The organism is Ramlibacter lithotrophicus, assembly GCF_012184415.1.
Lineage (GTDB): Bacteria > Pseudomonadota > Gammaproteobacteria > Burkholderiales > Burkholderiaceae_C > Ramlibacter > Ramlibacter lithotrophicus.
Genome location: NZ_VTOX01000009.1, coordinates 1 through 114,648, shown reverse-complemented (window position 1 = coordinate 114,648; position 114,648 = coordinate 1). Strand labels below are relative to the sequence as shown.

At 67.4% G+C, this 114,648-nt stretch carries 93 protein-coding genes, 4 tRNA genes, 6 rRNA genes and 1 riboswitch (1 of these 104 only partly in view); of the genes, 73 read left to right on the top strand and 30 right to left on the bottom strand.

All coding sequences use genetic code 11. From position 1 onward, the window contains the following. From mdeB to RAMLITH_RS20460, 4 genes are all read left to right on the top strand, one after another. On the top strand, positions 1–805 hold the end of the coding sequence (gene mdeB, locus RAMLITH_RS20475; protein WP_168109299.1) for an alpha-ketoglutarate dehydrogenase. 1,808 nt of this gene lie to the left of the window's left edge; the window shows 805 of its 2,613 coding nt (coding positions 1,809–2,613); the start codon falls outside the window, past its left edge; its stop codon occupies positions 803–805. A 36-nt stretch (positions 806–841) separates the two neighbouring features. Then, entirely contained in the window at positions 842–1,657 is an 816-nt protein-coding gene (locus RAMLITH_RS20470) for a creatininase family protein (RefSeq protein WP_168109298.1), read from the top strand. 143 nt (positions 1,658–1,800) lie between these two features. Continuing rightward, complete coding sequence (locus RAMLITH_RS20465; protein ID WP_168109297.1) at positions 1,801–2,241, top strand: CBS domain-containing protein; 441 nt, start codon at positions 1,801–1,803, stop codon at positions 2,239–2,241. 115 nt (positions 2,242–2,356) lie between these two features. Continuing rightward, entirely contained in the window at positions 2,357–2,530 is a 174-nt protein-coding gene (locus RAMLITH_RS20460; protein ID WP_168109296.1) for a hypothetical protein, read from the top strand. Between the two features lie 153 nt (positions 2,531–2,683). Here RAMLITH_RS20460 and RAMLITH_RS20455 read toward each other — a convergent pair whose 3' ends face one another. The 7 genes from RAMLITH_RS20455 to RAMLITH_RS20425 all read right to left on the bottom strand — a co-directional run bounded on the left by RAMLITH_RS20455 (position 2,684) and on the right by RAMLITH_RS20425 (position 9,437). Beyond that, a complete protein-coding gene (locus RAMLITH_RS20455; RefSeq protein ID WP_168109295.1) occupies positions 2,684–2,923 on the bottom strand; it encodes a KGG domain-containing protein in 240 nt (79 codons plus the stop codon). 152 nt (positions 2,924–3,075) lie between these two features. Further along, positions 3,076–3,444, bottom strand: a complete 369-nt coding sequence (locus RAMLITH_RS20450) for a thioredoxin family protein (protein WP_168109294.1) — start codon at positions 3,442–3,444, stop codon at positions 3,076–3,078. 42 nt (positions 3,445–3,486) lie between these two features. Further along, on the bottom strand, positions 3,487–4,158 hold the full coding sequence (locus tag RAMLITH_RS20445) for a histidine phosphatase family protein (RefSeq protein WP_168109293.1): 672 nt from the start codon (positions 4,156–4,158) through the stop codon (positions 3,487–3,489). Between the two features lie 58 nt (positions 4,159–4,216). Further along, on the bottom strand, positions 4,217–4,897 hold the full coding sequence (locus tag RAMLITH_RS20440; protein WP_168109292.1) for a VOC family protein: 681 nt from the start codon (positions 4,895–4,897) through the stop codon (positions 4,217–4,219). Further along, positions 4,894–5,751, bottom strand: a complete 858-nt coding sequence (locus RAMLITH_RS20435) for a PhzF family phenazine biosynthesis protein (RefSeq protein ID WP_168109291.1) — start codon at positions 5,749–5,751, stop codon at positions 4,894–4,896. Before RAMLITH_RS20435 ends, RAMLITH_RS20440 begins: the two co-directional genes overlap by 4 nt. Before the next feature lie 41 nt (positions 5,752–5,792). Next, positions 5,793–7,490: a phospholipase D-like domain-containing protein gene (locus RAMLITH_RS20430; protein ID WP_168109290.1), complete on the bottom strand. Its 1,698-nt coding sequence runs from the start codon at positions 7,488–7,490 to the stop codon at positions 5,793–5,795. Between the two features lie 81 nt (positions 7,491–7,571). Further along, positions 7,572–9,437 (bottom strand): ATP-binding cassette domain-containing protein, encoded by a 1,866-nt coding sequence (locus RAMLITH_RS20425; RefSeq protein WP_168109289.1) that lies wholly within the window; start codon positions 9,435–9,437, stop codon positions 7,572–7,574. A 644-nt stretch (positions 9,438–10,081) separates the two neighbouring features. Between RAMLITH_RS20425 and RAMLITH_RS20420 the strand changes: the two genes are divergently transcribed. The 10 genes from RAMLITH_RS20420 (at position 10,082) to rrf (RAMLITH_RS20375) (ending at position 21,137) form a co-directional block, all read left to right on the top strand. Further along, positions 10,082–11,616 (top strand): 16S ribosomal RNA (locus tag RAMLITH_RS20420). Between the two features lie 101 nt (positions 11,617–11,717). Continuing rightward, positions 11,718–11,794: transfer RNA gene (locus tag RAMLITH_RS20415), tRNA-Ile, on the top strand. Positions 11,795–11,815: 21 nt separating this feature from the next. Next, positions 11,816–11,891: transfer RNA gene (locus tag RAMLITH_RS20410), tRNA-Ala, on the top strand. Between the two features lie 287 nt (positions 11,892–12,178). After that, positions 12,179–15,055, top strand: a 23S ribosomal RNA gene (locus tag RAMLITH_RS20405). A gap of 114 nt (positions 15,056–15,169) precedes the next feature. Further along, positions 15,170–15,282 (top strand): 5S ribosomal RNA (gene rrf, locus RAMLITH_RS20400). Positions 15,283–15,936: 654 nt separating this feature from the next. Then, positions 15,937–17,471 (top strand): 16S ribosomal RNA (locus RAMLITH_RS20395). A gap of 101 nt (positions 17,472–17,572) precedes the next feature. Further along, positions 17,573–17,649, top strand: a tRNA-Ile gene (locus RAMLITH_RS20390). Positions 17,650–17,670: 21 nt separating this feature from the next. Further along, positions 17,671–17,746: transfer RNA gene (locus tag RAMLITH_RS20385), tRNA-Ala, on the top strand. Between the two features lie 287 nt (positions 17,747–18,033). Continuing rightward, positions 18,034–20,910 (top strand): 23S ribosomal RNA (locus RAMLITH_RS20380). A 114-nt stretch (positions 20,911–21,024) separates the two neighbouring features. Beyond that, positions 21,025–21,137 (top strand): 5S ribosomal RNA (gene rrf / locus RAMLITH_RS20375). Together the 16S, 23S and 5S rRNA genes with 4 tRNA genes alongside form the textbook arrangement of a ribosomal RNA operon. A gap of 62 nt (positions 21,138–21,199) precedes the next feature. Here the strand turns inward: rrf (RAMLITH_RS20375) and RAMLITH_RS20370 are convergent. The 3 genes from RAMLITH_RS20370 to RAMLITH_RS20360 are packed head-to-tail and all read right to left on the bottom strand — an operon-like array spanning position 21,200 to position 25,396. Continuing rightward, positions 21,200–22,768: a thioredoxin family protein gene (locus tag RAMLITH_RS20370; protein WP_168109288.1), complete on the bottom strand. Its 1,569-nt coding sequence runs from the start codon at positions 22,766–22,768 to the stop codon at positions 21,200–21,202. After that, a complete protein-coding gene (locus tag RAMLITH_RS20365; protein ID WP_168109287.1) occupies positions 22,761–23,684 on the bottom strand; it encodes an MBL fold metallo-hydrolase in 924 nt (307 codons plus the stop codon). The genes RAMLITH_RS20370 and RAMLITH_RS20365 overlap by 8 nt, the downstream gene beginning before the upstream one ends. Before the next feature lie 23 nt (positions 23,685–23,707). Then, positions 23,708–25,396, bottom strand: coding sequence for an AMP-binding protein (locus RAMLITH_RS20360; RefSeq protein WP_168109286.1), 1,689 nt, complete (start codon positions 25,394–25,396; stop codon positions 23,708–23,710). Positions 25,397–25,544: 148 nt separating this feature from the next. Here RAMLITH_RS20360 and RAMLITH_RS20355 point away from each other — a divergent pair, with 148 nt between their 5' ends. The 3 genes from RAMLITH_RS20355 to RAMLITH_RS20345 are packed head-to-tail and all read left to right on the top strand — an operon-like array spanning position 25,545 to position 28,580. Continuing rightward, entirely contained in the window at positions 25,545–26,051 is a 507-nt protein-coding gene (locus tag RAMLITH_RS20355) for a hypothetical protein (protein ID WP_168109285.1), read from the top strand. Between the two features lie 4 nt (positions 26,052–26,055). Continuing rightward, a complete protein-coding gene (locus RAMLITH_RS20350) occupies positions 26,056–27,666 on the top strand; it encodes a GMC family oxidoreductase (RefSeq protein ID WP_168109284.1) in 1,611 nt (536 codons plus the stop codon). Continuing rightward, positions 27,666–28,580 carry an esterase/lipase family protein gene (locus tag RAMLITH_RS20345; protein ID WP_181017801.1) on the top strand — a complete coding sequence of 305 codons (915 nt, stop codon included), beginning with the start codon at positions 27,666–27,668 and terminating at the stop codon, positions 28,578–28,580. Before RAMLITH_RS20350 ends, RAMLITH_RS20345 begins: the two co-directional genes overlap by 1 nt. A 7-nt stretch (positions 28,581–28,587) precedes the next feature. Here RAMLITH_RS20345 and hppD read toward each other — a convergent pair whose 3' ends face one another. Further along, entirely contained in the window at positions 28,588–29,727 is a 1,140-nt protein-coding gene (gene hppD / locus RAMLITH_RS20340) for a 4-hydroxyphenylpyruvate dioxygenase (RefSeq protein ID WP_168109283.1), read from the bottom strand. Between the two features lie 109 nt (positions 29,728–29,836). Here hppD and RAMLITH_RS20335 point away from each other — a divergent pair, with 109 nt between their 5' ends. The 9 genes from RAMLITH_RS20335 to RAMLITH_RS20295 all read left to right on the top strand — a co-directional run bounded on the left by RAMLITH_RS20335 (position 29,837) and on the right by RAMLITH_RS20295 (position 39,278). Next, the gene (locus RAMLITH_RS20335; RefSeq protein WP_168109282.1) at positions 29,837–30,319 is read left to right on the top strand and encodes an Lrp/AsnC family transcriptional regulator; all 483 of its coding nucleotides are present in this window, start codon (positions 29,837–29,839) and stop codon (positions 30,317–30,319) included. An 89-nt stretch (positions 30,320–30,408) separates the two neighbouring features. Beyond that, complete coding sequence (locus RAMLITH_RS20330) at positions 30,409–31,068, top strand: GNAT family N-acetyltransferase (RefSeq protein ID WP_168109281.1); 660 nt, start codon at positions 30,409–30,411, stop codon at positions 31,066–31,068. A gap of 124 nt (positions 31,069–31,192) precedes the next feature. Further along, on the top strand, positions 31,193–32,068 hold the full coding sequence (locus tag RAMLITH_RS20325) for a transporter associated domain-containing protein (RefSeq protein ID WP_168109280.1): 876 nt from the start codon (positions 31,193–31,195) through the stop codon (positions 32,066–32,068). 221 nt (positions 32,069–32,289) lie between these two features. After that, positions 32,290–33,843 (top strand): apolipoprotein N-acyltransferase, encoded by a 1,554-nt coding sequence (gene lnt, locus RAMLITH_RS20320; RefSeq protein ID WP_238344299.1) that lies wholly within the window; start codon positions 32,290–32,292, stop codon positions 33,841–33,843. A 76-nt stretch (positions 33,844–33,919) separates the two neighbouring features. Beyond that, positions 33,920–34,852 (top strand): glycine--tRNA ligase subunit alpha, encoded by a 933-nt coding sequence (glyQ, locus tag RAMLITH_RS20315; protein ID WP_168109416.1) that lies wholly within the window; start codon positions 33,920–33,922, stop codon positions 34,850–34,852. After that, on the top strand, positions 34,849–36,954 hold the full coding sequence (gene glyS, locus RAMLITH_RS20310) for a glycine--tRNA ligase subunit beta (protein ID WP_168109279.1): 2,106 nt from the start codon (positions 34,849–34,851) through the stop codon (positions 36,952–36,954). The genes glyQ and glyS overlap by 4 nt, the downstream gene beginning before the upstream one ends. Before the next feature lie 7 nt (positions 36,955–36,961). Further along, a complete protein-coding gene (gene gmhB / locus RAMLITH_RS20305; RefSeq protein ID WP_168109278.1) occupies positions 36,962–37,531 on the top strand; it encodes a D-glycero-beta-D-manno-heptose 1,7-bisphosphate 7-phosphatase in 570 nt (189 codons plus the stop codon). 9 nt (positions 37,532–37,540) lie between these two features. Beyond that, positions 37,541–38,281, top strand: a complete 741-nt coding sequence (locus RAMLITH_RS20300; protein WP_168109277.1) for a lysophospholipid acyltransferase family protein — start codon at positions 37,541–37,543, stop codon at positions 38,279–38,281. A gap of 61 nt (positions 38,282–38,342) precedes the next feature. Continuing rightward, complete coding sequence (locus RAMLITH_RS20295; RefSeq protein ID WP_168109276.1) at positions 38,343–39,278, top strand: M48 family metallopeptidase; 936 nt, start codon at positions 38,343–38,345, stop codon at positions 39,276–39,278. Positions 39,279–39,425: 147 nt separating this feature from the next. Here RAMLITH_RS20295 and RAMLITH_RS20290 read toward each other — a convergent pair whose 3' ends face one another. Continuing rightward, a complete protein-coding gene (locus RAMLITH_RS20290) occupies positions 39,426–40,505 on the bottom strand; it encodes an MBL fold metallo-hydrolase (RefSeq protein ID WP_168109275.1) in 1,080 nt (359 codons plus the stop codon). A gap of 96 nt (positions 40,506–40,601) precedes the next feature. Here RAMLITH_RS20290 and RAMLITH_RS20285 point away from each other — a divergent pair, with 96 nt between their 5' ends. The 15 genes from RAMLITH_RS20285 to RAMLITH_RS25890 all read left to right on the top strand — a co-directional run bounded on the left by RAMLITH_RS20285 (position 40,602) and on the right by RAMLITH_RS25890 (position 55,105). Then, positions 40,602–41,006, top strand: coding sequence for a MerR family transcriptional regulator (locus tag RAMLITH_RS20285; protein ID WP_168109274.1), 405 nt, complete (start codon positions 40,602–40,604; stop codon positions 41,004–41,006). 29 nt (positions 41,007–41,035) lie between these two features. Beyond that, positions 41,036–41,497 carry a PaaI family thioesterase gene (locus RAMLITH_RS20280; protein WP_168109273.1) on the top strand — a complete coding sequence of 154 codons (462 nt, stop codon included), beginning with the start codon at positions 41,036–41,038 and terminating at the stop codon, positions 41,495–41,497. Between the two features lie 15 nt (positions 41,498–41,512). Beyond that, positions 41,513–42,691 carry an isovaleryl-CoA dehydrogenase gene (locus RAMLITH_RS20275; protein ID WP_168109272.1) on the top strand — a complete coding sequence of 393 codons (1,179 nt, stop codon included), beginning with the start codon at positions 41,513–41,515 and terminating at the stop codon, positions 42,689–42,691. A gap of 84 nt (positions 42,692–42,775) precedes the next feature. Next, on the top strand, positions 42,776–43,441 hold the full coding sequence (can, locus tag RAMLITH_RS20270) for a carbonate dehydratase (protein ID WP_168109271.1): 666 nt from the start codon (positions 42,776–42,778) through the stop codon (positions 43,439–43,441). A gap of 21 nt (positions 43,442–43,462) precedes the next feature. Beyond that, positions 43,463–45,349: a bifunctional isocitrate dehydrogenase kinase/phosphatase gene (gene aceK / locus RAMLITH_RS20265; RefSeq protein WP_168109270.1), complete on the top strand. Its 1,887-nt coding sequence runs from the start codon at positions 43,463–43,465 to the stop codon at positions 45,347–45,349. Beyond that, the gene (locus tag RAMLITH_RS20260; protein ID WP_168109269.1) at positions 45,350–45,853 is read left to right on the top strand and encodes a hypothetical protein; all 504 of its coding nucleotides are present in this window, start codon (positions 45,350–45,352) and stop codon (positions 45,851–45,853) included. It abuts the gene before it with no gap. A 19-nt stretch (positions 45,854–45,872) separates the two neighbouring features. Beyond that, positions 45,873–47,054: an acetyl-CoA C-acyltransferase gene (locus RAMLITH_RS20255; RefSeq protein ID WP_168109268.1), complete on the top strand. Its 1,182-nt coding sequence runs from the start codon at positions 45,873–45,875 to the stop codon at positions 47,052–47,054. A gap of 129 nt (positions 47,055–47,183) precedes the next feature. Continuing rightward, a complete protein-coding gene (locus RAMLITH_RS20250) occupies positions 47,184–48,320 on the top strand; it encodes an acyl-CoA dehydrogenase family protein (RefSeq protein WP_168109267.1) in 1,137 nt (378 codons plus the stop codon). Positions 48,321–48,381: 61 nt separating this feature from the next. Continuing rightward, positions 48,382–48,951 carry a GAF domain-containing protein gene (locus RAMLITH_RS20245; protein ID WP_168109266.1) on the top strand — a complete coding sequence of 190 codons (570 nt, stop codon included), beginning with the start codon at positions 48,382–48,384 and terminating at the stop codon, positions 48,949–48,951. A gap of 25 nt (positions 48,952–48,976) precedes the next feature. After that, a complete protein-coding gene (locus RAMLITH_RS20240; RefSeq protein ID WP_168109265.1) occupies positions 48,977–49,405 on the top strand; it encodes a rhodanese-like domain-containing protein in 429 nt (142 codons plus the stop codon). Positions 49,406–49,483: 78 nt separating this feature from the next. Beyond that, positions 49,484–50,878 (top strand): Trk system potassium transporter TrkA, encoded by a 1,395-nt coding sequence (trkA, locus tag RAMLITH_RS20235; RefSeq protein WP_168109264.1) that lies wholly within the window; start codon positions 49,484–49,486, stop codon positions 50,876–50,878. A gap of 13 nt (positions 50,879–50,891) precedes the next feature. Further along, the gene (locus RAMLITH_RS20230; RefSeq protein ID WP_168109263.1) at positions 50,892–52,352 is read left to right on the top strand and encodes a TrkH family potassium uptake protein; all 1,461 of its coding nucleotides are present in this window, start codon (positions 50,892–50,894) and stop codon (positions 52,350–52,352) included. Beyond that, a complete protein-coding gene (locus RAMLITH_RS20225) occupies positions 52,349–52,780 on the top strand; it encodes a YchJ family protein (protein ID WP_168109262.1) in 432 nt (143 codons plus the stop codon). Before RAMLITH_RS20230 ends, RAMLITH_RS20225 begins: the two co-directional genes overlap by 4 nt. Before the next feature lie 7 nt (positions 52,781–52,787). Next, a complete protein-coding gene (locus RAMLITH_RS20220) occupies positions 52,788–54,329 on the top strand; it encodes a GAF domain-containing sensor histidine kinase (protein WP_168109261.1) in 1,542 nt (513 codons plus the stop codon). Then, positions 54,326–55,105, top strand: a complete 780-nt coding sequence (locus RAMLITH_RS25890) for a response regulator transcription factor (RefSeq protein WP_168109260.1) — start codon at positions 54,326–54,328, stop codon at positions 55,103–55,105. The genes RAMLITH_RS20220 and RAMLITH_RS25890 overlap by 4 nt, the downstream gene beginning before the upstream one ends. On the opposite strand, the gene RAMLITH_RS20210 is transcribed toward RAMLITH_RS25890, so the two are convergent. Both RAMLITH_RS20210 and RAMLITH_RS20205 read right to left on the bottom strand, forming a co-directional pair. Further along, on the bottom strand, positions 55,106–57,370 hold the full coding sequence (locus RAMLITH_RS20210; RefSeq protein WP_168109259.1) for a glycosyltransferase family 2 protein: 2,265 nt from the start codon (positions 57,368–57,370) through the stop codon (positions 55,106–55,108). Continuing rightward, a complete protein-coding gene (locus tag RAMLITH_RS20205; protein ID WP_168109258.1) occupies positions 57,370–58,908 on the bottom strand; it encodes a tetratricopeptide repeat protein in 1,539 nt (512 codons plus the stop codon). The genes RAMLITH_RS20210 and RAMLITH_RS20205 overlap by 1 nt, the downstream gene beginning before the upstream one ends. Positions 58,909–59,042: 134 nt before the next feature. On the opposite strand from RAMLITH_RS20205, the gene RAMLITH_RS20200 reads away from it, so the two are divergent. Further along, a complete protein-coding gene (locus RAMLITH_RS20200) occupies positions 59,043–59,705 on the top strand; it encodes an HAD family hydrolase (RefSeq protein ID WP_168109257.1) in 663 nt (220 codons plus the stop codon). A gap of 33 nt (positions 59,706–59,738) precedes the next feature. Here RAMLITH_RS20200 and RAMLITH_RS20195 read toward each other — a convergent pair whose 3' ends face one another. From RAMLITH_RS20195 to RAMLITH_RS20185, 3 genes are all read right to left on the bottom strand, one after another. Continuing rightward, positions 59,739–60,038, bottom strand: a complete 300-nt coding sequence (locus RAMLITH_RS20195) for a hypothetical protein (protein ID WP_168109256.1) — start codon at positions 60,036–60,038, stop codon at positions 59,739–59,741. A 162-nt stretch (positions 60,039–60,200) separates the two neighbouring features. Next, positions 60,201–62,675: a PAS domain-containing sensor histidine kinase gene (locus RAMLITH_RS20190; RefSeq protein WP_181017800.1), complete on the bottom strand. Its 2,475-nt coding sequence runs from the start codon at positions 62,673–62,675 to the stop codon at positions 60,201–60,203. 3 nt (positions 62,676–62,678) lie between these two features. Then, complete coding sequence (locus RAMLITH_RS20185) at positions 62,679–63,845, bottom strand: acyl-CoA dehydrogenase family protein (RefSeq protein WP_168109255.1); 1,167 nt, start codon at positions 63,843–63,845, stop codon at positions 62,679–62,681. Positions 63,846–64,031: 186 nt separating this feature from the next. Here RAMLITH_RS20185 and RAMLITH_RS20180 point away from each other — a divergent pair, with 186 nt between their 5' ends. Beyond that, positions 64,032–64,247: a DUF3606 domain-containing protein gene (locus RAMLITH_RS20180; RefSeq protein ID WP_168109254.1), complete on the top strand. Its 216-nt coding sequence runs from the start codon at positions 64,032–64,034 to the stop codon at positions 64,245–64,247. Between the two features lie 17 nt (positions 64,248–64,264). Here RAMLITH_RS20180 and RAMLITH_RS20175 read toward each other — a convergent pair whose 3' ends face one another. The 3 genes from RAMLITH_RS20175 to RAMLITH_RS20165 all read right to left on the bottom strand — a co-directional run bounded on the left by RAMLITH_RS20175 (position 64,265) and on the right by RAMLITH_RS20165 (position 66,753). Continuing rightward, positions 64,265–64,537, bottom strand: coding sequence for a hypothetical protein (locus tag RAMLITH_RS20175; protein WP_168109253.1), 273 nt, complete (start codon positions 64,535–64,537; stop codon positions 64,265–64,267). 33 nt (positions 64,538–64,570) lie between these two features. Then, entirely contained in the window at positions 64,571–65,236 is a 666-nt protein-coding gene (locus RAMLITH_RS20170) for a GAF domain-containing protein (RefSeq protein WP_181017799.1), read from the bottom strand. Positions 65,237–65,328: 92 nt separating this feature from the next. Continuing rightward, entirely contained in the window at positions 65,329–66,753 is a 1,425-nt protein-coding gene (locus RAMLITH_RS20165) for a hypothetical protein (protein ID WP_168109252.1), read from the bottom strand. A gap of 221 nt (positions 66,754–66,974) precedes the next feature. Between RAMLITH_RS20165 and RAMLITH_RS20160 the strand changes: the two genes are divergently transcribed. Further along, on the top strand, positions 66,975–67,514 hold the full coding sequence (locus RAMLITH_RS20160) for a hypothetical protein (RefSeq protein WP_168109251.1): 540 nt from the start codon (positions 66,975–66,977) through the stop codon (positions 67,512–67,514). A gap of 12 nt (positions 67,515–67,526) precedes the next feature. On the opposite strand, the gene RAMLITH_RS20155 is transcribed toward RAMLITH_RS20160, so the two are convergent. Then, positions 67,527–68,558, bottom strand: coding sequence for an AraC family transcriptional regulator (locus RAMLITH_RS20155; RefSeq protein ID WP_238344298.1), 1,032 nt, complete (start codon positions 68,556–68,558; stop codon positions 67,527–67,529). 130 nt (positions 68,559–68,688) lie between these two features. Between RAMLITH_RS20155 and RAMLITH_RS20150 the strand changes: the two genes are divergently transcribed. The 17 genes from RAMLITH_RS20150 to RAMLITH_RS20070 all read left to right on the top strand — a co-directional run bounded on the left by RAMLITH_RS20150 (position 68,689) and on the right by RAMLITH_RS20070 (position 90,395). Next, positions 68,689–70,296 (top strand): carboxyl transferase domain-containing protein, encoded by a 1,608-nt coding sequence (locus tag RAMLITH_RS20150; RefSeq protein ID WP_168109250.1) that lies wholly within the window; start codon positions 68,689–68,691, stop codon positions 70,294–70,296. A 4-nt stretch (positions 70,297–70,300) separates the two neighbouring features. Next, a complete protein-coding gene (locus tag RAMLITH_RS20145; RefSeq protein WP_168109249.1) occupies positions 70,301–71,434 on the top strand; it encodes an acyl-CoA dehydrogenase family protein in 1,134 nt (377 codons plus the stop codon). Between the two features lie 12 nt (positions 71,435–71,446). Further along, positions 71,447–72,232: an enoyl-CoA hydratase/isomerase family protein gene (locus RAMLITH_RS20140; protein WP_168109248.1), complete on the top strand. Its 786-nt coding sequence runs from the start codon at positions 71,447–71,449 to the stop codon at positions 72,230–72,232. A 1-nt stretch (position 72,233) separates the two neighbouring features. Further along, on the top strand, positions 72,234–72,872 hold the full coding sequence (locus RAMLITH_RS20135; RefSeq protein WP_168109247.1) for a DUF4126 family protein: 639 nt from the start codon (positions 72,234–72,236) through the stop codon (positions 72,870–72,872). Further along, complete coding sequence (locus tag RAMLITH_RS26275) at positions 72,873–74,888, top strand: acetyl/propionyl/methylcrotonyl-CoA carboxylase subunit alpha (RefSeq protein WP_168109246.1); 2,016 nt, start codon at positions 72,873–72,875, stop codon at positions 74,886–74,888. It abuts the gene before it with no gap. 82 nt (positions 74,889–74,970) lie between these two features. Then, entirely contained in the window at positions 74,971–75,891 is a 921-nt protein-coding gene (locus RAMLITH_RS20125) for a 2-hydroxyacid dehydrogenase (protein WP_168109245.1), read from the top strand. Between the two features lie 4 nt (positions 75,892–75,895). After that, positions 75,896–76,804, top strand: coding sequence for a hydroxymethylglutaryl-CoA lyase (locus RAMLITH_RS20120; RefSeq protein ID WP_168109244.1), 909 nt, complete (start codon positions 75,896–75,898; stop codon positions 76,802–76,804). A gap of 5 nt (positions 76,805–76,809) precedes the next feature. Continuing rightward, positions 76,810–77,310 (top strand): YbaK/EbsC family protein, encoded by a 501-nt coding sequence (locus tag RAMLITH_RS20115; RefSeq protein WP_168109243.1) that lies wholly within the window; start codon positions 76,810–76,812, stop codon positions 77,308–77,310. Beyond that, the gene (locus RAMLITH_RS20110) at positions 77,310–77,537 is read left to right on the top strand and encodes a DUF1289 domain-containing protein (RefSeq protein WP_168109242.1); all 228 of its coding nucleotides are present in this window, start codon (positions 77,310–77,312) and stop codon (positions 77,535–77,537) included. Before RAMLITH_RS20115 ends, RAMLITH_RS20110 begins: the two co-directional genes overlap by 1 nt. Beyond that, positions 77,534–78,175, top strand: coding sequence for a 2-hydroxychromene-2-carboxylate isomerase (locus RAMLITH_RS20105; protein ID WP_168109241.1), 642 nt, complete (start codon positions 77,534–77,536; stop codon positions 78,173–78,175). Before RAMLITH_RS20110 ends, RAMLITH_RS20105 begins: the two co-directional genes overlap by 4 nt. A 127-nt stretch (positions 78,176–78,302) precedes the next feature. Continuing rightward, on the top strand, positions 78,303–84,392 hold the full coding sequence (locus RAMLITH_RS20100) for an excinuclease ABC subunit UvrA (protein ID WP_168109240.1): 6,090 nt from the start codon (positions 78,303–78,305) through the stop codon (positions 84,390–84,392). 146 nt (positions 84,393–84,538) lie between these two features. Then, positions 84,539–85,075, top strand: a complete 537-nt coding sequence (locus RAMLITH_RS20095; RefSeq protein ID WP_168109239.1) for a hypothetical protein — start codon at positions 84,539–84,541, stop codon at positions 85,073–85,075. 126 nt (positions 85,076–85,201) lie between these two features. Further along, on the top strand, positions 85,202–86,164 hold the full coding sequence (locus RAMLITH_RS20090) for a tripartite tricarboxylate transporter substrate binding protein (protein WP_168109238.1): 963 nt from the start codon (positions 85,202–85,204) through the stop codon (positions 86,162–86,164). A gap of 94 nt (positions 86,165–86,258) precedes the next feature. Next, a complete protein-coding gene (locus RAMLITH_RS20085; RefSeq protein WP_168109237.1) occupies positions 86,259–87,020 on the top strand; it encodes a gamma-glutamyl-gamma-aminobutyrate hydrolase family protein in 762 nt (253 codons plus the stop codon). Positions 87,021–87,248: 228 nt separating this feature from the next. After that, positions 87,249–88,757 (top strand): copper-containing nitrite reductase, encoded by a 1,509-nt coding sequence (gene nirK, locus RAMLITH_RS20080; protein ID WP_168109236.1) that lies wholly within the window; start codon positions 87,249–87,251, stop codon positions 88,755–88,757. Positions 88,758–88,968: 211 nt separating this feature from the next. Beyond that, entirely contained in the window at positions 88,969–89,931 is a 963-nt protein-coding gene (locus RAMLITH_RS20075) for a transporter (protein ID WP_168109235.1), read from the top strand. A 2-nt stretch (positions 89,932–89,933) separates the two neighbouring features. Beyond that, on the top strand, positions 89,934–90,395 hold the full coding sequence (locus RAMLITH_RS20070) for a thioredoxin family protein (RefSeq protein WP_168109234.1): 462 nt from the start codon (positions 89,934–89,936) through the stop codon (positions 90,393–90,395). Between the two features lie 9 nt (positions 90,396–90,404). On the opposite strand, the gene RAMLITH_RS20065 is transcribed toward RAMLITH_RS20070, so the two are convergent. After that, entirely contained in the window at positions 90,405–91,202 is a 798-nt protein-coding gene (locus tag RAMLITH_RS20065; protein WP_168109413.1) for an HAD-IIB family hydrolase, read from the bottom strand. 19 nt (positions 91,203–91,221) lie between these two features. Continuing rightward, on the bottom strand, positions 91,222–92,853 hold the full coding sequence (locus RAMLITH_RS20060) for a peptide chain release factor 3 (RefSeq protein ID WP_168109233.1): 1,632 nt from the start codon (positions 92,851–92,853) through the stop codon (positions 91,222–91,224). A gap of 198 nt (positions 92,854–93,051) precedes the next feature. Here RAMLITH_RS20060 and RAMLITH_RS20055 point away from each other — a divergent pair, with 198 nt between their 5' ends. Beyond that, entirely contained in the window at positions 93,052–93,741 is a 690-nt protein-coding gene (locus RAMLITH_RS20055; protein WP_168109232.1) for a DUF433 domain-containing protein, read from the top strand. Next, on the top strand, positions 93,738–94,160 hold the full coding sequence (locus tag RAMLITH_RS20050) for a PIN-like domain-containing protein (protein WP_168109231.1): 423 nt from the start codon (positions 93,738–93,740) through the stop codon (positions 94,158–94,160). Before RAMLITH_RS20055 ends, RAMLITH_RS20050 begins: the two co-directional genes overlap by 4 nt. A 31-nt stretch (positions 94,161–94,191) precedes the next feature. Here RAMLITH_RS20050 and RAMLITH_RS20045 read toward each other — a convergent pair whose 3' ends face one another. Genes RAMLITH_RS20045 through hsdR form a run of 3 tightly spaced genes read right to left on the bottom strand, consistent with a single transcriptional unit; the run spans position 94,192 to position 99,855 of the window. After that, the gene (locus tag RAMLITH_RS20045) at positions 94,192–95,934 is read right to left on the bottom strand and encodes a restriction endonuclease subunit S (RefSeq protein ID WP_168109230.1); all 1,743 of its coding nucleotides are present in this window, start codon (positions 95,932–95,934) and stop codon (positions 94,192–94,194) included. Beyond that, a complete protein-coding gene (locus RAMLITH_RS20040; RefSeq protein WP_168109229.1) occupies positions 95,931–97,400 on the bottom strand; it encodes a type I restriction-modification system subunit M in 1,470 nt (489 codons plus the stop codon). The genes RAMLITH_RS20045 and RAMLITH_RS20040 overlap by 4 nt, the downstream gene beginning before the upstream one ends. Before the next feature lie 19 nt (positions 97,401–97,419). Continuing rightward, positions 97,420–99,855 (bottom strand): EcoAI/FtnUII family type I restriction enzme subunit R, encoded by a 2,436-nt coding sequence (gene hsdR / locus RAMLITH_RS20035; RefSeq protein WP_168109412.1) that lies wholly within the window; start codon positions 99,853–99,855, stop codon positions 97,420–97,422. A gap of 117 nt (positions 99,856–99,972) precedes the next feature. On the opposite strand from hsdR, the gene ligD reads away from it, so the two are divergent. The 5 genes from ligD to RAMLITH_RS20010 all read left to right on the top strand — a co-directional run bounded on the left by ligD (position 99,973) and on the right by RAMLITH_RS20010 (position 105,651). Continuing rightward, on the top strand, positions 99,973–101,265 hold the full coding sequence (ligD, locus tag RAMLITH_RS20030) for a non-homologous end-joining DNA ligase (protein ID WP_168109228.1): 1,293 nt from the start codon (positions 99,973–99,975) through the stop codon (positions 101,263–101,265). Positions 101,266–101,360: 95 nt separating this feature from the next. After that, complete coding sequence (locus tag RAMLITH_RS20025) at positions 101,361–102,320, top strand: NAD(P)-dependent oxidoreductase (protein WP_238344297.1); 960 nt, start codon at positions 101,361–101,363, stop codon at positions 102,318–102,320. Positions 102,321–102,402: 82 nt separating this feature from the next. After that, positions 102,403–103,551, top strand: a complete 1,149-nt coding sequence (locus tag RAMLITH_RS20020) for a mandelate racemase/muconate lactonizing enzyme family protein (RefSeq protein ID WP_168109227.1) — start codon at positions 102,403–102,405, stop codon at positions 103,549–103,551. 22 nt (positions 103,552–103,573) lie between these two features. Then, entirely contained in the window at positions 103,574–104,545 is a 972-nt protein-coding gene (locus RAMLITH_RS20015) for a Bug family tripartite tricarboxylate transporter substrate binding protein (RefSeq protein ID WP_168109226.1), read from the top strand. Continuing rightward, positions 104,542–105,651 (top strand): enolase C-terminal domain-like protein, encoded by a 1,110-nt coding sequence (locus RAMLITH_RS20010; protein ID WP_168109225.1) that lies wholly within the window; start codon positions 104,542–104,544, stop codon positions 105,649–105,651. Before RAMLITH_RS20015 ends, RAMLITH_RS20010 begins: the two co-directional genes overlap by 4 nt. Before the next feature lie 81 nt (positions 105,652–105,732). On the opposite strand, the gene RAMLITH_RS20005 is transcribed toward RAMLITH_RS20010, so the two are convergent. From RAMLITH_RS20005 to RAMLITH_RS19995, 3 genes are all read right to left on the bottom strand, one after another. Next, complete coding sequence (locus tag RAMLITH_RS20005; RefSeq protein WP_168109224.1) at positions 105,733–105,888, bottom strand: hypothetical protein; 156 nt, start codon at positions 105,886–105,888, stop codon at positions 105,733–105,735. A 22-nt stretch (positions 105,889–105,910) separates the two neighbouring features. Beyond that, complete coding sequence (locus RAMLITH_RS20000) at positions 105,911–106,393, bottom strand: hypothetical protein (protein ID WP_168109223.1); 483 nt, start codon at positions 106,391–106,393, stop codon at positions 105,911–105,913. Positions 106,394–106,466: 73 nt separating this feature from the next. Further along, entirely contained in the window at positions 106,467–107,555 is a 1,089-nt protein-coding gene (locus tag RAMLITH_RS19995) for an ATP-dependent DNA ligase (RefSeq protein WP_168109222.1), read from the bottom strand. 119 nt (positions 107,556–107,674) lie between these two features. Next, positions 107,675–107,745, top strand: a riboswitch (S-adenosyl-L-homocysteine riboswitch). A gap of 76 nt (positions 107,746–107,821) precedes the next feature. On the opposite strand from RAMLITH_RS19995, the gene ahcY reads away from it, so the two are divergent. The 3 genes from ahcY to metF all read left to right on the top strand — a co-directional run bounded on the left by ahcY (position 107,822) and on the right by metF (position 111,007). Continuing rightward, positions 107,822–109,255, top strand: a complete 1,434-nt coding sequence (ahcY, locus tag RAMLITH_RS19990) for an adenosylhomocysteinase (protein WP_168109221.1) — start codon at positions 107,822–107,824, stop codon at positions 109,253–109,255. A gap of 173 nt (positions 109,256–109,428) precedes the next feature. Continuing rightward, positions 109,429–110,169 (top strand): TlyA family RNA methyltransferase, encoded by a 741-nt coding sequence (locus RAMLITH_RS19985; RefSeq protein ID WP_168109220.1) that lies wholly within the window; start codon positions 109,429–109,431, stop codon positions 110,167–110,169. Between the two features lie 10 nt (positions 110,170–110,179). Then, positions 110,180–111,007 carry a methylenetetrahydrofolate reductase [NAD(P)H] gene (metF, locus tag RAMLITH_RS19980; RefSeq protein WP_168109219.1) on the top strand — a complete coding sequence of 276 codons (828 nt, stop codon included), beginning with the start codon at positions 110,180–110,182 and terminating at the stop codon, positions 111,005–111,007. Positions 111,008–111,136: 129 nt separating this feature from the next. On the opposite strand, the gene RAMLITH_RS26140 is transcribed toward metF, so the two are convergent. Next, positions 111,137–111,826: a LuxR C-terminal-related transcriptional regulator gene (locus RAMLITH_RS26140; protein ID WP_202883307.1), complete on the bottom strand. Its 690-nt coding sequence runs from the start codon at positions 111,824–111,826 to the stop codon at positions 111,137–111,139. Between the two features lie 179 nt (positions 111,827–112,005). Here RAMLITH_RS26140 and RAMLITH_RS26135 point away from each other — a divergent pair, with 179 nt between their 5' ends. Both RAMLITH_RS26135 and RAMLITH_RS19970 read left to right on the top strand, forming a co-directional pair. Continuing rightward, positions 112,006–112,134: a hypothetical protein gene (locus RAMLITH_RS26135; RefSeq protein ID WP_272954204.1), complete on the top strand. Its 129-nt coding sequence runs from the start codon at positions 112,006–112,008 to the stop codon at positions 112,132–112,134. A 281-nt stretch (positions 112,135–112,415) separates the two neighbouring features. Further along, positions 112,416–114,648: DUF5801 repeats-in-toxin domain-containing protein (locus RAMLITH_RS19970; RefSeq protein WP_238344296.1), on the top strand; the 2,233-nt coding region annotated here is incomplete at its 3' end.

The window sequence follows — 114,648 nt, the reverse complement described above, 5'->3', positions numbered from 1 at the left end:
CCCGATGCTGCCGTTCTACATCTACTACTCGATGTTCGGCTTCCAGCGGGTCGGCGACCTGATCTGGGCCGCGGCCGACCAGCGCGCCCGCGGTTTCCTGCTGGGGGCCACCTCCGGCCGCACGACCCTGGCGGGCGAAGGACTGCAGCACCAGGACGGCAGCAGCCATGCGGTGGCCGCCACCGTTCCCAATTGCCGCGCGTACGACCCGGCATTTGCCGGCGAGATGGCGGTGATCGTCGCGCGCGGCATGCTGGAGATGCTGCAGGAGCAGCGCGACGTCTTCTATTACGTCACCCTGATGAACGAGAACTACCCCCAACCCGACCTGCCGGCCGGCGTCGAGGAGGACGTGGTCAGTGGTTGCTACCGATTCGCCAGCCACCCTGGCGCGCAGCGGGTCACCTTGCTCGGGTCGGGTGCGATCCTCACCGAGGTGCTGAAGGCGGCCGGGGAGCTCGCGGCCGGCGGGATCGGCTGCGACGTTTTCAGCGTCACCAGCTGGAGCGAACTCGCCCGCGACGGCCAGGCGCTGGAGCGCCAGGCGCTGGCCGGCGAAGCGCCGCGGGTGCCGTTCGTCTCGCGCCAGCTGGCCGCCAGCGCCGGACCGGTGATCGCCGCCAGCGATTACGTGCGCGCGGTGCCGGAAAGCATCCGCGCTTTCGTGCCGGCCGGCCGGCGCTATCTGACGCTGGGCACCGATGGGTTCGGCCGCAGCGACACCCGTGCCGCGCTGCGCGAGTTCTTCGGGGTGGACGCGGCGAGCATCGTGCGGGCTGCGCGGTCCGCGCTGGGCGCGGGTTGAAGTGACAAACCCCCGGCGGGCACTACCATCGGGGGCATGAGCACATCGCGTTTCTGGGCCGAGCTGAGCACGCGCGACTTTGCCGGGCTCGACCCGGCCCGCACGGTCGCCGTGCTGCCACTGGGGGCGACCGAGCAGCACGGACCGCACCTGCCGCTGGGCGTCGACCAGGTGCTGGTGGATGGGATCGTCCAGGCCGCATTGCCGCACCTGCCGCCAGGCCTGCCGGTGCTGGTCCTCCCGACGCAGCAGGTCGGCTACAGCCCCGAGCATGCGCGGTTCGACGGCACGCTGACGGTGTCGGCCGCGACGCTGATCGCCCTGTGGACGGAGGTCGGCGAATGCGTGGCGCGCGCGGGGGTGCGCAAACTGCTGCTGCTCAACGCCCACGGCGGGCAGGTGAGCCTGATGGACATCGTGGCGCGCGAACTGCGGGCGCGGTGCAAGACTATCGTCTACAGCTGCAGCTGGTGGAACCTGCCGCTCGGCGATGCCGTCACCGGCCTGTTCCCGCCCGAAGAGCACCGCTTCGGCGTGCACGCGGGCGAGATCGAGACGTCCATGCTGCTGGCGCTGGAGCCCGCGCACGTGCACATGGAACACGCGCGCGACTTCAAGTCTTCGGCGCAGCAGCGTGCCGCGCAATACCCGGTCCTGGGCAACGGCCACAGCGCCAAGCTGGGCTGGCAGATGCAGGACTACAACACCCACGGCGCGGCAGGCAATGCCGCCGCCGCCACGGCGCAGAAAGGACAGGCTGTCCTGGCCGCCGCCGGCGCCAAGCTCGCCGCACTGCTGGTGGAGATCTCCAGCCTGCCCCTGTCCACGCTGGTCGACGACGCGCATTCCTGAGGCGGGGGGCCGCTGCGGCGCGAGCTCCTCGCATAGCCTGCGTCCTACGCGAGCTTGCGAGGGAACCGACAACGGCAGCCCGGGTGCGCGCTAGATTGGGTCCATCCCGGCACCAGCCGGCCCCAACCAGCAAGGAGCGCGAAATGACAACTGTGGCAGACGTGATGACCCGCGGCGTGCGGACGATGGCCCCCTCGGACACCGTGGTCCGGGCGGCGCAGGCGATGGACGAGCTGAACGTGGGCGTGATCCCGGTGTGCGACGGCCAGAAACTGGTCGGGATGGTGACCGACCGCGACATCGTCGTGCGCGGGCTGGCGCAGGCGCAGGATCCCAAGACCCTGAAGCTGGCCGACGTGATGAGCACCAACGTGCGCTGCGCCAGGGAGGACGACGACGTGGACCAGGTCCTGAGCGAGATGGCCGACACCCAGATCCGCCGGATGCCGGTGGTGGACGGCCAGCAGCAGCTGGTGGGGATCATCACCCTGGGCGACATCGCGGCCAAGGGCGTCGAGGACGAAGACGAGGTCGCGGAGTCGCTCAGCGAAATCTCCACGCCGGCCGAGCCCGACCGCTCGTGACCGGCGCGTTGTTGCGCGCCTCCTACTCGACCGCACTGTTTCGCACGCATTGTGACGGTGGACACATTCCCGTCACGTTCCGCTTCCTACACTCGGTGCAGGAAAGGAGCCGTGCATGCGATTCTCAGCCGCCATCCAGCCCGCCGCACCCCGGGGACCGGCGCCTGTGGCACGGCCCGTGCCGCCGCCCGACGACGCGCTCGCGTTGCCGTCGCCGCAGCCGCCGCTCCCCGCCTGCGAAGTGCCGCCCGATCTCGACCAGCGCGTCCGGCTCACGGGCGAATGGTGAGCGGGCCGCCCGCAGGCGTGCTCGCTGCGCAGGGCTTGTCCATCTTTGCCGCGTGAGGTCGTAGGACAGGACGCCGCGACGGCACGAAAAAGGGGCGTCCTGGACGCCCCTTTGTCTTTGCGCGGAGCTCGCGGCCCCTGCCTGCGCGCGTGATCAGCTGCTGCTGCGCGAACCTTCGGAGTTCTTGTTGCGATTGGCCTGGCTGCGAGCCTGCCCGCCCTTGCGGCCGGCCTCGCGCGCTTCTTCGGACGTGAACTCGTGCGCGGTGCCCTTCTCGTGGGCGGCGCGACCGCCTTCGCTGGCGATTTCGCGCTGGCGCTGCGGGTCCATCGACGCGAAGCCGCGGTTCGACTTGCCGCTGCTGCCCTGGTTGCCTTGATTGTTGGATGCCATGGTACTGATCTCCTGACAGAAAGGTGGAGTGGAAATGCATGACGGGCCCGCGGCCAGCCATGGCGTGATTGAGCGTTGGCCGCATCGCGCCGCTCGTCAGGAAGCCAAGGCGGGATGTGTAGGACGGGGCCTTGCGCCGTTACCCCTTGTTGCTATGAGTTTCGTAGCACCGTGACGAGGCGCTGAAACAGTCCGGCGACCTCCGGCGTGATGCCGGTGGAGGCGGCGCCGGGCGCCGTCACGCTCGCGAGCAGGCGCTGGAAGCCGGCCGCGGACGGCAGCACCGGCCCGAAGAACGCCGGTCGCCCGGCCGCGGCGACCAGCACGGTGGGGAAGGTCTCGACATCGACGTCGCCCATCGCCGCCGCTTCGTCTTCCACGTCGATCCAGGCAAAGCGCGCCTGCGGATGTTCACTGGCGGCCCGGTCGAAGACGGCTCGCCACTCGCGGCAGACGCCGCACCATTCCGCGCACAGGCAGATCACCCAGTGTCCGCTGGCGGGATCGGCATTCACTTCCATCGCAGCCAGTGTAGCAAGCGCCCCACGCGCGCCCGCCCGGCGTCAGGTGTAGGTGACCCAATGCGCGAAGTCGGGATGTTCCAGGTGCGGGATGGCGTTGTACGACACCAGCATGTGGCGCTTGGGGTTGAACGCGAACTCGGTGATGGCGGTGTTGCGGATCCGCATGTTCAGCTCGATCGTCGTCTCGGGGCTGGTGCCCAGCACCAGGCCCACGGCGGTCGAGATCGGCCCGCCGCTGGTGACGACCAGCACGCTCTGGCCGTAGTGGTTGGCGCGGACATGGTCCAGCGCGCCCGCCACGCCGGCGGAGAAGTCGGCGTACGAAGGCATGCCCCTGGGGCTCACGACGCCGGCCATCCACTGCGCGAGGCCGTCGCGCAGCAGCCGGAAGTGGTGCCGGTAACGCTCCGGCGAGTCCGGCTTCTCGAGCGCGTGCGGGTGGATCGCTGCGATGACGGCGGCACTGTCGTACTCGTTCAGCCCGTCCCAGTCGAGGTGCTCGCCGGCATGGTTCATCCCTTCCAGGATGGCGGCCATGGTCTGCTTGTGGCGGCGCAGCGTCCCCGCGATCAGCCCGTCGAAGCGCACGCCCTTCTGCGCGAAGTACTCGCCAAGGCGCAGGCTCTGCCGGCGCCCGAGGTCGCTCAGCTGGTCGTAGTCGTCGGCGCCGAAGGAGGCCTGGCCATGGCGAACGAGATAGAGGGTTCCCATCGGCGGCATTCTGGCGGCGGTGCACGCCGCATTCAGTCGCCGGTGCGACGGAGCTGTTTCAGGCGCCGGCGGCGTGCAGGACGACGCGCCCGGCCGGTGCCGCGAAGGTGGCCACGAGGTCGGCCTCGCCTTCGCGCACCCCGACGCCTTGCAGGCCGATGGCCGCGTGCGCTGCCTGGACCTCCTGCACGCGCGGATGGCGTGCCGTGAGGCCCAGCAGCTCCAGTGCCGACTCGGGCATGGTGTCGGTGGGATGGGCGCCGCGCCACTGGATCAGGGCCGGGAGCGTGCCGTGGCACAGGCGCTGCCCGTCGGCGCGGATCGTGATGTCCCATTCCAGCCGTCCGCTGGCCGTCTGGCGCCCGGCGCGAACCAGGCCGCCGGGATCGAGTCCCCGGTCGCGCAGCGCCACGGCAGCGGTCTCGGCGTCGTTGCAGCGGGCGACGAAGTGCACGAGCCTCGGCTGCCGCTGCACGGCGGCCTGGAGCGCGGGCTGGTCGAGGTCGAACCAGCGGGCGGTCGCCGGCGCTGGCGCAGCGGGATCGATGGCGATGATCTCCAGGTAGCAGCGCGAATACTGCTGGCCGCCGAGGCGGACCAGCCGGTTGTGGGTGCCCATCAGCGGATGCGAGCCGCCGGCCGCCGGCGTGATGCCGAACGTCGCCTCGCACCACTGCACCCCCTGCTCGAGGGTGGCGGCGGCGACCACGAGGTGGTCGACGACCGACGCGGGTCTCACAGCGTCACGTTCCCGCCGATGCAGGTGACGGCGTCGCCTCCGACCCACACCTGCCCCTGCTCGTCCCGCTCCAGGTGGACGCGTCCGGCGCGGTCGAGGCGCGCGCCTTGCGCCGCGAGGTAGCGGGCGGGCATGCGGCCGTCCGCCATCAGCCATTGCGCGAGGCTGGCGTTGAGGCTGCCGGTGACCGGGTCCTCGGGAACGCCGATCGGCGCCGCGAATCCGCGCACTTCCAGTTGCGGGCTGCCAGCCGGCGCGTCTGGGCAGGCTGCCGCCACACCGACCTTCTGGCCCAGCCGCTCCAGTTGCGCGTGATCGGGCGCGAGCCGCAGCACCGTGGCGGGTTGGTCGACGAGGAGACCGAGCCAGACCGGCCCGTTGTCCAGCGTCTGCGCGGCCAGCACCTCCTGCCGCTGCAACCCGAGCGCCGGCAGCAACCGGGCCAGCAGCGCGGCATCCGGCTCGCCGCGCCGCAGCGGCGGCGCCTCGAAAGCCAGGCGAGCGCCACTGCGCCGCAGCGGCACGAGGCCGACCTGGCACTCCTGAACGATGACGCCCGCGGTGCGCGGTTTCCCGCCGGCCTCGAGCCAGGCGTGGCAACTGCCGATGGTCGGATGGCCGGCGAAGGGGAGTTCGCCGCCGGGTGTAAAGATGCGCACGCGGTAATCGGCCCGGTCCGACTGCGGCGGCAGCAGGAAGGTCGTTTCGGAAAGGTTGGTCCAGCGCGCGAAGCGCTGCATCTGCTCGTCCGACAGGCCGCTGCCCTCGAGCACCACCGCCACCGGGTTGCCGCGGTACGGCACCGCGGTGAAGACATCGACCTGCTTGAAGGGACGCGACGCGGATTGGTTCATGGCGCGCACTGTAGCCGCTGCCGGGCGGCGCCGTGCGAACCCTACAGCATCTCGTCGGGAGCCAAGGGGGCAATCAGCCGCACCAGGAGGCGCAACCGAAGGCTGGCATCGGGCTCGCTGCGCGCGCTCGGGAACGAGGCGCCGGGCGGGGCCTGCCAGTCCAGCCGTCCGCCCTCCAGCCGCACCCGGTACGCGCCCTGCGCGACCATCGCATCGACCTGGCGCGCGGCTTCGCGGGAAAGGGTGCGGCTGCGGATCAGCAAGGCCACCTCGCTGTTCTTGCGCTGGGAACGCAGGTCGAGGTTCATCGAGCCGATCACCGCCAGCCGCTGGTCCAGGATCACGGCCTTGGAGTGCAGGCTGGCCCGCGAGACGCCGCTTTTCGAGCCGCCCCCGCCAGAGCCCAGGCCCGGGGTCGAGCCCAGACCGGCGACATCGCCCTCCTGGGTCGCCCGCATCTCGTACAGCTCCACCCCTTGCTGGAGCAGCCGCTCCCGATAGCGCGCATAGCCGGCATGCGCCGCCGGCGCGTCGTTGGAGGCCAGCGAGTTGGTCAGCACCCGGATGCGGACGCCCTTGGCTCGCAGCCGCCCGAATACTTCCATCATCGCCGCGCCCGGCACGAAATACGGCGACACGATCAGGATGTCCTGCCGCGCTTGCTGCATCAACTGCAGGAGGCCGTCGATGACGGTCTCCCCGGCGTCGACCTCGTCGTCGTCGGGCCCGATCTTTCCCGGTTCGTCCACCAGCAGCACGGCGGGAGCCCAGACCAGCCGGACGCGGGCCAGGTCCATCGGCTGCGGCGCGGCCGTGACGACCCCGGTGGGAGTGACGCCGGGCAGGATCGACGCGGTCAGGCTCGGCTCGAGCGCTGCCGCAACGGGAACGACGCCCGGGGGCTGAGCGCCGCCCGGAGCGCCGCCATCGGGAGGGCGCTGGCGCAGCCGCTCGAGGTCCTGGGCGGACAGCAGCGACTGGACCGGATAGGCGAGTTCGTCGTTCCAGTACCGGTCGAAGCTGGCGGACATGTCGCGCACGATCGTGCCGGCCGCGAGCACGTCGAGGTCGACGAAGTTGCTCTTGTCACCGCTGCCGAAGTAGGCGTCGCCAAGGTTGCGCCCCCCGGTGATGCCCATGGCGTTGTCGGCGATGAAGAGCTTGTTGTGCATCCGCTTCTGGATGCGCCCGAAATCGTGCAGCGACGTGAACAGGCGGCCTACCAGCGAGCTGCGCGAGCCGGTGAGGGGGTTGAACAGGCGGATGTCGACGTTCGGTTCGAAGGCGAGGCGCAGCACCTGGGCGTCGTCACCCACCGTATTGAAGTCGTCGAGCAGGATGCGGATGCGCACTCCGCGCCTGGCCGCGTCGCGCAGCGCCTGCAACAGCGTTTCGGTGCTGGCATCGGCATGAATGGCGTAGTACTGCAGGTCCAGACTGCGCTGCGCGGCGGCGATCAGCGCCAGGCGGCTGGTGAAGGCGGCGTCCACGCTGTCCAGAAGGTGAAAGCCCGACTGGTGCCGAGCGGCCTCCCGTGCCCGCCGCTCCTGCACCAGCCGGCCGAGCGCGGTCTGCTGCGGGGCCGCGAAGGCGGTCGACGCGGTGCGGCCGGTGTTGCTCGGCAGGCTTGCGCAGCCGGCGGCGGACGTGGCGAGCGCCACGGCGACCACGAAGCGCCACGCCGCCTGCCAGAAGTGCGGCCGTGCACGCGAGGGGCCGGAAGAGGTGGTCGCGCTCATGTCGAGCCACTGTACTGCCCGGCCGTGGTGGCCGGGGTCGGGAAAGGTCAGCGGTGGGCGCCTCTTGCTGCCGGACAAACGCTATACGGCGCCGAGGGCCTCCCAGCGCTCCAGTGCCACCATGAGCTCATCCTCGATGGCGGCGACCCGCGCGGCGAATTGCACGGCGCGCTCGGGGTCTTCGCCGTACATGCGCCCATCCGCCAGCGCTTCGTTGATCTCGCGCTGCTCGCGTTCCAGCGCATCGATCAGCGCCGGCAGCGCTTCGAGCTCGCGCTGCTCCTTGTAGCTCAGCTTGCGCTTGCCCGGACCGGTCGGGGCGGCGCTGCTCCGTGCTGCCGGAGCGATGGCGGGCGGCGCGCTGGCGGTTGCGGCCAGCGCTTGCGCCCGGCGCGATTGGGTCAGCCAGTCCTCGACCCCGCCTTCGTACTCGCGCCAGTGGCCGTCGCCTTCGAAGACGATGGTGCTGGTGACCACGTTGTCGAGGAAAGCGCGGTCGTGGCTGACGAGGAACACCGTGCCGTCGTAGTTCTGGAGCAGGTCCTCCAGCAGCTCGAGGGTGTCGATGTCGAGGTCGTTGGTGGGCTCGTCGAGCACCAGGACGTTGGCCGGGCGCGCGAACAGGCGCGCCAGCAGGAGCCGGTTGCGTTCGCCGCCGGACAGCGACCGCACCGGCGAATTCGAGCGCGCCGGCGAAAAGAGGAAGTCGCCCAGGTAGCTCTTGACGTGCTTGCGCTGGTTGCCGATTTCGATCCACTCGCTGCCGGGGCTGATGAAGTCCTCCAGCGTGGCATCGAGGTCGAGCGCCTCGCGCATCTGGTCGAAGTAGGCGACCTGCAGGTTCGCGCCCTGGCGGATCCTGCCGCGGTCGGGCTGGAGCTCGCCCAGGATCAGTTTCAGCAGGGTCGTCTTGCCCGCGCCATTGGGACCCATCAGCCCGACCTTGTCGCCACGCAGGATGGTGGCCGAGAAGTCGCGCACGACCACCTTGTCGCCGAACGATTTGCCCACGTCGGCGAGTTCCGCGACGATCTTGCCGCTCGGCAAGCCAGCCGCCACGCCCATGCGCACGCTCCCCAACGCCTCCCGGCGCGCCGCGCGCTGAGCGCGCAGCCGCTGCAGCCGCGTGATGCGACCCTGGGCGCGCGTGCGCCGCGCCTCGACCCCCTTGCGGATCCACACCTCTTCCTGGGCCAGCAGCTTGTCGGCCTTGGCGGCGATCACCGCTTCCTGGGCGAGTTGTTCCTCCTTCTGGGCCTGGTACCGGCTGAAATTGCCGGGGAAGGACCGCAACTGGCCGCGATCGAGTTCGACGATCCGGGTCGCGACCCGGTCCAGGAACACGCGATCGTGCGTGATGGTCACCAGGCTGCCCTTGAAGCCGGTCAGCAGGTCTTCCAGCCACTCGATCGAATCGAGGTCCAGGTGGTTGGTGGGCTCGTCGAGCAGGAGCACGTCGGGACGGCGCACCAGCGCCTGCGCGAGTGCGACGCGCTTCCTGTTGCCGCCCGACAAGGTGCCGATCACGGCGTCGCCATCGAGGTGCAGGCGGTGCACTGTCTCGCTGATGCGCTGCTCCAGGTTCCAGCCGTCGTGCGCCTCGATCTGGCTCTGCAGGCGGTCGAGGTCGCCGTCGCCGTGCGTGTAGTGGTCGATCAGGGCCGTGACGTCGGCGACCGCCGCCCGCACCGCGTGCCACACCGAGTGCGCCGGATCGAGGGTCGGCTCCTGCGGCACGTAGGCGATGCGCAGCCCTTGCTGGACCTGCAGGATGCCATCGTCGGCCCGCTCGAGGCCGGCAAGGATCTTGAGCAGCGACGACTTGCCGGCGCCGTTGCGGCCGATCAGGCCGACCCGCTCGCCGGCTTCGAGGGCGAAATCGGTGTGATCGAGCAGCGGCACGTGCCCGTAGGCCAGCTGGGCGTTGAGGAGTGTGATGACGGCCATGGAGCCGCGGATTATCCCGGCAGCCGCGGACGGGCGCGGGCTCTTCGCAGCTGGCGCGGCAGCGGGGCACTGGCGCGCCAGATCCGGCGAGCGCGGCTCGGGACGAGCCTTCAAAGAGTGGCGCTCGTCTTTTCGCGGGGGTTCCGGAACTTCGCTGCGCCGCCCGCGCTCAGAGAGGGCCGATCTTCATGAAGAGCCGAGGTCCCTCGGCAGGCCGTGTGGCAGGCAAGCTGGCGCAGGCGCTCCAAAAAAGTTTCGGATGGGCTTGGCAATGCCGGAAATAGCGTGCTATAGTCGATGGCTCTGCTGATGAACGCAGCCGCCGAGTCGCTAGTCGACAAGGCAGTTGAAGAAAATCAGTAGAAACCCTCAAGTTTGACAGGACTTATCAAAAACTGTCATAATTCAAGGCTTCGCTGATCGCAGCGAGGCAGGCAAAACGAGACGCAAAGTCGAGTGGCTGCCGCAAGGTTCGTTAACAACATACAGCCGATAAGCGTGGGCGTTTGAAGGCGATTGCCAAGTTCTTCGGAACAAGGTCGCAAGACCTTTAAACGCTCATAGATAGACAAGAAGCTTCCAGCAATGGGAGCGCCTTGTCGATTCCAAATGAGTGGCCTCGAGAGAGGCAACAAATCAAGATCGAACTGAAGAGTTTGATCCTGGCTCAGATTGAACGCTGGCGGAATGCTTTACACATGCAAGTCGAACGGCAGCACGGGGGCAACCCTGGTGGCGAGTGGCGAACGGGTGAGTAATACATCGGAACGTGCCCAGTCGTGGGGGATAACGCAGCGAAAGCTGTGCTAATACCGCATACGATCTACGGATGAAAGCGGGGGATCGCAAGACCTCGCGCGATTGGAGCGGCCGATGGCAGATTAGGTAGTTGGTGGGGTAAAGGCTCACCAAGCCTGCGATCTGTAGCTGGTCTGAGAGGACGACCAGCCACACTGGGACTGAGACACGGCCCAGACTCCTACGGGAGGCAGCAGTGGGGAATTTTGGACAATGGGCGCAAGCCTGATCCAGCCATTCCGCGTGCAGGATGAAGGCCTTCGGGTTGTAAACTGCTTTTGTACGGAACGAAAAGGCTCTGGTTAATACCTGGGGCTCATGACGGTACCGTAAGAATAAGCACCGGCTAACTACGTGCCAGCAGCCGCGGTAATACGTAGGGTGCGAGCGTTAATCGGAATTACTGGGCGTAAAGCGTGCGCAGGCGGTGATGTAAGACAGATGTGAAATCCCCGGGCTCAACCTGGGAACTGCATTTGTGACTGCATCGCTGGAGTGCGGCAGAGGGGGATGGAATTCCGCGTGTAGCAGTGAAATGCGTAGATATGCGGAGGAACACCGATGGCGAAGGCAATCCCCTGGGCCTGCACTGACGCTCATGCACGAAAGCGTGGGGAGCAAACAGGATTAGATACCCTGGTAGTCCACGCCCTAAACGATGTCAACTGGTTGTTGGTCCTTCACTGGATCAGTAACGAAGCTAACGCGTGAAGTTGACCGCCTGGGGAGTACGGCCGCAAGGTTGAAACTCAAAGGAATTGACGGGGACCCGCACAAGCGGTGGATGATGTGGTTTAATTCGATGCAACGCGAAAAACCTTACCCACCTTTGACATGTACGGAATTCCGCAGAGATGTGGAAGTGCTCGAAAGAGAACCGTAACACAGGTGCTGCATGGCTGTCGTCAGCTCGTGTCGTGAGATGTTGGGTTAAGTCCCGCAACGAGCGCAACCCTTGTCATTAGTTGCTACATTTAGTTGGGCACTCTAATGAGACTGCCGGTGACAAACCGGAGGAAGGTGGGGATGACGTCAAGTCCTCATGGCCCTTATAGGTGGGGCTACACACGTCATACAATGGCCGGTACAAAGGGCTGCCAACCCGCGAGGGGGAGCCAATCCCATAAAACCGGTCGTAGTCCGGATCGCAGTCTGCAACTCGACTGCGTGAAGTCGGAATCGCTAGTAATCGTGGATCAGAATGTCACGGTGAATACGTTCCCGGGTCTTGTACACACCGCCCGTCACACCATGGGAGCGGGTTCTGCCAGAAGTAGTTAGCCTAACCGCAAGGAGGGCGATTACCACGGCAGGGTTCGTGACTGGGGTGAAGTCGTAACAAGGTAGCCGTATCGGAAGGTGCGGCTGGATCACCTCCTTTCTGGAAATAAAGCAATCCAATTTGAACGCTCACACTTATCGGTTGTTGGAAGGTTGTCGCCAACGGCCCGGGTTCGCGCCTGGTCATAAAGCGACCGGCTCGGGTCTGTAGCTCAGTTGGTTAGAGCACCGTCTTGATAAGGCGGGGGTCGTTGGTTCGAGACCAACCAGACCCACCATCCTCCTAGCGAGGCAAGCCCGGGGGATTAGCTCAGCTGGGAGAGCACCTGCTTTGCAAGCAGGGGGTCGTCGGTTCGATCCCGTCATCCTCCACCAAACCTTTCTTCAGTTCAACACCAAAGCGGCTTCGGCAAGAGGCTGTTTTGTTGTTGATCGACATTGTTCGATCAATCGGCTGTTCTTTAACAATTCATAGAGTCGAATCAGCGTTGCTCGCGGAAAGGGTCTTCGGATCCACCGTGCCGCGAGCAACATGAATTTTTGATTGCGTCAAATGAACTTCAACGGAGCAATTCGTTTGAAGACGGCATAACGCGCGAGGTGAAAGACCTCGCAATTCCTTGATGGACCGAGAACTCTCGTGAGAGAGGTCAAAGTTATAGGGTCAAGTGAATAAGAGCATGTGGTGGATGCCTTGGCGATGATAGGCGACGAAGGACGTGATAGCCTGCGATAAGCTTCGGGGAGCTGGCAAATAAGCTTTGATCCGGAGATTTCCGAATGGGGAAACCCACCGAAAGGTATCGCATGATGAATACATAGTCATGCGAGGCGAACCGGGTGAACTGAAACATCTCAGTAGCTCGAGGAAAAGACATCAACCGAGATTCCGAAAGTAGTGGCGAGCGAAATCGGAAGAGCCTGCTAGTGATAGCACCAGACTTAACGGAACAGCTTGGAAAAGCTGGCCACAGCGGGTGATAGCCCCGTACGTGAAAAGACTGGTGTGGTACTGAGCTAGCGACAAGTAGGGCGGGACACGTGAAATCCTGTCTGAAGATGGGGGGACCATCCTCCAAGGCTAAATACTCATCATCGACCGATAGTGAACTAGTACCGTGAGGGAAAGGCGAAAAGAACCCCGGGAGGGGAGTGAAATAGATCCTGAAACCGCATGCTTACAAAAAGTCGGAGCCCGCAAGGGTGACGGCGTACCTTTTGTATAATGGGTCAGCGACTTACATTCAGTGGCAAGCTTAACCGAGTAGGGAAGGCGTAGGGAAACCGAGTCCGAACAGGGCGATTCAGTCGCTGGGTGTAGACCCGAAACCAAGTGATCTATCCATGGCCAGGATGAAGGTGCCGTAACAGGTACTGGAGGTCCGAACCGACTAGTGTTGCAAAACTAGCGGATGAGCTGTGGATAGGGGTGAAAGGCTAAACAAACTTGGAAATAGCTGGTTCTCTCCGAAAACTATTTAGGTAGTGCCTCAAGTATTACCTTCGGGGGTAGAGCACTGTTTTGGCTAGGGGGTCATGGCGACTTACCAAACCAATGCAAACTCCGAATACCGAAGAGTAGAGCTTGGGAGACAGAGCACCGGGTGCTAACGTCCGGACTCAAGAGGGAAACAACCCAGACCGCCAGCTAAGGTCCCTAAAATTGGCTAAGTGGGAAACGAAGTGGGAAGGCTAAAACAGTCAGGATGTTGGCTTAGAAGCAGCCATCATTTAAAGAAAGCGTAATAGCTCACTGATCGAGTCGTCCTGCGCGGAAGATGTAACGGGGCTAAGCCAGTTACCGAAGCTGCGGATGTGCACGCAAGTGCACGTGGTAGGAGAGCGTTCTGTAAGCCTGTGAAGGTGGCTTGTAAAGGCTGCTGGAGGTATCAGAAGTGCGAATGCTGACATGAGTAGCGTTAAAGCGGGTGAAAAGCCCGCTCGCCGTAAGCGCAAGGTTTTCTACGCAACGTTCATCGGCGTAGAGTGAGTCGGCCCCTAAGGTGAGGCAGAGATGCGTAGCTGATGGGAAACAGGTCAATATTCCTGTACCGATGTGTAGTGCGATGTGGGGACGAAGAAGGTTAGCTCATCCGGGTGTTGGATGTCCCGGTTCAAGCCTGTAGTCGTGCCTGGTAGGTAAATCCGCCGGGCTGAGATGAGGGGTGATAACGAGGCGGCTTGCCGCCGAAGTGAGTGATACCCTGCTTCCAGGAAAAGCCACTAAGCTTCAGCTACACACGACCGTACCGCAAACCGACACTGGTGCGCGAGATGAGTATTCTAAGGCGCTTGAGAGAACTCAGGAGAAGGAACTCGGCAAATTGACACCGTAACTTCGGAAGAAGGTGTGCCCTTAGTAGGTGAAGTCCCTCGCGGATGGAGCCCAATGGGGTTGCAAAAAATCGGTGGCTGCGACTGTTTAATAAAAACACAGCTCTCTGCAAACACGAAAGTGGACGTATAGGGAGTGACGCCTGCCCGGTGCTGGAAGATTAAATGATGGGGTGCAAGCTCTTGATTGAAGTCCCAGTAAACGGCGGCCGTAACTATAACGGTCCTAAGGTAGCGAAATTCCTTGTCGGGTAAGTTCCGACCTGCACGAATGGCGTAACGATGGCCACACTGTCTCCTCCTGAGACTCAGCGAAGTTGAAATGTTTGTGATGATGCAATCTCCCCGCGGAAAGACGGAAAGACCCCATGAACCTTTACTGTAGCTTTGTATTGGACTTTGAACGGATCTGTGTAGGATAGGTGGGAGGCTTTGAAGTGCGGTCGCTAGATCGCATGGAGCCAACGTTGAAATACCACCCTGGTGCGTTTGAGGTTCTAACCTAGGTCCATTATCTGGATCGGGGACAGTGCATGGTAGGCAGTTTGACTGGGGCGGTCTCCTCCCAAAGCGTAACGGAGGAGTTCGAAGGTACGCTAGTTACGGTCGGACATCGTGACGATAGTGCAATGGCATAAGCGTGCTTAACTGCGAGACTGACAAGTCGAGCAGATGCGAAAGCAGGACATAGTGATCCGGTGGTTCTGTATGGAAGGGCCATCGCTCAACGGATAAAAGGTACTCTGGGGATAACAGGCTGATACCGCCCAAGAGTTCATATCGACGGCGGTGTTTGGCACCTCGATGTCGGCTCATCTCATCCTGGGGCTGTAGCCGGTCCCAAGGGTATGGCTGTTCGCCATTTAAAGAGGTACGTGAGCTGGGTTTAAAACGTCGTGAGACAGTTTGGTCCCTATCTTCCGTGGGCGCTGCAGATTTGAGGAAGCCTGCTCCTAGTACGAGAGGACCGGAGTGGACGCACCTCTGGTGTATCGGTTGTCACGCCAGTGGCATTGCCGAGTAGCTAAGTGCGGAAGAGATAACCGCTGAAAGCATCTAAGCGGGAAACTCGTTCCAAGATGAGATCTGCCGGGGCCTCGAGCCCCCTGAAGAGTCGTTCAAGACCAGGACGTTGATAGGTCGGGTGTGGAAGCGCAGCAATGCGTTGAGCTAACCGATACTAATTGCTCGTGCGGCTTGACCCTATAACTTTGATCGTCAGATCAAGATGTTATGCCAAGACGCAATACAAGAATTCAAGCTGATTTGCTCTATGAATTGGTCGTCCAGACCACAAATCTGGATGGCAACAAGTTATGCCTGATGACCATAGCGAGGTGGTCCCACTCCTTCCCATCCCGAACAGGACAGTGAAACGCCTCTGCGCCGATGATAGTGCGGATTCCCGTGTGAAAGTAGGACATCGTCAGGCTTCTACAGCCCCAAAAGCCCCTCGCGTAAGCGCAGGGGCTTTTGTCTTTTAGTGTAGACACCTCAATGTCGAGCACCCGGATCGCAGCCCACCAGCTGTGCGCGGTTCAGGCAGGCGACGTGAATGGCTGCCGGTTCGCCGGCGGCGGTGTCCGGCGGATCGCCAAGGCCAGCTGTACTGGCGGCGCGCGGTCCACGCGAGCGGCCTGGCCGTTGCGCGGCCGGGCGCGTCGGAGGGGTCGCGGGCAGCCAGTGAGGCCCGCAAGTTTGGTCAAGTATTGACCGGCAAGCGAAAACTGGTATAGAATACAAGGCTCTGCTGACGAGCAGCCAACCGCGGCGCTAGCCGAAAACGGTCGAAGGCAAATCAGTAGAAACCCTCAAGTTTGACAGGACTTATCAAAAACTGTCATAATTCAAGGCTTCGCTGATCGCAGCGAGGCAGGCAAAACGAGACGCAAAGTCGAGTGGCTGCCGCAAGGTTCGTTAACAACATACAGCCGATAAGCGTGGGCGTTTGAAGGCGATTGCCAAGTTCTTCGGAACAAGGTCGCAAGACCTTTAAACGCTCATAGATAGACAAGAAGCTTCCAGCAATGGGAGCGCCTTGTCGATTCCAAATGAGTGGCCTCGAGAGAGGCAACAAATCAAGATCGAACTGAAGAGTTTGATCCTGGCTCAGATTGAACGCTGGCGGAATGCTTTACACATGCAAGTCGAACGGCAGCACGGGGGCAACCCTGGTGGCGAGTGGCGAACGGGTGAGTAATACATCGGAACGTGCCCAGTCGTGGGGGATAACGCAGCGAAAGCTGTGCTAATACCGCATACGATCTACGGATGAAAGCGGGGGATCGCAAGACCTCGCGCGATTGGAGCGGCCGATGGCAGATTAGGTAGTTGGTGGGGTAAAGGCTCACCAAGCCTGCGATCTGTAGCTGGTCTGAGAGGACGACCAGCCACACTGGGACTGAGACACGGCCCAGACTCCTACGGGAGGCAGCAGTGGGGAATTTTGGACAATGGGCGCAAGCCTGATCCAGCCATTCCGCGTGCAGGATGAAGGCCTTCGGGTTGTAAACTGCTTTTGTACGGAACGAAAAGGCTCTGGTTAATACCTGGGGCTCATGACGGTACCGTAAGAATAAGCACCGGCTAACTACGTGCCAGCAGCCGCGGTAATACGTAGGGTGCGAGCGTTAATCGGAATTACTGGGCGTAAAGCGTGCGCAGGCGGTGATGTAAGACAGATGTGAAATCCCCGGGCTCAACCTGGGAACTGCATTTGTGACTGCATCGCTGGAGTGCGGCAGAGGGGGATGGAATTCCGCGTGTAGCAGTGAAATGCGTAGATATGCGGAGGAACACCGATGGCGAAGGCAATCCCCTGGGCCTGCACTGACGCTCATGCACGAAAGCGTGGGGAGCAAACAGGATTAGATACCCTGGTAGTCCACGCCCTAAACGATGTCAACTGGTTGTTGGTCCTTCACTGGATCAGTAACGAAGCTAACGCGTGAAGTTGACCGCCTGGGGAGTACGGCCGCAAGGTTGAAACTCAAAGGAATTGACGGGGACCCGCACAAGCGGTGGATGATGTGGTTTAATTCGATGCAACGCGAAAAACCTTACCCACCTTTGACATGTACGGAATTCCGCAGAGATGTGGAAGTGCTCGAAAGAGAACCGTAACACAGGTGCTGCATGGCTGTCGTCAGCTCGTGTCGTGAGATGTTGGGTTAAGTCCCGCAACGAGCGCAACCCTTGTCATTAGTTGCTACATTTAGTTGGGCACTCTAATGAGACTGCCGGTGACAAACCGGAGGAAGGTGGGGATGACGTCAAGTCCTCATGGCCCTTATAGGTGGGGCTACACACGTCATACAATGGCCGGTACAAAGGGCTGCCAACCCGCGAGGGGGAGCCAATCCCATAAAACCGGTCGTAGTCCGGATCGCAGTCTGCAACTCGACTGCGTGAAGTCGGAATCGCTAGTAATCGTGGATCAGAATGTCACGGTGAATACGTTCCCGGGTCTTGTACACACCGCCCGTCACACCATGGGAGCGGGTTCTGCCAGAAGTAGTTAGCCTAACCGCAAGGAGGGCGATTACCACGGCAGGGTTCGTGACTGGGGTGAAGTCGTAACAAGGTAGCCGTATCGGAAGGTGCGGCTGGATCACCTCCTTTCTGGAAATAAAGCAATCCAATTTGAACGCTCACACTTATCGGTTGTTGGAAGGTTGTCGCCAACGGCCCGGGTTCGCGCCTGGTCATAAAGCGACCGGCTCGGGTCTGTAGCTCAGTTGGTTAGAGCACCGTCTTGATAAGGCGGGGGTCGTTGGTTCGAGACCAACCAGACCCACCATCCTCCTAGCGAGGCAAGCCCGGGGGATTAGCTCAGCTGGGAGAGCACCTGCTTTGCAAGCAGGGGGTCGTCGGTTCGATCCCGTCATCCTCCACCAAACCTTTCTTCAGTTCAACACCAAAGCGGCTTCGGCAAGAGGCTGTTTTGTTGTTGATCGACATTGTTCGATCAATCGGCTGTTCTTTAACAATTCATAGAGTCGAATCAGCGTTGCTCGCGGAAAGGGTCTTCGGATCCACCGTGCCGCGAGCAACATGAATTTTTGATTGCGTCAAATGAACTTCAACGGAGCAATTCGTTTGAAGACGGCATAACGCGCGAGGTGAAAGACCTCGCAATTCCTTGATGGACCGAGAACTCTCGTGAGAGAGGTCAAAGTTATAGGGTCAAGTGAATAAGAGCATGTGGTGGATGCCTTGGCGATGATAGGCGACGAAGGACGTGATAGCCTGCGATAAGCTTCGGGGAGCTGGCAAATAAGCTTTGATCCGGAGATTTCCGAATGGGGAAACCCACCGAAAGGTATCGCATGATGAATACATAGTCATGCGAGGCGAACCGGGTGAACTGAAACATCTCAGTAGCTCGAGGAAAAGACATCAACCGAGATTCCGAAAGTAGTGGCGAGCGAAATCGGAAGAGCCTGCTAGTGATAGCACCAGACTTAACGGAACAGCTTGGAAAAGCTGGCCACAGCGGGTGATAGCCCCGTACGTGAAAAGACTGGTGTGGTACTGAGCTAGCGACAAGTAGGGCGGGACACGTGAAATCCTGTCTGAAGATGGGGGGACCATCCTCCAAGGCTAAATACTCATCATCGACCGATAGTGAACTAGTACCGTGAGGGAAAGGCGAAAAGAACCCCGGGAGGGGAGTGAAATAGATCCTGAAACCGCATGCTTACAAAAAGTCGGAGCCCGCAAGGGTGACGGCGTACCTTTTGTATAATGGGTCAGCGACTTACATTCAGTGGCAAGCTTAACCGAGTAGGGAAGGCGTAGGGAAACCGAGTCCGAACAGGGCGATTCAGTCGCTGGGTGTAGACCCGAAACCAAGTGATCTATCCATGGCCAGGATGAAGGTGCCGTAACAGGTACTGGAGGTCCGAACCGACTAGTGTTGCAAAACTAGCGGATGAGCTGTGGATAGGGGTGAAAGGCTAAACAAACTTGGAAATAGCTGGTTCTCTCCGAAAACTATTTAGGTAGTGCCTCAAGTATTACCTTCGGGGGTAGAGCACTGTTTTGGCTAGGGGGTCATGGCGACTTACCAAACCAATGCAAACTCCGAATACCGAAGAGTAGAGCTTGGGAGACAGAGCACCGGGTGCTAACGTCCGGACTCAAGAGGGAAACAACCCAGACCGCCAGCTAAGGTCCCTAAAATTGGCTAAGTGGGAAACGAAGTGGGAAGGCTAAAACAGTCAGGATGTTGGCTTAGAAGCAGCCATCATTTAAAGAAAGCGTAATAGCTCACTGATCGAGTCGTCCTGCGCGGAAGATGTAACGGGGCTAAGCCAGTTACCGAAGCTGCGGATGTGCACGCAAGTGCACGTGGTAGGAGAGCGTTCTGTAAGCCTGTGAAGGTGGCTTGTAAAGGCTGCTGGAGGTATCAGAAGTGCGAATGCTGACATGAGTAGCGTTAAAGCGGGTGAAAAGCCCGCTCGCCGTAAGCGCAAGGTTTTCTACGCAACGTTCATCGGCGTAGAGTGAGTCGGCCCCTAAGGTGAGGCAGAGATGCGTAGCTGATGGGAAACAGGTCAATATTCCTGTACCGATGTGTAGTGCGATGTGGGGACGAAGAAGGTTAGCTCATCCGGGTGTTGGATGTCCCGGTTCAAGCCTGTAGTCGTGCCTGGTAGGTAAATCCGCCGGGCTGAGATGAGGGGTGATAACGAGGCGGCTTGCCGCCGAAGTGAGTGATACCCTGCTTCCAGGAAAAGCCACTAAGCTTCAGCTACACACGACCGTACCGCAAACCGACACTGGTGCGCGAGATGAGTATTCTAAGGCGCTTGAGAGAACTCAGGAGAAGGAACTCGGCAAATTGACACCGTAACTTCGGAAGAAGGTGTGCCCTTAGTAGGTGAAGTCCCTCGCGGATGGAGCCCAATGGGGTTGCAAAAAATCGGTGGCTGCGACTGTTTAATAAAAACACAGCTCTCTGCAAACACGAAAGTGGACGTATAGGGAGTGACGCCTGCCCGGTGCTGGAAGATTAAATGATGGGGTGCAAGCTCTTGATTGAAGTCCCAGTAAACGGCGGCCGTAACTATAACGGTCCTAAGGTAGCGAAATTCCTTGTCGGGTAAGTTCCGACCTGCACGAATGGCGTAACGATGGCCACACTGTCTCCTCCTGAGACTCAGCGAAGTTGAAATGTTTGTGATGATGCAATCTCCCGGCGGAAAGGCGGAAAGACCCCATGAACCTTTACTGTAGCTTTGTATTGGACTTTGATCGGAACTGTGTAGGATAGGTGGGAGGCTTTGAAGTGCGGTCGCTAGATCGCATGGAGCCAACGTTGAAATACCACCCTGTTGGGTTTGAGGTTCTAATCTAGGTCCATTATCTGGATCGGGGACAGTGCATGGTAGGCAGTTTGACTGGGGCGGTCTCCTCCCAAAGCGTAACGGAGGAGTTCGAAGGTACGCTAGTTACGGTCGGACATCGTGACGATAGTGCAATGGCATAAGCGTGCTTAACTGCGAGACTGACAAGTCGAGCAGATGCGAAAGCAGGACATAGTGATCCGGTGGTTCTGTATGGAAGGGCCATCGCTCAACGGATAAAAGGTACTCTGGGGATAACAGGCTGATACCGCCCAAGAGTTCATATCGACGGCGGTGTTTGGCACCTCGATGTCGGCTCATCTCATCCTGGGGCTGTAGCCGGTCCCAAGGGTATGGCTGTTCGCCATTTAAAGAGGTACGTGAGCTGGGTTTAAAACGTCGTGAGACAGTTTGGTCCCTATCTTCCGTGGGCGCTGCAGATTTGAGGAAGCCTGCTCCTAGTACGAGAGGACCGGAGTGGACGCACCTCTGGTGTATCGGTTGTCACGCCAGTGGCATTGCCGAGTAGCTAAGTGCGGAAGAGATAACCGCTGAAAGCATCTAAGCGGGAAACTCGTTCCAAGATGAGATCTGCCGGGGCCTCGAGCCCCCTGAAGAGTCGTTCAAGACCAGGACGTTGATAGGTCGGGTGTGGAAGCGCAGCAATGCGTTGAGCTAACCGATACTAATTGCTCGTGCGGCTTGACCCTATAACTTTGATCGTCAGATCAAGATGTTATGCCAAGACGCAATACAAGAATTCAAGCTGATTTGCTCTATGAATTGGTCGTCCAGACCACAAATCTGGATGGCAACAAGTTATGCCTGATGACCATAGCGAGGTGGTCCCACTCCTTCCCATCCCGAACAGGACAGTGAAACGCCTCTGCGCCGATGATAGTGCGGATTCCCGTGTGAAAGTAGGACATCGTCAGGCTTCTACAGCCCCAAAAGCCCCTCGCGTAAGCGCAGGGGCTTTTGTCTTTGCGACGCCGAAAATCAGGCTGCCAGGAGGCTGGTGCAATTGGCTCGGCCTGCATCCTTGGCCGGCAGCTTGGCGCACGTGCTCGCGAGCTGCTGCCGGATCCGGGTGACCGCGCGGCGCCGTTCCGGATCCTGTCCCTGCCACTGCTGCAGCCTGGCCGAGATCCGCGCCAGTGCGCGCTGGTTGCGCTCGTAAAAGGTCTCGGCTTTGGGCTGCAATTCGCCGATCAGGCCCTTGGCCGTCTTCTCGATGCGAGCGACGTCGCCCGGGGCGAGCTCGATCAGATTGCCGAGGTAATTGGCGCCCCACTGCAGGCGCGTCGCCGGACCTTCCGACCGGCGCCACGCCTGCTCGTACCAGTGCAGCGCTGCCGCCGCGTCCTTGCGCTTCTTCGCGTTGCCGGCCAGACCTAGCATATGGTAGTAAGGCGCCACCGCACGTGGCAGCTCCGCCTTCAGTACCTCGTCCGACTCGTCGATGAGCCCCGCCTCCCGCAGCACGTGCGCGGCGGCGGGCACCACGGCCTGGCGCTCGTACCGGTCGGTGGTGCCGGCGACGATGCGCGCCACTTCGGTGAGCACCTGGGCGCGCTGCTGCGGCGCGAGGTCGTCGGCGCCACCGATCAGCTTCCATAGCGCCACCCTGGCATCCAGCGCGTCGATGCGGCTCGCCTTCGACAGCTGCGCGGCGCCGGCGAGCAGCTTCACGAGGGCGGCATCCCAGCGTGTCGCCAGCTCGCGCCGCTCCTCGCCGGCCGGGGCCAGCCAGCGCACTGCGCTGCCGGCGTAGGCGGTGAGGACGTCCGCGTGCAGTGCCACGCTGGACGGATCCTGGAGCACCTGGTCGACCAACCGCCGTCCGGCGTCGACCACGCCTGTGTTGACGGTCCCGGACTGGGAGCGCAACGCCAGCGACTTCAATGCCAGTCGCTGGCGCACTTCCGGTAGTGCCGTCGGCGCTTTCGCGGCCAGTTCATCCAGGCGCGAGGCCAGTTCCTTCTGGGCGACCACCTGCTCCTGGTCGGTGTCCCAGGAGTAGAACGCCAGCAGCCGCCACTGCTGGGGCTCGATGGTCTTGCCGGCGAGCGCGCGCGCCACCAGTTCCCGCACCGGCACCTGCGCCTCGAGCGCGGCGCTCAACGCGATCAGGTAGCGCTCGGGATCGACCTCGCCCGGCAGACGGGTGATCTCCGTGCCGTCGGGCTTGAAGAGAATCATCGTCGGATACCCCTGCACCTTGAAGCGAGCGGCTACCTTCTGCGCGCCCGGTTTGTCGCCGTCGACGTAGACCGGAACGAACGCGCGGGAGCGCTCGACGAAGTCCGGACGCGAGAACAAGGTGGCTTTCACCTGGTTGCACGGCGGGCACCACACGGCGGCCCAGTACAGGAACACCGGCTTGCCGGCAGCGCGAGCCGCGGCGAACGCCCGGTCGACCTCGGCGTCGGAAGCAGCCGCGTGCCAGGCAATACCGCCAGGCGCCGCCGCCGGCGGGGCGCCCGGGGCGGCCCCGCACGCCAAGGCCAGCACTGCCGCCAGCGCGCAGCGCCGGATCGCGATCGAAGGTCCCACGCCATCACGCATTGATCAACTCCCCATTCACCAGAGCGGCCGCTTTCGCGGCGATCAGATCATCCACCAATCCGCGGAACCACGCTGCCGGCTCCTGGCCGGGAAAGTGCCGCTCCAGGATGAGCGGGAAATACACGGTACCCAGGGCCCAGCGCTCCAGATCCGCGTAGCGAACCCGCTGCAATTCCAGCAGCTTGAACTTGAGCAGCACCTTGGCGGCGTGCCCGGCGTGTCGCACCGGATCGTCCCTGAACGCCCGCAGCCGGCGCCGCGCCGCTTCCAAGGCAGCAGTGACATCCGTGAACAGGCCGCCATGGCCCGGTATGACCAGGCGCGGCTGCAGCGCCTCGATCAGATCCAGCGTGGCGCCGACTTCCTCGAAGGCCTGCTCGCCCTCCAGCTCCTGGAAGACGACGCCAAAGCCGTTGGACCACAGAGCGTCCGCCGAAATCAGGATGCGTCGCTGCGGCTCGAACAGCACGACCGAGTGCTGGTCATGGCCGGGAGCCCCGTGCACTTGCCACGCGCGATCGCCCAGCGCGAGCTCGGTGCCGGGCTCGAGCAGGCGGTCCATCCGGAATCGCGGGCAGTGCTGCCCCGTCGGTTCGTAGGTCAACGCGACCGGGTCCCAGTCGTGCACCCGCCCGGCGAGTCCCGGCGGTATACAGGTGACGACGTCCGGGTACTGCGCCTGCAGCGCCGCGTTGCCGCCGCAATGGTCGCTGTGCAGGTGGGTATTGAGCAGCAGGTCCAGCGGCCGCTCGCCAAGCGCTTGCCTCACCAGCGCGACCGTCTGCGACGCATGCGTCGCGTATCCGCTGTCCACCAGCGCTGACGGGCCGCTGCCATGGAACAGGATGTTGTTGGCCGACAGCCAGCCCCGTTCGAAGACGGTGATGCCGGCCGGCAGCGCATGCGGTTGTGCCATCCCCGAAGCGTGCCACAACCCGCTCAATGCCTGGCCGTCCGCAACTCGCGTCTCAGGATCTTGCCGACGTTGGTCTTGGGCAGCTCGTCGCGGAACTCGATGTACTTGGGCACCTTGTAGCCGGTAAGGTTCTCGCGGCAGAACCTGGCGACGTCCTCTTCCGACAGCGTCGGGTCGTTCTTCACGACGAACAGCTTCACGGCCTCGCCCTGCTTCTCGTCGGCGACGCCGATCACCGCGCACTCCACCACCCCCGGGCACAGCGAGACCACGTTCTCGAGTTCGTTGGGATACACGTTGAAGCCGCTCACGTTGATCATGTCCTTCTTGCGGTCCACGATCCTGATGTAGCCCTGCCCGTCCATGGTCCCGATGTCGCCGGTGCGCATGAAGCCGTCGCCGGTGAATGCCTTGGCCGTTTCCTCGGGCTGGTTGTAGTAGGCGCGCATCACGTTCGGCCCGCGGATGCAGATCTCCCCCGGCTCACCGAGCGGCAGGTCGGCCCCGTCGTCGTTCTTGATCGCGATGTCGATGCCCGGCAGCGGCAGGCCGATCGTGCCGGTGAACTCCCGGCTGGTGACGATGTTGTTGGTGCCGATCGCGCAGGTTTCGCTCATGCCCCAGCCCTCCACCATGGGGCAGCCCGTCACCCGCTGCCATTCGCGTGCGGTGCCTTCGGACGCGGCCATGCCGCCCGCCTGGGACAGGGCCAGCTGCGAGAAGTCCACCGACTTGAACTGGGGGTGCTGCAGCAGCGCGTTGAACAAGGTGTTCACGGCGGGAAACAGATGGAACGGGCGCTTCTTGAGCACTTCGATGAACTTGCCGAAGTCGCGCGGGTTGGGGATGAGCGTCATGTGCGACCCCCACCGGATGCCGAGGAAGCACAGCGTCAGGGCAAAGATGTGGTACAGGGGCAGGGCGGCGATGCTGTTGGTGCGGGATGGATCTGCGATGCGTTTCAGCGCCGGCGTGAACCACGCCTCGGCCTGCAGGATCGCGGCGACCACGTTGCCGTGCGTCAGCTCGGCGCCTTTCGAGAGGCCAGTGGTGCCGCCCGTGTACTGCAGGAACGCCAGCGAATCGAGGGTTTGCGGCGTCGCCCGCAGCGTCATGCCGGCGCCTTGCTTGAGCGCGCGCCGGAAGGTGGTCACCTGCCGGCCCCCGGTCAGCGGAAGCTTGAACGCGGGCACCATCTTGGCGAGATGGCGGACCGCGAACGTGATCCAGCGGCCGTACCAGAAGCCCAGGAGGTCGCCCATGGAGGCGAGCACGACGTGCTTCACCTGGGTGTGCTCGATCACGTCTTCGAGCGTCCTGGCGAAGTTCTCCAGGATGACGATCGCGGTCGCGCCGGAGTCGCGCAGCTGGTGCTCCAGCTCACGCGCCGTGTACAGCGGATTGACGTTGACGCAGGTGTAGCCGGCCCGCAGCACGGCGGACATCGTGACGGCGAACTGCGGGATGGTCGGCAACATGATCGCGACGCGCGCCCCCGGCTCCAGCCCCGCGTCCTGCAGCCACGCGCCCAGCGCGCCCGAGAGCTCGTCGAGCTGCTGGTACGTCATCCAGCGCTCCATGCACACGGAATGCGGCCGTGCGGCGTTCTTGCGGAACGACTCCTCCAGCAGCTGCGTCAGCGACCGGTACTGGTCCGGTTCGACTGTCGCAGGCACGCCGTCGGGATAGCTCTTGAGCCAGATCTTTTCCATGCAGCCGCTTCTCCTTGTGGCGCGATTCTCGAAAGGCAGGCGTTGGCGCGCCAGCGGGCTTGTCCTAGGGGTGGCCTGCAGTGGTCCCGGATGCGACATGCGGGCGCCCGGCTGGCGCCCTCTCCTTGCGCATGCCATAGTCGCGGCCATGCGAAGAAGGGGATTGCTGACACTGGGACTGGTGTCCGCCGCCGTGCTCGCCTTGGGCGGCGGCGCCTTGGCGCTGCTCGCTCCGGGCCTGCAGGACGGCAAGCTGTCTCCGCGCGGGCGGGACGTGATGGCCGGCATCGGCCGGGCGATGCTCGATGGCAGCCTGCCGGCGGGGGAGCCGGCGGTGGCGGCGGCGCTCGAAGGGTTGCTCGCACGCGTCGACCGGCTGGTGGCGAGCTTGCCGCCGCACGCCCAATCTGAACTGTCGCAACTGCTCGCCCTGCTGGGAAGCACCGGGGGCCGCCGGGCGCTGGCCGGCCTCGGCGACGATTGGCATACGGCCCCGGTAGCGCGGCGCCAGGAAGCCTTGCAGGCGATGCGCATTTCCGGAGTGGCGCTGCGGCAGCAGGCCTATCACGCGCTGCACGAGATCGTCGGCAGCGCCTATTTTTCCGAGCCGGCCACCTGGCGCGCGCTCGGCTATCCCGGGCCGTTGCCGATCTGACGCCATGAGCACCGTGCCCGACCCGATCCGCGAAGGACTCGCCCGAGGCTGGAAGGTGGCCGGCGGTGCGCATCGCCCGCGCCCCGGGCGCGTCGAGTGCGACGTTGCCATCATCGGCTCGGGCGCCGGCGGCGGCGTCAGCGCGGAGCTGCTCGCCCGTGCCGGCTTGAACGTGGTGATCGTCGAGGAGGGCCCGCTGCGCAGCAGCCGGCACTTCGACCAGCAGGAGGCGATCGCCTATCCGACGCTGTACCAGGAGAGCGCCGGCCGCAAGACCGCGGACAAGGCGATCAACATCCTGCAGGGGCGCTGCGTCGGCGGTTCCACCACGGTGAACTGGACCAGTTCCTTCCGCACGCCCCCGGACACGCTGCGCTACTGGCGTCGGCACTTCGGGCTGGAGTTCGACGGCGCGGCACTGACGCCGTACTTCGAGCAGGCCGAGCGCCGGCTCAACATCGCGCCCTGGCTGGTTCCGCCCAACGAGAACAACGACCTGCTGCGGCGCGGCGCCGCCAGGCTCGGCATCGCGTCGGCCTTGATCCCGCGCAACGTCAAGGGCTGCGCGAATCTCGGCTCCTGCGGCATGGGCTGCCCGCTGAACGCGAAGCAGTCGATGCTGGTCACGACCATCCCGGCCGCCCTCGACGCCGGCGCCACCTTGCTGGTCGAAACCCGGGCCGAGCGGTTCGAGATCGCCAACGGGCGCGTGCAATCACTGGTGTGCGTGCCGGCCGCGGGCAACGGGGGCCGCGCCGACGGGCCGCCGGCGGTGGTCGTTGCAAGGCACTTCGTGCTGGCGGGCGGCGGCATCAATTCACCGGTGCTGCTGTCGCGGTCGCAGGCGCCCGACCCGCATGACCGGCTCGGGCGGCGCACGTTCCTGCACCCGGTCGTCCTCTCGTCGGCGGTCATGCCGGCCAGGGTGGCCGGCTGGCAAGGCGCGCCCCAGAGCGTGTACAGCGACCATTTCCTGGGCACGCAGCCCATCGACGGTCCGATCGGCTTCAAGATCGAGGCGCCGCCCCTGCATCCCGTGCTGTTCGCCGCCAGCACGCCCGGCATCGGCCGCGAGCACGCGGACGCGCTGCGCGATTTTCCCCACACCCATGTGCTCATCGCGCTGATGCGCGATGGTTTTCATCCCGACGCGCCAGGGGGCACGGTCAACCTGCGCGGCGACGGCTCCGCGGTCCTCGACTACCCGCTGACGCCATTCGTGCTGGACGGGGCGCGGCGGGCTTTGCTCGCGATGGCGGAACTGCAGTTCGCCGCGGGCGCGCGGCAGGTGATGCCCGGGCACGAGATGGCCCGGCCGTTCGCTTCATGGACCGAAGCCAGCGCTGGAATCGAGGCGCTGCCGATGGACCCCTTGCTCACCAAGGTGGTCAGTGCCCACGTCATGGGCGGGTGCGGCGCGGCCGCGCGCGCTGTCGACGGGGTGGTCGGCCCGGACGGCGTGCACTGGCAACTGGCCAACCTGTCGGTCCACGACGGGTCGATCTTTCCGACCAGCATCGGCGCCAATCCGCAGTTGTCGATCTACGGGCTCGTCAACCACCTCGCCCAGGGCCTGGCCAGGCGCCTCACGGGCCGGAACGTGACGCTCGCCTGATGCGGCACGGCTCGAGCCTCGCACGTTTCCAGAGGACGCTGGTCCTGTTCCTGGCCGGCGCCGCCTTGGGATGGTTCGCCTGGCACTGGCCCGCCGCGCCCCTGCTCGCAATTGGCGGCCCCGCGGTCATCTGGGTCGGGCTGGCGCTCGTGCTCGGCGCCGAATTCCTGGCCTTGGGCGTCGTCGGTCGCGCGGATCCCGCTCCGCGCCCGACCGCACGGCAACTGATCCGCGCCTGGCTGGCTTCCACGTGGTTGAACGCGCTGGTGTTCGGCTGGTGGCAGCCGTTCCGCTGGAACGCGATCCCGGACCAGTTGCCCGCGTCCCTGCGCAGGCCGCCGCGCCGAGGCATGGTCCTGGTCCACGGGTTCGTCTGCAATCGAGGCTTCTGGACGCCGTGGCTCAGGCTCTTGCGCCAACGCGGCGTGCCGTTCATCGCCGTCAACCTCGAGCCGGCGTTCGGCTCGATCGACGACTACCCGACCATCATCGAGGACGCGGTGCAGCGCATCACGCGAGCCACGGGGACGGCGCCGCTGCTGGTCTGCCACAGCATGGGTGGCGTAGCGGTGCGGGCGTGGCTGCGCACTGCCGGCGCCGCGCCGCGCGTGCACCACGTCGTGACGATCGGCTCGCCGCATCGCGGCACCTGGATCGGCCGCTTCAGCCGCGTTGCCAACGGCCGCCAGCTGTCCCTGGGCAACGCGTGGATCGAGGAACTGGGGCGGGCCATGCCCGCTGGCGCCGGGGCGCCGTTCACCTGCTGGTACTCGAACTGCGACAACATGGTGTTCCCCGTGTCGGGCGCGACCCTGCCCGGCGCGGACAACCGCCTGGTCCCCGGCGTCGGTCACCTCGCCCTGGCGTACCGGACCGAGGTGATCGCCCGCGCGCTCGCCCTGCTGGAGGAGTGACGGGCTTTCAGGTCGCCGGCACCGGCGGCAGCACGCCCCGGCGCATCTGGTCCAGTTCCATGGTCTCGAACAGCGCCTTGAAATTGCCCTCGCCGAACCCGTCGTTGCCTTTGCGCTGGATGAACTCGAAGAAGATCGGTCCCAGCTGGTTCTCGCTGAAGATCTGCAGCAGCAACTCGCCGGGTTTGCCATCCACCAAAATGTTGCGCTGCTGCAGGGCGGCGACGTCTTCGGCCAGGCCGGGGATCCGCCTGGGCAGCAGCTCGTAATAGGTCTCGCTGGTGTTCAGCAGCTTGACACCGTTCATCTGCAGCGCGTCCACCGTCTCGTACAGGTTGGTCGAGCCCAGCGCGATGTGCTGGATGCCTTCGCCGTGGTACATGTCCAGGTACTCCTGGATCTGGCCGGCCTTGTCGTTGCCCTCCTCGTTGATCGGAATGCGGATCTTCCCGCAGGGGCTGGTCATGGCCTTGCTTTTCACGCCGGTCGCCTGGCCCTCGATGTCGAAGTAGCGCACCTCGCGGAAGTTGAACAGGCGCTCGTAGAAGTCCGCCCACTCCTTCATGCGCCCGCGATGCACGTTGTGTGTCAGGTGGTCGATGTAGGTCAACCCATGGCCGGCGGGATTGAGCGCTTCGGCCGCGCCGGGCCGCAGCGGCTCGAAATCGACGTCGTAGAAGCCGATGTTGCCGATCTCGCCTTCCTGCGCCCCGTTCTTGCCGCGCCAGCGGTCCACCAGGTAGATCAGGCTGTCGCCTATGCCCTTGATGGCCGGGATGTTCAACTCGCCAGGCCCGGCGACGCCGGCGTAGCCCCAGGCGCCCAGTCCGATCGCCCGTTCGTAGGCGGCCTTGGCGTCCTGCACCCGGAAGGCAATCGCGCAAATGCTGGGCCCGTGCAGCCGCGCGAAGCGCTGCGCGAACGAATCGGGCTCGGCGTTGACGATGAAGTTGATGCCGCCTTGCCGATAGAGCAGGACGTTCTTGTGCCGGTGGCGTGCAATAGGCCTGAAGCCCATCCGCTCGAACAACTCGCCCATGGCGCGGGGGTCCGGTGCCGCGTATTCGATGAATTCGAACCCGTCGGTCCCCATGGGGTTCTCCCACGCGGGGGCCCCGGCGTCCGCAGGCCGCGCTGGCTGTTCCATCTTCTTGTCTCCCTGGAATACGACGTCACCTTCACTCTACTTGTGGACGGCCTCAGTATTTCGGCGTATCACGGCGCATGGTGACGGTGTGGCGCAATAATCATGCACGATGGACGCTGCGCATGCACTGGACAAGGTCGACCTCGCGATCCTGCGGACGCTGCAGGCCGACGGGCGGCAGACCTACGACCTGGTCGGCGAACTGGTCGGCCTGTCGGCCAGCGCCGTGCTGCGGCGTGTCAAGCGGATGGAGGAAGCCGGGGTGATCGAGCGCTACGTGGCCCTGGTGCAGCCGGCAGCCGTCGGGCTGGGACTCACCGCCTACCTGAGCGTCCGGCTGGAAAAACGCACGGAACACCACAAGCGTGACCCGATGGAGCTGTTTCGTGCCGCCGCCCTCACCTGGCCCGAGGTGGTCGAATGCGCGGCCGTCACCGGCGAAATGGACTACCTGCTGCGCGTGCTGGTGCGGGACATGGCGCACTACAGCCGCTTCGTCATGGACACCTTGCTGAAGCACCCCAGCGTGCAGGACTGCAAGAGCAGCTTCGTCCTGGATCACGTCAAGGCGACCACGGCCGTTCCGCTCTGAGTCGCGGGGGCGACTCGGGGGGGTTCCGGTCGAGCCCGGTCTTGATATTTATCGCTTGCGAAACTAGTAGAAACCCTTACATTCGGCGCATGATCGATTCCCCGGAAGCCGGCGGGCCCCCGCCGTTGGTCGTTCCCATCCGTTCACTCGGCCCCAGCCACCGCGGCCGCATCGAGCGACACCTGCTGGCGCTCGAAGAGCACGACCGCTACCTGCGCTTCGGCTACGCCGCCAACGACGAGCAGATCCGGCGGTACGTGCAGGGGCTCGACTTCGACCGGGACGAGATCTTCGGCATCTACAACCGCAAGCTCGAGCTCATCGCGATGGCCCACCTCGCGTTCTCGCAGGACCCGGCGACGCTGTCATGCGCCGAGTTCGGGGTTTCCGTGCTCAAGAAGGCGCGCGGGCGGCGCTACGGCAGCCGGCTCTTCGAGCGCGCGGTCATGCACGCCCGCAACGAAGGCGTCGACATGCTGTTCATCCACGCGCTGAGCGAGAACACGGCGATGCTCAAGATCGCGCGCGGCGCGGGCGCCGTGCTCGAGCGCGCCGGCAGCGAGACGGACGCCTACCTCAGGTTGCCTCCGGCAACGCTGGACACGCGCGTCAGCGAACTGGTCGAGCAGCAACTGGCGCTGACCGACTACCGGCTCAAGCAGCAGGTCAAGACCTTCTGGGACTTCCTGTCGGGGGTGCAGGAGGTGCGGCAAGGCGTGCGCGAGGCGCGCCACAAGTCCGCCGGCTGAGCTGCACGAGGGGCGGCCGCCCCTTGGGCATGCGCGGCGACATTCGCCGTGGGCACCGGATCGCTGCCCGCGTTCCGCTATCCTATTGATCTCGCAACTACCGCACGTCCTGCATCCCAAGACTGTGTCCGACCCGCACCCTGCGCGACCTTCCGACAGGGAAGACAAGCGCACTTTCCTGCAGAAGATCGCCGAGTTCATCCATCCCGGCCCGGACTCGAAGGCCGAGTTGATCGAAACGTTGGCCGACGCCGAGGACAACGACATCATCGGTCCCGAATCGCGAGTCATGCTCGAAGGCGTGATCCGCATGGCCGAGATGTCCGCGGGCGACGTGATGGTGGCCGCCCCGCGGATGGACCTGATCAGCATCGATTCGCCGTACGACGAGATCCTGCACCTGGTCATAGACACCGCCCACTCGCGCTTCCCGGTCTACGAGGGCGACCGCGAGAACATCATCGGCATCCTGCTGGCCAAGGACCTGCTGAAGCTGCAGCGCGCGCCCGAACTGAACATCCGCGCGCTGCTGCGGCCAGCCGTCTTCGTTCCGGAGACCAAGGGCCTGAACGACCTGCTGCGCGAGTTCCGCGGCAACCGCAACCACCTCGCCATCGTCATCGACGAATTCGGCCGCGTCGCGGGCCTGATCACGATCGAGGACGTGCTGGAGCAGATCGTCGGCGAGATCGAGGACGAATTCGACATCGAGGCGGACGAGGGCGACATCTTCGGACTGGCCGACAAGACCTACCGCGTCAGCGGCGACACCTCGATCGAGCGGGTGGCCGAGGCGTTCGGTGTCGACCTGCAACCCACCGACGAAGAGCAGGAGTTCGACACCATCGGCGGCCTCATCGCCCACGAGATGGGTCACGTGCCCAAGCGCGGCGAGCACTACACGCTGTCCGGCCTCGACTTCGTCGTGTTGCATACCAAGGGCGGCGCCGTACGCTGGTTCAAGGTCTCCCCCGCCCAGCCGGAGCGCCAGCCGGGTTGAGAAGCTGTGAACGAATTCCTCGCACCCGCGCGAGCCTGTTCGAGGCACGGGTGTCGTTGCGTCCGTACCGCGGCTCGCCCTGCGGGCCAAGGTGCCTCAGGCCGCAGGCGGGTGTTACGGCCCTGGTCCAGGCGGCCAGCCTGGACTGCGGGCCGCGCCTACGCCTGCGCCCTGATGCACCCCGTCGCGGCCGCGATCAATTCATTCACAGCTTCTGAGCATTGGCGGCTGCCCTGATTCAGTTCGCGCTCGCGCTGCTCGCCGGTTGCGCACAGGCGCTGGCGATCGCCATGCCGGGAAGCGGACAGCCGGCCTGGTGGCTGCAACTGCTGTCGCTCGCCACCCTTGCCTGGCTGGCGCAGCGCGCCTCGTCGTGGCGGCGAGCGGCCTTCCTCGGCTGGACCTTCGCGACCGCATGGCTGTGCGGCACCTTCTGGTGGCTGTTCATCTCCATGCACGTCTACGGCGGCCTGCCGTCGCCGCTGGCCGCCGCCGCCGTGCTGGCGCTCGCTGCCTTCCTGGCGCTGTATTGCGCCGCGGCCATGGGGGTCTTCGCCGCGTTGCATCGGCGGGCGCCCGCCTGGAGCGCGCCGCTCTTTGCGGCCCTCTGGCTGCTGGCGGAGCTGCTGCGCGCCACCTGGTTCACCGGCTTTCCGTGGGGTGCGAGCGGCTACGCGCATGTCGACGGGCCGCTGGCCGTCCTCGCGCCATGGACCGGCGTCTACGGCATCGGCGCCGCCGCGGCCCTCCTTGCGTTTGCGCTGTCGCTGGCGCTGCGGCCGCGCACTTGGCGCTCCTGGCGGTACTGGACTGCGCTCGCGGCGGCCTCCGGCCTGCTCGCTGCGTGCAACATGGCAGCGACGTCATCCCCCGCGGGGGGCGACCAGCAGCGCCTGTCCGTCGCGCTGCTGCAGGGGAACATCCCCCAGGACGAGAAGTTCCAGGGCGGCACCGGCATTCCGCTCGCGCTGAACTGGTACGGGCAGCAACTGGGCGCCAGCGCCGCCGCGCTGGTGGTCGCGCCGGAAACCGCAATCCCCCTCTTGCCGCAGCAGTTGCCCGACGCCTACATGAAGGCGGTGCGGGAGCGCTTCGCCGGCGGCTCCCAGGCGGCGCTCGTGGGGCTGCCGCTCGGCAGCCTGCAGGACGGGTACACCAACTCCGCGATGGGCTTCAAGCCGGGAAGCGAGGCGTATCGCTACGACAAGCACCACCTGGTGCCGTTCGGCGAGTTCATCCCGCCGCTGTTCCGCTGGTTCACGGACATGATGAACATCCCGCTGGGTGACTTCAACCGAGGCTCGCTGCGGCAGCCGACCTTCGACTGGCAAGGGCAGCGGCTGGCGCCCAACATCTGCTACGAAGACCTGTTCGGCGAGGAGATCGGCGCGCAGTTCGCCGACGCGGCTCGCGCGCCCACCATCCTCGTGAACCTCAGCAACATCGCTTGGTTCGGCAATTCCGTCGCGATCGACCAGCACCTGCACATCAGCCGGATGCGCGCCCTCGAATTCCGCCGGCCCATGATCCGCGCGACCAACACCGGCGCGACGGCGATCATCGACCACCGGGGGCGGGTGACGCATGCGCTGCCCCGCCACACGCGCGGGGTGCTGACCGGCGAGGTGCAAGGGCAGACCGCCATCACGGCCTACGCCTGGTGGGTGTCGCGCCTGGGCCTGTGGCCCATGTGGCTGCTGGCGCTGGGCACGGTCGCCGCGGCCTGGGCCTGGCAGCGCCGCCGGGGCGGCCCGGCCGACGCCGCGGCCGCCTGAAGCCCTGCGACCTCCGGCGGCGAGCGGCCGGTGCGCCTTTAAAATCAACGATTTGCCCGCCGCCGCGTCCTCCCGCATGCTCACCTTCCAGCAAATCATCCTCAGACTGCAGTCCTACTGGGACGCGCAGGGCTGCGCGCTCCTGCAGCCCTACGACATGGAAGTCGGTGCCGGCACTTCGCACACGGCCACCTTCCTGCGCGCCCTGGGCCCCGAGCCCTGGAAGGCGGCCTACGTGCAACCGAGCCGGCGGCCCAAGGACGGCCGCTACGGCGAGAACCCGAACCGGTTGCAGCACTACTACCAGTACCAGGTGGTGCTCAAGCCGGCGCCGGCCAACATCCTGGAGCTCTATCTCGGCTCGCTCGAGGCGCTCGGCTTCGACCTGAAGAAGAACGACATCCGCTTCGTCGAGGACGACTGGGAGAACCCGACGCTCGGCGCCTGGGGCCTGGGCTGGGAGGTCTGGCTCAACGGCATGGAGGTGACTCAGTTCACCTATTTCCAGCAGGTGGGCGGCATCGACTGCAAGCCGATCACCGGCGAGATCACCTACGGACTGGAGCGCCTCGCGATGTACCTGCAGGGCGTGGACAACGTCTACAACCTGAAGTGGACGGAGAGCCTCAGTTATGGCGACGTCTACCTCCAGAACGAGAAGGAACAGTCGGCCTACAACTTCGAGCACAGTGACGCCGAGTTCCTCTTCACCGCCTTCGCCGCGCACGAGAAGCAGGCGAAGCACCTGATGGAGCAGCAACTGGCGCTGCCCGCCTACGAGCAGGTGCTCAAGGCCGCGCACAGCTTCAACCTGCTCGACGCCCGCGGCGCGATCAGCGTCACCGAGCGCGCCGCCTACATCGGCCGCATCCGCAACCTCGCGCGCAGCGTCGCCCAGAGCTATCTGCTGAGCCGGCAGAGGCTGGGCTTTCCGATGGCGCCCAGGGAGTGGGGAGAGGCCGCCACGGCGAAGATGGTCGCGGACAAGCTCATTGGAGAGCCGGCATGAGCAAGACCGCCAACCTGCTGGTCGAACTGTTCGTCGAGGAACTGCCACCGAAGGCGCTGAAGAAACTCGGCCACGCGTTCGCGGGCGCCCTGTTCGACCACTTGCAGGCCCAGGGCCTCGCCACCGCCGACTCGCGCCTGACGGCCTTCGCCTCTCCGCGCCGGCTGGCGGCGCACGTCACTGCCGTCGCCGCGCAGGCCGCCGACAAGGCCGTGTCGCAGAAACTGATGCCCGTGAGCGTCGCGCTCGACGCCGGCGGCCATCCGACGCCCGCGCTGCTGAAGAAGCTGCAGGCGCTCGGCGCCGGCGCCGAGGCGGTGCCGGGGCTGCATCGCGCCCTGGACGGCAAGGCCGAGGCGCTGTTCTACAAGAGCACCGCCAAGGGCGCCACGCTCGCCGAAGGGCTGCAGAAGGCCTTGAACGAAGCCATCGCCCGGCTGCCGATCCCCAAAGTGATGACCTACCAGCTCGCCGACGGCTGGAGCGACGTCAAGTTCGTGCGGCCGGCGCATGCGCTGGTCGCGCTGCACGGCTCCGAGGTCGTTGCGGTCTCGGTCCTCGGCCTGGAGGCGGGCAACACCACGCACGGCCACCGGTTCGAAGCCGCCGTCGACCCGGTCCGCATCGCCGATGCCGACAGTTATGCGGCGACCCTCGAGCGCGACGGCGCCGTGATCGCGAGTTTCGAGGACCGACGGGCCGACATCGCGCGCCAACTGGCGCAGGTGGCCGCCGAGGCGGGCGACGCGCGTCCGATCGAGGACGACGCCTTGCTCGACGAAGTGACGGCGCTGGTCGAACGCCCGAACGTGCTGCTGTGCCAGTTCGAGCCGGCTTTCCTCGAGGTGCCGCAGGAGTGCCTGATCCTCACGATGAAGGCCAACCAGAAGTACTTCCCGCTGCTCGACGCCAAGGGCAAGCTGACCAACCGGTTCCTGGTGGTCAGCAACATCCGCCCCGCGGATCCCAGTGCGGTGGTCGGCGGCAACGAGCGCGTGGTGCGCCCGCGCCTGGCCGACGCCAGGTTCTTCTTCGACCAGGACCGCAAGAAGACGCTGGCGTCGCGCGTGCCCGAACTGGCCAAGGTCGTCTATCACAACAAGCTGGGCACGCAGGGCGAGCGCGTCGAGCGGGTGCGCGCCATCGCCAAGGTGATCGGCGCCCGGATCGGCGGCGACCACGTCGCCTTCCTGGCGGACCAGGCGGCGATGCTGGCCAAGGCCGACCTCGTGACCGACATGGTGGGCGAGTTCCCGGAGCTGCAAGGCACGATGGGCCGCTATTACGCGTTGAACGACCGTCTCGACCACGCCGTCGCCGATGCCATCGAGGACCATTACAAGCCGCGGTTCGCCGGCGATTCCCTGCCGCGCAACCAGGTCGGCCTGGCCACGGCGCTGGCCGACAAGCTGGAGACGCTGGCCGGGCTGTTCTCGATCGGCCAGTTGCCCAGCGGCGACAAGGACCCCTTTGCCCTGCGCCGCCATGCGCTGGGCATCGTGCGCATGTTGATGGAGCAGGACCTGCCGCTGGAACTCGACGAGATCGTCGCCGCCGCCGTGGGCCTGTTTCCCGCGGCCGAGCCGAAGACCGCGGACCTGCTGTCGGACTTCGTCTACGAGCGCCTCGCCGGCCTGCTGCGCGAGCAGGGATACAGCGCCCAGGAGGTCGACGCCGTTCTGGCGTTGCGCCCGCAGCGCCTGGGCGACGTCGCCAAGCGGCTGGCGGCGGTGCGCGCCTTCGCGGCGCTGCCCGAGGCGGCCGCGCTGGCCGCCGCCAACAAGCGCATCGCCAACATCCTGAAGAAGGCGGGCGAGGCCGACGCGCACGTCAGCGAAGTGCTGCTGCGCGAAGAAGCGGAGAAGAACCTGCACGCCGCGGCGCGGCAACTGGCGCCGAAGGCCGGGGCGCAGTTCGACGCCGGCGACTATGCCGGCTCGCTGCAGACCCTGGCCGGGCTGCGCGACACGGTGGACGCGTTCTTCGACCAGGTGATGGTGAACGCGGAAGATGCCGACCTGCGCCTGAACCGACTGGGGCTGCTGATGATCCTGCACCGCGCCATGAACCGCGTCGCCGACCTCTCGCGGCTGGCGACCTAGGCCCACCATGAAGCTCGTCATCCTCGACCGCGACGGCACGATCAACCTCGACAGCGACCAGTACATCAAGTCGCCCGAGGAATGGACACCGCTGCCGGGTGCGCTGGAGGCGATCGCGCGCCTCAACCACGCCGGCTGGCATACGGTGATCGCCTCCAACCAGTCCGGCCTCGGCCGCGGCCTGTTCGACATGGCGGCGCTCAACGCGATGCACGCGAAGATGCACAAGATGCTGGCCGCGCACGGCGGCCGCATCGACGCCGTCTTCTACTGCCCGCATGCCGCCGACGAACATTGCCAGTGCCGCAAGCCGTTGCCGGGCCTGTTCGAGCAGATCGGCGACCGGTTCGGCGTCGACCTGAAGGGCGTTCCGGTCGTCGGCGACGGCCTGCGCGACCTGCAGGCGGGCGTGCTGGTCGGATGCGAGCCGCACCTGGTGCTCACGGGCAAGGGCGAAGCGCTGCGCGGACGGCTGCTGCCGCCCGAGTTTCCCCCCGGCACCCGCGTGCACGACGATCTCGGGGCGTTTGCCGATTACCTCATCGCCCGTCCCATGGCGGCGAAGCTCGCGGCCTGAGCCAGGACCATGGCTTTCCTGCGGTCCGTGCTCCACATGGTGTGGATGGTGCTCACGGTGGTGCCGTATGCGCTGGCGATCGTGGTCGGCGCGTTCTGGCGCGACCGCACTTCGCTGTACTGGATCGCCGTCGCGTGGCTCGCCCAGGTGATCCGCGGCGCCCGCGTGCTCCTGGGCATCGAGGTGCGGGTGACCGGCATGGAGCACCTGCCCATCGGCAAGACCATGCCGGCGATCCTGCTGGTCAAGCACCAGTCGACGCTGGAAACCTTCCTGCTGCCAACGCTGATGCCGCACCCGCTGGCCTATGTCTTCAAGCGCGAGCTGCTCAACGTCCCGTTCTTCGGGTGGGCGATCGGCCGGCTGGACATGATCCACATCGACCGCAGCCAGCGCGCCCAGGCCTTCGGCAAGGTGGTCGAGCAGGGCAAGCGGCTGCTGGCCCAGGGCATCTGGATCATCATGTTCCCGGAGGGCACCCGCATCCCGCGCGGACAGCAGGGCACGTACAAGAGCGGGGGCACGCGCCTGGCGATCCAGACCGGGGCGCCGGTGATTCCGATCGCGGTGACGTCGGCCAAGGTGTGGCCGCGCAAGGCCTTCGTCAAGCGCCCCGGAGTGGTCGACGTGTCGATCGGCCCGCCGATCGCCAGCGCCGGCCGCGAGGCGGACGAATTGATCCGGGAAGTCGAGCACTGGATCGAGACGGAGATGCGCCGCCTCGATCCGCAGGCGTACGCAAAGTCCTGAGAGGCCCCCGGCTCGAACGGACCATCGCGTCCGGCGCGCTGCGCCGCTACACTCTCGGCCCATGCAACGGCTGCTGCAGCTCACGCTCGACCTGTTCGACACGGCCGTCGCCGCGCCGCCCCCGGCGCCGCAGCAGCCGCCCGCGCGGCCGCCGCGGGCCAAGCCGGCCACCACCCCCTTGAAACCGGGCCTTGGCCGGGCCGAGCACCTCGACTCGGTCCTGGTGCCGGCCTCGTTCCGCCATCCACGCGCCAACCGCGAGGCGGTGCTCGGCAACTCGGTCGTGGCGTACGAATTCCGCCGCGCCCGGCGCCGCACGATCGGCTTCATGGTGGCGCCGGAAGGGCTCACCGTGAGCGCGCCCAGCTGGGTGCCGCTGTACGAGGTGGACGCCGCGGTGCAAGGCAAGTCCGCGTGGATCCTGCGCAAGCTGGGCGACGCCCACGATCGCCGGCAGCGCACCGAGTCGGCCCGCATCGACTGGCGCAACGGCGCCGTGTTCCCATACCTCGGCGAACAGGTGGTGGTCGTGCTGGATCCGGCGCATGCCTTCACCGAGGTCGGCGCCGTGCTCAGGACCGATCCCCACCGCGTTGCGGGCGAGCCGCACCACAGCCTGCACCTGGGTTTGCCGCACAACGCCCAGGCGCCGCAGATCCGCGACGCGGTGCAGGCCTGGCTGATGCGGCAGGCCACCCGGCTGTTCACCGAACGGCTGGAGCATTTCGCGCCGCGTCTGGCCGTGCGCTGGCGCAAGCTGGTCCTCAGCAACGCCGGCACGAGGTGGGGCACCGCGCATTCGGACGGCGTGATCCGCCTGAACTGGCGGCTGATCCACTTCCGGCTGCCGGTGATCGACTATGTCGTCGCGCACGAATTGAGCCACCTGCGGGTGATGGACCACAGTCCGCGGTTCTGGGAGACCGTGAGCACGGTGGTGCCGGACTATCCCCAGCTGCGGGCGCAGCTCAAGGGCGAGGCTTTGCCGCCCTGGTAACGCCGGAAGCGGGTGTGGAAGCAGACATCCGTACGCAGAAGCCGCAGAGGAAAGCTCAGAAGCCGCAAAAAAGACAATTGAATTTGTCTTGTCTTCTTTTGCGGCTTCTGCGTAGCCTTTGCGGCCTCTGCGTCCTTGTCCCCGAATTCAGACAGCCGTGAAGCGGTACACCCCGTCCGAGCAGGACTCCCGCCGAAGCTTTCCCACGAACCACAGCGCATGCAGGTGCGCCACCGACTCGCCCATGGCGAAGGTGGTCTGGTGCAGGTCCAGCTTGCGCTTGAACAGCACCGGCAGCAGGTCCGCCGCCGATTGCGGCGCGGTGGCGCAGGCCTGCATCACCTCCGCCAGCCGGTCACGGTGGTGCTCGTGCAGCTGGCGGATGCGCTCATGCAGCCCGACGAACGGCTTGCCGTGCGACGGCAGCACCAGGGTCTCGGCCGGCAAGTGGCGGAACTTGTCGATCGAATCGAGGAAGGCCTGCAGCGGGTTCGACTCGGGCTCGGTGTCGTGCACGCTCACGTTGGTGGAGATCTTCGGCAGCATCATGTCGCCGCTGATCAGCACTTCGAGCGCGTCGCAATACAGCGCCATGTGTTCCGGCGCGTGCCCGTAGCCGCTGATGCAGCGCCAGTCGCGCCCGCCGATGCGCAGCACCCGGCCTTCGTGCAGGCGGTGGAAGCGCGGCGGCACCTTTGGCACCATGCCGGGGTAGTAGCTGGCGCGGCCGCGGATCTTCTCGACGGACTCCGGGTCGGTCAGGCCGTGGCTCGCGAAGAAGTCCGCCGCGGCCGCCCCGCCGAAGCCGGTGGTGCTCGTGGAGCCCACCCGGGCCGCGTAATAGTCGGTGGCGCTGATCCACAGCGACGCCTGCCAGCGCTCGCACAGCCAGTGCGCCAGGCCGATGTGGTCGGGATGCATGTGGGTGACGATCACGCGCAGGATCGGCAACCCGTCGAGCTGGGTTGCGAACACCTGTTCCCACTGCGCCTTGGTCTCGTCGCGGGTGATGCAGCAGTCCACCACGGTCCAGCCGCTGCGGCCGCCGAGCTCGTCGCGCAGCAGCCAGAGGTTGATGTGGTCCAGGGCGAACGGCAGGCCCATGCGCACCCACTTCACGGCGGGCGTGAGTCCGCTGCCGGCACCGGCCCGCACCTCCAGCGTTTCGCCCTGTTGCGGCATGGCGTCGCCGAGCGGGTAGTACAGCAGTCGTTCGAGTGAATTCATGGGCGGGCCCGTCGCAGGATTGACGTTGACGTAAACGTCATATGTAATCGGCATTGTAGGGACGGGCGCTTGCCCACACTGTCCCGCGGCGTACACATGGCCACCACATACACGATCAGCGATCTTGCCCGGGAGTTCGACCTCACGACGCGCGCCATGCGCTTCTACGAGGACATGGGCCTGTTGCAGCCCGAGCGGTCCGGCCCCGGCGGGCGCAACCGCATCTACAGCGCCCGCGACCGCACCCGGCTCAAGCTGACGCTGCGCGCCAAGCGCCTCGGCCTGTCGCTGACCGAGGCCAGGGAAATCATCGACATGTACGACAGCCCGCGCGACACCGGGCCGCAGCTGCGCAAGTTCCTGGCGGTGCTGGCCGAGCACCGCCGCCAGCTCGAAGAGCAGATGGCCGACCTGCAGGCCAACCTCGACGAGGTGAAGGTGCACGAGAAGGAGGCGCGGGCGCTGCTCGGCCGCCTCGAGAAGACGCGGGCCCATGCATAATTGACGTTTACGTCAACGTCAATCACGCCATGGCCGCTGCCCGCTTCGATCCCCAGGACCCAGGCTTCGCCGAGCGGGTGCGCGCGAGCTTCGATCGCCAGGGCGCGATGCACACCATCGGGGCGACGCTCACGTCGGTCGAGCCGGGCAGCGTGGTGATCGAGCTGCCCTGGTCCGCCGGCCTGACGCAGCAGCACGGCTTCCTCCACGCCGGCATGGTGGCGACCGCGCTGGACTCCGCCTGCGGTTATGCCGGCTCGAGCCTGATGGCCGCGGACGCGGGCGTGCTGACGATCGAATACAAGATCAACCTGCTGGCGCCGGCCAGGGGCCAGCGCTTCCGGATGGTCGGCGAGGTGCTCAAGCCGGGCCGCACCATCACCGTCGCCGAAGGACGCGCGTACGCAATCGACGACGGCCGCGAGAAGCTGATCGCCACCATGCACTGCACGCTGATGGCGATCACCGGCCGCGACGGCATCCGCCACTGAACACGAGGAGACACCATGGGACTGCCAGGACTTGACTTCCAGCTGGGCGAGGACATCGACGCGCTGCGCGACGCCGTGCGGGCGTTCGCCGAAACGGAGATCGCGCCGCGCGCGGCGGAGATCGACCGCAGCGACCAGTTCCCGATGGACCTGTGGCGCAAGATGGGCGAGCTCGGCGTGCTGGGCATCACCGTGACTGAGGAATACGGCGGCGCCGGCATGGGCTACCTCGCCCACATGATCGCGATGGAGGAAATCTCGCGCGCGTCGGCGTCGGTGGGACTGTCCTACGGCGCGCACAGCAACCTGTGCGTCAACCAGATCAGGCGCAACGGCACGGAAGCCCAGCGCCGCAAGTACCTGCCCAAGCTGATTTCGGGCGAGCACGTGGGCGCGCTGGCCATGAGCGAGCCGGGCGCCGGCAGCGACGTCATCTCGATGAAGCTCAAGGCGCAGGACAAGGGCGGCTACTACGTCCTCGATGGCAGCAAGATGTGGATCACCAACGGTCCCGACGCGGACACGTTGGTGGTATATGCCAAGACGGAGCCGGAACTGGGCGCCCGCGGCGTCACGGCCTTCCTCATCGAGAAGGGGATGAAGGGCTTCTCGGTCGCGCAGAAGCTCGACAAGCTGGGCATGCGCGGCTCGCACACGGGCGAGCTGGTGTTCCGCAACGTGGAGGTGCCGGCCGAGAACGTGCTCGGGAGCGTGAACGGTGGCGCCAAGGTGCTGATGAGCGGCCTCGATTACGAACGGGCGGTCCTCGCCGCCGGGCCGATCGGAATCATGCAGGCCGTGATGGACAGCGTCGTGCCGTACATCCACGACCGCAAGCAGTTCGGCCAGAGCATCGGCGAGTTCCAGCTGATCCAGGGCAAGGTCGCCGACATGTACACCGTGCTGCAGGCGGGGCGCGCCTTCTGCTACACGATCGGCAAGAATCTCGACAGCCTGGGCAGCGAACACGTGCGGCAGGTGCGCAAGGACTGCGCCTCGGTCATCCTGTGGTGCGCCGAGAAGGCGACCTGGATGGCGGGCGAGGGCATCCAGATCCACGGCGGCAACGGCTACATCAACGACTATCCGCTCGGGCGCCTGTGGCGCGATGCCAAGCTGTACGAGATCGGTGCCGGCACCAGCGAGATCCGCCGGATGCTGATCGGGCGGGAGCTGTTCGCGGAAACGATGTGACGCGACGGCTGCGACCGCGGGCCTGACCGGCCGGCAGCGCCTTACGGCATTCCACGTACCTTCTGTCCACGCACAATCGCTGCCATGACTTCCTCCTCCCTCAAGGACCTGTTCGACCACAACCGGGAATGGGCCGCCCGGATGGAGAAGGAGCGCCCCGGCTTCTTCCGGGGGCTCACGCAGCAGCAGCGGCCCCGTTACATGTGGGTCGGCTGCTCCGACAGCAGGGTGCCGGCGAACCAGATCACCGGCCTGGAGCCGGGCGAGGTGTTCGTGCACCGCAACGTCGCCAACGTCGTGGTGCCAACCGACCTGAACTGCCTCTCGACCATCCAGTTCGCCGTCGACCAGCTCAAGATCCGGCACCTGATGGTGGTGGGGCATTACGGTTGCGGCGGCGTGCAGGCGGCGTTGCAGGACATCCGGGTCGGTCTCGCCGACAACTGGATCCAGCACGTGAAGGACGTGCGCGAGAAGCACGCCTCGATCCTCGAGTGGGTGCCCGAGGAGCACCGGCTGGATGCGCTGTGCGAGCTCAACGTCATCGAGCAGGTGCTCAACGTCGCCCACACGACCGTGATGCGCGACTGCTGGTCGCGCGGCCAGCAGGTGACGCTGCACGGCTGGTGCTACGGCGTCTCCGACGGGCTGCTGAAGGACCTGCACGTGAGCGTGGACGGCGCCGCGAGCCTCGAAACCGTATACCGCGACGCGATCGCCGCGGTGGCGTGCGCGCGCCGCGACGCCTGACGCTCCCCGGAGGCCGGACCCGTGTTCCCGCAACGCCTGGACTCGCCGCAGGCCTGGGGGATCGCCAAGGCAATGATCGACGGCTTCAACCGGCACTACCGGCTGTTCCGCACCGAGTCGCAGCGGGCGCAGCACCGCTTCGAGACGGCCGACTGGCACGCCCAGCAGCGGGCACAGCGCGAGCGGATCGAGTTCTACGACCTGCGGGTGAAGGAGGCCGTCACCCGCCTGGAGCGTGAGTTCAGGGCCGGCGACCAGCCGATGGAAGTCTGGCAGCAGGCCAAGCTGCACTACATCGGGCTGCTGGTCGACCACCACCAGCCGGAGCTGGCCGAGACCTTCTTCAACTCGGTCACGACCAAGATCCTGCACCGCACGCACTTCCAGAACGACTTCATCTTCGTGCGCCCGGCCGTCAGCACCGAATACATCGAGAACGACGAGCCCGCGGCCAAGCCGACCTACCGCGCCTACTACCCGTCGCGCGACACCCTCGGCGAGACCATCGTGCGGATCATCGACAACTTCCAGCTGCAGCGACCCTTCGACGACCTCGCGCGCGACGCCGGGTACGTGCGCGAGGCGATCGAGGCGCGGCTGCACCACGTCACCCTGCGCGCCAACTTCCAGATCCAGGTGCTGTCGTCGCTGTTCTTCCGCAACAAGGGCGCGTACGTCGTCGGCAAGGTCATCAACGGCTTCAACGAGGTGCCGTTCGCGCTGCCGATATTGCATAACCGGTCAGGAAGACTGGTGATCGACACCTGCCTGTTCGGCGAGGACGACCTGCAGGCGCTGTTCTCCTTCGCCCGTGCCTACTTCATGGTCGACATGGAAGTGCCGTCGGCCTACGTGCAGTTCCTGCGCTCCCTCATGCCGCGCAAGCCGCGCAACGAGCTCTACAACGCGCTGGGGCTGGCCAAGCAGGGCAAGACGCTGTTCTACCGCGACTTCCTGTACCACCTGAAGCACTCCAGCGACAAGTTCCGCATCGCGCCCGGCATCAGGGGCATGGTGATGCTGGTGTTCGACCTGCCGTCGTTCCCGTACGTCTTCAAGCTGATCAAGGATCACTTCCCGCCCCAGAAGGACACCACCCGCGATCAGGTGAAGGGCAAGTACCTGCTGGTCAAGCAGCACGACCGGGTCGGGCGCATGGCCGACACGCTGGAATACAGCGAGGTGGCGTTCGCGCGCGAGCGCTTCGAGGACGAGCTGCTCGACGAGATCCGGCTGCACGCCCCGAGCCAGCTGGAGATCAGCGACCGCGACGGCGACGGCCACGAGGAAGTGGTCATCAAGCACCTGTACATCGAGCGGCGGATGATTCCGCTGAACATCTACCTGCAGGAGGCGTTCGACGCGTTCCAGGATGCCGGCGACGACGAGGCCGCGGCGGCCCAGGCGCGCGGGCAGATCGAGAGTGCCGTGCTCGAATACGGCAAGGCGATCAAGGACCTGGTGGCAGCCAACATCTTTCCCGGCGACATGCTGTGGAAGAACTTCGGCGTGACGCGCAACGGCAAGGTGGTCTTCTACGACTACGACGAGATCGAGTACCTCACCGACTGCACGTTCCGCCGCATTCCACAGCCGCGCACCGAGGAGGAGGAACTGGCCGGCGAGGTCTGGTACCGCGTCGGGCCGCGCGACGTCTTCCCGGAAAGCTTCGCGCCCTTCCTGCTCGGCAACCCGGTCGTGCGCGACGTGTTCCTCAAGCACCACGCGGTCCTGCTCGACCCGGCCTTCTGGAATTCGCGCAAGGAGCGGATCCTCGCCGGGCACGTGCACGACGTGTTCCCGTACGACCCGGAAAAACGGTTCGCGCGGCGGCACGGCCATGTCTCGTCGCAGGCCGCGGCGGCGCCGAAGACGCCCGCGCTGGCCGTGGCCGGGGAGGGCCGCTGAATGGCCGTCAGCCAGGAAGTCCGCGACGCCTGGGAGCTGGCGAGCTTCGTCGTCACGGCGCTGGGCCTGCCGTTCGCGATCGCCTTTTTCGCCTGGGAGCAGCGCAAGGAGCGCGACAACGAGGAGGAAGAGGGCTACCAGCTGCTCTCCAATGCCTACAACGACTTCCTCAAGGTGGTGCTGGCCAATCCGGACCTGCAGCTGCGCTCCAACGAGCCCCTGGCCAACCCCACGCCCGAGCAGCACGAGCGCATGCTGGTGATCTTCGACATGCTGATGTCGCTGTTCGAGCGCGCCTACCTGGTGGCGTACAAGCCCGACATGAGCGAGACCGAAGCGCGCCGCTGGAACAGCTGGGAAGACTACATGCGGGAATGGTGCCACCGGGACGATTTCCACAACGCCCTGCCGTTGCTTTTGCGGGGCGAAGACCCACAATTCCAGAGTTACCTGCGCCGCATCGACGAAGAGGAACGCGGCGCGGCGTCGATCATTTCCCACTGAGCTTTGAAAGGAGCTGAACATGTCCGATTCCATCGTCATCGTCGGCGCCGCCCGTACCCCCATGGGCGGCTTCCAGGGTGATTTCTCCGCGCTGTCGGCGCACGACCTGGGCGGGGCGGCGATCAAGGCGGCCGTCGAGCGCGCCGGCATCTCGGGCGACGCCGTGGGCGAGGTCCTGATGGGCAACTGCCTGATGGCCGGCCAGGGCCAGGCACCGGCGCGCCAGGCCGCGTTCAAGGCCGGCTTGCCCAAGAGCGCAGGCGCCGTGACGCTGTCCAAGATGTGCGGTTCCGGCATGAAGGCCGCCATGTTCGCGCACGACATGCTGCTGGCCGGTACGCACGAAGTGATGGTCGCCGGCGGCATGGAGAGCATGACCAACGCGCCGTACCTCATGCTCAAGGGCCGAGGTGGCTACCGCATGGGCCACGACAGGATCTACGACCACATGATGCTCGACGGCCTGGAAGACGCCTACGAGGCGGGCCGTTCCATGGGCACGTTCGGCGAGGACTGCGCGGCGAAGTACAAGTTCACGCGCGAGGAGCAGGATGCGTTCGCGATCGCCAGCGTCAAGCGCGCGAAGGCCGCGACCGAGTCGGGCGCATTCGCGAAGGAAATCACCCCCGTGACGGTGAAGAGCCGCGCCGGCGAGGTGGTGGTCGCCATCGACGAAGGCCCGGGCAAGGTCAAGCTCGACAAGATCCCGCAGCTGAAGGCCGCGTTCAAGAAGGACGGCACGATCACGGCCGCGTCCAGCTCCAGCATCAACGACGGCGCCGCGGCGATGGTCCTGATGAAGGAATCAGTGGCCACCCGGTACGGCAGCAAGCCGATCGCCCGGATCGTCGCCCACACGATGCACTCGCAGGAGCCGGAGTGGTTCACCACCGCGCCGGTCGGCGCGGTGCAGAAGCTGCTCGCCAAGACCGGGTGGAAGGTCGGCGACGTCGACCTGTGGGAAGTCAACGAGGCCTTCGCCGTGGTGCCGATGGCGCTGATGAAGGAACTGGGCGTCAGCCACGACAAGCTCAACGTCAACGGCGGCGCCTGTGCGCTGGGCCACCCGATCGGCGCTTCCGGCGCCCGCATCATGGTGACGCTGATCCATGCGCTGCAGGCGCGCGGCGGCAAGCGCGGCATCGCGACGTTGTGCATCGGCGGCGGCGAAGCCACCGCCGTGGCCTTGGAACTCATCTGAAAAACGCTGCGCGTTTTCCAGATGGCGTGATCAGTTGGGAAAGGCCGGCGGAGCCGGACCTTTCCCAAGGTGCGCTCGCGCTGCGCGTTGCTCCGCGCAAGCGGTGCCGCTAGCGGAGAAAGACGAGAGATGTTGCTGACCTCCGACCAGGAATCGATCCGCGACGCGGTGCGTGCATTTGCCCAGGAACAACTGTGGCCGCATGCCGCGCGCTGGGACAAGGAGCATCACTTCCCGTTGGAGGCGCACCGGGGGCTGGCGGCGCTGGGCGCCTACGGCATCTGCGTGCCCGAGGAGCTGGGCGGCGCCGGGCTCGATTACCTGACGCTGGCGCTGGTGCTGGAGGAGATCGCCGCCGGCGACGGCGGCACCAGCACGGCGATCAGCGTGACGAACTGCCCCGTCAACGCGATCCTGATGCGCTACGGCAGCGACGCGCAGAAGCAGCGCTGGCTGGTCCCGCTGGCTCGCGGCGAGTTGCTCGGCGCCTTCTGCCTGACCGAGCCGCACGTCGGCAGCGACGCGTCGGCGCTGCGCACCACGGCCACCCGCGAGGGCGGCGGCTACGTGCTGGACGGCGTCAAGCAGTTCATCACCAGCGGCAAGCACGGCCACGTGGCGATCGTGATCGCGGTGACCGACAAGGGCGCCGGCAAGCGCGGCATGAGCGCGTTCATGGTGCCGACCGACACGCCGGGCTACGTGGTCGCGCGGCTGGAAGACAAGATCGGCCAGCACTCCAGCGACACCGCCCAGATCCAGCTGGAGAACTGCCGCATTCCGGCCGACCACCTGATCGGTGAGGAAGGCGAGGGCTACCGGATCGCGCTGTCCGCGCTCGAAGGCGGGCGCATCGGCATCGCGGCGCAGAGCGTCGGCATGGCGCGCAGTGCCTTCGAGGTGGCGCTCGCCTACGCCAGGGAGCGCGAGAGCTTCGGCACGGCGATCCTCAACCATCAGGCGGTCGGCTTCCGGCTGGCGGAGTGCGCCACGAAGCTGGAAGCGGCGCGCCAGCTCATCTGGCATGCGGCGGCCCTGCGCGATGCCGGCCGGCCGTGCCTGAAGGAAGCGGCGATGGCCAAGCTGTTCGCGAGCGAAATGGCCGAGCAGGTCTGCAGTGCCGCCATCCAGACGCTGGGCGGGTATGGCTACGTGGCGGACTTTCCGGTCGAGCGCATCTGGCGTGACGTGCGCGTCTGCCAGATCTACGAAGGCACCTCCGACGTGCAGAAGATCATCATCCAGCGAGCTCTGCAGCAGGAGTAAGAGAAAGTTCTTCGGCACTGCCGAGGGGGCGTCGCCCGGCAGCCGGCAAATATACTGCCGCATGCACGACGAGCTTCATTCCGCAGCGAAGGCCCCGGGTTCAGTGGCGGGACGCCGGGCGGTGCTCGACGCGGCGCACGATCGTTCGGTGCGCATGATCCAGGACGGTGCCCCGTTGCACGCAATCCTCGGCCACCTGGCCACGACGGCCGAGGCGCTCTCCGGCGGGACCACGGTCGCGTCGATCCTGGTCCTGGATGGCGAGGGCCTGTTGCGCAACGGCGCGTCGCCGAACCTGCCGGCCGACTACCTGGACCAGATCGACCGGCTCAAGCCCGACCCCAAGGTCGGCACCTGCGCCGCGGCCGCCGCCACCGGCGAGATCGTGCTCACGCCCAGTTTCTACGCCGACCAGCGCTGGGCCGAGTTGCGCCAGTTGCCGCTGGCGCTCGGGTTCCTGGGCGCCTGGAGCATGCCGATCAAGGGCGCGGACGGCCGGGTGCTGGGCACCTTCGGCACCTATTTCCGCGAGCACCGCGAGCCCACCGCCGAGGAGCGCGAAGCCGTCGCCGTGCTGGCCGCCGCGGCGGCCGAGGCGATCGAGGCGCGCGCCGTGGCCACGGCCGACTGATCGAATACAAGACGAGGAGACCACCATGCCGATCACCAAGGGATTTCGCCAGCTCGTCGACGAAGCGAGCGCGCAGATCACCACCTACAGCGTCCAGGACGTCCGGCAGCGGCTGGCCGACCCCAGGGTGCAGATCGTCGACATCCGCGACGTGCGCGAACTCGAGCGCGAAGGCACGGTGCCCGGCTGCGTCAACGCGCCGCGCGGCATGCTGGAGTTCTGGGTCGATCCGGCCTCGCCCTACTACAAGCCGGTGTTCGGCGAGGAAGGCAAGGAGTACATCCTGTTCTGCGGCGCCGGCTGGCGCAGCGCCCTGGCCACCAAGGCGCTGAAGGACATGGGCATGACCAATGTCGCCCATATCGACGGCGGTTTCGGGGAATGGGTCAGGCAGGGCGCCCCGGTCGAGAGCTACGAAGCCCACCGGGCCCGTCGTCATCCGCCGAAGGCCTGATCCGGGCCGCCGCCGCGCCGCTATGATGGCGCGGCTGCAGGGGGCGGCCCGGCGTCGGCGCCGCTGCGGCCACACCATATGAGAATCATCATCCTGGGCGCCGGCCGCGTCGGCGAGAGCGTGGCGGAAAGCCTGGTTTCCGAACAGAACGACATCACCATCGTAGACCGCGACGCGCGGCGCCTGCGCGATCTCGAAGACCGCATGGACCTGCGCGGCGTCGCCGGCAATGCCATCGAACCGTCGGTGCTGGAGCGCGCGGGGATCCGCGATGCCGACATGCTGATCGCCTGCGCCGAGCTGGACGAAACGAACCTCGTCGCCTGCAAGGTGGCGCACGACCGCTTCGGCGTGCCGTCCACCATCGCCCGCCTGCGTTCCCCCGAGTTCATGGAAAGCGATCCGCTGCTGGGCAAGGCGGGGTTCTCGGTCGACCACGTGATCTGCCCCGAGGAGTCGGTGGTGCGCTACGTGCAGAAGCTGATCGACTATCCCGAGGCGCTGCAGGTGCTGGAGTTCTCCAAGGGGCGGGCCCACCTGGTCGCCGTGCGGGCGACCGAAGGCAGCACGCTGGTCAATCACACGATCTCGGAATTCCGCGAGCTGTTTCCGCAGGCTCAGATGCGGGTGGTCGCCGTCTACCGGCAGGACGTCGAGCAGCCGTGCGGGCCCGGGACGCGCATCCAGCCCGGCGACGAAGTCTTTCTGCTGGCCGACCAGGACCGGATCCGCGACGCGCTCGCGGGCATCCACAGTTTCGACGAGCCGGTGCGCCGGGTGATGATCGCCGGGGCCGGCCGCGTGGGGCTGCGGCTGGCGCGGCGGCTGGCCGGCCGCTACCAGGTCAAGCTGATCGAGCGCGACCGCGTGCGCTGCGAATACCTCGCGTCCCAGCTTCCCACCGACACGCTGGTGCTCGAGGGCGACGGAACCGACGAGGAACTCCTGGCCGACGAGAACGTCGCCAGCATGGACCTGTTCCTGGCGTTGACCAGCGACGACGAGGACAACATCCTGTCGGCGATGCTGGCCAAGCGGCTGGGCGCGCGCCGCGTGCTGTCCCTGATCAACCGCCGCGCGTACGCCGACCTGATCCAGGGCAGCACCATCGACATCGCGGTCTCGCCCGCGCACACCGTGATCGGTGAACTGCTGGCACACGTGCGGCGGGGCGACGTGGTGGCGGTGCACAGCCTGCGGCGCGGCGCCGCGGAAGCCCTGGAAGGGGTCGCCCGTGGCGACGCCAAGACCTCGAAGCTGGTGGGCCGCAGCGTGGCCCAGCTGGAAGGCATCCTGCCGGCCGGTGTGCGCCTGGCCGCCGTCGTGCGCGGCGAGGGCGGCGAGCAGCAGGTGCTGATGCCGCACCACGACACCTACATCGAATCCGACGACCACCTGATCATGTTCATTCCCAGCAAGCGGCAGGTCCGCGACGTCGAGCGGCTGTTCCAGGTGAGTGCCACCTACTTCTGAGCGCCTAGCATCGATGGAGATCCTCCTTCCGGTCCTGGCGGTGCTCTCGCGCGTGCTGGTCGGCTTCTCCGTGGCCTTCCTGGTGCCGCTCGCCTGGGCGTGGAGCCTGGACGGCATCGACCTCGCCCGCATCTGGGCCGGTGCCTTTCTCGGCACGGCGGCCTCGGGGCTGGTGCTGGCCGCGCTGATGCGGCGCTACCAGCGCGAACTGCTGCCCAAAGACGGCTTCCTGCTGGTGAGCCTGGTGTGGATGATCCTGCCGGCGTACGGAGCCGCGCCGCTGATGCTCACGGTGCCAGGCATCGAGTGGTTCACCGCGTATTTCGAGGCGATGAGCGCGCTCACCGCCACCGGCGCAACGGCCTTGTCGCGGCTCGACGCCTTGCCGGTGTCGGTGAACGTGTGGCGGTGTTTCCTTCAATACATCGGCGGGCTGGGGATCATCCTGCTGGTGGTGGCCGTGCTGCCGTTGATGGGGCTGGGGGGCATGCAGCTGTACCGGGCGGAAACGCCGGGACCGATGAAGGACGCGAAGCTCACGCCGCGGATCGCCGAGACGGCGCGCGGCCTGTGGACGGTGTATTTCGTGCTGTCGGCGGCCTGCCTCGTCGGCTACCGCTGGGCCGGCATGAGCTGGGCCGACGCCTTCATGCACATGTGCACCACCATGGGCCTGGGCGGGTTCTCCTCGCACGACGCCAGCTTCGGCCACTGGGACTCGCCGCTGATCGAGGGAGTGGCGATCTTCTTCATGACGCTTTCGGGCGTCAGCTTTGCGCGCTACTTCGTGGTCTGGCGCCAGCGCTCGGCGATGCCGTTGCTGCGCGACGCGGAAGTGCGAGCCTACCTGGCGGTGCTCGCGGCCTCGATTGCGGTCGTCACCATCCTGCTGCTCGTGCGGGGCACCTACGACAGCCCGTGGAAGGCGCTGCGGGAGGCGGCATTCCAGGTGGTTTCGCTGGCGACCACCACCGGCTACGCGTCGACGGACTACGCTTTGTGGCCGGTGTTCGCGCCCGTGCTGCTGATCTTCCTCGGCTGCTTCGCCTCGTGCGCCGGGTCCACCGGCGGCGGCATCAAGATGGTGCGGATGATCCTGCTCGTGAAGCAGGCGCGACGCGAACTCGTGCGCATCATCCATCCGCGGGTCGTCAATCCGGTGACCCTCGGCGGAGGCACGGTTCCGACGAACGTGATCGCCGCCATCCTCGGCTTCATGCTGATCTACGGCGCCAGCATCGTCGGCTTCACGCTGGCGCTGCTCCTGTCGGGCCTGGACCTGATCACCGCGTTTTCCGCCGTCATCGTGTGCGTCAACAACATCGGCCCGGGCCTGGGGCTGGTCGGGCCAGCCTACAACTTCGGCTTCCTCAACGAGTTCCAGCTGTGGGTTTGCACGGCGGCGATGCTGCTGGGTCGGCTGGAACTGCTGTCGGTGCTGGTGCTCTTCACCGCCCAGTTCTGGCGCAAATGAAGCAAGGCGCCGCCCCCGACTGTCCCTGCGGGCGTACCGACGGCCGGGGCCGGCCGCTGGCCTATGCACAGTGCTGCGGCCGCTGGATCGATGCGGATGCAGCGGCTCCCGACGCCGAATCGCTGATGCGCTCGCGCTACACGGCCTTCGCGCGCGGCGACGAACGCTACCTGCTCGCGACCTGGCATGCCAGCACCCGGCCGGCGCAATTGGGGCTCGAGCCAGGCGTCAAGTGGCTGGGGCTGGAGGTGCGCTCGCACCGCGTGGTGGATGCCAGCCACGCGGTGGTGGAATTCGTCGCCCGCTCGCGCCTGCACGGGCGCGCCGACCGCCTGCATGAAACCAGCCGCTTCGTCAGGGAGGCGGACGGGCGCTGGTACTACGTGGATGGCGTGGTCTCTGGAGCGGCCGCCCATCGCCCCTCATAATCGAGCGATGCGAGCACCGGCGAGACCCGACAACGAGGCAGATCGCCTGTCGGACCTGTACGACTACGGCATTCTCGACACACCGGCCGAACGGGTGTTCGACGAGATCGCCGCGCTGGCGGCAACCGTCTGCGGCACGCCGTACGCGGCGCTGACGCTCATCGATGGGGAACGCCAGTGGTTCAAGGCCTCCTTCGGGATCTCCCTGCGGGAGACCGGCAGGGACGAGAGCATCTGCGGCCACGCGATCCTGGAGCGGGAGCTGTTCGAAGTCCCCGACACCTGCAAGGACGCGCGTTTCAACGACAACCTGCTGCTGGCCGGGCCGCCGGAGATCCGCTTCTACGGCGGCAGCCAGCTGACCAGCGCGCGGGGCAACAACATCGGCATGTTGTGCGTGCTGGACGGCCGGCCACGCGAGCTCACGCCGGCGCAGCGCGTCGCGCTCGACCAACTGGCGAACGTCGTGATGGCGGTGCTGGAAGCCAGCAAGGGCTCGCGGCTGCAAAGCTGGCTGGGGACGCTCTTCGACCGGATCGCCGAAGAAGTCTTCATTACCGATCCGGACACTCTGCGCTTCCTGCACGTCAATGCGACCGCGCAGCACGCGCTGGGTTATTCGCTGCAGCAACTGCGCCGCATGACGCCCATGGACGTCACCGCGGACCGTCGGCGGGCGGACTTCGAAGGTTATGTGCGGCAGCTGCGCGCCGGCGCTGCGAACGTGGTGTTCGAGGGCACGCGCCGGCGCAGCGACGGCGTGCACTACCCGGTCGAGGTCCGCTGGCAGTTGCTGGAGACAGGCGGTCGTCCGGTGGTGATGTCGATCGTGCAGGACATCAGCGAACGCAAGCAGGTGGACCGGATGAAGGACGAATTCATCTCCGTCGTGAACCACGAACTGCGCACGCCGCTCACGTCCATCCACGGCGCGGTGAAGCTGTTGCAGCAAGGCGCCGGCGGTCCCATGCCGGCGGCGGCGGCGCGTCTGGTGACGCTGGCCGCCGACAACACCGACCGCCTGCGCCGCATCGTCGACGACATCCTGCACCTGGAGCAGATCGCCTCCGGCAAGATGGAATTCAACCTGGAGCCGCTGGACGCCGCGCGCGTGCTCGACCAGCTCGCGCACGGCTACGAGACGGCCGCGGCGGCCGTCGGCGTGGCGCTGGCCGTTCTGGCCCCGGAGAACCTCCGGCTCACCGCCGACCCGCAGCGCCTCCACCAGGTGATGGCCAACCTGGTCTCCAACGCGATCAAGTTCGCGCCCCGCGACAGCCGCGTGCTGCTGGAGGCCGCGCCGGCCGGGGCCGGCCGGGTGCGGCTCTCGGTCACCGATGCCGGCCCCGGCATTCCCGACCACTTCCGCGAACGCATCTTCCAGCGCTTCGCGCAGGCGGACATGGACAGCCGGCGCACCAAGGGCGGCTCCGGCCTGGGGTTGTCGATCGCCAAGCAGATGACGGAGCACATGGGTGGCAGCATCGGCTACGAATCGCGGCCGGGCCACACCTGCTTCCACGTCACCTTCCCGGAGGTCTCGCCATGAGCGGACGCCGCATCCTGCTGGTCGAGGACGACGACGGCATCCGGACGATCGCCGCGATGACGCTGGGCGAGCTGGGTGGCCACCAGGTGCTGGCCTGCGCTTCGGGCGAGGACGCCATCGCGCGTGCGGCGTCGTTCGCGCCCGAATTGCTGATGCTCGACGTGTCCATGCCCGGAATGGACGGCCCGCAGACCCTGGTCGCGCTGCGCCGGCAGCCGGAACTGCGCAGCGTCCCGGCAGTGTTCCTGACCGCCCACACCAACGCTCGGCAGGTCGCCGAACTGCGCAAGCTGGGGGCCGTCGACGTCATCGCCAAGCCGTTCGATCCGCTGCACCTGTGCGACCGCATCATGGCGGTGCTGACCGGTCCCGGCACCATACCGGCGCCGCTGGAGCGGATGCCGCTGGCGCTGGTGGTGGAGGACGATCCCGGCATCCGCTACCTGCTCGATTTCATCCTGCGGCAGCAGGGCTGGGCGGTGGTCGAGGCCCACGACGGCCGCCAGGGGCTGGCCGCGATCCACGATGGACCGGTGGCCGATGCCGTGCTGCTCGACGTGATGCTGCCGGAGATCGACGGCCTGCAGCTGCTGGAACAGTTGCGCGGGCTGCCGCGATGGAACGGCGTGCCGGTGATGATGCTGACGGCGCAGGGCGACGAGCGATCCGTGGGCAGCGCCCTCGCGGCGGGGGCCGCGGACTATCTGGTCAAGCCGTTCGATCCGGCGGAGCTCGCGAGCCGGCTGGGACGCCTGCGGCGGCCGGCCGGACGCTAATCACCGCTTCGCCGAGACCCGCGGCGTGACGATCCACGCGGTCTCGCCGCGCCACTCCTTGTAATGGGCGATCCGGTTCCAGGCATTCTTCAGGCCGGCGTAGAACAGCGTGGAGGTCGCCACGTAGAACCAGAACCACGAGCGGTGCTGCTTCAGCGCCGGGTCGGCGAGCCGGTACGTGAACAGGATCTGCCCTGGACCGGTGCTGAGCGTGAACAAGGTGGTGACGACGAAGAGCGGCACCAGCCAGTCGAGCCGCCACAGCGAGCCCTCGCGGACCGCCCACCAGGCGACGAGCGGAATGACCTGCATCGACACCCATGGGTACACCTCGCGCCAGGCCAGCAGCTGCAGCATGCCGAGCTTCTGGCGCACCGAGAGGTGCCTCGAACGCAGCGCGGGCACGATCCACTTCAGCGAGATCTGCAGCCAGCCTTGCGCCCACCGCAGCCGCTGCTTGGTCAGTGCCTGCATCGTCTCAGGCGCCAGTTCGCGCGAGACCAGGTGCGGGTCCGAGACGATGCGGCGCCCGCGCACGACGGCGCGCAGCGACGAATCGATGTCCTCGGTCAGCATGAAACCGTGCATCCTCAGCTCCCGCAGCAGCGCGGTGCGCCAGTAGCCGTTGCTGCCGCCGAAGATGCCGAACCCGTGCAGCCGCGCGCGGCCCGGATGGCTCACGGCGTAGATCTGCTCGAACTCGATGGCCACCATTTTCGCGACCCACGACGCGGCGCCGTTGCGGATGAAGCAGTGGCCCTGGACCACGTCCGCGCCGTGCGAGAGCCAGCGCCACGCGCGGCGGAAGCTGTCGGGGTCCGGCTGATGGTCCGCGTCGAAGACGGCGGTGAATTCGCCGGTGGCGTAAGGCAGCGCGAAATTGACGTTCTGCGCCTTCGACGTGCTGCCCGGCACGCGCATGGCCGTGAAGCGCGGATGCTCGCGGGCAATGGCCGCCAGCCGCTGTTCGATCTCCGGCATGTCGCGCGGCGTGTTGTAGGCCAGGATCACCTGCAGCCGCCCTGGATACTGCACCCGCAGGAACGCGGCGATCGTGGCTTCGATGATGGGCGCTTCGTTGGGCAGGTAGGCCGCGATGATGGCCGATGCCGCCGGGTATGGCGTGGCCGGGTCGAGCGGCGGGTCCTCGCGCTTTAGGGCCAGGAAGCCCTCCGCCCAGATGGACAGTGCGGTGAGCGCCAGCATGGCGACCACCACGTCGTACACCAGCTCGCTGATGTCCCAGCCGTGCGTGCCCAGCCACCAGTAGGCGAGGAACGGCAGCGCCAGGCCGACCACCATCGTCAGCAGATACTGGATGGCCAGCAGGTGCCGGCCGTAGAAGTCAAACCACCACAGGCGCAGCGGCCCGGCCCGGCGGACGGCGGCGGTCGTGGCCCGGCGCCAGCGCACCGGGTGGAGATCCAGGTGCCGGGCCGATTGCCCGCACGCCTGCCGCGCTTGCGCCAAGGCATCGGCCGCGCCAGCGCTGCGGCGCAGGTCGCGAAAGCCGATGGCGGGCGAAAACTGCGCCGCCTGGCCGCCAAGTTGCAGGCTGGCGGTTGCCAGCCGGGCCGACAGCGATTGCAGGCGCCGGGCGGCTTCGCGCGCGGAGGTGCCTGGCAGCAGCAACAGGAGGTCGCCCTCGCTGCCGAGCGCGGCGACTTCATCCGCCAGCGCGTCCATCCCGGCCAGCACGCCGACCTGCTCCCAGAGTCGGGCTTCGGCCTGGTGACCGAGGCGCTCCCGGTACTGGTCGAGCTCGGCCAGGCGCAGCACGGCGACGAAGCTTTCGCCCGGCCGTCGCCGGGCTCGCAGCTCGTCGCGCTCATGGGCCGCCAGTTCCAGGAATTGCGGTTCGACCATCCGCGCCACCGACTCGCGCCTTGGAGGAGCCACCGCCGGAATGGCGGCCCGGTGCTTGCGCAGCAGTTGCTGCACCTGGCTGACCAGCTCTTCGGGCTGGAACGGCCAGGGCAGGCACTCGATCCGCAGCGGCCCGGCGCCGGGCGGCGGCAACTCGGCCGCGCGCCCGATCAGCAACAGTGGCGGCGCTGGCGTGGCGCTGCGCAGCGCCGCCAGCAGATCCATGCTGCCCAGCCCGCGGATCGCCGGCGCACTGATGACCAGCGACCACGGCCCGTCCGTCACGTCGGCCACCGTGCCCAGCTGTGGGTGCAGGCCCGCGGCCGCGAGCGGCGCCAGCACGTCGCCTGCCATGTCGCTGGCCAGGCCGATGAGCAGCACGCCGCCGCGGTCTTCCATCACCAGGTCCTTTCCAGGTTGAGGCCGACCGTCGTGCGGGCGAAGCCCCCCGAGGAGGCGAGCGAGCTGAAGCGCTGGACCCGCGCGTCGAGCCGGGTGTGCGCGTCGGCCCGCCAGCCCACGCGCAAGCTGCCGTCGCGGGCCGGTTTGCTGCCGCCGGGACGTGCGTGCTCCTGCCCTGCCGCCATCGCCGCCGTGACGTCCCAGCGGCCCTGTGGCCCGGCGGGCCGCCACGCTGCCCGCAGCGTGACCTGAGTTGCCTCGAACGAGCGTGGGTTGAAATAGCCGTGGTCGAGCTGGCGATCGAAGTCGAACCGCGTGTGGCGCATTCCGATCCAGGCGTCCGGATGGGTGCGCCAGCGGTACTCGGTCTCGAACTGCGCGTCGCGCCGCACATTGCCGTCGCTGTAGTCCGCGCGGGCCAGCCGGAGCGTATGGCGCTGGCGCTCGTTCGGCGTGAAGTCGGCGGACAGTCCATGCTGCCTGGCCGTGATGCCCAGCCGCAACGACTGGAGGTTGTCGAACGTGCCGCGGCTGGTGCTGGCATCGAATCGCCACAGGTCGTTGGGCCACCACGTGAGCCAGCTCGCGTACACGGTCGCATCGTGTGCCGCGCCGGCGCGGGCGCGGATGCGCTCCTGCCCGACCTCGGCGTTGAGTTCCACCGCGTCACTGAAGCGATAGCGGCCGTGCGCCATGGGCCGAGTCACCGTGGTCGAGTCGGCCCCGTCTTCGCGCTCGTACTCGATCCGGTCGAGGCGCACGCCCGCGGTGCCCCGGCCCTGGTCGAAGGCGAGCGCGTGCCCGGCGCGGGCGCTGCGGATCGCCAGCTGGTCGGACTGACTGGAATGCTGCACTTCGGCGGCGGAGCGCGGCGCCTCGCTTCGGTCCAGATCCAGGGCGAGCTGGCGAGCCGCAGCGCCGCCGGCCCCGGCCAGCGACGCGCGCGCGCGATCCGGCCGGCCCATCCATGCCTGTGCCTGGGCCAGCATCACGCGTGCCTCTCCGTCGCCGGGATCGGCGCGCAGCACCGATTCCAGGTGGGCCACGGCTTCGCGCTGGCGGCCGCTCCAGCTGAGGGCGCGTCCCAGGTTGCGCGCCGCGTCGCGATCCTCCGGTTGTTCGCGCACCAGGGCCTCGAACACCGGCCTGGCGCGACTGGGCTGGTCGGTCCACAGCAGCGCGAGACCCAGTCCCTTGAGCAGGCGCAGCCGTTCGTCGCGCGAGCGAGGCGACTGCAGCGCTTCGCGGTAGAGCGGCGCGGCCTGCGCGGACCGGCCAGAGTAGTTCAGCTGATCGGCGTATTCCTGCAGCAGCTCACGGCGGCGGTCCGGAGCCTGGGCGATCGCGCGGGCGAACAGGTCGGCGGCTTCGCGGTTGCGATCGGCGCGGGCCGCGGCCCGGGCGGCGTCGACCAGCGACTCCGGCGCCACCGCATCGGCGGGGACAGGCACGGCCGCGCCCACTTGCGCGAGGCACTGGGGCGCGGCCGCCGCGGCGACAATGAAGGCCAGGACGGTCGACGCGGCGGTGCTCATGCTTGCGCAGCCTACCATGTGCACGGCTGGGTCGCCACTCGCTGGACGTGCGCCAACCGGGCGCATGGCACGCCGTCCACGCCTCCGTGAAAGGTTTTTCAAAATGAGCGCCGACCGATGCCAGGAGTTGACCGATGCGTTTTGACGCCGTCCTTTTCGACTGCGACGGCGTGCTCGTCGACAGCGAACGCATCACCAACGGCGTGCTGCGCGACATGCTCGAGGAGCTCGGCTGGAAGCTCACCGCCGACGAGTGCATGCGCCTGTTCATCGGCAAGGCCGTGAAGGACGAACGCAAGCTGATCGAGGCCCGGACCGGCCAGCCGCTCACCGACGACTGGCTGGTGCGCTTTCGCGAGCGTCGCAACGTCGGCTTGATGGACGGCGTGCAGCCGATCCGCGGCGCGGTCGCCGCCGTCGCCGTGGTCCACGACCGGCTGGGGGGACGCATCGCCTGCGCCTCCGGGGCGGACCGCTTCAAGGTCGAACTGCAGCTGGACAAGTGCGGGTTGATGCCCTATTTCGACGGGCGCATCTTCAGCGGCCACGAAATGCCGCGCTCCAAGCCGGCACCGGACGTGTACCTGGCAGCCGCGGAGGCCCTCGGCGTGGAGCCGGGCCGTTGCGCCGTGGTGGAAGACACCGTGACCGGCGTGGCCGCCGGCATCGCCGCCGGGGCGACGGTCTTCGGCTACAGCCCGCCCGAGGCGGGCCACGACGCGCCGGTCGCCTTGCGTGCCGCTGGCGCGGTCCACATCTTCAGCGACATGTTCCAGCTGCCGCAGCTGCTGGGGTGACGTCGCGCGCGGCCCGCGCGATGGCGGGCAGGCTCAGGCCGTCAGTTCGGGCTTGAGGTCCGACGTCGGCACCAGGCCCTGGTCGCCGTCCTCGTACAGCAGGTGCGCCCCGTTGGGCGTCATCCGCCAGCAGGCGGCGAAAGTGCGGCCCTGCACGGTGGCCGTCGCTTCCTTGTACTTTTCCTGCAGCTTCGGGTCGAGCTGGCTGAGCACCTGCTCGGCCGTGCATGGTCCCTCTGCCAGGCGAACGCTGTCGCCGCCTTGGCGGGCCACCAGATCCCCGGCGATCGCCGGCGCGGCTGCCAGGGCAGCGCACAGAAGAACCACTCTCATTGCAATCTCCCGGATGAATGGGCGCTCACCGATTCGCACCCCATGGCGGCCATCTTCGGCGGCCGCACCCGGGGCGTGCTGTAGGAGACGAGGCGCTGGCGCAGTCCGTCGATGGCGGAATGCGGTGCAGCCGCCGCACCCACGCCGGTGCAGGCGCTCGCCTCAGGACTGCTTGAGTTCGTCGAGCAGGGCCTGCAGCTCGGCCAGGCCGTACGGCTTGGGCAGGCTCCAGGTCCGCAGGCCTTGCAGGGCGGCCGAGCCGGCCCCGCCACCGTACCCCGAAGCGATGACGATCTTCATCCGGGGATGGAGGCCGCCGGCGTCTCGTGCGAGGTCGAGCCCGCTGCGCCCGGGCAGGGTGATGTCGGTCAGCATCGCGTCGAAGCGGTCACGCTGCAGGGCGATGAGCGCCGCCTCGGCGCTCGCGACGTCGTGCACCTCGCAACCGAGCAGTTCCAGCAGCTGGCGGGACGTCTCCCGCACCTCGGGCTGGTCTTCCACCAGCAGCAGGCGCAGCCGCTGCGCCCGGGCAGGCCGCTCCGGCGCGTGCGGCCGCCGCTCGCGCAAGGCTTCGGCCAGCAGGTTCACCTGCTGCTGGTTCTTCAGGAGGTGCCGGATCCTGCGCGCCAGGTCTTCCTGCCGGTAGGGCTTGCTGAGGAGTTCCACGCCGGGGTCGAGGCGGCCGCCGTGCACCACCGCGTTCTGCGTGTAGCCGCTCGTGAAGAGCACGGCGATGCCGGGGATGGTCTGGCGCGCCCGCCGCGCCAGCTCCGGGCTGCGCAGCGGCCCGGGCATCACCACGTCGGTGAACAGGAGGTCGATATGGACGCCGCTTTGCAGGATGCTCAACGCGGCCTGCGCGTCGTTCGCGCGCAGCACGTGGTACCCCAGCGTCTGCAGCGTGTTCACGACCGCGGCCTGCACGGCGAGGTCGTCCTCCACCACCAGGATGGTTTCGCTGCCGCCCGTGACCGGCCCGGTCAGCGGCCGCGGCGGCACCACTTCCTTCTCGTGCGACCGTGGCAGGTACAGCCGGATGGTGGTGCCGGCGCCGGGCTCGCTGTAGATGCGGATGTGGCCCCCGCTCTGCTTGGCGAATCCATAAGCCATGCTCAGGCCGAGGCCGGTGCCCTTGCCCTCCGGCTTGGTCGTGAAGAATGGCTCGAAGGCCCGCGCCGCGACTTCCGGGGGCATGCCGTGGCCGGTGTCGGAAATCGCCAGCATCACGTACTGCCCCGGGGCCACGTCGGGCACGCCGGCGGTATAGCCTTCGTCGAGCGCCGCGTTGCCGGTTTCGATCGTCAGCCGGCCGCCCGCGGGCATCGCGTCGCGGGCGTTGATCGACAGGTTCAGGATCACGTTCTCGAGTTGGTTCGCATCGACCAGTGTCGTCCACAGGCCCGCCGCCAGCACGGTCTCGATCTCGATGTCCTCGCCGAGTGCGCGCCGCAGCAACTCGTCCATCTCTCGCACGCGGTGGCTGATGTTCAGCGGCATCGGATTGAGCGGCTGGCGCCGCGCGAACGCCAGCAGTTGCGAGGACAGCCTGGCGCCGCGATCGACGGCGTCCAGTGCCGCCCGCAGCAGGCGCTGGGCGTCGGGCTGTGCATCGAGCCGGCCCTGCAGCAGTTGCAGGTTGCTGCCGACGATCTGCAGCACGTTGTTGAAGTCGTGGGCCACGCCGCCCGTCAGCCGCCCGATCGCTTCCAGCTTCTGCGCCTGGATCAGGGCCAGCTGGCTTTTCTCCAGTTCCTCTGTGCGTTCGGACACCAGTTGCTGCAGGCTCAGGTTGGTTTCGCGCAGCCGGTCCTGGGCCTGCCGCCGCCGGGTGACGTCGCGCAGCAAGAGCGAGGTGCCCAGGCGCATGCCGGCATCGTCGCGCGTCGGCGACAGCGCGATTTCCAGGGCCGCTTCGCGGCCGTCCAGCATGACCGCCTGCTCCATGGCGAAGCTCGGCCGGCCGGCATCGAGCTCGTCGAGTCCGGCCTCGAGTCCGGCGGCCCAGGGGCCCAGCTGCTCGAGTGGCCGACCCAGCGTTTCCGAGCCGGCCAGGCCGAGCAGGCTGGCCGCGCCCTGGCTCCAGAACAGCACACGACGGTCCTGGTCGAGCCCCATGACGGCCTCCTGCGAATAGCGCAGGAAGTTCGAGAGGTGGTGTTCCGACGCAACCAGGCGCTGGTATTCGGTGCTGGAAACCGGCCGCGTTTCCAGCAGGCGGGCGTTGGCGCCGGCGAGCGTGGTCCGCAACTGCGCGCGCTGCCGCGTCGCCGACAGCGCCTGGCGCAAGGTCGCGGCGAGCGCGACCCCGTCCGCGGCCACCAGCGACCAGTGCCGGCCCAGCATCGGGGCCACGCCCATCGCCTGCCTGAAGGCTTCGAGCTCCGCGGCCTGCTGCACCAGGACGAGGTGGCGATCGGGGCCGACCTGCCTCAGCTTGCGTGCCAGCTGCAGCGGCGCCCGCACCGACGGCAGCAGCACCACCACCGGCGCCTGCCCCGCCTGCGCTGTCCGCGCCTCGATCTCGTCCTGCGCCACGAAGCGCGGCTGCTCGCGCAGCGGCTGCAGCGCGGCGGCGACCAGCGCCGCCTCTTCCTGCGCCGGCGGATGGCGGCCCGTGACCACCAGGACGCTTTCCATGGGCTACAGCAGCGGTGCGCCGAGCAAGGCGCGCCCCAGCCACAGTTTCAGCAGGTCGGTGGTCGGCGCCATGACATGGCTGGCGCGCGCGTCGCGCAGCATCTGCGAAATGCGGCTGTTCTCGCGGTACGCGGCGCCGCCGCACAAGGTCATGGCTTCGTTGGTGACCTGCACCGCCGCGTCGGCCGCGTCCGCCTTGCAGGCGAGGATGTACGGTAGCGCCTCCGGGTGGCCGCCGTCGCCGCGCACGGCCGCCTCGCGCACCAGGCCGCGCGTCTTCTCCACGGTTATCCACATGGCCGCATAGCGGGCCTGCAAGGTGTCGATGTCGGCGAGCGCCTCGCCGCTGTGCCCGTAGCGCCGCGTGCGCAGGTGCAGCCCGGTGGCCTCGACCGCGGCGGCGGCAATGCCCAGATATGTGCCTGCCATGGCCATCAGGAAGAACGGCGCGATCACCTCGAACACGTACCACAGCTGGTCGCCGTGCTCGCCGAGCAGGTTGCGGCGCGGCACGCGCGCCTGGTCCACGCGCACGCCGCGCGAGGAGTTGCCGCGCATGCCGAAGCCGGCCCATGCTGGCTGCCACTGCAGCCCAGGCGTGTCGGCGTCCACGACCAGGCAGCTGAAGTCGCCGGCGCCCGCCTCCTGCGGGGCCGAGGCCGCTACCGACATGACGTAGGAATCGGCATGCGAGCCGTTGGTCACGAACTGCTTCTCGCCGTTCACGATGAACCAGTCGCCCTGCTCGGCGAGACGCGTCGCCGGCAGGTAGAAGTGGGTGCCCGACCCGGTTTCCGACAGCGACAGCGTGGTGATGTGGCGGCCCTCGGCGATCGGGCGCAGGTAGCGCTCGCTGTGGTGCTCCGTGGCCTTGGCCGCGATCACCGCCGTGCCGACGCAGTGCATGCCGAAGCACAGCGCCGATGACGGACAGGCACGCGCTATCAGTTCGGTCATCGCGGCGAGCGCCAGCAACCCTTGCCCATGGCCGCCGACGCTCGCCGGCGCCTGCAGTCCCATCAGGCCTGCTTCCGCCAGCGCCTTCATCGAGTGCGCCGGCCAGAGACATTGCGCGTCGACCTGCGCCGCCATGGGCGCGACTTTCGCCTCCACCACCTGACGGCAGAGGTCGTGCAGCGAAGCGAGCTGGGGCGAGAAGTACCGTTCCATCCTGGGCGGCCGTGGCAAGGCCGCCAGTGTGCAGGAGCAACCCGGCTGTTGGTGTAGGACGGGAGGCAGTTCGGCCGAGCCACGCGGCGTCGCACGCCGCCCGCACGCGGACGCTCCCCGCTCCTACAGGGAGTCGCGACCCAACCTTCCTACGATGGCCGTCTTCGAAGCACAGGAGCTACGGCAATGGCACAGACCCGGGGCGGCTCGCGCCGCGAGGAGCGCATCGACATCACCTGGGACTACGAGGTGTGCGCCTGGGCGCGCCATTTCAACACGAGCCAGCAGCGGGTCAAGGAAGCCGTGCAGGCGGTGGGCAATCGCGCCGACCACGTGCGCGAGCACCTGGCCGCCACCGCGGGCCGGCGGCCCGGGGCCGGCGACCGGCCTTCGGCGGCGTGACCGTCTGCCCCGGGCGGTCAGGTCCGATTGCTGCCCGAACCGCGCCCCGAGGCCGGAGCGCCCTCCGCGCGCTGCCGCTGCGCGCCATCGTCATCCTGCAAGAGACCTGCCTTCTTCACGCCCCGCGCAGGCTTCGATTCGCGCCCGCTCTCCATGCCACGGCCGCGATCTCGCGGGGTGCCGCTGAGGCCCCGCGCCTCGGCACTTCCTTCTTCCAGCGGCAGGTCGGATTCGACCTCCGGAGGATGGGTGTCGCCGGTCATCTTGGCCTTGTTGAACGGATCGGGCATGGCGCTCTCCTGAAGTTCTCGATCCGGACCAATCTACCGTCCGTGCCCGCCGCGCGCTGTAGGAGAAGTCCCCGCTCGGGGTGGGCCGTCCCAGGCGGCCGTGCGCTCGCGCGGCGGGCCCGGGAGCGCCTGATCGGCCGCCGGCTCCAGGGACAGCTCCCTGGCCGCAGGCGTCGCGTCCAGGTCCTGCGCCAGGAGCTTGGCGGTGATCTGCAGGCGGCGCAGGTCGAGGAGGCTCGCGTCGTCCTTCACCGCCGCGCTGAAGCAGCACAGCGTGCCGTACACGGTGCCGTTCTTGAGGAGCACCGGCGTGCTGACGTGGGTGCCGATCCGGTTGCGCGGCCGCGGCACTTGGCCGGCGGCGATCAGCGGTCCCGCGTCCTTCACCAGTTCCGGAATCCGGCCGTCCACGACGTACTGGCACCAGCTTTCCTCGAGCGGGTCCGACTGGCCGGCCACGACCAGGGTCTTGCCCGGCCCGTTGTCGACCACCTTGAAGGTGCGGCGCCCATCGCGGAACTGCGAAACGAAGGCCACGTCCATGCGCAGCGTCTCGCGCAGGATGCGCAGGACTTCCTGCACCTTCGGGTGCAGCATGGGGTCGGTGGTTTCGCTGGTGGCCACCAGCAGTTCGGCAATGCGAACGTCGATGTCGTCGGGGTCGTAGTCCAGGAACATGGTGCCTCCGCAGCTGTGCAAGGTGGCTCCCTGACTGCCCTCGACGGCGGCGCGCCGGCGCCCCGTGGGTGTTTGTGCCGAGTATGCCAGCGGCGGACGGTGCCGCCGTCCCGTTACCAGCTGGCCGCCATCGAGTCCGCCGAAAAGCGCGGGTCGCCCGTCACCGACTTCAGGTCGACGAACTCCATGTCGTTCATGGTGATGCCCTTGAGTTGCAGCGAAGTCTGCAACTGCCACTTCACGCTCGGCTCGCCCTGCACGTGGAAGTCGCCGCCGTTGTCGGCGACGTACATGCCGTAGCGCTTGGCCGCCGTCGCGATCGCCTTGGCCTGGGTGGTCCACCAGTCGGGGATGACGAAATCCTGCTTGAGCCGCAGCAGCGCGCCGAAAGGCATCGCGCCGGGGTTGGCGCCGCCGGCGCCGAAGCGGGCGGGCCAGAGGTAGCTGGTGTCGATCGCCGCGTCGCGGAAGTTGACACGCAGCGCATGCCGGATCTCCCCGGCGTCGGCTTCGTCCACCTTCACCAGCAACGGCGCCATCGGCAGGCCGGCGGCGTCGGCCGAGGCCCAGTCGCGGGGCCGCAGCTCGTTCGACCGGAGGTCCCAGGCCGCGGTTGCCAGCGAGTACCACTGGCCGCCCAGCTTGTAGGCGAAGAAGCTCTCCCACAGGCGGCACGCGCCCTTCTCGACCACCAGCACGTGGCGGTCGCCGCAGGTGTTGGGATCGTTGCACTGGCCATCCTCGTTGACGATCTTCCAGTCGTGCGGGAACGGGAAGCGCTGCTGGTTCGCGGGCGCCGACGTGCAGTCGCGCCGCAGCGAGTAGCCGTCGCCGTCCGGCACCGCGCAGTCGCTCTTGTAGGGCCAGCCGCGCTCCCAGTACGTGCCGGACGTGGAGAAGTCGAACGACACCACCGGCCAGTCGCTCTCGGTGCGGTCGATGACGTTGATCGGCATCCCGTAGTAGTCGCCGTAATTGCCCTGGTTCTCGTGGAAGCCCCAGTCGGCGCCGAACGGCAGGTGGCGCCCGGCGACGTCGATCCACTGGCTGCTGCTCGCGTGCGCGGGAAAGCGCGCCACGTCGTCGATGCGCGTGTTGAAGATGGCGTTCGCCGGGAAGAGCTGGCAATCGCCCAGCGTGGGGACCGCGCCCGACACCGCGGGGGCGGGAGCCGGCGCGGGACCCGTGCCGACGGGCACCGGCGTCGCCACGGTCCCCGGCCGCGGGCCCCAGCTCGGCCAGAACGGCCGGCGTCCGTCGTCCTCGGCAGCCGTGGACGAGGCGGCCGCTTCCGTCGTGTTCTCGAAGCCGCGCATGGAGGACTCCTCGGGCGTGGCTGCACCGCTTGCGCCCGCGCCATCGGATGCGCCCGGTGCCGCTGCGGTCGAGCCGGCCTGCGCCGAGGCAGCCTCGGCGATCGTCTTCACCGCGCCGTCGACGGCGTTCGCGAGGTCGCCACCGCCGCCGCCGCAGGCGGTCAGCAGGCTGGCGCTGCACAAGGCGAGGGTCAGCGCACGCGCTGTCTTGGTGTCGGTCAACTTCTTACCTTCCTGTTCGACAAGGCGCGCATTCTGAGCTTGAGAAGGCGCCTTACAACCGTCAGAGTTCGCAAGGCCCTCAACCGTGGCGTTACACCACGGCCGAGGTTCGAGCTGCGTTACGCGTGTTTCATTTCACGGACGGGCGTCGCTCGAGCAGCGGATTCGTATCAAGGCGGCTGCGGCCACCGCGCCGCCCGCCGCTGTGTCACCATGCACCGATGAAAACCTTGCTGAGCGTCTACGGCGCGATCCACGCGTTGATCGCTGCCCTCTTTGCGGCCGCCGCGCTGGTGCTGATCGCCATCGCCGCGCGCATCGGCTGGGACGCCGTGACGGCCAACGTGGATGCGACGGCGGCGCAGCAGATCATCGAGGCCGTCGGACTGCTCGCTGCGGCCGTGGTCGCCCTGCAGATCTCGCAGACGGTCGCCGAGGAAGAGGTGCTGCGCGGCACTTACATCAGCGGCCCCACGCGGGTGCGGCGCTTCCTGTCGCGGTTCCTCGTCGTTGTCGTCGTGGCGCTCGTGATCGAGGGGCTGGTGGCCACCTTCAAGGCGGTCCACGAAGACCTCGTGCACCTGCTCTATGCGGCGGCGCTCCTGCTGTCGACCGCCGCCGTGCTCGCCGCCTGGGGCGTGTTCGTCAAGTACAACCGCGCGGCCGAGGAACTCGAGCCCGAGGCGATGCGCGAGGTCAAGGAGGAAGACCGGGAGGTCAAGCAAGAGGAGGACGAGGCAAAGGGCCGCCGTCGGTCCTAAGAGCCCAGACTTCTAGACGCCGCGCCGGAACGCCGCCGGCGACTGCCCCGTCCATTGCCGGAATGCACGGATGAAGCTCTTCTCGCTGCGAAAACCGACCGCTTCGGCCACCTGCTTGACCGGCATTCCGCTGCGCCAGAGCAGGTCCTGCGCACGCTCGCGGCGCACGTCGTCCTTGAGCGCCTGCAGGCTGGCGCCGGCCTCCCTCAGCTGGCGGTGCAACGTGCGAACGGAAACGTGCAGCAGCGACGCCAGCCCTTCGGCGCCATGGGTGCGCTGCGGATGCGCGGCCAGCGCCTGGCGCACCTGCTGCACCAGCAGCCGGTCGCGGCGGTACTGCAGCACCATCAGCGGCACCGCCCGTTGCAGCATCTGGCGCAGCGCCTTCTCGTCGCGGCGCAACGGCAGCGCGAGGTAGCGGGCGTCGAAGCGGATCGCCGCCTGCCGCGCCCCGAAACGCACCGGGCCCGGGAACATCAGCGGATAGGCGCCGGCGTGACCCGGCGCGGCGAACGGAAAGGACGCCTCCGCCAGCGGAATGCGCGAGTCGACGTACCAGCAGGCCAGGCCGTGGATGTTGCGCAGCACGTGCACCAGGCAGAACTCGCGGGCGGGGCCCAGGTCGCGCCGCTCCTCGATCGTGATGGCCGCGAAGCTTCCGGACACCGCCAGGTCCAGTGCGATGTCGTCCGCCAGCAGGCCGTGGTAGCGGCACCAGCGTTTGAGCGCCACCCCCAGGTCCGGCGAACTCAGCGCGGCGCGCGCGACCATGCCGTAGCTGCCCCAGGGCAGGCGCCGCGAGAAGGCGCCCAGCGCCTCGTCGTCCAGTTCCTGCATCGCCGCGCCGGACAGCGCCTCCATCTGGGCGGCCGTGATCCGGCCATCGGCCTGCTTCAGGTGCTCTGGCGCGATCTGTGCCAGCGCCAGCGCCCGCGCCGGATCCCGCCCGCAACGCCGGTACGCCGCGACGATTGCCAGGGCGAAAGCCATCGGCGTGGCCGCGGCGGCACCCTCGGGACGGGCGGGGGCCGGGGACGGGGGCATTCACCGAGTCTGCCCAATCGTGGCAGGATTTGCAACCTCGCTGGCACGCTGCATCCGGGTCGGAGGACCTAAGCTCGCCGTCTGGCGTAAGGTAGGGCCGCCAGGCGGCGGCGTCGGAAAGAGGAGCCCCATGCCCGTTCTCGAATCGCAACTCAATCCCCGTTCGGCCGACTTCCAGGCCAACGCCGCCGCGATGCGCGCGCTGGTGGAGGACCTGCGGGTGCAGGTCGCCAAGGCGGCGGAGGGCGGCGGCGAGATCGCCCGGGCCAAGCACGAGGCGCGCGGCAAGCTGCCGCCGCGACAGCGGGTGCAGATGCTGCTGGACCCTGGCAGCCCGTTCCTCGAACTGGCACCGATGGCCGGCCACGGCATGTACGACGGCGGCGCGCCGTGCGGCGGCATCATCGCCGGCATCGGACGGGTGAGCGGCGTCGACTGCATGATCGTCTGCAACGACGCCACGGTGAAGGGCGGCACCTACTTCCCGATCACGGTGAAGAAGCACCTGCGGGCGCAGGAGATCGCCTGGCAGAACCGCCTGCCGTGCATCTACCTCGTCGACTCCGGCGGCGCCAACCTCCCGAACCAGGACGACGTGTTCCCGGACCGGGAGCACTTCGGCCGCATCTTCTACAACCAGGCGAACCTCAGCGCGCAGGGCATCGCCCAGATCGCCGTGGTGATGGGCTCCTGCACCGCCGGCGGCGCCTACATGCCGGCGATGAGCGACGAGACCATCATCGTGAAGAACCAGGGCACCATCTTCCTGGGCGGGCCGCCACTGGTGAAGGCGGCGATCGGCGAGATCGTGTCGGCGGAGGACCTCGGCGGCGGCGACGTGCACACGCGCCTGTCCGGCGTCGCCGACCACCTGGCGCAGAACGACCTGCATGCGCTGGCGCTGGCGCGGCAGGCGGTCGCGACGCTCAACCGCGGAAAGCGCTTCGAGCAGCAGCTGCGCGAGCCGCGCCCGCCGAAGTACGACCCCCAGGAGCTGTACGGCATCGTGCCGGCCGACGTGCGCAAGCCCTACGACGTGCGCGAGCTCATCGCCCGCATCGTCGACGTATCCGAATTCCACGAGTTCAAGCAGCGCTACGGCACGACGCTGGTCTGCGGGTTCGCGCACATCGAAGGCATGCCGGTGGGCATCGTCGCCAACAACGGCATCCTGTTCTCGGAAAGCGCGCAGAAGGGCGCGCATTTCATCGAGCTGTGCTGCCAGCGCAAGGTGCCGCTGATCTTCCTGCAGAACATCACCGGCTTCATGGTCGGGCGCAAGTACGAGAACGAGGGCATCGCGCGGCACGGCGCGAAGATGGTGACCGCGGTGGCCACCGCCCAGGTGCCCAAGTTCACCCTGATCATCGGCGGCAGCTACGGCGCGGGCAACTATGGCATGTGCGGTCGCGCCTACTCGCCGCGCTTCCTGTGGATGTGGCCCAACGCCCGCATCAGCGTGATGGGCGGCGAGCAGGCCGCGAGCGTGCTCGCGACCGTGAAACGCGACGGCATCGAGTCGCGCGGCGGCAGCTGGAGCGCCCAGGAAGAAGAGGCGTTCCGCAAGCCGATCCGCGACCAGTACGAGGTGCAAGGGCATCCCTATTACGCGACGGCGCGGCTGTGGGACGACGGCGTGATCGACCCGGCCGACACGCGCCGCGTCCTGGCCCTGGGCCTGTCGGCCACGCTCAATGCGCCCATCGGCGAACCGAAGTTCGGCGTGTTCCGGATGTAGCGCCGTGGACTCCATCTACACCACGCCCGAACACGAGGCCCTGCGCGAACAGGTGGCGCGCTTCCTCGCCCGCGAGGTGGAGCCGCATGGCGCCGACTGGGAGGAGCAGGGTTTCGTGCCGCGCGACGTGCTGCGTCGCATGGGCGCCGCCGGCCTGTTCGGGCTGCTGTACGAGAGCGAGTACGGCGGCGCCGGGGCGGACGCGCTGACCAACCTCGTCTTTGCCGAGGCGCTGTCGCAATCGACCTTCGCCGGCTTCGTCATCACGGTGCTGGTGCACACCGACATGGCCAGCCCGCACCTGCACCACGCCGGCAGTGCGCAGCAGAAGGACCGCTACCTGCGCCGGGTGATCGCCGGCGAGCTGATCACCGCGGTGGCGATCACCGAGCCGGGCGCCGGCTCGGACGTGGCGGGCATCCGGACCACGGCGCGGCGCGAGGGCGACGAGTGGGTGCTGAACGGCACCAAGATGTTCATCACGAACGGCGTCCATGCCGACCTGTACTTCGTCGCCGCGAAGACCGGCCCCGGCAAGCGCGACATGTCGATGTTCATCGTGGAGAAGGGCACGCCGGGCTTTTCCGTCGGACGGGCGCTGAAGAAGACCGGCTGGCTGTCGTCCGACACCGCCGAACTGGTGTTCGACGGAGTGCGCATCCCCGCGGCCAACCTCCTCGGCGAGGAAGGCAAGGGCTTCTACGCCGTGATGAAGAACTTCCAGACCGAGCGCATCGCCCTGGGGGCGATGGCGGTCGGCCACTGCCAGCAGGCCCTGAAGCTCACGCTCGACTACGTGCGGCAGCGGCAGGCCTTCGGCGGGCCGCTGTGGGAGCAGCAGACGATCCGCCAGCGCCTGTCCATGCTGGACGCGAAGACGCGGGCGGCGCGGCAGTTCCTCTATCACTGTGCCTGGCGGGTCGCCCAGGGCCATGACATCGTGCAGGACGTGTCCATGCTCAAGGCGCTGACCGGCGAGCTGGTCAACGAAGTGGTGCAGACCTGCCAGCAGTTCCACGGCGGCATGGGCTACATCCGCGAGACGGCGATCGAGCGGCTCTGGCGCGACGCCCGCATCCTGGCCATCGGCGGCGGCGCGACGGAAGTGATGCTGGAAGAAGTCGCCAAGCGCTACTGAAAGGAGTCACCCATGGCAAACATCGAGATCCGCTGCGCAGATTGGCAGGCGACGGTCACCTTGAACCGGCCCGAGGTACGGAACGCCTTCAACGACGAAGTCATCTACGAACTGACGAAGGCCTTCCAGGAGCTCGGCAGCCGCGAAGACGTGCGATGCATCGTGCTGGCCGGCAACGGCCCGGCGTTCTGCGCCGGCGCCGACCTCAACTGGATGCGGCGCATGGCGGGCTACACGCACCGCGAGAACTTCTCCGATGCGGCGGCGCTGGCCGAGATGCTGCGGGTCATCTACCGCTGTCCCAAGCCGACCATCGCCCGGGTGCAGGGCGACGTCTACGCTGGCGGCATGGGGCTGGTGGCAGCCTGCGACGTCGCCGTGTCCGTGGACAGCGCGCAGTACTGCCTGAGCGAGGTCAAGCTGGGACTGATCCCCGCCACCATCAGCCCGTACGTCGTCCGCGCGATGGGTGCCCGTGCGGCCCATCGCTATTTCCTGACCGCCGAGCGCTTCGGCGCCGCCGAAGCGCTGCGCATCGGGTTCGTGCACCAGGTGGTGCGGGCGCCCGACCTCGACCAGGCCGTCGGCGCGCTCGTGCGCAACCTCGTCCAGGCCGGGCCGCAGGCGGTGAGCCTGTGCAAGCGACTGGTGCACGAGGTCGCGGAGCGCGACATCACCCCCGACCTGATCGCCTCCACGGTGCGCTCGATCGCGGACATCCGCGTCAGCCCCGAGGGCCGCGAAGGCATCCAGTCCTTCCTCGACAAGCGCCGGCCCGGCTGGCTGCCGGCGGACTGACGTGGCGGAGTCGCTGACCCACTTGCTGGACGCGCCGCAGCTGCTGGCGCTGGCCGCCGCACTGGGCTGGGCCAGCGGCATCCGGCTGTACGCGGCGGTGTTCCTGGTGGGGTTGGCCGGCTTCATGGGCTTCGCCGACCTGCCGCCCGGCCTGCAGGTGCTGCAGCATCCGGCGGTGCTGGGCGTGAGCGGCTCGATGTGCTTCGTCGAGTTCTTCGCCGACAAGATCCCCTTCCTCGACACCATGTGGGACACCGTGCACACGGTGATCCGCATTCCGGCCGGCGCCGCGCTGGCGGCGGGCGCGCTGGGCGCCGACAGCGCCGCCATGGGCTGGATCGCTGCCTTGCTGGGAGGCGGCCTGGCCGCCACCAGCCACACGGCCAAGCTCACCACCCGCGCCGCCGTGAACACCTCGCCGGAGCCGTTCAGCAACGTCGCCGTGTCGCTGTTCGAGGACGGCTTCGTCGTCTTCATGCTGTGGCTCTCGGCCACGCATCCGGTGATCTTCTGGATCGCGCTGGCCGTGACGCTGGTCATTGCCGTGGTGCTGATGATCGTGCTGGTGAAGTTCCTGCGCGCCGTCGCGCTGCGCCTGCGCGGCTTTTTCGACGGCCGCCGTCCGACCCAAGGAAGCTGAATGTTCAAGAAGATCCTGATTGCCAATAGAGGTGAGATTGCCTGCCGGGTAGCTGCCACCGCCCGCCGCATGGCCATCCGCACCGTCGCCGTGTATTCCGACGCCGACGCGGGCGCCAAGCACGTGGCGGCCTGCGACGAAGCCGTGCACATCGGCGGCAGCGCACCCAGGGACAGTTACCTGCGCTGGGATCGCATCATCGAAGCGGCTCGTGCCACCGGGGCGGAGGCGATTCATCCGGGCTACGGCTTCCTCAGCGAGAACGACGAGTTCGCGCGGGCCTGTGCCGAGGCCGGGCTGGTATTCATCGGGCCGCCCGCCTCCGCGATCCTCGCGATGGGGCTGAAGGCCGAGTCCAAGCAGTTGATGGAAAAGGCCGGCGTGCCGCTGGTGCCCGGCTACCACGGCGCGGACCAGGACCCGGCGCTGCTGGAGCGCGAGGCGGCGCGCATCGGCTATCCGGTGCTGATCAAGGCCAGCGCCGGCGGCGGCGGCAAGGGCATGCGGGCGGTCGACAAGCCGGAGGACTTCCAGGCGGCGCTGGCCTCGTGCCAGCGCGAGGCCGCCAGCAGCTTCGGCGACGACGCGGTGCTGGTGGAGAAATACGTCCAGCGGCCGCGCCACATCGAGATCCAGGTGTTCGGCGACACGCAGGGCAACTGCGTGTGGTTGTTCGAACGCGACTGCTCGGTGCAGCGGCGACACCAGAAAGTGCTGGAGGAAGCGCCGGCGCCAGGCATGACGCCGGCGCTGCGCCAGCGCATGGGCGAGGCGGCCGTCGCCGCCGCGAAGGCGGTGGGCTATGTCGGCGCCGGCACGGTGGAGTTCATCGTCGAGCAGCGCGAGGGCGGGGCCATGGAGTTTTTCTTCATGGAGATGAACACGCGGCTGCAGGTGGAGCATCCGGTGACCGAGGCGATCACCGGGCTGGACCTGGTCGAGTGGCAATTGCGCGTCGCCGCCGGCGAGCCGCTGCCGCTGAAGCAGGAGCAGTTGCGCATCCAGGGCCACGCGATCGAGGCGCGGATCAGCGCCGAGACGCCGGACAACAACTTCCTGCCGGCCACCGGCACCTTGCTGGTCTACCGCAATCCGCCGGCCGCGAGCTTCGAGCCGGCAGCCGTGCGCATCGACGACGGCGTGCGCGAGGGCGACGTCATCTCCCCGTTCTACGACCCGATGATCGCCAAGCTGATCGTGCACGGCGACACGCGCGAGCAGGCGCTGGCACGGCTGGACCAGGCGCTGGCGCAGGTGCACATCGTCGGCCTGGGCAACAACGTGCAGTTCCTGCGCCAGGTGGTGCGCAGCCGGTCCTTCGCGCAGGCCGACCTGGACACGGCGCTGATCGTGCGCGAGCAGGACAACCTCTTCCGGCAGGAGCCGCTGGGGCTGGCGCTGGCCGGCGCCGTGGCGATCGCCCAGGCGCTGCTGCAGGAGCGCGCGGCGGCCGGCGCCGACCCGTTCAGTCGCCGCGACGGCTGGAACTCGCACGGCGCGCGGGTGCGGCGCTTCGAGTTCGACTTCCGCGGCGAGCGGGCGAAGGCCGAACTCACGTACCTGCACGACGGCGCGCTCACGTTGACGATCGGCAACGTCAGCGGCGCGCTGTCGTTCGCGGCGCGCGGGGACCGCATCGAGGTCCACTTCGCGGGCCAGCGATTGCTGGCCACCGTGTACGCCGACGGCGAGACCGACCATGTGTTCAGCGAGCGCGGCGCGACCCAGATCGTCAACGTGGACCTGCTGGCGCATGCCGGCGAAACGCATTCGGAGGGCGGACGCCTCACCGCGCCGATGCCGGGGAAGGTGCTGTCGTTCAACGTGAGACCGGGCGACGAGGTGCGCGAAGGCCAGGTGCTCGCCATCATGGAAGCGATGAAGATGGAGCACACCATCGCCGCGCCCGGCGACGGCGTGGTGGCGGAACTGCTGTACGCGCCGGGCGACCAGGTGGACGAGGGCGCCGAGCTGCTGACGATCACGGCGAAGACCGAGGCCGCGTCGGGCAACTGACCGGGCCGCCTGCGAAGGGCGCCGCCGGTCGCCAATAATCGAAGGCTTCGGCGCAGCGGCGCCGCAGTTCCACCACCAGACAATGCGCATCACCTTCTGTTCTCCCGGCCCGAAGCCCGAACCCTGGCTGGCCGGCCTGCGCGCGGCCTTGCCCGGCGCCATCGTCGAAAAATGGCAGCCCGGCGCGCCCCAGGCCGACCACGCCGTGGTGTGGTCGCCGCCCCAGCAGTTCTTCGACGAACAGCCCGGCCTCAAGGGCGTCTTCAACATGGGCGCCGGGGTGGATGCCCTCGTCAAGTGCAAGCTGCCGCCCCACGCCGTCGTGGTCCGCATCGACGATGCCGGCATGGCGGTGCAGATGGCGGAGTTCGTCTGCCACGCCGTGATCCGGCACTTCCGCGAACTCGACGCCTACGAAGCCGACATCGCCCGGGGTGAATGGACCTACCGCAAGCCGCTGGCCCGCGCCGACTTCCCGGTCGGCGTGATGGGTCTGGGCGTGCTCGGCGAGCGCGTCGCCAGGGCCGTGGCGCAGTTCGATTTTCCGACGCTGGGCTGGAGCCGCACGCCCAGGCAGGTCGCGGGCGTGCGCTGCTTCGCCGGCGCGGAGCAGTTCGACGAGTTCCTGGCGTCCACCCGCGTCCTGGTGTGCCTGCTGCCGCTGACGCCGGAAACGCAGGACATCATGAATGCCCGCACGCTCGGCCTGCTGCGTCATGGCGGCTACGTCATCAACGTGGCGCGCGGCGCGCACCTGGTGGACGAGGACCTGCTGGCGCTGCTGGACAGCGGCCACCTCGCCGGGGCCGCACTCGACGTGTTCCGCACCGAGCCGCTGCCGGCCGGCCACCCGTTCTGGCAGCATCCGAAGATCGCCGTGACGCCGCATACCTCGGCGCGGACGCTGCGCGACGAGAGCATCGCGCAGATCGCCGGCAAGATCCTGGCGCTGGAGCGGGGAGAACCCGTCGCCGGCGTGGTCGATCCCAAGCGAGGATACTGAACTCATGAAATATCCCAGCCGAGTCAAGATCGTCGACGTCGCGCCGCGCGACGGCCTGCAGAACGAGAAGGCGCCGGTGCCGGCCGAAGTGAAGATCGGGCTGGTCCACCGCCTGCAGGATGCGGGGCTGAAGGAGATCGAGGTCACCAGCTTCGTCTCGCCGAAGTGGGTGCCGCAGATGGCCGATGCCGCGGAGGTCATGGCCGGCATCGAGCGCCGGCCGGGCGCGCGCTACTCGGTGCTGACGCCCAACATGAAGGGATTCGAGGCGGCGCTGGCCTGCCGGCCCGACGAGATCGTGGTCTTCGGCGCCGCCAGCGAGGCCTTCAGCCACCGCAACATCAACTGCTCGATCGCCGAGAGCATCGAGCGCTTCGCGCCGGTGGTAAGCGCCGCGCGCGAACACGGGATCCACGTGCGCGGCGCCATCTCGGTGGCGGTCGGCTGCCCCTACGAAGGCGAGGTGTCGCCCGCCAACGTGGAACTGGTCGCGCGCCTGATGAAAGGCATCGGCGTGCAGCACGTCGGCGTGGCCGACACCATCGGCGTTGGCACGCCGCTGAAGGTGCAGCGCGCGCTCGAGGCGGCGCTGAAGCACTACGACCTGGACGACGTGTCCGGCCATTTCCACGACACCTACGGGCAGGCGCTTGGCAACACGCTGGCGGCGCTCCAGATGGGCGTCTGGCAGTACGACACTTCGTGCGCCGGCCTGGGGGGCTGTCCCTATGCGAAAGGCGCCACCGGCAACGTCGCCACCGAGGACGTGGTCTACATGTTGCACGGCATGGGCATAGCCACCGGCATCGACCTGGACAAGCTGGTCGATGCGGGCAAGTACATCAGCGACTTCCTGCGGCGGCCGCCGAACTCGCGCGCGGCGACGGCACTCCTCAACAAGCGGCAGGGATGACGGCGATGTGCGGAGCCGAAGTCGGCGCCCTGCCCGAAGGGATGCAGCGGGTGGCGCGGGCGCTGCAGGAGCAGGGCCATCCGCACGCACCGGTCATGCTGAGCGACGCCGCGCGCACCGCGCAGCAGGCGGCGGACGCGCTGGGTGTCGCCGTGGGCCAGATCGCCAAGAGCATCATCTTCCGCCGCAAGGACGACGATGCCGCGGTGCTGGTCATCACCTCGGGCGACCGCCGGGTGGACGAAAAGAAGGTGGATGCGCTGGTCGGCAAGACCGGGCGCGCGGACGCGGAGTTCGTCAAGGCCCGCACCGGCTTCTCGATCGGCGGGGTCTCGCCGCTCGCGCATGCGCAGCCGCCGGTGACGCTGATCGACCGCGAGCTGTTCCGCTTCGACGAGATCTGGGCCGCGGCGGGGCATCCGCACGGCGTGTTCAAGCTGGCGCCGCAGGACCTGGAGCGGCTCACCGGCGCCCCGGTGGCGGACGTGACGCAGGTTCCCGCCTGATGGCGGCCGGCGAACTCGCGCGGCTGGCACGGGTGGTCGTGGCGAATGCCGCGGGCGACGTACCGTCGCCCTGCGTGTCGGTGTGCCGCATGGACGCCGGCAGCGGGCTGTGCGTCGGCTGCTGCCGCACGATCCAGGAAATCGCCGGCTGGTCGCAGATGGACGATGCGGCCAGGCGTGACGTGTGGCGCAAGATCGTGCAGCGTGCCGAGGAGCCCCAGCCATGAAGCGGATCACCTTCTTCCTCGATTTCATCTCGCCTTATTCCTACCTGGCGTTCGAGCAGCTGCCGCAGGCGCTGCAGGGCCTGAGCTACGGGGTGGAGTACCGGCCGGTGCTGTTCGCCGGTTTGCTGAAACACCACGGGCAGCTCGGCCCGGCCGAGATCGCCCCCAAGCGGGACTGGACCTACCGGCAGGTGCTCTGGAACGCGCACCGGCATGGCATCCCGCTGGACCTGCCGGCGACGCATCCCTTCAATCCGCTGGCGCTGCTGCGGCTGGCCGTGGCCTGCGGCGCCGGCGGCGCCGCCAACCGCTACGTCTGCGAAACGGTGTTCCGCCACGTCTGGCGTGGCGGGGCCGATGCGGTCGAGGCGCAGCGGCTCGAGGTGCTGGCGCAGCTGTTGAAGCCCGCGCGGGATCCGGCCGGCGACGCCGTCAAGGCGGAGCTGAAGGCCAATACCGAGGATGCGCTGTCACGCGGCGTCTTCGGCGTGCCGACCTGTGCCGTCGACGACAAGCTGTTCTGGGGATTCGATGCGCTGCCGATGCTGCGGGCGTATCTCGAGGACGACGGCTGGTTCGCCGGCGGCGACTGGGAGCGCGCGCGCCAGGTGGGTGCGGGGATCACTCGCGGTCGGTAGGGCCTGGCCGGACGGTTCCGGCGCGGCGGAAACTGTCGCCGGCTGTAACCGAGTGGATACCCCCATGGCCGAGGATGTTCCGGCTCATCCCTAGAATGTTCGGCCAACTCCGGAAACCGACCGCCGTATGACCCAGGGCCTGATCCGCATCCGCGGCGCCAGACAGCACAACCTCAAGAACCTCGACCTCGACCTGCGCACCGGCGAACTGACGGTGGTGACCGGCCCCAGCGGCTCGGGCAAGTCCAGCCTGGTGTTCGACACCTTGTATGCCGAAGGGCAGCGGCGGTACGTGGAGACGTTCTCCGCGTACGCCCGCCAGTTCCTCGACCGCATGGACAAGCCGGCGGTGGACCGGGTGGAAGGCGTGCCGCCCGCGATCGCGATCGACCAGACCAACCCGGTGCGGTCGTCGCGCTCCACCGTCGGCACGATGACGGAGCTGAACGACCACCTGAAGCTGCTGTTCGCGCGGGCCGGCGAGCTGTTCGACCGGCAGACCGCGCTGCGGGTGCGCCACGACACGCCGGAGACGATCTACGCCGAATTGATGGCGCGTACGGCCGCCGGCGATCCGCGCCTCGTGGTCACCTTTCCGGTGGAACTGCCGGGCGGCACGTCGGCCGAGGAACTGGAACAGTGGCTGGCCGCCAGCGGCTTCACGCGGGTGCAGGCGGAGCGCGAGGTCGCCACGCCGACCGGGCCGCGCAAGATGCTGGACGTCGTCGCCGACCGGTTCCGGGTCCGGAACGTGGAGAAGGCCCGCGCCATCGAGGCGATCGAGGTGGCGTTGAAGCGCGGCACCGGGCGGATGTCGGTGTACGTCCAGGAATCGGGGTCAGACCCCAATTCCGCAGAACCGCAGGGCGCGGCGCCGAAATCCGTCCCCGATGTGTGGAAGTTCTCCACCGGCCTGCACTGCCCCGAGAGCGACCTGCGCTACGCCGACCCGATCCCGTCGATGTTCTCCTTCAACTCCGCGGTCGGCGCGTGCGAGACCTGCCGCGGCTTCGGCCGGGTGATCGGCGTCGACTACGGCCTGGTCATCCCCAACGACAAGCTGACGCTGCGCGCCGGCGCGATCAAGACCCTGCAGACGCCGGCCTGGGCCGAAGCGCAGGACGACCTGATGCGGCACGCGGAGGCGGCCGGCGTCCCTCGCGACACGCCCTGGTACAAGCTGACGCCGGACCAGAAGGCGTGGGTGATCGACGGCGCGCCCAACTACCGCGAAGGCAACTGGAACAAGCAGTGGTACGGCATCCGGCGCTTCTTCGAATACCTCGAGAGCAAGGCCTACAAGATGCACATCCGGGTGCTGCTGTCGAAGTACCGCAGCTACACGCCGTGCCATGCCTGCGGCGGCGCCCGGCTGAAGACCGACAGCCTGCTGTGGCGGCTGGGCACGAAGGAGGATGCCGATGCGGTGCTCGACCCCGCGAAGCGCTTCCTGCCGGCCGGCACCGGCTGGTCGCGGGCGCAGCTCGAGGCCTTGCCCGGCCTGTGCCTGCACGATCTGATGCTGTTGCCGATCGAGCGGCTGCGGAGGTTCTTCGATCGGATTTCACCCTCACCCCGACCCTCTCCCGCAAGCGGGAGAGGGAGCGACGCGGCCTCACTCCAACCTTCTCCCGCAAACGGGAAAGGGAGCAAGGGGAATTCACTCCCTCTCCCTCCGGGAGAGGGCGGGGGTGAGGGCAGCGGCGCCGCAAGCCCCCATCCCAACCTTCCCCCAGAGGGGGAAGGGGCAAACCCGGGCGCGAGGCATGGCGAAGCGCAGGCCCTCAAGCTCCTCTACGAGGAAATCACCACCCGCCTGAAGTACCTGGTGGATGTCGGCATCGGCTACCTGACGCTCGACCGCCAGAGCCGCACGCTGTCCGGCGGCGAGGTGCAGCGGATCAACCTCACGACGGCGCTCGGCACCTCGCTGGTCAACACGCTGTTCGTGCTGGACGAGCCCAGCATCGGGCTGCATCCGCGCGACATGAACCGCATCACCGAGGCCATGCACCGGCTGCGCGACGCCGGCAACACGCTGGTCGTCGTGGAGCACGATCCGGCGGTGATGGTGGCGGCCGACCGCATCATCGACATGGGGCCAGGCCCCGGCGAGCGCGGCGGGCAGATCGTGTTCGACGGCACCACGCAGGAGCTGCGGCAGGCCGACACGCTCACCGGCGCCTACCTGGGCGCCCGCAAGCACGTGGGGATGGGCTTCAAGCGCGCCGTGACGGCGTCCACGCCGCGGCTGGTCCTGGAAGGCGCGCGCGAACACAACCTGAAGAACGTCACCGTGGAATTCCCGCTGCAGCGGCTGGTGTGCGTCACCGGGGTGTCGGGGTCCGGCAAGTCCACGCTGATGCAGGACATCGTGGCCCCGGCACTGATGCGGCACTTCGGCAAGGCGAGCGAGGCGGCCGGCGACCACGACCGGCTGCTCGGCGCTGACCACCTGCGCGACGTCGTGTTCGTCGACCAGTCGCCGATCGGCAAGACGGCGCGCTCCAACCCGGTGAGCTACGTCGGCGCGTGGGACTGCATCCGCGAGATCTTCGCCAACGCGCCGCTGGCCCGGCAGCGCGGTTACACAGGCTCGAAGTTCAGCTTCAACTCGGGCGACGGCCGCTGTCCCACCTGCGGCGGCTCCGGCTTCGAGCACGTCGAGATGCAGTTCCTCTCGGACGTCTACCTGCGCTGCCCCGACTGCGACGGCAAGCGCTACCGGCCCGAGATCCTGGAGATCGGCATCGAGCGCGGCGGCCGCACCTTGAACGTGGCCAACGTCCTGGAGCTCACCGTGAGCGAGGCGGCGGCCATGTTCGCGAACGACCGCGACGTGATCCGCGCGCTGCAGCCGATCGTGGACGTCGGGCTCGAGTACGTGAAGCTCGGCCAGCCGGTGCCGACGCTCTCGGGCGGCGAGTCGCAGCGGCTCAAGCTCGCCGGCTTCCTGGCGCAGGCGGCGAAGACCGCCACGGCCAGCCGGCAGGCCGTGGCCACGCGCGGCGCGCTGTTCCTGTTCGACGAGCCGACCACCGGCCTGCACTTCGACGACATCGCCAAGCTGATGCGGGCGCTGCGCAAGCTGCTCGAAAACGGCAACTCGATCATCGTGATCGAGCACAACCTCGACGTGATCCGCGCGGCCGACTGGCTGATCGACCTCGGGCCGGAAGGCGGCGACGCCGGCGGGCTGGTGGTCGCCGAAGGTCCGCCCGAGGAAGTGAAGCTGCACGCCGATTCGCACACGGCCAAGGCGCTGCGGGAGTACGACGGGACGCTGGGGATGGTGAGCGAGCCAGCGCGGCACCGAAATTGGGGTCAGATTCCAATTTCGAAATTGGAATCTGACCCCAATTTCGGGGAGGGCGCCTATCTGGGCAAGCGGCCGCAGGCCATCCAGATCGTCAACGCCCGCGAGCACAACCTCAAGTCGCTGTCGGTGGACATCCCGCACAACAGGTTCAGCGTGGTGACCGGCGTCTCCGGCTCGGGCAAGTCGACGCTGGCCTTCGACATCCTGTTCAACGAAGGGCAACGGCGCTACCTCGAGTCGCTCAACGCCTATGCCCGCAGCATCGTGCAGCCGGCGGGCCGGCCCGAGGTCGACGCGGTGTACGGCATCCCGCCGACGGTGGCGATCGAGCAGCGGCTGTCGCGCGGCGGGCGCAAATCGACCGTCGGCACGACCACCGAGGTCTGGCACTTCCTGCGCCTGCTGTACGTGAAGCTGGGCGTGCAGCACTGCGTCAAGGACGGTGCCGAAGTCCGGCCGCAGACGCCGGAAAGCATCGTCGCACAACTGATGCGGCGTTACCGCGGCCAGCACATCGGGCTGCTGGCGCCGCTGGTCATCGCGCGCAAGGGCGTCTACACGGAGCTGGCCGACTGGGCCCGGCCGCGCGGCTACACGCACCTGCGGGTGGATGGCAACTTCCTGCCGACGACCGGTTTCCCGCGCATCGACCGCTTCAAGGAGCATACGATCGAACTGCCGGTGTGCGACCTCGACGTGACGCCGGCCAACGAGGACCTGCTGCGGCGCAAGGTCGCCGAGGCGCTGGAACATGGCAAGGGGGTGCTGCACGTGCTGGCGCCGCTGGACGGGCTGCGCGGCGCATTCGAGGCCGGCCTCGGCTCGCATCACCATATCGGCAAGGTCGAAGTGTTCTCCACCCGGCGCGCCTGTCCGGTGTGCAGCACCAGTTACCCCGAGCTGGACCCGCGCCTGTTCTCGTACAACAGCAAGCACGGCTGGTGCCCGGAATGCGTCGGCACCGGCGTCCGGCTCACGCGCGAGCAGCGCAAGGCCTTCGACGACACGGTGCTGGCCGGCGACGACAAGGGCCGTGAGCAGACCTTCGCCGAGCCCGAGATCGAGGACGTGGGCGAGGAAGCCTGTCCCGCCTGCCACGGCGCGCGCCTCAACGTGCAGGCGCGCAGCGTGCGTTTCGACGACACCGCGATCTCGGAGATCGCCGCCCTGTCGGTGGTCGACGTGCGGCGCTGGATCGAAAGCCTGCAGGTCAAGGGCGTGCTCTCGGTCCGCGAGGAAGGCATCGCCCGCGACCTGATCCCCGAGATCCGCAGCCGGCTCGAGTTCCTCGAGGAGGTAGGGCTGGGGTACCTGACGCTGGACCGCGGGGCGCCGACGCTCTCGGGCGGGGAGGCCCAGCGCATCCGCCTCGCGGCGCAGCTCGGCTCCAACCTGCAAGGCGTCTGCTACGTGCTGGACGAGCCGACCATCGGGCTGCACGCCCGCGACAACCAGATCCTGCTGGACGCGCTGCACAAGCTGGGCGACAAGGGCAACACGCTGGTGGTGGTGGAGCACGACGAGGACACGATCCGGCGCGCCGACCACATCATCGACATCGGTCCCAGCGCCGGCAAGCGCGGCGGCCGCGTCGTCGCGCAAGGCACCGCCGCCGATATCTCGGCGGCCCGAGAGTCGGTGACCGGCCGCTACCTGCTGCATGCGATGAGGCACCCGGTCAAGCCGCGGCGCGACGTCGATCCCGCCGATGCGTCGCTGGCGGCCATCCCGGTCGCCGAGATCGCCGCCCCGCTCGTCAAGGGCAGGAAGCCGCGCTCGCTGCTGGCGCAGATCGCGAGCGGCCTCGCCGCCGACGTCGTGGCCGGCAGCGCCGCCACGCAATTCCTGAAGCTGCGCGGCGCCGACCTGCACAACCTGCGCGACGTCGACGTGCACGTGCCGCTGCGCCGGCTGGTGGCGGTGACCGGGGTGTCGGGCTCCGGCAAGTCGACGCTGGCGCGCGACGTGCTGCTGCACAACGTGCAGGCGGTGGTGCAGCAGCGCACCACCAAGGCCGGGCGGGACGCGGATGCGGCCGGCAAGCGGCCGCCCTGGGTCGGTTGCAAGGGCCTCGAGGGCTACCAGGTGATCGACCGTGTGCTGGAAGTGGACCAGACGCCGATCGGCAAGACGCCGCGTTCCTGCCCGGCCACCTACATCGGCTTCTGGGACACCATCCGCAAGCTGTTCGCCGACACGCTGGAGGCGCGCGCCCGCGGCTACGGGCCGGGCCGCTTCTCGTTCAACACCGGCGAGGGACGCTGTCCGACCTGCGAAGGCCAGGGGATGCGCACGATCGGCATGAGCTTCCTGCCCGACGTGAAGGTGCCGTGCGAGTCGTGCCACGGCGCGCGCTTCGCGCCGGAGACGCTGGCCGTCACCTGGCGCGGCAAGAGCATCGGCGACGTCCTGCAGATGGAAGTCGACGAGGCGGTGGAGTTCTTCGCCGCCATGCCCAGCATCAGCCATCCGCTGCAGTTGCTGAAGGACGTGGGACTGGGTTACCTCACCCTGGGCCAGCCGTCGCCGACGCTCTCCGGCGGCGAGGCACAGCGCATCAAGCTGGTGACCGAACTGTCCAAGGTGCGCGACGACGTCACGCGGCGCGGCCAGAAGTCGCCGCACACGCTGTACGTGCTGGACGAGCCGACGGTCGGACTGCACATGGCCGACGTCGAGAAGCTGGTGCGCGTGCTGCACCGGCTGGTCGACGGCGGCCACAGCGTCGTGGTGATCGAGCACGACCTCGACGTGATCGCCGAGGCCGACTGGGTGATCGACCTCGGCCCGGAAGGGGGCTCGGCCGGTGGACGGGTCGTCGCGGAGGCCACGCCCGAACAGCTGGTGGCGCGCGGCACGCACACGGGGAAGGCGCTGGCGCCGGTGCTGTCGCGGTAGGAGCGACGCATCTTTGTCACGCCCGGATACGCAGCGGATACCGTTCAACAGGACCGTCCTACGCTGCTGTCAGCCGGAGGACGACACAGGTGTGGGAGGGCGCTGGCTAGCCTGCGGTCTTCCCATCACTTGTCCGTTGCACCACCATGACCAAGATCTCTTTCCGGGTCCTCGCGCCTGCTGCCGCCCTGGCCGTCCTGCTCTCCGCCTGCGGCGGCGGCGGCGGCGATGACGAAGGCGTTTTCGTCGATGAGCGCGATCCCTCCGCCAGCGGCCTCAGTGCCAGCATGAACGTCGCGGCGCCGGCCGGCACCGCGCTGAGCGGCACCTATGCGTCGAACAACATCTTCCTGAACAACGTGACCAAGGTGGATCCGATCGGCGCCCCGGTCGAGACCTGCCGCTTCCGCTTCAGTGCGCTGGAGCAGCAGGGCGTCACGCCGGCCCGCCGCATGGACGGCGACATCCGCTACCTCCCGGGCACCAATGCGCTGGAGAACACCGTGGTGTCGATCAACACGATCGAGTTCGCGATGGCCGGTACCACCCGCGCCATCGTCGACAAGCCGAACAACCGCATCATCTACGACGGAGCCGTGCTCACGTCGACCCAGAACACGGGTCAGTCGATCACCTTGACCGGATCGATCCCGATGCGCGGCGACCGCCCCGAGGGCTGCTGACCGGCGCGCGCCCGCGCGGTTCGTGCTGCGTTCTGCAGTGCGAGCCGTCGCGGGCGGGTCGGTCCGGATGCGCGGCCGCGCGCGGCTGGTGTCAAATGACGGGTCCCAGTTCTAGCGATGGATCCCATGCGCCGCCGACAACTCGTCCAGCTCACCGCCGCCGCCCTCGCGGCCCCCGCCTTCGGCACCTTTGCCCAGTCCTTTCCCGCCAAGCCGATCAAGCTCGTCATCGCGTTCCCGGCCGGCGGGCCCACCGACATCACGATGCGCCAGCTCGCCGAGAACGCGGGCAAGGTGCTCGGCCAGCCGGTGATCGTCGAAAACAAGCCCGGCGCCGGCGGCACGCTGCCCGCGCAGCAGCTGCAGGGCTCGGCCGCCGACGGCTACACGCTGGCGCAGATCCCGCTGGGCGTGTTCCGCCTGCCGTACACCACGAAGATGACCTGGGATCCGGTCAAGGACATCAGCTACATCATCAACGTGACAGGCTACGCCTTCGGCATCGTGGTGCCGGCGGACAGCCCGATGAAGAGCTGGAACGACTTCGTCACCTATGCCAAGGCCAATCCCGGCAAGCTGAGCTACGGCTCGACCGGCACGCTGACCAGCCCGCACCTGACGACCGAGCTGATCGCGCAGAAGCTCGGCATCACCCTCAACCACATCCCGTACAAGGGCAGCTCCGAGCTCGCCCAGGCGATCGTCGGTGGCCACATCATGGCGGCCGCCGATTCCACCGGTTTCGCGCCGCTGGTCGAGTCGGGCAAGCTGCGCGTGCTCAACACCTGGGGCGAGCAGCGACTGGCCAAGTTCCCGACCGCGCCCACGCTGAAGGAGCTGGGCCTGGACATCGTGCAGAACTCGCCGTTCGGCATCGGCGCGCCGCGCGGCACGCCGCCCGACGTCGTCAAGAAGCTCCACGACGCCTTCAAGAAGGCGATGGACGATCCGAGCTACGTGCAGGCGCTGGCCCGCTACGACATGATCCCGATCTACATGGACTCGGCGCAGTACGCGAAATTCGCACAGGAGACCTTCGCCCGCGAGAAGGCGCTGGTCGAGAAGCTCGGCCTCTTCAAGGCCCAGTAGCCCAGCCTGGGCCGGCCGGGCGTCGGCGCCGTCCGACGCCAGGTCGGGGCCGCGCTGTCGCGCCGGCCGTGCGCCGTGAGCGATGATGCGCGGCATGCGCGCGCACAAGCCCCTGGTGTGGCTGCCTGCCTGCCACCGGAATCTCGACCTGTCGGACCCTGGCGGCTACACGGTGCTGGCCGATCGCTATGCGGCGGCCGTCACCGCACTGGACCTGCAGCCGGTGCTGTTCCCGATGGCCGGCGCGGCGGACGTCGCCGACCTGCTGCCAATGGTGGACGGCGTGCTGCTCACCGGCTCGCCGTCCAACGTGGAGGCAACCCGCTTCGGCGGCGCCGCGCTGGCCACCGACCTGCTCGATCCGCGCCGCGACGCGCTGACGATGGCGCTGGTGCCGGCCGCGGTCGCGGCCGGCACGCCGCTGTTCGGCGTCTGCCGGGGCCTGCAGGAGATCAACGTTGCGCTCGGCGGCAGCCTGCACCAGCAGGTGCATGCCGAGGCCGGGATGATGGACCACCGCGAGCCCGAGGGCGACCTCGAAGCGCAGTTCGCCACCCGCCACCAGGTGCTGCTGGCGCCCGGCAGCGCGTTCGCGCAATGGGCCGGCGCGCAGTCCGTGATGGTCAACTCGCTCCACGGCCAGGGGATCAAGCGGATCGGGCAGGGACTGGTCGCCGAGGCCCATGCGCCGGACGGCCTGGTCGAAGGCGTGCGGGTGGAGCATGCGCCGGCGTTCGCCTTCGGCGTGCAGTGGCATCCGGAGTGGCGGCACGAGAGCAACCCGTTCTACGCGCGCACGCTGGAGGCATTCGCGCAGGCCTGCGCCGAGCACCGGCGCCGGCGCGCCGCGGCGTGAGCCGGCCGCTGCCGCAGCCGGTGTGTTGTCCGCGGGTCGAATAGCGGCGCGCCTGTACCACGGTCGCTGCCCGTCAGCGGCTTGCGCAAAGTCAAGAAACACGCATCGGATCGCGGCGTTTGCCATGGATCAAGCGCCCGCCGTTTGAAGGTGTACGGCAAGAGCATCTTCCAAGACACTTTCCTCACCGCATCAACAACGCGATGCGATGACGAGAGGGTTGATCCGATGTACACCGATTTCAAGAAGAACCTGACGCCGCTCGCGCTGGCCGCCGCGCTGTGCCTCACCGTCCCGGCGCTCGCGAGCGCCGCTCCCGCGGCCGCCAAGGGCAAGCCCGCCGCAGCCGCAACGGCCGTCAAGAGCATCTCGCTGTCCACCGGCATGAAGGACGGCAAGATGGTGTTCCTGGACGAGAAGGGCCAGGCCAACCCGGTGCTGCGCGCCAACGTCGGCGACACCGTGGAGATCACGCTCAAGAGCGGTGAGGGCGCCCAGCACGACATCGTGATCGACGAACTGAAGGTCGCTTCGCCGAAATTCGACGGCAAGAGCGGCGCCGTCAAGGTTCGCTTCAAGGTCACCACCGCCGGCAAGTTCACGTACTACTGCTCGATTCCCGGCCACAAGCAGATCGGCATGGAAGGCACGTTCGAGGTGGCCGGCGACTCCGCCGCCGCCGTCCCGGTGCCCGAGGGTGCGGTCAAGAGCGTCGCGAAGGCCGAGGCCGGCAAGGCGGCCGCGCCCAGGAGCGGCGTCAAGGGCGGCGTGGAGCAGCTGTACACCGCGCCCGGCGTTCCCGGCGCCGACCCGCGCGCCGTGAGCGTTTCGATGGACCCGAACCTCGTGCCCAAGCCGATCGGCGCGCGGGCGCCGCAGTTCCTGAAGTGGCGCATGGAGACGGTGGAACTCACGGGCAAGCTCGACGACGGCACCACCTTCGAATACTGGACGTTCGACAGGAAGGTCCCGGGGCCGATGCTGCGCGCCCGCGTCGGCGACACCATCGAGCTGACGCTCGCCAACGCGAAGAGCAGCAAGCAGATCCACTCGATCGACCTGCACTCCGTCACCGGCGGGCACGGCGGCGGCGAGCACACCCAGGTCGCGCCCGGCCAGGAAAAGACGATCCAGTTCAAGCTACTGAACCCGGGCCTGTACGTGTACCACTGCGCGACCCCGCTGGTGCCGCACCACATCTCGGCCGGCATGTACGGGATGATCCTGGTCGAGCCCGAAGGCGGGCTGCCCAAGGTGGACAAGGAGTACTACGTGATGCAGGGTGACATCTACACCAAGCATGCGCACGGCACCAAGGGCCACCAGGACTTCGACGTCAACAAGATGGCGGCCGAGATGCCCGACTACTACGTGTTCAACGGCGCCGTCGGCTCCCTCACCAAGGAGCACAAGATGTCGGCCAAGGTCGGTGAAACGGTGCGCCTGTTCTTCGGCGTCGGCGGCCCCAACAAGATCTCCTCGTTCCACGTGATCGGCGAGATCTTCGACAAGGTCTACAGCGAGGGTTCGCTCACGACCATCAAGAAGGACGTGCAGACGACGCTGGTGCCCGCCGGCGGCGCGACGATGGTCGAGATGAAGATGGACTACCCCGGCAAGTACCTGCTGGTCGACCATGCCCTGTCGCGCGCCGGCAAGGGCCTGGTGGGCGCGATCGAGGTGACCGGCCCGGCCGATGCCACCATCTACAACGCGACCGGCGGCATGGCGCACTGAGCCCGAGCTTCCCCTCGCAATGCAAAGGGCCCGCAAATTGCGGGCCCTTTCCCTTCCGGCGAGGGCCGGCTGCGACCGCGGCGCGAGGAGCCTCGCCCGCGTTGAGGATTGTCAACGGCAGAAGGTGCCGTGCCGATACAGCTTTCAATTCTTCCTCTACAGTTTCGACATCCCCGCCGCCGAGGCGGCTCTTCACAACGATCCTTCACCCATGCGCCTTCATCCCCTCGCCTGTGCCGTCGCCGCCTCGCTGGCCGGCTTCCTGTCCACTCCCGCGCAAGCCAGCTGCGGGTCGGCGTACTGCTCGATCGCAACCGACCTGGCGGCCGAGGCGGCCGGCATCGTGGAGGGCAGCGTGCTGGATCTGCGCTACGAATCCATCAGGCAGGACCAGCCGCGCGCCGGCTCCGGTAGGGTTGGCGTCGGCCAGGTCCCGCGCCACCACGACGAGGTCCGCACCGACAACCGCAACCTGGTCGCCACGTACAGCCGCACCTTCGCCTCGGGCTGGGGCTTCTCGGTCGCGGCGCCGTTCAGCGACCGCGACCACGTGCACATCCACAACCACCGCGGCCAGAAATTCGTCGACCAGTGGGACTACCGCGAGCTCGGTGACATGCGCGTGACGGGCCGCTACCAGAAGGCGCTGGGCGGCGCCGACGCGCCCCGCACCGGCGGGATCGTGTTCGGCGCCAAGTTGCCGACCGGTCGCACCGGCATCGCCAACGACGCGGGCGCCGTCGCCGAGCGCACCTTGCAGCCCGGCAGCGGCACCACCGACCTGATCCTGGGCGCCTTCGTGCACCAGCAACTGCCGCAGCAGGCTGCGTCGTGGTTCGCGCAGGTGCAGGTCCAGCGCGCGCTGAACGAGCACGACGGATTCCGGCCCGGTGCGCAGTTCTCCGCCGACCTCGGCTACGCGAAGGCTTTCACCGACCGGTTCTCGGGCATCGTGCAGGCCAATGCCGTCGTCAAGCGCCGCGACAGCGGCGCGAATGCGGAGCCCGAGGACAGCGGCAGCCGTTCGCTGTTCCTCAGCCCGGGCGCCAGCTGGCAGTTCACCGATTCGCTGCGCGGCTACGCGTTCTACCAGCACCCGGTGTACCAGCACGTCACCGGCGTGCAGTTGACGCCCAAGCGCGCCTTCGTCGTCGGCGTATCGGCCCGGTTCTGACCATGGTCAGGAGCCTGTTCGCGCTCGTGGCGGCCTTCCTGATGCTGGCGGGCGCTTCAGCGCAGTCACCGCTGCCGCAGCGCTTCGATGCCGCGCGCGACGCGGCCGCCGACCTGGGCACCGCCGTCGCGCTCGCGCGGGAACAGGGCAAGCGGGTGCTGGTGGACGTGGGCGGCGAATGGTGCTCGTGGTGCCATATCCTGGACCGCCTGATCGAGACCGATGCACAGGTGCGGCAGTTGCGCGACGAGCATTACGTGTGGCTGAAGGTGAACTTCTCGCCGGCCAACCGCAACGAGGCCGTGCTGTCGCGGTGGCCGAAGGTCACCGGCTATCCACACCTGTTCGTGCTCGACGAACGCGGCGCGCTGCTGCATTCGCAGCCGACCGGCGAGCTGGAAGCGGGCAAGGGCTACGACCGCGAGAAGGTGCTGGCCTTCCTGCGCCGGCACCGCCGCCCCTGACCTCGTCGCTCAGCGCCGCGCCGCGAGCAGCGCCTGCGCGAGCTCCGCGAAGCCGGCGCCGCCTTCCGACGGCGTGACGTAGGCCGGCGCCTGGTCCGGCGGCAGGTTGAAGTGCGCGACGTTCGCGACGCCGACCGCGTGCGGCAGGTAGGAGAACATCGGCGCGTCGTTCGGCGAGTCGCCGGCGAAGGTGCAGCGTTCGCGCTCGGTTTCCAGCTCCAGGCCGTAACGCTCGCGCAGGAACAGGTGCGCCATGCTCAATTTGTCATAGGAGCCGAACCAGCCGTTGACGTGGATCGAGCTGACCTTGGCCGTCATGCCGGCGGCCTCCATGATGTCGACGATGCGCTGCACGGCCGCGGGCGGCAGCGCGGGCACGTCCTCGCGGAAGTCGATCGCGATGTCGTACAGGCGGCAGAACTGGTCCGACGCGATGGCGCAGCCCGGCACTTCGCGCAGCACGGTCTCGCGCACCTGCGCCATCCGGCCCGTGTTCGCGGCCCGCGTGGCCTCGTCGAACACATGGCGGCTCTTGAGCTTGCGCCCGGCGGCGTCGTACCAGAAGTAGAACGCCCCGTTCTCCCCGATCACGGCATCGACCGGCCACATGCGGGCGATATGGTCGCACCAGCCGGCGGGCCGGCCGGTGACGAGCACCACGCGCAGGCCGGCGGCGCGCAGGTCGGCCAGTGCCGCGTACGCGGGCACAGTGAGCTGGCCCTCGGTGGTGAGCGTGTCGTCGATGTCGCTGAAGACGGTGTGGATGCCGGCCGCGACGCTGGTCGGCATCTCGGCGAGCGGGCGCATGGACTGCTTCGGCATGGCGTCAGTGGGCGCCGCCATGCAGCGCCAGACCGGCGTGCTCGCGCAGCGGATGGAAATGGATCTTCGGAAAGCGCTCCTGCGCCAGCCGCACGTCGTACGGCGAGGTGCAGAGAAACGCCAGCGCGTTGGCGGCGTCGAGCGCCATCCGCTGCGGATAGGCATCCATGAACTGGCGCAGCTCCGCCGGCGTGTCGGCCGTGATCCAGCGCGCTCCCGTGTACTGACAGCCTTCGAGCCGGATGTCGGCGTCGTATTCGGTCTTCAGGCGATGCTGCACCACCTCGAACTGCAGCTGGCCCACCGCGCCCAGCAGCATCGGCCCGCCGATCTGGGGCTTGAACACCTGGATCGCGCCTTCCTCGCCCAGCTGCGCCAGGCCCTGCTGCAGTTGCTTGGTCCGCAGCGGGTTCTTCAGGATCACGGTCATGAACAGTTCGGGCGCGAAGAACGGCAGCCCGGTGAACTGCAGGCTGGCGCCGTCGGTGATGGTGTCGCCCAGTTGCACGCCGCCGTGCGTCGTGAAGCCGATGATGTCGCCGGCGTAGGCCTCGTCCACCGCCTCGCGGCGCTGCGACAGGAAGGTGACGACCGAGGTCGGCCGCAGTTCCTTGCCGGTGCGCTGCACCTTCAGCTTCATGCCGGGCGTGTACTTGCCCGACGCCATGCGCACGAAGGCGATGCGGTCGCGGTGCGACGGGTCCATGTTGGCCTGCACCTTGAAGACGACGCCGGAGAAGTTCGGATCGTCCGGATGCACCTGCTTGTCGACCATCTGCTTGTTGACGGCGAGGTGGCTCATACGCGGTCCCGGCGACGGCGCCAGGTCGACCAGCGCCTCCAGCACTTCCTGGACCCCGAAGTTGTTGACCCCGGAGCCGAAGAACACCGGCGTCTGCTTGCCGGCGAGGAACGCCTCGTGGTCCCACGCGGGCGACGCGCCGATCGCCAGTTCCATGCTCTGCTCGGCGGTCTCGAACTCGTGGCCGAAGCGCTTGAGCAACTCTTCACGGTTGGACAGCGGGATGGTCTCGAAGTCCTGCGGCAGCCGCTCCGAGCCGGACTCGAACACGGTCATGGTCTGCGTGCGCAGGTTCATGATCCCGCCGAAGGTCTTGCCCTGGCCGACCGGCCAGGTCATGGGCACGCAGGCCATGCCCAGCTCGCGCTCGACCTCGTCGAGGATGTCCAGCGGATCGCGCACCTCGCGGTCCATCTTGTTGACGAAGGTGATGATGGGCGTGTCGCGCTGGCGGCAGACCTCGATCAGGCGCCGGGTCTGCGCTTCCACGCCGTTGGCCGCGTCGATCACCATCAGCGCCGAATCGACCGCCGTCAGCACGCGGTAGGTGTCCTCGGAGAAGTCCTTGTGGCCGGGCGTGTCCAGCAGGTTGATCACGTGGTCGCGGTACAGCATCTGCATGACCGAGCTGGCCACCGAGATGCCGCGCTGCTTCTCGATTTCCATCCAGTCCGAGGTGGCGTGGCGCGACGCCTTGCGCGCCTTCACCGAGCCGGCGATCTGGATCGCGCCCGAGAACAGCAGCAGCTTCTCCGTCAGCGTGGTCTTGCCCGCGTCGGGGTGCGAGATGATGGCAAAGGTGCGGCGACGCCGGGTTTCGGACTGGAGCGACATGGAAGCAGGGGACGAGGGAGCCGCGCGCCAGGATGTGCCTGGAGCAGGCTGCTGCGAGCGGGAAGACGCAATTATCGCGGGTCGGCGCCGGCCCGGCGCGACCGCGGGAAATTCGGGGGGCGCAGGAGGAACACCTGGACACCAACTCGGCGGATAATTCGTCTCGCCGCCAGGACGCCCCCGCGATCCCCGCCACCAATGAAAGCCGACGCCTTCGACATCCGCAACCAGCCCGCCTACGGGCTCGCCGAGGCCGCACGCTACGTGCGCCTGCCGGGTGCCACCTTGCGTACGTGGCTGATCGGGCGCGACTATCCCAAGGGCGAGGCGAAGGCCACCTTCCATCCGCTGATCAAGCCGGCGCACCGCGACCCGCTCCAGCTGTCGTTCTACAACCTGGTCGAAGCCCATGTGCTGCGCGCCCTGCGTACCGAGCATGGTGTCGCACTGAAGGAACTGCGCACGGCCATCGCGTACGCCGAGAGGAAGCACCAGATCCACAGGCTCCTGCTCAGCCGGCACTTGCGGACGCACGCCGGCCAGGTCTTCCTGGATCGCTACGTGGAGCTCATCAACCTGAGCGCATCGGGGCAGTTGGCCATGCGCAAGATGTTCGAGGACCATCTGGCCCGAGTGGAGTGGGACGACTGGAAGTTCCCGGTGCGGCTCTATCCTTATGTCGGCGCAGCGGCCCGTCCCGCAGAACGGCCCATTGCCATCGACCCGCAGATCGCGTTTGGCCGCCCGATCGTGCAGCGTGCCGGCGTTTCGACCATTGCCATCGCCGACCGATTGGATGCCGGCGAGTCGGTCGACGCGATCGCCGAGGATTACGACCTGTCTCGCGAAGAGGTCGAACAAGCAGTGCTCTACACCCGAGCGGCGTGAGCCGGATCTGGTTTACGGATCGCGATCTCGGAAAGCAGTTTCCGCGCATCCTGGCCGACGCCGGAATCCGCGTGGAGCGCCACGGCGACCTGTTCCCTCCTGACGGCAGCGACGAGCAGTGGCTGGAGCACTGCGGCACCCGCGGCCGCGTCGCCATCACGCACAACAGCCGCATCCGTTACGTGCCGAACGAGCTGGCGGCGGTAGTGCGGTTCAAGGTGCCGCTCGTAGTCGTTGTCGGCAAGGTGCCCACGGCGGAACTGGCCCGGAACTTCGTCCATACGCTCCATCGCATCGAGGCCATGCTGGACGCGCATGCGCCGCCGGTGATCCTGAAGGTCTATCGAGCCAGCCCGTCGGAGCTCGAGAAAACCGCGGCTGCAGCCGGACGGGTCGAGGTGTGGTACCCGAAGCAGTGAGCGGACGGCCCCGGTGCTTGCGGGCGGAGGGTCAGCCAGCAGGCGCAGCGGACTCGACAAGCGCGTCAGCCAGCCGAACCTGCGTTGCTTGAGCGATGGCCAGCTTCTTGCGCAGGTCGGCGCAGAGGCGGCGGAGTTGGTTGACGCGGGCGACGATGCGGTGCTGCTCGGCGAGCGGGGGCAGTGGAACGATAAATGAAGCCAGTGCTTCTTGATTCAGTTTCGGCATTTTCACGCGGTTCTCCGCGACTGAAACCTGCTCCAGGAAGGTCTGACTTAGCATGCACACGAGCAAAAACTCTGAATTAATCTTGGCATTGATTGGATACATGTCTGCGCTGCAGAGTCCGGCGAAATCGACCAAGGTAGCCTTCGAGAGCGACGGACGAATCTTGGAGTAAAGAATCTGACCGGGATGGAATCGATGATTGGGGCTCGTCACCTTTGCGGCCGCAACGGTTCGCCGATGTAGCAGCCGACCGGTCCTCTTTTCGATGCAGTCCGGTGCAACTTGCCATTCGGCTTTGAACGCCGCTGGTGCAACCAAGTCGGAATCTACCTCCGCAACTTCAACGAATCTGCTCCAAGCCCAGCCAGCTGGTGCCTCAAATGGAAGTGCGGTGTCACCAGGGTCTGGGAATTTCTTCTCACGTCGCGCTCTGGCTTTAGAAGGCAACTGCGCGTCCGCCGCACGAATGCGCGCAAGTAACACACTTGCCGGCTCTTCGTTCGGGTCCTGCGGCACGAGCAATCCACGCACCGCCAGCTCCAACACGCGTTGCTCCAGCACGTCCACGGCCTCTGGTCGATCAAGCAGCAGGTCAAAGTGGGCGGCGACGCGTTGCCAGTTGGCGGCCAGTTCTTCCGCGGACGCGCTGTCGATAAGCGTGCCCAGCAGGGTGTCCAGCAACTGGGCATGCTGCGCGTCTTCGAGGCGGCCCTTCGCTTCGAGGACGTCACACAGGTGCATCAGGTCTTTGACGCGTGTGACGATACGGGACTGCTCTGCAAGCGGGGGCAGCGGAATCAAGAAGCGGCTCAACTTCGCGACGCTCAAACCCTCTCGCGACACGCCGACCTGAACATCCATCACGCTCTGCTGAACCCGCCGAGAAATCATCACCTTGTGCAAGAACGGATTCAGCGCCTTCATTAGAGGTCGGAGAATCGTGACGTGCTGGCTGACGTTTGCCTCATCAAAGTGGGCAGGTACTACGGCGCACCTCCCGATCGAAGCACCGGTGATATTGAAGAGGAGGTCGTTGGCTCGCACCACCGTACCAGCCATTTGCGCGTGGATCTTCGGTGTGATGAAAGCGACGCCGTCGAGGCGGAGCCCGTCATTCCAGACGTTCTGGGAACGCAGAAATTTGATCCCCGAAGATACGTAGACTTCCTTACCCCCGAGAGGGGTGCTACCCGAGCCGATCTTCTGCAACAGCGTACCCAGGCGGACCCAAATCCACCCTGAGGGTAAGTTGAACGGGATTTCGGGGGCTGTGATCTCCTCAAGGGGCTTTGTTTGCTTAATCTTGCTGGCGGCGACGAGCTGCATCTTCTCGGCACGAACTTGAGCCAGCAGCGCGCTTGCCGGTTCATCCTCTGGATACTGCGGCACCAGCTTCCCCCGCACTGCCAATGTCAGAATCAGCTCCCGCATTCGCGCCACGCCCCCAGGGGCGGAGGCGACCAAGTCAAAGTGCTCCACCAGCCCCGGTCGCAACGCCGCGAGATATCGCGCACTCGGCTCCTGCGCCTTCAGCACCGCGCTCACGCCCGCGCTCCCAACGACTCGGCCAGCATTGCCTTGAGCTGATCGCGCAGCGCCTGCGCCTCGTGCTGCAGCTTCGCGTACTCCGCGAGCAGCTGGTCGGGGTCGTGGTTTACCGCGTCAGGGGCATGCGGGTTCTTCTGATCCAGGTTGTAGTTGGTGGCCTTGATCGCGGCGATGTCGACCTTCCAGGCGCGCTCGTTCCCCACGCGCGCCGCAAAGCCGTCGGCCTCGCTGCCCCACCAAGCCTTCTCGGCGTCGAATTCCTCGATGCGGATCGGCTTGGTCTTGTTGTAGTTCTTCACGCCCGGCGGGTACGGATGCTCGTAGTACCAGATCGCTTCGGTCGGCCGGCCCTTGGTGAAGAACAGCAGGTTGGTCTTGATGCCGGTGTACGGTGCGAACACGCCGTTGGGCAGGCGGACGATGGTGTGCAGGTTGCACTCGTCCAGCAATTGCTGCTTGATGCGCGTCTTCACGCCTTCGCCGAACAAGGTGCCGTCCGGCAGCACCAGGGCGGCGCGGCCATGCTGCTTGAGGATGTGTTTGATCAGCACCAGGAACAGGTCGGCGGTTTCCTTTGTGCGGACGTCGGCCGGAAAGCCCGCTTCGATGCCCGGTTCCTCGATGCCGCCGAAGGGCGGATTGGTCAGCACCACGTCCACGCGCTCGGCCGGCGTGTAGTCGCGCAGCGGCCGCGCCAGGGTGTTGCCGTGGGCGATCAGGCTGGGCACTTCGACCCCGTGCAGCATCAGGTTCGTCACGCACAGCATGTGGGGCAACTGCTTCTTCTCGACGCCGGCGACGCTGGTCTGCAGCAGTGCCTGCTGCTCGGTGTTGCGTACCTGCCGGCGCAGATGCTCGATGGCGCAGACCAGGAAGCCGCCGGTCCCGGTGGCCGGGTCGAACACCTTCTCTCCCAGCTGCGGGTTGACCATGTCGACCATGAACTGCGTGACCGCGCGCGGCGTGTAGAACTCGCCCGCGTTGCCGGCGCTTTGCAGGTCGCGCAGGATCTTCTCGTACAGGTCGTTGAACTGGTGCCGCTCGGCCTGCCGGTTGAAGTCGATGACGCTCAGCTTGTTGATCACCTGCCGCAGCAGCTGGCCGCTCTTCATGAAGTTGTTCGCGTCCTCGAAGACGCTGCGCACCACCCAGGCGCGCGGGTTGCGCACCGGGTCTGCGGGGAGCCCCTTCAACTTCGGAAACAGCGTGTTGTTGACGAACTCCAGCAGCGGATCGCCGGTGATGCCTTCCGGGTTGGCGGCCCAGTTGCGCCAGCGCAGATGCTCGGGGATGGGGCTCTTGTAGCCTTCGCGGGTGAGCTCCAGCTCCTCTTCCTGGGCGTCGAACACCTTGAGGAACAGCAGCCAGACCATCTGCTCTATGCGTTGCGCGTCGCCGTTGATGCCGGCGTCCTGGCGCATGACGTCCTGGATGGACTTGATGACGGGTGTGAGATTGGACATCCGAAACAGAAATGAGGGATCAGGCCTGAGCCGGTGCGTAGAGTTCGCGCTCCAGCGTGCTCAGGGCTTCCAGGTATTGCGGGCGGCCGCCGAAACTGCGGATCAGTTCGACGGGTGAGCCCAGGGTAGAGAGGGGCTGCACGCGCAGCACCTCGTTGCTTTCGATGGTGGCGATGCCCTCGTCCGCGTACTTGTCCAGCAACGCGTCGAGCACCTTGCGCGCCACGGGGCCGTACTTGTCGAAGACCTTGCGCTGGCGCACCCGCCGCGCCCGCTCGCGCCGCGTGAGAGGTGTCTGATCGTAGGCGACGTGCAGCAGCAGATCGAACGGATCGAGGTCCTTGCCGACTTCCTCGGCCAGGGCGTCGAGGAAGACGCCCTGGCGTTCCAGCTCCTCGATCAGCGCGGCCTTGCGCTCGGCGCCGTTCCAGGCCTGCAGGAACTGGTCGAGGGATTCGTAGGACTTCTTCAGGTTGATCCGGGTGTAGTCGCGCAGGCTCTCGGTCACCAGCTTGCCGTCGGCGTTCAGGTACTGCACCCGCTCGCGTGCCACGGCGACGGTGACCATTCCGCCGACCACGTAACGGCGGGGTTCGTCTGCGTTCACTTCGGCCGGGCCGGTCAAGTCGACGGCGGACGGCGGCGTGCCGGGCGCAGCGGTGACGGTGTCGGGCGGCTCCGGCGGGTCGACGGGATCTCCTTCGCGCGGTTCGTAGATCTGCACCGGATCGCCGTCGAAAGCCGGGTCGGCGAATAGCTCGGTAGCGCGCTTGAAGTCGAGGATCGTGAACCAGCTCTTGCCGAGGTCTTCGCGCAGACGGGTGCCGCGGCCGATGATCTGCTTGAACAGCGTCATCGACCGGATGTTCTGGTCCAGCACGATCAGCTTGCAGGTCTGCGCGTCCACGCCGGTGCTCATGAGCTTGGACGTGGTGGCAATGACCGGATAGGTCTTTTCCGGATCGATGAAGTAGTCGAGCGCGCGCTTGCCTTCCGTGTTGTCGCCGGTGATCTGCACGACGTACTGTGGCTGCGTGCTGCAGATGTCCGCGTTGGCGTTGCTCAGCGCCTGGCGCATCCGCGCTGCGTGATCGATGTCCTGGCAGAAGACGATTGTCTTGTGGTACCGGTTGGTCGCCTTCAGGTACTCGGTGATGCGCGCGGCGACCACCTCGTCGCGCCGCTCCAGCACCAGCTTGCGGTTCATGTCGGCGCCGGTGTACACGCGGTCCTCGATGACGTTGCCGTGCTTGTCCGTCATGCCCGCGGCGGGGCGCCAGCCGAAGGTGTCGCGGTCCAGGTCGACCCGGATCACCTTGTACGGAGCGAGGTAGCCGTCCTCGATACCTTGGCGCAGGCTGTAGGTGTAGACCGGTTCGCCGAAGTACTCGTAGTTGGAGACGTCCGCCGTCTCCTTGGGCGTGGCCGTGAGGCCGATCTGGGTCGCGCTGCGGAAGTAGTCGAGGATTTCGCGCCAGGCCGAATTCTCCGCCGCGCTGCCTCGGTGGCACTCGTCGACGACGATGAGGTCGAAGAAGTCGGGCGAGAATTGCTTGTAGATGTTGCGCTCTTCCTCGGTGCCGCTGACGGCCTGGTAGAGGGACAGGTAGATCTCGTAGCTCTTGTTGACCTGCTTGGAACTGCTGACGGCAAGGTCGATTTCCTCGACGCCCGGCCTGCCCTGCGCATCGACCATCTCCACGCCCTTGCCGTGCGGACTCAACTTGGCCATCGCCCCCTTGAACGGCCGGAAGTCGTTGACCATGGTCTGGTCGATCAGGATGTTGCGATCGGCCAGGAACAGGATGCGCTTCCTGGCGCCGCTTTTCCACAGCCGCCAGATGATCTGGAACGCGGTGTAGGTCTTGCCGGTGCCGGTGGCCATGACCAGCAGCGCGCGCTTCTGGCCGCGGGCAATCGCTTCCACCGTGCGGTTGATCGCATTGAGCTGGTAGTAACGCGGGGTCTTGCTGGGCGCGTAGTCCGACTCAGTGACCTTGCGGACGTCGTCGGACCAGCCTTTCCAGACGCAGAAGCGGGACCAAAGTTGCTCCGGCGACGGGAACTCCTCCAGCGCCAGATTGCGCTCCAGCACGCCGTCGACGAGCGTCGCGTCACGAAAGACAAAGCCGTCGCCATTGCTGGAAAAGCTGAAAGGCACCTCGAGGAGCTCGGCGTACTTGATCGCCTGGGGCATGCCGGCGCCCATGGCGTGGTTGTTGTCCTTGGCCTCGACCACGGCCAGGGGAATGTTGGTCTTGTAGAAGAGGGCGTAGTCTGCACGCAGCACCGTCGAGACATCGCGCTTGGCCTTGTGTCCCCGAACGACCACGCGGCCGGCTCGCAAGGCGTACTCGCGGTAGATCTGCTCCATGCCGCTCCAGCCGGCCGCCTCAATGGCCGGCCGGATGAACTTGTCGCAGATGTCGCTCTCGGACAGGCTCTTCTTGGTCATCTCGTCCTGTGGCATCGCTCGACGTCCCACTCCATCGTGGTCCTCGGGACGGTCGGGCCAAGCTGCAAACCGTTGCAGCCAGCCCTGCATTGTGCCGTGCGGGTGTAGGCTGGCTCCATGAGTGGATCACCCGACGCCTGGACCTTGCAGGTGGGCGGTCACGAGGTCGTCGTCACGAATCCAGGCAAGGTCTTGTTCCCGGATGCCGGCCTGACCAAGCTGGACCTGGTCAATTACTACCTGGCGGTGGCGCCGGGCGCCTTGCGCGGCGCCGGTGGCCGGCCGTGCATCCTGGTGCGCTACCCCGGCGGGATCGGCGAGGAATTCTTCTTCCAGAAGCGGGCGCCCGCCAACCGTCCGGACTGGCTGGAGGTGGCGCAGATCCGCTTTCCGTCCGGCCGCAGCGCTGAAGAGGTGGTGCCGCGCGAGGCGGCCGCGCTGGCCTGGATGGCCAACCTGGGTTGCATCGAACTGCACCCCCACCCGGTGCGCGCCGACGACCTGGAGCACCCGGACGAGCTTCGCGTGGACCTCGACCCGGTTCCCGGCGTCGAATGGAAGCAGATCGTCGAGGTGGCGGGCGTGGTGGAGTCGGTGCTGACCGACTTCGGCCTCGTCGGCTGGCCCAAGACTTCCGGCTCGCGCGGCGTCCACGTGCTGGTGCGGATAGCCCGCCGCTGGACCTTCGATCAGGTGCGCCGTGCCGCGCTGGCGCTGGCGCGCGAGGTGGAGCGCCGCGCCCCACTGCTCGCCACCAGCAAGTGGTGGAAGGAGGAGCGGCACGGCGTCTTCGTCGACTACAACCAGAACGCGAAGGACCGCACGGTGGCCTCGGCGTATTCGGTGCGGCCGCGGCCCGACGCCCGCGTATCGGCGCCGGTGAGCTGGCGCGAGCTGGACACCTGCGACCCGGCGGACTTCACGCTGCGGGCCATGCCGGCGCGGTTTGCCAGCATCGGCGATCCGCACGAAGGCATCGATGCGGCCGTGTGCTCGATCGATCGCTTGCTGGAGTTGTCCGCTCGCCATGAGCGCGACGGCGCGGGCGACGCGCCCTGGCCGCCGCATTACCGCAAGCAGGAAGGCGAGCCGCGGCGGGCGCCGCCGTCGGCATCGAAGTCATCGAAGACCGCGCAGACCGCGGCTTCGAAGGCCATCCCGGCGAAGCGCAAGTCGACCAAGCCGCTGATCGAGATCGCCCGCGCCGACCGCGAGGCCGAGGCGCTGGCTGCGGTCGAAGCGTGGAAGGAGCGCCATCCGAAGGCGGCGGCGCACCTGCAACCCGCCGACGTGCTGGTGGACAAGATGCGCGGCAGTTCCTCCCTGTGGTACCGCGTTCGGATCAACCTGGAGCACGTGCCGGCGCGGCAGCGGCCGAAGGCGGACAAGCCGGACGCGCATCGCGACTGAGGTTCGCTCCCTCCCCCGCTGGGGGAGGGCAGGGGTGGGGGCAGGCGTGCCGCCAGCCCGCACAATGCCGCCTGGACTTTCCACAGGGAGTTTTCTTGTCCCACGCCAAGCCCCGGGTGCTGCTCACCAATCCGATCCATCCCGACCTGATGCCCGAGCTGGCGCAGCACTGCGAAGTGGTGCTGGCGCCGGACCCCTCTACGGCGACGCTGGCCCGCCTGATCCCCGACGCTCACGCGCTGGTGGTCCGCGCGCCGCTCGCGCCCGAGCTGTTCGACCACGCGCCGAACCTGCGTGCGATCGTGCGCCACGGGGTGGGCCTGGACATGGTGCCGATGGACCTGGTGACAGCCCGCGGGATTCCGGTGGCCAACACGCCCGGCGTGAACGCGCAGGCCGTCGTGGAGTACTGCCTGTCGGCCATGCTGCACCTGCGGCGCGGGCTGGCCACCATGGATGCGCGCATGCGGCGGGACGGCTGGGCCGCGGCACGCCCGCTCGCCGACGGCGGCAGCGATCTCGGCGGCAGCACCTGCGGGATCGTCGGCGTCGGCGACATCGGCGGCCGGCTCGCCACGGTGGCGGCGGCATTGGGGATGCGGGTGCTGGGCTTGGCCCGGCGGCCGGAAACCCTGCCGGCCGGCGTGGAAGCGGTGGACAAGCAGCAGTTGTTCGCCCGGTCCGACGTGGTGGTCCTTTGCTGCCCCCTGACCGAACAGACGCGGGGCCTCGTCGATGCGGCGAGCGTGGCGGCGATGAAGCGCGACGCGATCCTGATCAACGTGGCGCGTGGACCGGTGGTCGACACCGCAGCCGTCGTGGCCGCGCTGCGCCAAGGACGGCTCGGCGGCGCCGCGCTGGACGTGTTCGAGCGGCAGCCGCTCACCGGCGACGAGCCGCTGTTCGACGCGCCCAACCTGCTGCTGACGCCGCACGTAGCCGGCATCAGCGACACCAGCATGCGGGCGATGAGCGAGGTCGCCGTGGCTACCGTGCTGGCCCTGCTGCGCGGCGAGCGGCCGCGCAATGTGGTCAACCCGCAGGTCTTTCGTTGAACATTTCCCCAGGCCGCGCCGGGCGCGCGGCACGCCGGTATGCTCCCGAGTCGGCCCTGCGCGGCCGCAAGGAACGGAGACCATGAAGATCACATCCATCACGGCGGTGCCGCTGTCGTACCGGCTGCCCGAAGGCAAGACCGTGACCATGGGGGTCGGCAGCACCCTCAAGCGCGACGCCATCATCGTGCGCGTCGAAACCTCCGAAGGCGTCACCGGCTACGGGGAGGCTCATCCGGGCCGCAGCCCGGGCGCGATCGCGAGCCTGATCCAGAACACGCTGGCGCCGATGTTGGTAGGCATGAATGCCACCGACGTTGTCGGCGCCTGGCAGCGCGTGCACCGCATGCAGCTCTCGAGCCACGGACTGGGCGCCGGTGCGGCGCTGGCCCTGTCCGGCATCGACATGGCCTTGTGGGACATCCGCGGCAAGGCCGCCAACATGCCTCTGTACGAGCTGCTGGGCGGCACGCGGCGCCGAGTACCGGCCTACGCCGGCGGCATCTCGCTGGGCTACCAGCCGAAGGAATCATTGGCCGAAGAGGCTGGGGAGTACGTGGCGCGCGGCTACAAGGCCGTCAAGCTGCGCCTGGGCGACAACGCAGGCGACGACATCGAGCGCGCCGTGCACGTACGCCAGGCGCTTGGCGATCGCGTGGACATCCTCACCGACGCGAACACGGTCTACACGATGGCCGACGCGCGCCGGGTGCTGCCGGTGCTGGCCGACATCCGCGCCGGCTGGCTGGAAGAGCCGTTCGCCTGCAACGACTTCGCCTCGTACCGGGAAGCCGCCAAGATCACGCCGCTGGTGCCGCTGGCGGCCGGCGAGAACCACTACACGCGCTTCGAGTTCGCGCAGCTGCTGGAAGCTGGCGCGGTGCAGGTGTGGCAACCCGACCTGTCCAAGTGCGGCGGCATCACCGAAGGCGTGCGCATTGCAGCGATCGCGTCCGCGTGGCGCATCCCGGTCAACCCGCACAGCTCGGCGACCGGCCTGAACCACGCGGCGACGCTGCACTTCATGGCGGCCACCGAGAATTCCGGCTATTTCGAGGCCTGCGTCTCGAAGTTCAATCCGTTCCGCGACATGTTCGGCCCCACCTTCGAGATCGGCGCCGACGGTTGCGTCGAGCCGCCGTCCGGCCCCGGCATCGGCATCGAGGTGGACGAATCGATCTTCGGCAAGTACCCGTCGATCGACGGCCCCGGCTACGTCGTCAAGTTCTGACAATCGCAACCAAGGAGACAAGATGAGCAGTCTGTTGAAGAAGATCCTCGCCGGCGCCTGCCTGGCCATCGTCGCGGCCGGCGCCGCCGCCCAGGGCTTCCCGGAGCGCACCGTGAAGTTCGTCGTGCCGTATCCGCCCGGCGGCTTCAACGACACCCTGGCCCGGGTGTCGGCCGAGAAGCTGACGAAGATGTGGAACCAGCCGGTGGTGGTCGAGAACAAGCCGGGCGGCAACACCACCGTGGGCAACGTGTTCGTGGCCAAGTCGCCGGCCGACGGCTACACCATCCTGATCTCGCCGCTGCCGTTCTCGGCGCTGCCCGGCCTGTACGGCGCGAACCTGCCGTACGACGCGCTGAAGGACTTCACACCGCTGGTGTGGGCCGGCAGCACGCAGAACGCGCTGGTGGTGCGCAACGACCTGCCCGTCAACACCGTGAAGGAATTCATCGAGTACGCGAAGAAGAACCCCGGCAAGGTCAATTACGGCTCGACCGGCTCCGGCTCGTCGAACCACCTGTCGATGGAGCTGTTCATGAAGATGACCGGCACGAAGATGCAGCACATCCCGTACAAGGGCAGCGCGCCCGCCGTGACAGCGATGATCGGCGGCGAGATCGACGCCCTGTTCGACAACGTGCCCAACGTCGTGAACCACATCAAGGCCGGCAAGATGAAGGTGATCGGCGTCAGCGGCTCGCAGCGCGCCCCGCTGCTGCCGGACGCGCCGACGGTGGCCGAGGCCGGCGTGCCCGGCTACGAGGTGAACGTCTGGTTCGGCATGCAACTGCCGGCCGGCACGCCGAAGCCGGTGGTCGACAAGCTCAATCGCGACATCGTGACCCTGCTGAAGGAGCCCGACGTGGTGCAGCGCTTCCGCAATGCCGGCGTCGAGGTCGTGGCCAGCACGCCCGCGGACTTCAGCAAGCTGGTGCACAGCGAAGTGAACAAGTGGACCTCGCTGATCAAGGAAGCGAACATCCGCATCGAATGAAGATCACCGACGTCACGCTGACCCTGTTTGCCTGGGACGGCATTCCCGCCACCAGCTACGGCGCGCACACCGGCAGGTTCTCCGGGGCCAGCCAGCTCGGGCTGCTGGCCATCGCCACCGACCAGGGCATCACCGGCCACGCCTTCCTCGGCTCCGCGTTCAACGGCGCCGACATGGACGGGCCGAGCCTCGTCCGGGTGCTCAAGCCGCTGCTGGTCGGACAGAACGCATTCGACCGCGAACGCCTGTACAAGGCGATGTGGAAGCGGGTGCGGACCACCACGGTGCGCTCCATCGGCGCCGTGGACATCGCGTTGTGGGACATCGCCGGCCAGGCGGCGGGGCTGCCGATCCACAGCCTGCTGGGCGCCTTCCGCGACAAGGTGCCGGCGTACATCAGCTCCGCCGTGCTGCCCAGCGCGCAGGCCTATGCCGAGGAGGCGCTGCACTACAAATCGCTCAACCTCGCCGCGTACAAGATCCATCCGCCGCAGGCGTGGCGGGAGGACATCAAGGTGTGCGAAGCGGTCCGCAAGGCGGTCGGCGACGACTACCTGCTGATGCTCGACGCGGCGTGGAGCTACGAGTACGCCGCCGCGCTGCGGGTGGGGCAGGCGATCCAGGAGCTGGACTACTACTGGTACGAGGACCCGCTTGCGGACGCCGACATCTACAACTACGTCGAGCTGAAGAAGCACCTGCACATCCCGATCATGGCGACCGAGTACCCGGCCGGCGGCCTGGACTCGTACACGCCATGGGTCAAGGAGCGGGCCACCGACTTCCTGCGGGGCGACGTCGCGGTGAAAGGCGGCATCACCGGCCTGATGAAGGCGGCGCACCTGGCGGAGGCGTTCCATCTCAATTACGAGCTGCACCATGGCGGCAATTCGCTCAACAACGTGGCGAACCTGCACGTGCTGATGGCGATCCAGAACACGGAGTTCTTCGAGATCCTGCTGCCGTCGGGATCGCAGAAATACGGTCTGGCGCAGGACATCGAATACGACGGACAGGGGATGGTCCATGCGCCGACCGGTCCCGGCCTGGGCGCGCAGATCGACTTCGAGCTGATCGCGAAGAAGAAGGTGGCCGTGCTGTCGTGATGTCTCCCTCCCCGTCCGGGGGGACTGTGGGATGGGAGCGCAGGCGCGCTGCCCCCTTCCAAGCCTTCTCCCAGCGGGGAACTACGCGCGCGCCGGATCGAGCAAGCCGAGGAACTCGGCGTTGCGGACCGGCTTGACCAGGTAGCGGTCGAAGATCATGTCCTTCTCGCGCAACTCCTCGCGCTGCGGCGAGCCGGTAACCGCAACCGGGATCGCGCTCGGCAGGAGCCGCGCCATCCGCGGACGGCGCGTCAGCGTTTCACCTGGACGCGGGCTTTGCCTCTATCGGGCGGCACAGCGCTTCCAGCTTGTCGTCGCGCGGAATGTGAAGGCGGGTGATGCATTCTTCCGGCGTTTCGCCGGGCAGCAGCTCCTGGCCCGGGACCGGATGACCACGCCAGCGGTGGGATTGCCGGGCTTCGCGGCCATCGGCCGGCTGTGCGGCTGGCGGCTGCACGGAACCCACCTGCGCCGGCGGCGAGCGCAGGGCCTTGCAGGAGATGCGGCTTGCTCCGGGTGCTCCCGCAGCACCGCTTCGGGCGGCGGCCTTGGCTTCCTGCACCGAGCGCGCCGCGACGATGAACTGCCGTGCGCCCGCCGCACACTTGTACGTGGATTTGGCGGCCACCGGAGCAGCAAGCGCCCCGGCCGTGACGAGCGCCGCCGCAAGACATGCGCCGGCAAGAATGGCTGCCACGGCGCCGGGCAGGCGGCGAGCAGGAAGGCCAGCGATCACCTTCATTTCCCCTCGATTTTGCAGAGTCTGGCGTGGAACCTGCAAGATGCAAGCAAACCCACAGGTCACTCTGCCATCGTCACCGCGGCGCGTTTGCCGCCCCGAACACCTTCTCCAGCTCGAAGGCCGTCGCCACTTCCAGCTGGTCGTAGCGGCAGTCCTGCGCCGGCTTGTCCGGCCGCCAGCGGACGAACACCGCCGCGTGGCGGAAGCGGTTGCCCTGCAGGTGGTCGTAGCGCACTTCCACCACCCGCTCCGGGCGCAGCGGCTCCCACGACAGGTCCTTGCCAGCGCTCCAGCGGCTCTGCGCGCCGGGCATCCGCGTGCTTTCGTCGGTGGCCTGGGCCCAGTCGCGCCAGGGGTGGTTCTCCAGCGCGTCGTCGCGCAACGGCGCGAGTTCCTGCACCAGGTCGCGCCGCACCTGCATCGTGAAGGCGGACGTCACGCCGACGTGGTGCAGCACCCCGGCGTCGTCGTACAGGCCCAGCAGCAACGAGCCGACGGCCTCCTCCTTGTCGCGATACCAGCGAAAGCCCGCCACCACGCAGTCCGCCGTGCGCGAGTGCTTGATCTTGTACATCGCCCGCTTGCCCGGCTGGTAGGGCAGCGCCTCCGGCTTGGCGATCACGCCGTCCAGCCCCGCGCCCTCGAAGCGCTGCAACCAGTCCTCGGCTACCGCGCGGTCGCGGGTGACGGGCGTCAGGTACACCGGTGGGGCGACGCTGGCCAGCAGCCGTTCCAGGCGGATGCGGCGCTCGGCCTGCGGCAGTTCCATCGTCGAGCGGCCGCCGGCGGCCAGCAGGTCGAACGCGACGAACGCCGCCGGCGTGGATTGCGCCAGTTTCGCCACCCGCGAGGCCGCCGGGTGCAGCCGCTGCTGCAGCGCGTCGAAATCCAGGCCTTTCTCGCCGACCACCACGATCTCGCCGTCGAGCACGCAGCCCCTGGGCAGCGCCTGGGCCAGCGCCCGTTCCAGCTCCGGAAAGTACCGGTTCAAGGGCCGCAGGTCGCGGCTTTGCAGATAGACCTCGTCGCCGTGGCGGAACACCAGGGCGCGGAAGCCGTCCCACTTGGGCTCGTAGAGAAAGCCGCCCTCGGGCGGCAGCGCATCGGCGATCCTGGCGAGCATCGGCTCGATCGGAGGCGAGGTGGGGGAGGAAGATGCCATGGGCACCGTTCTAACAGGGATCGCGGCCTCGTGGAGCCGGTCCTGGCCAGGACCCGGCCGTACGGTCCCCAGGACGCCCCGGCCACTGCAGGGCAGGTGGCCCGCCGGTATAATCCGCGGCATCCGAGGAGCGTTGCAGCGCCATTTTGAGGCGTGAGGCTCGGTCAACATGCAACGACGCTCACCCACTGATCCTGTGCGGTGAGCTTGCAGCAGAGCAGTTCCCCGTGCGCCGGTCAGTGGCCCCACCCACCATTGGAGCCACGATGAACGCCGTTCTCAAACCCGCCACCTCCCAGGACTGCGCCATTGCCGACCTGTCGCTCGCCGACTGGGGCCGCAAGGAAATCCGCATCGCCGAGACCGAGATGCCCGGCCTGATGGCCATCCGCGAGGAGTTCGCCAAGGCGCAGCCGCTCAAGGGCGCGCGCATCACCGGCTCGCTGCACATGACGATCCAGACGGCGGTGCTGATCGAGACGCTGCAGGCGCTGGGCGCCCAGGTGCGCTGGGCTTCCTGCAACATCTTCTCGACCCAGGACCACGCCGCCGCGGCCATCGCCGCCAGGGGCACGCCGGTCTTCGCGATCAAGGGCGAGTCGCTGGCCGACTACTGGGACTACACGCACCGCATTTTCGAATTCGGCGCGAAGGGCAGCGAGGGCGAAGGCCCCAACATGATCCTGGACGACGGCGGCGACGCGACGCTGCTGATGCACCTGGGCAAGCGCGCCGAGAAGAACGCGTCGCTGATCGCCAACCCGACCAGCGAAGAGGAGAAGTGCCTCTTCGCCGCGATCAAGGCCAGGCTGGCGCAGGACCCGACGTGGTACAGCCGCAAGGGTGCCCAGATCATCGGCGTCACCGAAGAGACCACCACCGGCGTGCACCGCCTGAACGAGATGAGCGCCAAGGGCACGCTGCTGTTCCGCGCGATCAACGTGAACGACTCGGTCACCAAGAGCAAGTTCGACAACCTGTACGGCTGCCGGGAGTCGCTGGTGGACGGCATCAAGCGCGCCACCGACGTGATGATCGCCGGCAAGGTGGCTTGCGTGGCCGGCTACGGCGACGTGGGCAAGGGCTCGGCCCAGGCGCTGCGCGCCCTGTCGGCGCAGGTGTGGGTGACCGAGATCGACCCGATCAACGCCTTGCAGGCCGCCATGGAAGGCTTCAAGGTCGTGACCATGGAGTACGCCTGCGACAAGGCCGACATCTTCGTCACCTGCACCGGCAACAAGCACGTGATCCGCCACGAGCACATGGCGGCGATGAAGGACCAGGCGATCGTCTGCAACATCGGCCACTTCGACAACGAGATCGAGGTGGCGGCGCTCGAGCAATACGAGTGGGAAGAGATCAAGCCGCAGGTGGACCACATCATCTTCCCGGACGGCAAGAAGATCATCCTGCTGGCCAAGGGCCGGCTGGTGAACCTGGGCTGCGCCACCGGCCACCCCAGCTTCGTCATGAGCTCGTCGTTCGCCAACCAGACCATCGCCCAGATCGAGCTGTTCACGCATGCCGATGCCTACGACATCGGCAAGGTCTACGTGCTGCCCAAGCACCTGGACGAGAAGGTGGCGCGGCTGCACCTGAAGAAGGTGGGCGCCATGCTGACGGAGCTGACCGACGAGCAGGCCGAGTACATCGGCGTGCCCAAGCAGGGGCCGTACAAGGCCGATACGTACCGGTATTGATGTCTTCCTCCCTCGCCCCTCTGGGGAGAGGGCTGGGGTGAGGGGCGCGAGTGCCGTGCCCCCACCCCAACCCTCCCCCAGCGGGGGAGGGAGAAGAGCACACCCATGCGTACCGACCAGTTTTCTGCCCCCTCTCCCGCTTGCGGGAGAGGGCTGGGGTGAGGGTGCCGGCAATGCGCATCGACCAGCTCCTCGTCGAACGCGGCCTCGCGTCCTCGCGGTCGCAGGCCCAGCGCCTGATCGCCTCGGGCGTGCGCTGGCTCGACCGCGGTGCCTGGAAGACGGTGGCCAAGAACGGCGACGAAGTGCCACCGCGGGCGCAGATCGAGCTGCTCGACACGGCCGAGGCGAAGTACGTCTCGCGCGGCGGGCTGAAGCTCGAGGGCGCGTTGCGCGCCTGCGGCATCAGCGTGCAAGGCAAGCGCTGCCTCGACGTCGGCCAGTCCACCGGCGGCTTCACCGACTGCCTGCTGCAGCACGGGGCGGCGCAGGTGACCGGCGTCGACGTCGGCCACGGCCAGCTACACGAGAAGGTGCGTAGCGATCCGCGGGTGCGGGCCATCGAGAAGGTGAATGCGCGCGAACTCACGGCGGAGCAGGCGGGCAGTGGCTTCGACCTGGTCACCGGCGACCTGTCGTTCATTTCGCTGACGCTGGTGCTGCCGGCGCTGGCGCCGCTGGCCAGGCCGGGCGGCGACCTGCTGCTGCTGGTCAAGCCGCAGTTCGAACTGCAGCCGGGACAGGTCGGCAGGGGCGGCATCGTCACCGACGCGTCGCTGTACGCCGTGGTCGAGCGCCGCATCCGCGATTGCTGCGCGGCGCTGGGGCTGCAGGTGCGCGGCTGGCACGACAGTGCCATCGAGGGCGGCGACGGCAACCGGGAATTTTTCGTCCACGCGACGACCAGGACATGAGGAGGGCGGCATGAAGACGCCGGTGAGTTTTGAATTCTTTCCGCCGAAGACGCCGGAAGGCGCGGCGAAGCTGCGCACGGCGCGGCAGGCCCTGTATGCGCTGCAGCCCGAGTTCTGCTCGGTGACGTACGGCGCGGGCGGCTCAACGCACGAAGGCACTTTCGCAACCGTGAAGGAAATCCTGGCCGAAGGCAGGGAAGCGGCGTCGCACTTCTCGTGCATAGGCGCCACGCGCGACAAGGTGCGCGAGCAGCTGGCCGAACTGCGTGCGATGGGCATCCGGCGGCTGGTCGCGCTGCGCGGCGACCTGCCCAGCGGCTATGGCACGGGCGGCGAGTTCCAGCACGCGAGCGACCTGGTGGCGTTCATCCGGGTCGAGACCGGCGACGACTTCCACATCGAGGTGGCCTGCTATCCGGAAATGCACCCGCAGGCGCGCTCGCCGGAGCACGACCTGCGCGCCTTCGCGGCCAAGGTGCGCGCCGGCGCCAACGGTGCCATCACCCAGTACTTCTACAACGCGGACTCGTATTTCCGCTTCGTCGAGGAAGTGCGCAAGGCCGGCCTCGACATCCCCGTGGTGCCCGGCGTGATGCCGATCGTGAGCTCCACCCAGCTGATGCGATTTTCCGATGCGTGCGGCGCGGAGATCCCGCGCTGGATCCGGCTGCGCCTGCAAAGCTATGGCGACGACAGCGCCTCGATCCGCGCGTTCGGCCTGGACGTCGTCACGCGCCTGTGCGAGCAACTGGTCGCAGGCGGCGCCCCGGGCCTGCACTTCTACACGATGAACCAGGCGGCAGCGTCGGTGGAGATCTGCAAGCGGCTGGGGGTGTAGGCGCAGTCTCAACGCGCTGCGCGCTTCGGGCGCGCAATGCGGCCTGCCCCACATGCCGCCGGCGCTGGCGGAGGACTATCGCTGACGCGCGGTCGCCGGAAACCTCGCTGGCCGCGACCTGCTCACGCATCAGCTTGGTGGAGCATGCGCCCCGGCGGACCGGGATGCACTCGCGATGGGCGGTGGCGTGGCGACGAAGGCTTTGTAGCGGCCGCTCCGGTTCAGCTTGACGTAGATGTGGTGGAGGTGAGTCTTCACCGTCTGGTCGCTGATGCTCAGGACACGCCCGATTTCCTTGTTGCTCATTCCGGCGCCGATCAGCGACAGGATCTCGCGCTCGCGTGTCGTGAGCAATCGCTCCTCCTGGCTGGAAGCGGATGGCGGGTGATGGTGAGCTGCAAGCTGCCGACGCAGCGCCTGCAGCACGGCGGAGCGCGCGAACCAGCACTCGCCCCGGTGGACGGCGAGCACGGCCTTCGCCCACAGCAGTGCATCGCTGGCCGCTGCCACGCTGCCGCACGCCCCGTTGGCGACGAGGCTGGTGACGAGCCGGTCGGTGCACAGGTCGCACAGCAGCAGCATGCGGCTGGCGGGGCTGACCCGCGCGATGCGGTGCAGGATGCTCCACAGGTGCTCCTCGTCGCCGGCCACGTGTTCGAGAAGGACGACGTCAGGTCGCTGCTGCGCTGACAGGAGAATGATTTCATCGAGCCGAGCGGCCGTTGTCGCGATGCGATCGGCGGCGACGCGTGCCAGGGCGTCCCGATGAGCCTCGGCACGGCGCTCTTCCCGGCACGCCACCAGCAGTCTGATCTTCACCGGAAGCCTCGACTTCGCGTTTGTTGTCGCCGCAGCGTAGCAGTGCGCGCCAAAACCGCAAGGATGTCGAAGCTGTGCAGTCGAAAATTACAAACTGTTCTTGATGTACGACATGGGCGCGCAGCGGCCTGGGTGTGTTGACGCACAGAGCGCGCCGGCTCCCGCGAACGCGGTACACCATGCGATGTATTGAACAGGGCTGTTCGACTGCGTGCTGGCCGGTACCGCGAGCGCCCAGGGCGGCCCAGGTGACGACGGTGACGGTGGTCGGCGTCGACCTGCTCGCCTCGCACATCGCGTTCGGCTGATCATCCGCCGGACGACAAGGCCCGGCGCCCCGGCGCCGGGCCTTGTCGCGCCCGCGGGGCGCATGGCCTGGCGGCACATACACCAAGCGGTGTATTGAACGAGGACTGCCCCGGGTCGATCCTGCGCAATGCATCGATGTGGCGCCCGGTCTTCCACCTGTCTCCCGGCGGGAGCCCGGGGCCGCAACGCTGCAGCGCGGCCAGCTTCGGCTGGCCGCATCCTTCTTCAGGCAAGGCGTCGCTTCCGGGACGCCTTCGATGTAAAGCCGCAGGAGTAAATCATGGCCTTCACGATCACCGGCTCACTCACCATTGACGAAACGACAGGCACGCAGAACGCGGCGGCCTCGGGCGACAGCACGGGCAACGACGTGGCGGGCGGCCTGGGCACGCTCGTCGCGAATGTTCCGGAATTCGATGCGCTGCTCTCGCTGGTGGTCGCGCCGGGCGTCCTGCCCACCAACGTCTCCGTGAGCAACGCGACGGCCGACAATTCGATCGGCAGCTCCTTGCTGACCGGCCTGGGCGCCGATGTCGTCGATCTGGCTTTTACCAACTCGGCGGGCGGTCCGCTGAACGGCGAACTGGCGAAGTACGGCGCCGGCCCGACCGACTACCTCACGACAACGGACGGCCTGAAGATCGCGCTGTACAGCTACACGGCATCCGACCTTCCCGGCGTCGACGAGAACAACGTGGTGTTCGGCCGCAAGGCGAATGCCGACGGCACGGCCAACCCGGCCGGAGCGATCGTGTTCGCCGCCTATCTGCAGCCTACCGGCGCGGGTGACACCCCCCTGGCGACGGACGTCGACGCGCTCGGCGCCAAGGTGTGGCTGGTGGAATACGAGCCGATGGAACACGGCATCGATGGTGCGACCGCCGCTGCGTACGACGACGCGAGAATCCTGGCGGATCCGCTGTACGTCAGCGTGGGCACCCGCAGCGAATTCTCCTTGCAGGGGGCGCCCTCGGGGCAGAACCTGTTCCTGACCTTTGGTGACGGGACGCCCGCGGCGGGCGAAGTTGCCATCGTAGTGACGGCCGAGCACCCCGCCAACCAGTCGGCCGGGGAGAGCATCACCAAGGGCCAGACCGTCAACACCGGGCAGGGCGGCGGGGGCACCACCATCGGCAACACCAACCAGATGGTCGATCCGGGCGAGGGCCTGTACTTCTCGTTCGTGAATGGGGCCAACGATCAGCTCACGGTGCCGAACCTCGACCAGAACGAAGCCGACATCGAATCCAATATCCAGTTCTCCAGCATGTTCGGCGCGCTGGGGGCGTCCTTCGCGGTTGTCCAGTTGCAGCAGGACAGCCAGGCGTCGCTGACGATCACCGCGCTGAACACGGCCGCTGAATCCGGCGTCAATTTCGTCGACGGGCTGGGCGTCGGCGCGGGCGGCGACACGGTCGTCAACATCAATTGGGTCAAGGTCAGCACGTCTGTGAAGAGCGGCAACACCTTGTCGCCGGGGCCCGAGTACGTGTTCACCTCGGACTTCCAGGACGCCGCCACCGGCGCATCGGTGGACTTCAGGCCGGACGGCTCGGTGGAACTCATCGGCCTGCAAGCGAACGACGTGGTTTCGTACCGCACCGGCAACTCGAGCGGCACGCTGACGCATAACCGGGTGTTGATCAGCAACTCCGGCAATCCGATCGCCAACGCGTCGAAAATGAATGCGGCATTCGACATCGGCAAGTTCTCGCTCAGCAATGCCGCCGTCGATACCGACGCGTTCCAGGCCCTGGCCTTCGAGGACGACGGGCCGAGCGTGGCAGTCAGCGTTACCGGCGAAGCCGGCGTGCTGCTGACCACGCAGGACGCGGAAACCGACGGCGACCCGACGGCCGCCGATACGGCCTCGACCACGGCCGACTTCAGCGGTGCATTCAGCGGCGCGGCGGTCTTCGGTGCCGACGGCCCCGGCAGCGTCGCTGCCAACTACACGCTGAGCCTGTACGGCGCCGATGGCGGCGCCTCAGGCCTGGCCAGCGACGGCGCGGGCATCAACCTGTACAACGTGGCCGGCGTCATCGTCGGCTCCACTGCACTCGCGGCCGCCTCGATCGATGCGGCCAACACCATCTTCAGCATCTCCGTCGTAGCGGCCACGGGCGTCGTGACGCTCACGCAGTACGCCGCGATCGACCACCCCATCGCCGACGACCCGACGCCGACCGGCAGCCCGTTCGACGACCAGCTGGCCGTGCTGGCCGCCGGCCTCGTGAAGCTGACCGGAACGGCCACCGCCACCGACGGTGACGGCGACACGGCCACCCACAGCCAGGACGTGGACCTGGGCGGCAACGTGCGCTTCGCCGACGACGGTCCCAGTGTGTCGACCACCGGGACCTTGCCGATACTGACCGTGGACGAGACCGTGCTGGCGACCAACGCCACCGGTGACTTCTCCTCGAACTTCAGCGCCGTCTTCGGCGCCGACGGGATGGGCGCCACGCCGGCCAGCTACGCCCTGGCCGCCGGCAGCGAAGGCATGGACTCGC

What these genes read in the sequence shown, in the direction of transcription:
- RAMLITH_RS20225 (WP_168109262.1), top strand. Translation starts at nt 52,349, where the DNA reads ATGAAGCAAGGCGCCGCCCCCGACTGTCCCTGCGGGCGTACCGACGGC.
- RAMLITH_RS20125 (WP_168109245.1), top strand. Translation starts at nt 74,971, where the DNA reads ATGCGCATCACCTTCTGTTCTCCCGGCCCGAAGCCCGAACCCTGGCTG.
- RAMLITH_RS20350 (WP_168109284.1), top strand. Translation starts at nt 26,056, where the DNA reads ATGAGCACCGTGCCCGACCCGATCCGCGAAGGACTCGCCCGAGGCTGG.
- RAMLITH_RS20015 (WP_168109226.1), top strand. Translation starts at nt 103,574, where the DNA reads ATGAGCAGTCTGTTGAAGAAGATCCTCGCCGGCGCCTGCCTGGCCATC.
- RAMLITH_RS20250 (WP_168109267.1), top strand. Translation starts at nt 47,184, where the DNA reads ATGTTGCTGACCTCCGACCAGGAATCGATCCGCGACGCGGTGCGTGCA.
- RAMLITH_RS20360 (WP_168109286.1), bottom strand. Translation starts at nt 25,396, where the DNA reads ATGGAAAAGATCTGGCTCAAGAGCTATCCCGACGGCGTGCCTGCGACA.
- glyQ (WP_168109416.1), top strand. Translation starts at nt 33,920, where the DNA reads ATGCTCACCTTCCAGCAAATCATCCTCAGACTGCAGTCCTACTGGGAC.
- RAMLITH_RS20280 (WP_168109273.1), top strand. Translation starts at nt 41,036, where the DNA reads ATGGCCGCTGCCCGCTTCGATCCCCAGGACCCAGGCTTCGCCGAGCGG.
- RAMLITH_RS20245 (WP_168109266.1), top strand. Translation starts at nt 48,382, where the DNA reads ATGCACGACGAGCTTCATTCCGCAGCGAAGGCCCCGGGTTCAGTGGCG.
- RAMLITH_RS20335 (WP_168109282.1), top strand. Translation starts at nt 29,837, where the DNA reads ATGGACGCTGCGCATGCACTGGACAAGGTCGACCTCGCGATCCTGCGG.
- RAMLITH_RS20010 (WP_168109225.1), top strand. Translation starts at nt 104,542, where the DNA reads ATGAAGATCACCGACGTCACGCTGACCCTGTTTGCCTGGGACGGCATT.
- RAMLITH_RS20185 (WP_168109255.1), bottom strand. Translation starts at nt 63,845, where the DNA reads ATGGAACGGTACTTCTCGCCCCAGCTCGCTTCGCTGCACGACCTCTGC.
- RAMLITH_RS20295 (WP_168109276.1), top strand. Translation starts at nt 38,343, where the DNA reads ATGCAACGGCTGCTGCAGCTCACGCTCGACCTGTTCGACACGGCCGTC.
- RAMLITH_RS19985 (WP_168109220.1), top strand. Translation starts at nt 109,429, where the DNA reads ATGCGCATCGACCAGCTCCTCGTCGAACGCGGCCTCGCGTCCTCGCGG.
- RAMLITH_RS20190 (WP_181017800.1), bottom strand. Translation starts at nt 62,675, where the DNA reads ATGGAAAGCGTCCTGGTGGTCACGGGCCGCCATCCGCCGGCGCAGGAA.
- RAMLITH_RS20085 (WP_168109237.1), top strand. Translation starts at nt 86,259, where the DNA reads ATGCGCGCGCACAAGCCCCTGGTGTGGCTGCCTGCCTGCCACCGGAAT.
- RAMLITH_RS20275 (WP_168109272.1), top strand. Translation starts at nt 41,513, where the DNA reads ATGGGACTGCCAGGACTTGACTTCCAGCTGGGCGAGGACATCGACGCG.
- RAMLITH_RS26275 (WP_168109246.1), top strand. Translation starts at nt 72,873, where the DNA reads ATGTTCAAGAAGATCCTGATTGCCAATAGAGGTGAGATTGCCTGCCGG.
- RAMLITH_RS19995 (WP_168109222.1), bottom strand. Translation starts at nt 107,555, where the DNA reads ATGGCATCTTCCTCCCCCACCTCGCCTCCGATCGAGCCGATGCTCGCC.
- RAMLITH_RS20205 (WP_168109258.1), bottom strand. Translation starts at nt 58,908, where the DNA reads ATGAGCACCGCCGCGTCGACCGTCCTGGCCTTCATTGTCGCCGCGGCG.
- RAMLITH_RS20090 (WP_168109238.1), top strand. Translation starts at nt 85,202, where the DNA reads ATGCGCCGCCGACAACTCGTCCAGCTCACCGCCGCCGCCCTCGCGGCC.
- RAMLITH_RS20100 (WP_168109240.1), top strand. Translation starts at nt 78,303, where the DNA reads ATGACCCAGGGCCTGATCCGCATCCGCGGCGCCAGACAGCACAACCTC.
- RAMLITH_RS20330 (WP_168109281.1), top strand. Translation starts at nt 30,409, where the DNA reads ATGATCGATTCCCCGGAAGCCGGCGGGCCCCCGCCGTTGGTCGTTCCC.
- RAMLITH_RS20425 (WP_168109289.1), bottom strand. Translation starts at nt 9,437, where the DNA reads ATGGCCGTCATCACACTCCTCAACGCCCAGCTGGCCTACGGGCACGTG.
- RAMLITH_RS25890 (WP_168109260.1), top strand. Translation starts at nt 54,326, where the DNA reads ATGAGCGGACGCCGCATCCTGCTGGTCGAGGACGACGACGGCATCCGG.
- RAMLITH_RS20210 (WP_168109259.1), bottom strand. Translation starts at nt 57,370, where the DNA reads ATGGAAGACCGCGGCGGCGTGCTGCTCATCGGCCTGGCCAGCGACATG.
- RAMLITH_RS20000 (WP_168109223.1), bottom strand. Translation starts at nt 106,393, where the DNA reads ATGAAGGTGATCGCTGGCCTTCCTGCTCGCCGCCTGCCCGGCGCCGTG.
- ligD (WP_168109228.1), top strand. Translation starts at nt 99,973, where the DNA reads ATGAGTGGATCACCCGACGCCTGGACCTTGCAGGTGGGCGGTCACGAG.
- RAMLITH_RS20105 (WP_168109241.1), top strand. Translation starts at nt 77,534, where the DNA reads ATGAAGCGGATCACCTTCTTCCTCGATTTCATCTCGCCTTATTCCTAC.
- RAMLITH_RS20455 (WP_168109295.1), bottom strand. Translation starts at nt 2,923, where the DNA reads ATGGCATCCAACAATCAAGGCAACCAGGGCAGCAGCGGCAAGTCGAAC.
- glyS (WP_168109279.1), top strand. Translation starts at nt 34,849, where the DNA reads ATGAGCAAGACCGCCAACCTGCTGGTCGAACTGTTCGTCGAGGAACTG.
- RAMLITH_RS20195 (WP_168109256.1), bottom strand. Translation starts at nt 60,038, where the DNA reads ATGAGAGTGGTTCTTCTGTGCGCTGCCCTGGCAGCCGCGCCGGCGATC.
- ahcY (WP_168109221.1), top strand. Translation starts at nt 107,822, where the DNA reads ATGAACGCCGTTCTCAAACCCGCCACCTCCCAGGACTGCGCCATTGCC.
- RAMLITH_RS20445 (WP_168109293.1), bottom strand. Translation starts at nt 4,158, where the DNA reads ATGGGAACCCTCTATCTCGTTCGCCATGGCCAGGCCTCCTTCGGCGCC.
- RAMLITH_RS20470 (WP_168109298.1), top strand. Translation starts at nt 842, where the DNA reads ATGAGCACATCGCGTTTCTGGGCCGAGCTGAGCACGCGCGACTTTGCC.
- nirK (WP_168109236.1), top strand. Translation starts at nt 87,249, where the DNA reads ATGTACACCGATTTCAAGAAGAACCTGACGCCGCTCGCGCTGGCCGCC.
- RAMLITH_RS20465 (WP_168109297.1), top strand. Translation starts at nt 1,801, where the DNA reads ATGACAACTGTGGCAGACGTGATGACCCGCGGCGTGCGGACGATGGCC.
- trkA (WP_168109264.1), top strand. Translation starts at nt 49,484, where the DNA reads ATGAGAATCATCATCCTGGGCGCCGGCCGCGTCGGCGAGAGCGTGGCG.
- RAMLITH_RS20260 (WP_168109269.1), top strand. Translation starts at nt 45,350, where the DNA reads ATGGCCGTCAGCCAGGAAGTCCGCGACGCCTGGGAGCTGGCGAGCTTC.
- RAMLITH_RS20290 (WP_168109275.1), bottom strand. Translation starts at nt 40,505, where the DNA reads ATGAATTCACTCGAACGACTGCTGTACTACCCGCTCGGCGACGCCATG.
- RAMLITH_RS20240 (WP_168109265.1), top strand. Translation starts at nt 48,977, where the DNA reads ATGCCGATCACCAAGGGATTTCGCCAGCTCGTCGACGAAGCGAGCGCG.
- RAMLITH_RS20230 (WP_168109263.1), top strand. Translation starts at nt 50,892, where the DNA reads ATGGAGATCCTCCTTCCGGTCCTGGCGGTGCTCTCGCGCGTGCTGGTC.
- RAMLITH_RS20365 (WP_168109287.1), bottom strand. Translation starts at nt 23,684, where the DNA reads ATGGCACAACCGCATGCGCTGCCGGCCGGCATCACCGTCTTCGAACGG.
- RAMLITH_RS20435 (WP_168109291.1), bottom strand. Translation starts at nt 5,751, where the DNA reads ATGAACCAATCCGCGTCGCGTCCCTTCAAGCAGGTCGATGTCTTCACC.
- RAMLITH_RS20060 (WP_168109233.1), bottom strand. Translation starts at nt 92,853, where the DNA reads ATGTCGCTCCAGTCCGAAACCCGGCGTCGCCGCACCTTTGCCATCATC.
- RAMLITH_RS20070 (WP_168109234.1), top strand. Translation starts at nt 89,934, where the DNA reads ATGGTCAGGAGCCTGTTCGCGCTCGTGGCGGCCTTCCTGATGCTGGCG.
- RAMLITH_RS20255 (WP_168109268.1), top strand. Translation starts at nt 45,873, where the DNA reads ATGTCCGATTCCATCGTCATCGTCGGCGCCGCCCGTACCCCCATGGGC.
- RAMLITH_RS20065 (WP_168109413.1), bottom strand. Translation starts at nt 91,202, where the DNA reads ATGCGCCCGCTCGCCGAGATGCCGACCAGCGTCGCGGCCGGCATCCAC.
- RAMLITH_RS20450 (WP_168109294.1), bottom strand. Translation starts at nt 3,444, where the DNA reads ATGGAAGTGAATGCCGATCCCGCCAGCGGACACTGGGTGATCTGCCTG.
- RAMLITH_RS20160 (WP_168109251.1), top strand. Translation starts at nt 66,975, where the DNA reads ATGAAAACCTTGCTGAGCGTCTACGGCGCGATCCACGCGTTGATCGCT.
- hppD (WP_168109283.1), bottom strand. Translation starts at nt 29,727, where the DNA reads ATGGAACAGCCAGCGCGGCCTGCGGACGCCGGGGCCCCCGCGTGGGAG.
- RAMLITH_RS20430 (WP_168109290.1), bottom strand. Translation starts at nt 7,490, where the DNA reads ATGAGCGCGACCACCTCTTCCGGCCCCTCGCGTGCACGGCCGCACTTC.
- hsdR (WP_168109412.1), bottom strand. Translation starts at nt 99,855, where the DNA reads ATGACCAAGAAGAGCCTGTCCGAGAGCGACATCTGCGACAAGTTCATC.
- RAMLITH_RS20095 (WP_168109239.1), top strand. Translation starts at nt 84,539, where the DNA reads ATGACCAAGATCTCTTTCCGGGTCCTCGCGCCTGCTGCCGCCCTGGCC.
- RAMLITH_RS20075 (WP_168109235.1), top strand. Translation starts at nt 88,969, where the DNA reads ATGCGCCTTCATCCCCTCGCCTGTGCCGTCGCCGCCTCGCTGGCCGGC.
- RAMLITH_RS20460 (WP_168109296.1), top strand. Translation starts at nt 2,357, where the DNA reads ATGCGATTCTCAGCCGCCATCCAGCCCGCCGCACCCCGGGGACCGGCG.
- RAMLITH_RS20110 (WP_168109242.1), top strand. Translation starts at nt 77,310, where the DNA reads ATGGCGGCCGGCGAACTCGCGCGGCTGGCACGGGTGGTCGTGGCGAAT.
- metF (WP_168109219.1), top strand. Translation starts at nt 110,180, where the DNA reads ATGAAGACGCCGGTGAGTTTTGAATTCTTTCCGCCGAAGACGCCGGAA.
- RAMLITH_RS20175 (WP_168109253.1), bottom strand. Translation starts at nt 64,537, where the DNA reads ATGCCCGATCCGTTCAACAAGGCCAAGATGACCGGCGACACCCATCCT.
- RAMLITH_RS26135 (WP_272954204.1), top strand. Translation starts at nt 112,006, where the DNA reads ATGCGATGTATTGAACAGGGCTGTTCGACTGCGTGCTGGCCGGTACCG.
- RAMLITH_RS20055 (WP_168109232.1), top strand. Translation starts at nt 93,052, where the DNA reads ATGAAAGCCGACGCCTTCGACATCCGCAACCAGCCCGCCTACGGGCTC.
- can (WP_168109271.1), top strand. Translation starts at nt 42,776, where the DNA reads ATGACTTCCTCCTCCCTCAAGGACCTGTTCGACCACAACCGGGAATGG.
- gmhB (WP_168109278.1), top strand. Translation starts at nt 36,962, where the DNA reads ATGAAGCTCGTCATCCTCGACCGCGACGGCACGATCAACCTCGACAGC.
- RAMLITH_RS20220 (WP_168109261.1), top strand. Translation starts at nt 52,788, where the DNA reads ATGCGAGCACCGGCGAGACCCGACAACGAGGCAGATCGCCTGTCGGAC.
- RAMLITH_RS20120 (WP_168109244.1), top strand. Translation starts at nt 75,896, where the DNA reads ATGAAATATCCCAGCCGAGTCAAGATCGTCGACGTCGCGCCGCGCGAC.
- RAMLITH_RS20300 (WP_168109277.1), top strand. Translation starts at nt 37,541, where the DNA reads ATGGCTTTCCTGCGGTCCGTGCTCCACATGGTGTGGATGGTGCTCACG.
- RAMLITH_RS20040 (WP_168109229.1), bottom strand. Translation starts at nt 97,400, where the DNA reads ATGTCCAATCTCACACCCGTCATCAAGTCCATCCAGGACGTCATGCGC.
- RAMLITH_RS20020 (WP_168109227.1), top strand. Translation starts at nt 102,403, where the DNA reads ATGAAGATCACATCCATCACGGCGGTGCCGCTGTCGTACCGGCTGCCC.
- RAMLITH_RS20115 (WP_168109243.1), top strand. Translation starts at nt 76,810, where the DNA reads ATGTGCGGAGCCGAAGTCGGCGCCCTGCCCGAAGGGATGCAGCGGGTG.
- RAMLITH_RS20180 (WP_168109254.1), top strand. Translation starts at nt 64,032, where the DNA reads ATGGCACAGACCCGGGGCGGCTCGCGCCGCGAGGAGCGCATCGACATC.
- RAMLITH_RS20005 (WP_168109224.1), bottom strand. Translation starts at nt 105,888, where the DNA reads ATGGCGCGGCTCCTGCCGAGCGCGATCCCGGTTGCGGTTACCGGCTCG.
- RAMLITH_RS20200 (WP_168109257.1), top strand. Translation starts at nt 59,043, where the DNA reads ATGCGTTTTGACGCCGTCCTTTTCGACTGCGACGGCGTGCTCGTCGAC.
- RAMLITH_RS20370 (WP_168109288.1), bottom strand. Translation starts at nt 22,768, where the DNA reads ATGCGTGATGGCGTGGGACCTTCGATCGCGATCCGGCGCTGCGCGCTG.
- RAMLITH_RS20155 (WP_238344298.1), bottom strand. Translation starts at nt 68,558, where the DNA reads ATGCCCCCGTCCCCGGCCCCCGCCCGTCCCGAGGGTGCCGCCGCGGCC.
- RAMLITH_RS20140 (WP_168109248.1), top strand. Translation starts at nt 71,447, where the DNA reads ATGGCAAACATCGAGATCCGCTGCGCAGATTGGCAGGCGACGGTCACC.
- RAMLITH_RS20285 (WP_168109274.1), top strand. Translation starts at nt 40,602, where the DNA reads ATGGCCACCACATACACGATCAGCGATCTTGCCCGGGAGTTCGACCTC.
- RAMLITH_RS20355 (WP_168109285.1), top strand. Translation starts at nt 25,545, where the DNA reads ATGCGAAGAAGGGGATTGCTGACACTGGGACTGGTGTCCGCCGCCGTG.
- RAMLITH_RS20150 (WP_168109250.1), top strand. Translation starts at nt 68,689, where the DNA reads ATGCCCGTTCTCGAATCGCAACTCAATCCCCGTTCGGCCGACTTCCAG.
- RAMLITH_RS20345 (WP_181017801.1), top strand. Translation starts at nt 27,666, where the DNA reads ATGCGGCACGGCTCGAGCCTCGCACGTTTCCAGAGGACGCTGGTCCTG.